We start from the raw sequence: 113,272 nt of genomic DNA, 5'->3' as shown, positions 1-113,272 counted from the left end.
ACCGGCGTGCAGCCCGGCGCCTTCCGCATCACCACGCCGACCTACTCGCCACCGGCGATCTACAACGTCGGCTCTGCCGTGGAAGTCAACGGAGGCATCACGCTGTCCAACTTCGTTGTTGCCAACCCGAACAACAACACGGACTGCCAGCCGATCCTGAAATACTACGTCCAGACCGGGGACTACACGCCTGGCACCGTCATGAATTTCACCGCGTCGAGCGTGGACGCGGCCGTTTGTGACTTTACCGGGGGGCATTCGATCATCGATGTGTCGCTGAATGCCGACGGTACCTGGGCGACGTCCATCGTCAAATAGCATCGGGCGGTTTCAGGAACCGACAGCTTGTGAGCAGGTCTTCCACCATCCGGCCTGCTCGCATTGCGATTTCGCCTCCCACGAGATTTTCCATATGCGGTTGCCACCACGGGTTCAGGCTGTCTGTACCGTGGGGGAGACGGGCGACCGGCCGGAACAATTGAAGGCTCCGAGCCATGGCCTCCCAGTATCAGATCATCATCCAGAACCTGTCGAACACGACAGTCAGTTTCTATGCGTTTCAGCAACAGGCCGGTTTCACCAATTCCGGTGCGAACCTGACGGTTCAGTCGAGCAGTCTGGCAACCGGAGCACTGGCGCCTCACGCAACGTCCGGTTCTCAACTGACCTTCGGTTTCGACACCCAGGTCTATGCCGGAGCGGTCAGCACGAACACCCAGTCAGGCATGGCGAATTTCAATGTGCTGATTTCTTTTTCGAACGTCCAAAATGTGGTCAGCCAGACCTCCGCCGTTCAGCCGATCGACCTGACGCCTGCGACCGGCCAAAGCAACAACCACACCAATCTTTCGCTTAACCCGCTGGGGCTTTCGTCCGCCGCCTATCAGTCGGGTCCGCTGCCCGGCAACTTCGGTATTCAGGTGCCTGCCTTCACACCGGCACCAACGCCGGATCTTTTCTGCGGCTGTGCGGCAATCAACCAGAACGGTGGCATCACACTGTCGAGTTTCGTTGCTCCGCAGCCCAACAGCCAGCTCGGGTGCGCTCCGCTGCCGATCTATTTCGTGAAGGTCGGCTCCCACGCAGTCGGCGAAATCATCACATACGACACGTCTCAATCGGCCAGATGCGATTTCTCGCAAGGCTATTCCGTCTTCAACGTTGCCTACAACGCAGACGGAACCTTCACAACAAAAGGGAGCTAGATGCCAATCAACCAAAGAGAATTGGAATTCCCTGATATTTCAGATAATTAGCGAAAGGAAACATCATGATTATTGCGTCCCCTGCTTGTGCGCCGCGTCTCTTTGGCAAGAGGGATCGGTCTCTTCTGGCTCTCGCGGTCCTGTCTGTCTGCGCCCTCGCAGTGCCGCAGGCTGCGCAGGCGCAATTGGCCTTCTCGCCCGATTGCCGGAACTTCCAGCAGATCCAGGTATTCCCGCCACACAATGCAATCCTCTTTTCCAAGCATCCTGTGCCGCATCCTGCCGGAGCGGCGACCGTTTTCGCCATCAATGGTCTGAACAACTACGTCGTGCCAGCAGGCGTAAATTCCTGCGTGGTTGCTGCTCCCGATCCTGACGACAACTATTGTTTCCAGGCCCGCGACGACGGGACCATCCTTCAGGTCGGTTTCCAGGCCATCAACAACCCGGGCGGGCTGACAGCTTGTCAGTAATGCCCGCCTGATGTCCAACGCGGTCACGTGTCAATTGCCCTTTGGTATTCGGCGCAAGGGGCAGCTTTTCCTGAAACAGCAGAGGAAAGAAGAGCCATGCCTTATATTTTGAAATCCTATGAAACCGGGGCAACCTTGTCCCAGACAACTGACGCACCTCAGGCAACAGGGGCGTTCGAGGAATATGCGCAGGCTGGCTGGGTGCCTGCCGCGGCAGGTCTCGGGCTCACACGGGGCGGAGTCTACCGGCTGGATGATCCGATGCCTGGCGGCGTCAAGCGCAAGATAAAGGTCGTCGCGATTGGGGCCGGCCTCAACGCCTTCACCTATGTCCGTGACGGTGTCGCCTGATTGCAGAAGGCTGGCCGGGCGAAAATGCAGATGACACGATCGTCTTCCTGCACGTTTTGCAGCTCATATCGGTCGAACATGCTTTGGCACCGGGGCACTGAAGAACCGGAAGCGAGTAAATGGCCGTAATTGTCGCATTCCCCAAATGGGGGTACCGCAACGGCAAGCTGAACGCATCGGCCTGTGACAGCGCAAAAACAAAAGGCCCGGCATTGCTGCCGGGCCTTTCGCTTTCAGCTCTCGTGAGAGAAGCGGAAATTTTAGTCGTCGGACTGCTGCTTCAGAGCCGCGCCCAGGATGTCGCCGAGAGACGCGCCGCTGTCGGAAGAGCCGTACTGAGCGACAGCTTCCTTCTCTTCTGCGATCTCGAGGGCCTTGATCGACACGGTGACCCGGCGGGTCTTCTTGTCGAACTGGGTGATGCGGGCATCGAACTTGTCGCCAACGGAATAACGCTCCGGACGCTGTTCCTCGCGGTCGCGGGACAGGTCGGCGCGGCGGATGAAGGCGGTCAGATCGCTGTCTGCGATCTTGACGTCCAGGCCACCGTCCTTGATTTCGACGACTTCACAGGTCACGACGGAGTTCTTGCGCAGTTCGCCAGCTGCACCCGATTCCATCGGATCGCCGGAAAGCTGCTTGATGCCGAGGGAGATACGCTCCTTGTCGACGTCAACATCCAGAACGACGGCCTTGACCATGTCGCCCTTCTTGAACTCTTCGATGACCTGTTCGCCCGGACGGTTCCAGTCGAGGTCGGAGAGGTGGACCATGCCGTCCACGTCGCCGTCGAGGCCGATGAACAGGCCGAATTCGGTCTTGTTCTTGACTTCGCCTTCGACTTCAGTGCCGATCGGGAACTGTTCAGCGAAAGCATCCCACGGGTTCTGCAGGGTCTGCTTGAGGCCCAGGGAGATACGGCGCTTGACCGGGTCGACTTCCAGGATCATCACTTCGACTTCCTGAGAAGTGGAAACGATCTTGCCCGGATGGACGTTCTTCTTGGTCCAGGACATTTCGGAAACGTGGATCAGGCCTTCGATGCCCGGCTCCAGTTCGACGAATGCGCCGTAGTCGGTGATGTTGGTCACGCGGCCGGTGAACTTGGCTTCGATCGGGTATTTGGCTTCGATGCCATCCCACGGATCGGTTTCAAGCTGCTTCATGCCGAGGCTGATGCGGTGCGTTTCCTGGTTGACGCGGATGATCTGCACCTTGACGGTCTGGCCGATGGTGAGAACTTCCGACGGATGGTTGATGCGGCGCCACGCGATGTCGGTGACGTGCAGCAGGCCATCGATACCGCCGAGGTCGACGAACGCACCGTAATCGGTGATGTTCTTGACCACACCTTCCACGGTATGACCTTCTTCCAGGCTCTGGACCAGTTCCGAACGCTGTTCGGCGCGGGTTTCTTCCAGAACGACACGGCGGGACACGACGATGTTGCCGCGGCGCTTGTCCATCTTCAGGATCTGGAACGGCTGCGGGGTGTGCATCAGCGGGGTCACGTCGCGAACCGGACGGATATCGACCTGCGAACGCGGCAGGAAGGCAACAGCGCCATCCAGATCGACGGTGAAACCACCCTTGACCTGGTTGAAGATCTGGCCGTTGACCTTTTCGTTGGCTTCGAAAGCAACTTCCAGGCGGACCCAGCTTTCTTCGCGGCGAGCCTTTTCGCGCGACAGAACAGCTTCGCCAAGAGCGTTTTCAACGCGCTCCAGGTAAACCTCGACTTCGTCGCCGACCTTCATTTCGCCGTCACGGCCTTTTGCGCCGAATTCCTTCAGCGGCACGCGGCCTTCAACCTTCAGACCGACGTCGATGACAGCCAGGTCTTTTTCGATTGCGACGACGGTGCCCTTTACGACGGCACCTTCATACAGGTCGTTCTGAACGAAGGACTCTTCGAGAAGAGCGGAGAAATCCTCCATGGAGGGATTGTAATCAGACATATATGCTCCTGGCGCCTTCAGGCGCGCCGCCGGCGGGTTGGTGTTGCACTCCGGATCTGTCCTTCTCCCGGGATCGCGATATCCGCTGATCCTGCCGCTTTCGAAAGCGGGCCGGCGGGGCGAGAGGCGGAAAATCCGGTCTCGTCACAGGTCGCCGGAAAAGGCGCCCTGCCGAAATTCTCTGGTCGTTCCATAAAAGAACCGATGGCCTGAGGCCACATGCGTTCCGGATGCACAAACAGGGGCGCACCAGTGGTGAACCCCCTGTCCTTATCAGGCATCCCTGGCGCGGGAAATGATATCCACAGCCGCCTGGAACGCGGTCTCTATATCCATTTCTGTCGTGTCAAGCAAGACCGCATCGTCCGCTTGACGCATCGGAGCCACAGTTCGCTTGGAATCGCGCTCGTCCCGGCGCTTGAGATCTTCCAGAACGGCGGCGTATTGCGCGTCCTGTCCCTTGGACACCATCTCGTCGGTCCGGCGTCTGGCGCGTGCCTCGGGAGAGGCGGTCACGAACAGCTTCACCGTCGCATCTGGGCACACCACCGTGCCGATGTCGCGTCCGTCGAGAACGGCCCCGGGAGGTGTCTGCGCGAACCTGCGCTGAAGCTGGACCAACTCTTCACGAAGTCCACCCAGAACCGCGATGCGTGATGCGGCCTCGCCGATTTCATGTGCCGACAGGACGGACTTGTCCATCTGGGCCAGATCGAGATTATGCGCAATTTCGATGGCAACACCCTCGTCACCAAGCGGCAGGCCGTTGGCCAGCAGAGACGCGGCCACGGCACGATAGGTCAGTCCCGTGTCCAGGTGGCGCAGTCCGAAATGATCGGCCAGCCGGCGGGAGAGCGTGCCCTTGCCGGACGCGGCCGGTCCGTCGATTGCGATGATCATGCGGCCTCGCTGGCGTTTGCGGAAATATTGGCACCGAGGCCGTCGAAAAGGCTCGTGAACGTCGGGAAGCTGGTTGCGATCACGGCGCCGTCGTCCACCGTCACCGGCTTGTGGGCGGCCATGCCCAGCACCAGGAAGGACATGGCGATGCGGTGGTCGAGGTGCGTCACCACCGTGCCGCCGCCGATGGCACTGGCACCACCGGTCACGGTCAGCGTGTCCTCGGTCTCCACGCACGGAATGCCGTTGGCTTCCAGCCCGCGGGCAACGGCCGCCAGACGATCGGATTCCTTGACGCGCAGTTCCTCCAGCCCGGGCATGAAGGTATCGCCTTCCGCAAAGGCTGCAGCAACGGCCAGCACCGGATACTCGTCGATCATCGACGGTGCGCGGTCGGCCGGCACGGTAATGCCTTTCAGCTTGCTGGCCTTGACGTGCAAATCGCCCACTTCCTCGCCGCCTGTCTCGCGGCGATTGACGATCGAAATATCGCCGCCCATCTCGATCAGGGTGGTGATCAGGCCGGTGCGGTGCTCGTTCAACAGAACGTTTTCGATGACGATGTCGGATCCCGGCACGATCAGCGCCGCCACCAGCGGGAAGCCGGCAGAAGACGGATCGCCCGGTACATCGATATCCTGCGGTTTCAGCTCCGGCTGACCCTGCAGCTTGATCACGCGTTCGCCGGCCTCGTTCAGGGTCACAGAAATGTCGGCGCCGAAGCCTTTCAGCATTTTTTCCGTGTGATCGCGGGTCGGGATCGGCTCGATGACGGTGGTTTCGCCCGCAGCGTTGAGACCGGCCAGCAGGACTGCCGACTTGACCTGTGCCGACGGCATCGGCACCCGATAGGTGATCGCAAGAGCCTGTTCCGGTCCGCGGATGGACGCCGGCAGGCGGTCGCCGTCGCGAGCAATCACATTGGTGCCCATGTCGCGCAGCGGATTGAGCACGCGGCCCATCGGCCGCTTCGACAAGGACGCGTCGCCGACAAAGGTGGCGGCGATGTTGTGGCTGCCGAAAATGCCCATGGTCAGACGCACACCGGTGCCGGCATTGCCGAAATCGATGACGTTTTCCGGTTCGAGCAGGCTGCCGAGGCCAATGCCGTCGACGGTGTAACTGCCGTCTTCGAGCTTGGTGATGGTTGCGCCGACGGCGCGCATGGCATCGGCGGTGGCCAGCACGTCTTCCGATTCAAGCAGGCCCTTGACGGTGGTGCGGCCGACTGCGAGCGCACCAAACATCAGGGATCTGTGGGAAATGGACTTGTCGCCCGGCACGCGGATTGTGCCGGTCAAGGGGCTGCCCAGGCTGGAAGTCAGTGGCTTGGGCGCAGAATCGTGTGACATTTTCAATGTCCGCAAATTGGATCGGTTGTCAAAAGGTGACACGTCCTATCATGTGGATGCGCCTGCGTCATCCGTTGAGACCGCCCGAATCCGAACTTCGCAAGATTTCCCGGCATCGGCCGATCGGCAAGCGGATTCAAACCGGTGCCGGCCTGCAGGTCGTGTGGGTAACGTGGTCAGGCGCTTGAAATTTGAGCCACAACGTGCAGAACAATAATCCGAAGAATGTTTTTCGATTGATTTGCCTTTGACACCGGAACGGCTTGACGCTATGGGGCGGCCCACGAATTCAAGTCGATTACATAACGAAGAAGGGTGAGCACAGTGGCAAAACCTGAACTTGGCACAAAGCGGCTTTGCCCGAGCTGCGGCGCCAAATACTACGATCTCAACCGGTCCCCGATTTCCTGCCCCAAATGCGGGACGGTCTTCGAGGCGGTCATGACCTCACGTGCCGCGAAGGCTGCGAAGGTTGAAGAGACGCCGGAAGACGATGAGGACGAGGACGACGTCGCGGCGCCGGAAATCGTAACCTTGGAAGAAGCCGACGCGGAAGCGGAAGGCGGCGACGATGATGTGCCGGATCTGGAAGATGCGGACGTCGATCTCGAAGAAGACGAAAGTACCGACGACGACGTCTTCATCGACGATGAGGACGAAGACGAAGAATCCGTTCCGGGCATCCGCGTCGAAATCGACGAAGATCCGGATCGCTAAGACATTGTCCGGACAGGCTTTTCTGCCTGTCCGGTCTTTTCCACAAGCGGCAGGAAAGATCCTGATATTTTCTGCTTGATCTTGTGTGGAGGTGTGACTATAACCCGCCTCCATCGACGCCGGACACCCAAACCGGCTCACATATGGAAAATGGGGCCATAGCTCAGTTGGGAGAGCGCTACAATGGCATTGTAGAGGTCAGGGGTTCGATTCCCCTTGGCTCCACCATTCCACTCTTTTTCCGAAAATTCGAATTTTGAACCGATCACACAGAGCCTTGCTCCGTGTGCGTTCGTCCCCCCGTGCGCTTTTGCCGTCTGATGGTGGCTCCGCCGTGTCGACGGCATTCCCGAACCGGTGAAAATGCGCGCCACCGTTGCTCCGGCCACCGGTTCGATAGGCCGATCCATTGTCAGATTCGCCGATTAACGGCATTGAAACAATTCATCGTTAGGGTTTCCCGGCATGAGATAGGGTCGTTTCGGTCAAAAAGTTCGACGGAAACGGCTTCTTTGTTTTCAGGATGTGAACAGGTTTTTCCGATGCCGGCCGGGCGCAATTTCAGCATATGGATAGACCGTCATTCCAGCGGGCGCTGACGGTGACTGCATGAAGGACGCCGGGAGCGCATCTATCGTTGCTGAACGCGACGGCAAACAGAAGTCAGGGTTACCTTCCTTGAACCGTTATAACGCGATTGCAAAGCGCTTCTCGGGTTTTGCCCTGATCTCCGGGATCGGCTGGTGTCTCGATTTCCTGACCATGGCCACGCTGACGCAGAGCGGTCTGCCCGTGTTCTGGGCAAATTTCATCGGCGCATTCTGCGGGGTGACCTTCGTTTTCTTCGTCGCTGGCAAGCATATTTTCGAAAAGGCCGAGAACAGATCGACGGCAACATTGCTGGCGTTCTACTGGATATGGCAGGTTGTTGCGGTGACCGCGGCCTCGGCTCTGACCGCCGGTCTCAGCTGGGCCCTGATGTCGCTTCTGGAAGCCGTCGGCGGCGCAGCCTTCGTCGCCGGTTTTGGTCTGAAACCGGTGACCTTGTGCGGTGTCACGGCCAAGATGCTGGTCACGCCTTTCACCCTTGTCGCGAATTTCTTTTTCATGCGGTTTCTGCTCGAACACCGCACGTCGGATTGAGGTGGCCCATGACTGGCCGGGTTCTTGTTTTCATTCCCTGCTACAACTGCGAAGCGCAGATCCCGCGCGTGCTGAAACAGCTCGAAGCGCCGGACGTGCAGTCAGTTGTCGATGGCGTCCTGTGTGTCGACAACCGGTCGACGGACGGCACGCGTGAAGCCGCGCAGGCCGGACTGGCGAAGCTCGGCTATGCCGAAACGGCCCTGCTGCACAATGACGACAACTACGGTCTTGGCGGATCGCACAAGGTTGCGATCAATTTCGCGATGGAAAACGGCTACGATTATCTGGTCGTGCTGCATGGCGACGATCAGGGGTCGATCGCCGACCTGGTGCCGCATATTGCGGCCGGCCGCCACAAGGATCTCGATTTCCTGATGGGTGCGCGTTTCATGAAGGGCTCGAAACTGGAAGGCTATTCGTTGCTGCGCACGGCGGCCAACCACGCCTTCAACCTGATCTTCTCGGCAATCAGCGGTCAGCGTCTCTTCGACCTCGGCTCCGGGTTGAACCTGTTCCGGGTGGAGGCCTTCAAGTCCGGTTTTCACCTGAAATATGCCGACGACTTGACGTTCAATTATTACCTGATCCTGGGTGTTGTCAGAAACCGCTTCCGGCTGGCGTTCTTTCCGCTGACCTGGCGTGAAGACGACCAGATATCCAATGCCAAGCTCAGCAAGATGGGGGTCCAGCTGTTGCGCATCGTCGGCTTCCGTCTGTTCAGGCCGTCGGCATTTTTTGCCGCCGATCACCGGCAGACATCGCGTGCCGCCTATCCCTCGACACGGATCGCCTGAAATGCGTCTTCTGCGGACATCATCCCGGTCCCGGCAGGTCAGGCTGCCCGCAGGTCTTGCCTTGCACTATGCGGTGCTGTTCATACCGTTCTGCCTCGTCGTCTGGTGGTTGTTGAAGGATGGGCTGGGTGAGCTTGCCGGCAAACCCTGGCAGGCGCTGGTTCTTGCGGGCGGCATTTATCTTGGCTCTCACTGCGTGCGCGCCGTCCGCCTCGCGATCATGGCCTCGCGGCTGCTCGGCATTTCCGGTCGCTCCAGCGCACTTCTGCACCTTGTCACCAGTCCGGGCGCCCTTATCATTCCGTTCAAGCTCGGTGAGATCCTGAGGCTGCACCAGCTCTGGTATCTGGGCAAAAGCTTTCCCGGTGCACTGATCATCATCCTCTTGGAGCGCTTTTTCGATGGATTGATGATCCTGGTTCTTCTCGTCATCGTTTATGCCTATCACGGCCCTTTGGCCACCGGCCCGATGGTACTGTTGGCAGTAACCAGCCTTGCCGTCGTGGCCGGGCTTGTCGTCTTTGTGCTGGGGCCGGGCATCTTGCAGGCCGTGCAGCATTACGTGGTTCTGAACCACCGGAACCCGAATTCGTTGAGGCATCTCGGTCAGCTCGACGGACTGCGCCAGATCACGACACGCGGGGCCGATCTGTTTCGCGTGCAAGGACCGGTGCTGCTGGTCATGTCCATGGTGATCTGGGCACTGGAAGCACTCGCTGCGACAGTTCTTGCCTTCACCTCCGCCGACTTTGTGGGAACCAGCGGGATCGTGCTCTTGGCTGAACGGGTGTTCGAAGGGCCTGTCGCCAGCTTCCAGGGGGCCGTCGGCATGTGGAGCAGCCTGTGTCTTCTGTCCCTTGCGCTGGTCTGGCCGCTTGCCATGTGGATTTACCTGCCGCGCGTGCGCAATGAACCGCTGCGCGCCCAGAACAGGACCGGTGTTTTATGACAAAAGCGCTTTCCGTAATCCTCGACGACAGGGATCCGCCGGCCGAAAGCGTGCGGGCCGCGCTTGGCGAAGTCAGGTTTTCCGACATCATGCGCCGCCGCCAGACCCTGGCGAAGGAACTGACCGCCATGTCCCTTGAGGCCGGGGCGGAATCAGTCGAGCACCTGACGTCGCCGGAAAGCGGCGTGGAGCTTGCCGACCGCATTCGCGACCGGGGCGACGCGGCAATCTATCTGCGCGTGCCGCTCTGCCTGCCGCCGCTCGATCCGGAAGGCTTTTCTGTGCTGGTCCGGAAAGCCGGATATGCCTTGAAGACGATGCTGGCCAGCCCGGTCATCGACGACGAGGCGGTTGCGGTCCTGTTCCATACTGAAGCGGCCTCTCTGCTGTGCGCGGAAACGCCCGAGGCCCGGCGGCTTTTGCTGCTGTCGTTGCGCGACCGTACCGAGATCATCACGGATCACGCCCGCTTCATCGATATCCGCGAACCGCGCAACCTGATGCTGTTCCTGTCCGGTGCGACCGAGCTTCGGCATTTCAATTCCGCCCGCGCGGAAGATAACGTTTTTCACAAGCAGTCCACCGACATTGCAAAAATGCGTGCCGAACACGGCTTCTTCCACGCCGCATCGCCGGAACTGCAGCGGTTTCTGCTGCCAACCTTCGGGTTCTGGGAGGATGGCAAGCAGGCCGGCTACAAGATGGAGCATCTGGCGATACCGGATGCGGCGCTGCAATGGGTGCATCACTCGTTCACGGAAGGTGATTTCAAGGTCCTGCTCGATCAGATCTTCAATTATCTGAACGCCAGGACACCGGGCAAGAAGGACAGGACCCGGGCGGAAAGCCAGATATTGGCAAAACTGGACACGCGGCTTGGGTCGTTTCTGGAAACCGGGCGCGGCAGGCAGACCAACCAGATCCTGGAAACGGCCGGGCCGCGCGGCGGTTTGCCCGACATGCTTGAGCAGGCACGTCCCTTCATTCGCAAGGCGGTCGCCACGACGGATCAACTGGTATTTTCACACGGTGATCCGTGTTTTTCCAACATCCTGTTCGACAGGCGAATCGGGCTGATGCGTCTGATCGATCCGCGTGGTGCCTTGTCCGCAGACGATGCAATGATGCATCCGCTCTATGATGTCGCCAAGATCAGTCACTCCATTCTGGGCAGCTACGATTATGTCAACAACGGCCTGTTCCGTGTCTATCTGAACAAGGACCAGAAGCTGGAACTCGAGTGGACGATTGCCCCGCCAGCGCACTGGGCCGAGAGGCTTTTCTGCGACAGGCTGGAGGCGGAAGGCCTGGACATAGCCAACGTGCGCGCGATCGAACTCTCGCTGTTCCTGTCGATGCTGCCACTTCATACCGACCACCCCGACAAGCTCGTCGGCTTTGCACTGATCGCGGCCTCGATCCTCGACCAGCTCGAAAGCGGACGGAAACGGCAGAGAAAGGCCAACTGATGAGCGGCGTAGTAGCGATTACCATGGCCGGTCTCGGCAGCCGTTTCACCAAGGCCGGATACGACCGGCCGAAATATGAAATTGAGGCGCTCGGACGGCCCTTGTTCGACTGGTCCATGCTCTCTCTGGAAGCTTACCGCGAGGCCGGCTGGTCGTTCCGTTTCGCCGTGCGCAGCGGACTGAACGCACCGGATTTCCTGACAGCCCGCTGCAAGGCGCTTGGCATTCAGGTCGACGGTATCGTCCAGCTTGACGAGTTGACCGACGGCCAGGCGACAACGGCTCTGGAACTGGTCGCCACTGCATCGGAAAACCAGCCGCTCGCCATCTTCAACATCGACACCTATGTGGCACCTGGCGCGATGAAACCGGCTGACCCCGCGGTTTGCGCCGGGCATGTACCGTGTTTTCCCGGACCGGGCAACGGCTGGTCCTTCGCACGCACCGATGCGGACGGCCGCGTGGTGGAGCTGCGCGAGAAGGAACGCATTTCCGATCATGCGACCGTCGGCCTTTACTGGTTCGACAGCGTCGCCCGCTACCGGGACGTCTATGCCCGTTTCTTCCGTGAAAGCGGAGAGGAGAAGGGCGAGCGCTATATCGCACCGATGTACAACCGGATCATCGCTGACGGGGCCGATGTCTCCATCAGCCAGTTGGCGTTCGAGGATGTCGGCATGCTCGGCACGCCGGAGCAACTTGAGGCCTTCATCGCCTCACCGCCGCCTTCCGCAGCAAAGTGGGCAATTGCCAGATGATTGCGCTTTCTACATATGCCTTTTCCATCCTGCTGTTTCCGGCGCTCGTTGCGGTCTGGTACCTGCGCAAGGACTACGCGTCCGGCTTGGTCGGGCTGCTCTGCCTTTCGGGCGCCGTCGGACTGATCGCCGTCAGCGCCACGCTGCCGCACTTGTTCTTCGATCACGAACGCTACTTGCACGATCTCTGGACGGCCTTCGACACGGCAAACAAGTCTGCATACGGGCAGGCCTCGAGCGTCGACTATTTCAGCCCGATCGGTCCGGTGTACGATTGGGTCTTCCGGATTGCCGTTGCCTTGCAACATCTTAGTGCCAAAACGATCCCGCTGGCGAATGCCATTTTCGCCGTTGGCGTTTTGCTGCTGGCCGTCCTTGCCCTTGGACGGCAATTGACATTGGGTGCTCTCGGTCTCGTGTTGCTGATTGCGGTCGCAACCATCGTGACACCGCGCGAACCGGACACGATCTTCGCGCAGACCAGCATGAGCTGGCTTGCTCCTTATAATCGTTGGGCGGCAGGTCTGACCGCTGTCGTGACGGTGGCTTTTTGCTGTCCACCTAGCCGCAGAGGATTTCCCGAGGCGTTTGTTCTTGGCGTTGCGATAGCCGTTGTCTGCTTGGTCAAGGTCACGTTCGGGGCCGCGCTGGTCGGCTTGCTGGTCGCTGCATCGATTTTTCGGAACGTTTCGATCAAACACGCGATAACTGTTCTTCTGGGTATTGCTGTGACCATGGCCGCAGCGGAATTTGCCACTGGTCAAGTCAGTGCGAACCTCGCTGACATCAAGACAGTATCGGTTTTTGCCAAAGAGGCCGGTCGCATCATCAAGCTGATCACGCAGCTCGGCGAGGCTGCCGTTTGGTCAATTGGCAGTGTCTTGCTTTATCTCGTCTTGTGCGAAAGTGGGGCAGCGCGGAAGCGGGTTACCCCGGTTCTGCTGATTTTCATAGCGGCAGCTATGGCCAGCGTCATCCTCATGCAGAACCACTGGGTGTCTGAAAGCCCGATCTATGCGATGCTCCCGATCGTCGCCGCGGAGTGGAGCGGTCTATTTCGCAAAATAACTTCTGGCTATGATCAGGCAAACAAGCCGGCGTCACCGCTTACATTCGGTATTCTCTCGGTGTTGACCGTGGCAGTGGCACTCGTCTATCCGGTTCGCGACGGCGGTACGATGGTGGCCCAGTACCTACAGGGCAAGAACTATTCGGCTGATGAAAAGCTAACAAATACTGGACTAGCCGGCTTCGTCATTCATCCGAAGTGGTTCGCCCTTCCGGAGAAAACGGTTACCGTAGACTATAAACGCATGCTGGATGGCCTCACCCTGCTCAGGGACGCAGGTGCGGACCAGCCCGAGGCGGGCCCGGTTTTGGCGCTTAATTTTGCCAATCCGTTTCCCACTCTTCTGATGAAGCCGTCTCCGGCCAAGGTTCCGATCTGGTTTCAGGACGGACGGACGTTTTCTGAAGAGGTCTACATCCCGGAAGAAAAATTCTTTTCCGACGCAGAATTCGTGATCGTAGGGAAGGGTGATCCGGCCGGTGAAGGCCTTTGGAAAATCTACGAGCCCTATGTCCGTGAAAACTTCGAAGAAAAAATCAGCAGTCCTTTCTGGACCGTGTACAGGAAAAAGCGCTAATCGCCCGACCGAAGGTCGAATGGCAGTGCAAGCCAGACGGACATACCGGAAAGTAGAAATCCCGCGTCCTCAAAGGCGCGGGATTTTGCTTTCAGCTTTTCGGTGCGTTGTCGAGCAGGGCATCGATTTCCGGTTTTGACATGCGGACGAATTCGTCCGGCCGGATGGCGCGGTCGTCGATATAAAATCCTTCGTGCCCGCACCAGGGCTTGCCGACAAAGATCTCGTCATAAGGAATGTCGTGCTTCTGCAGCCATTCGATGATGATCGGCACGGTGTGTGCCGTGATCTTGCCGACGTTGTTCTCGTGGGTCCGCATGTTTCGTGCGGTCTGGATCACGATCTCGAAGCCCTGTTCCTTGTACTCCCGCAGCTTCTCGACGAGGGGCAGGTTCGGTGAGACGTTCCGGTAGTCGGACGTGTCCGCCAGGGTCAGGGTTCCGTCCAAATCGATAACGAGGCGCTTTATGGGTTCAACTCCCGGCTGGTCCGGCTCCGCAGAAGCCGGAAGGTCATGAAATTGCTTTTCGAGGTGTTGCTATACCCAAAAATCATCAAGGCAGAGTAAAGCGGGATATCCCATGATCACTCGGTTGTTGTCTTGGTGTCGTCCCACCGTCGTGATCTGCCTTTAAACTCCAATTGAAACGCGCTTAGCCGGATAACCCGGCGTCGAATTTCCGCAAGGCTGTCACATGCCCGTAATACCCGCCCGCTAGAACCCGCTTTGCACACGTGTGCAAAACATGTTTATTCTTTCCCCATGGCACTTCCGGGAGGGAGGTGTCGCAACACAGACAGCAGGCGAAATACGATGAGCATTCTCGTTTCCAAACTGCGCCAGTCCACAGCGGCTGCCGTCCTGGCTCTCATAACCGCGGCCTTTGCCGGAGACGCCCTGGCAAAAGACCTCACTATCACCGTCTGGGCAGGCGGTTCCAACGACAGCGACGTCTACCGTCTCGATGCCATCGAGATGGCGGCGGACATCCTGTCGCGCGAATATGCGATTGCTGGTGAGGACCTGAACATCACTGTCGAAAAGAAGCGTGACTTTGCCGGTTGGGAGGAATTCAAGCAGGCCGTGACCCTGGCCGCTGAAGCCGGCAGCGCCCCGAACATTGTTGTAACCAGCCACCTGGATATCGCTCCCTGGAGCCAGTCCGGTCTGATCGTCCCTGTCGAGGATTATGTCGACATGGACACCTGGCCGATCAACAACATCTACGAAAACCTGCTCGATATCACGACCTACAACGGTGTCGTCTACGGTCTTCCGCAGGATGCCGAAAGCCGTCCGTTCTTCTTCTGGCGCGAGACCATGAAGAAGATCGGTTACACGGACGAAGAGATCGACGCACTTCCCGCCAAGGTCGAAGCTGGCGAATACACGCTCCAGAACGTTCTGGAAGATGCCAAGAAAGCCGTCGACATGGAAATCGTAGAAGAGGGCTACGGCTTCTATCCGCGGGTTTCCAACGGCCCGGACTACGCCCAGTTCTACCAGTCCTTCGGCGGCGAACTGATGGACAAGGAAACCGGCAAGCTGGTCCTCGACAAGCAGGCGATGACCGAGTTCTACCAGTTCTTCGTGGATGCGGTTGAAGCGAAGGTGACTCGCAAGAACCACATCGGCACCGAGTGGGACCAGTGGTATGCGGAAGTGGCATCCGGCAAGGCAGCCCTGTGGCACGGCGGCACCTGGCACTATGCCCGCTATACCGGAAAGGAAGGTCTGGACGATTTCTTCGGCAACATCCAGTTCTCGCTCATTCCGGCAGGCAATGAAAATGGCCGCGCCAACACCATCACCCATCCTCTGGCCTATCTGCTCACCAAGCAGGATGATGAAGACGATATCGAGATCGCCGCACAGCTGATCAAGATCGCGTCCGAACCGCGCATCAACACGCTGCATGCCATCAAGTCTGCGCACCTGGGCATTGCGCGCGAGCAGTCCAACATCGAGCTTTACGCCAACGACCGTTGGGCGGCCGAAGCGACCCGCCGACTGCTGCCGCATGCCAATGCGCAGCCGAACAACCCCAACTACGGCAAGTTCTCCGAGATCATGTTCAAGGGGCTGGAAACGGCCTGGACGGGTACGAAGTCTCCGGCTGATGCGGTTGCCGAAGTGGAAGCGGAAATGAACGCCGTGCTCGGCGACGACCTGATCGTCCGCTAAGCCATCCATCCTCCATCTGCCTTGCCGGGCGGTTCGCCGCCCGGCTCACATTCCAAGGGGATAAGATGCGACGCGCGCACCTGCTCGGGCTGGGGTTCATGGCCCCGGCGCTCTTCATCATTGTGTTTCTGTTCCTGGCGCCGGTCGCGCTGACAATGATGTTTTCCTTCACAAGCATGAGTTCCGGCACAGGCATTTCCTCCGGCGGCGCCTATGAAGTTACGGAACGCACGATCCGGATGCTCAAGGACAAGGGTTTCCCGGAAGCCACGGCCGACCGCCTGGCCGAAGACACCTACAAGATCGACGCCGCCGGTCTGGCTGCCGTCGAAGCCGATTACGGCAAGGCCTTTGCACAAGAGATCGAAGCCAGTTTGTCCGGCAAGAGTTTCGCCGGCCGGCGTGATCTGGAGCGCGAGTTGAAGCGCCTGAAGGAACGTCCGCGCTCGACGCGCGATCTGAAGAAAGCCGCAGACCTTTTCAAGCGCTCGATCCTCAACACGCGGTTCGAAACGGAAGAAGCCTTTCTGTCAGGCATTGGCGAGCTTGATCTGGGCCTTCCGGAAAGCGAAACCGACCAGTTGGCCAAGACCGCCTACACCGGCTGGGTCTGGACAACGGAAAACTACAGCCTGATCGCTTCGCTGCCATCCTCGCTTCGGGCTGCCGGCAACACGCTGATCTATGTATCGCTGACGCTGTCGTTCAACATCGGGTTCGGCCTGTTCCTGGCTGTCACGACCTTTTACCTGCCTGCAGCCGCCGCAACCACGTTCCGGACAATCTGGTTCCTGCCGCGCATCCTGCCGCCCGTCATTTATGTGATGATGTGGAAATGGATGGCCTGGGACACCGGTTTCCTGTCCAGTTTTCTGGCCAATTTCGGCGTGCCGCCGCGAAACTGGATGCTGCATTCGGACATCAATGCCTGGGTCGTGGTCATCCTCATCAACGGGTTCGTCGGGGCTTCGCTGGGCATGATCCTGTTTTCCAGCGCCATCAAGGCCATCCCGGAAACAATGCTCCATGCAAGTGAAGTGGATGGTGCCAACCGTCTCCAGCAGATCCGCTACATCATCCTGCCGCAGCTCAGATGGCCGATCCTGTTCACCACCGCCTACCAGACGCTCTCGCTGCTGACATCCTTCGACTACATCTACCTGTCGACGGATGGCGGGCCGGGCAAGGCGACCGAAGTGTGGGCGCTCTACACCTTCCACACGGCGCTGAACAATTATGGCGGCGTCCTGCAATACGGCCTTGGAGCCGCATTGGCGATGGTCCTGGTGGTCATCGGAATTGCCGCATCGCTGATCTATCTGCGCCTCTTCAACTTCAACGAGCTCGTGGCCAAGCCGCGTATCGAGCAATAGGGAGAGACGGACATGAGACCCAACTTCCGCGTCTGGCCCGTCCTGGTACTGCTCAGCATTCTGTCGCTGCCACTGGTGCTGATGTATTTCTACCTGGTGGTGGACACGTTCACCGACACCACGGCGGGATCACTCCTGCCGGACAGCTTCACCCTCGAACACTGGAAATTCCTGTTCGAAACGCCGGAAACCGGCCGGGTAAGCGTTTGGCCGGTCACGGCCAACACCTTCCTCTTTGCCGGGTCCACCAGTCTGATCGTCGTGATGGTATCGCTGACCGCAGGCTACGCCTTGTCCCGGTTGAACATGCCGTTCCGCAAGTTCTTCCTCGGCGGTGTCCTGACCCTGCATGCCTTCCCGACGGTGACCCTTATCATCGCCATCTTCCTGATGCTGCAGATGAGTGGGCTCTACAACACGCTCATCGGCGTGATCCTGGTGAAGACGGCCCTGGAGCTGCCGCTCGGGATCTGGATCATGAAGGGCTTTTACGACACGGTGCCCTGGGAAATCGAAATGGCGGGGATCACCGACGGCGCCAGCCGCTTTACCGTGTGGTGGAAGCTGGTCCTGCCGCAGGTCCAGCCAGGCATCGCCGCGCTGGCGCTGTTTTCGTTCCTGGAAGCCTGGAAGGAATTCATCCTGCCGCAGGTTCTGGCCCCCAGCGGCGCCTCGCAGGTGCTGGCGACCTATCTCCAGAACATCATCGCGGACGACCGTAAGCCGGACTTCAATCTCTTCAAGTCCATCGGGCTGTTCTACGCGCTCCCGGTCATCTTCATCTATGTGGTTTTCAACCGCAAACTCATGAACATCTATGGCGGAGGCACGAAAGGCTGATGCGTATCGCACTTGAAAACTTCACCAAGACATTTGGTGAAACCACCGTCATCGACAACATGTCCCTGACGATCGACAGCGGCGAGATGCTGGCTCTGCTCGGGCCTTCCGGCTGCGGCAAATCCACGACGCTGTTTGCCGTGTGCGGCATTCACCGCATGGATGGCGGCCGGCTTCTGTTCGGAGAGCGGGATGTCACCACGGTGCCTTCGCAGCAGCGTAACGTCGGCGTGGTTTTCCAGAACTACGCGCTCTATCCGCACATGACCGTTTACGAGAACATTGCCTTTCCGTTGAAGGTACGCCGGGAAAACAAGGCGGATATCGACCGCAAGGTTGAAGAGATCGCCAGGCTCGTCCAGATCGGGGAGTTGATGGCACGTCGCCCCGTGCAGCTTTCCGGCGGGCAGCAGCAGCGCGTCGCCCTGGCACGGGCGCTGGTGCGCGAGCCGGACATTCTGCTGCTTGATGAACCGCTGGCGAACCTCGACGCAAAACTGCGCCTCGAGATGCGCTCCGAGATCCGGCGCATTCAGCAGGAAACCGGCATCACCGCAGTGCTTGTCACCCACGATCAGGTCGAAGCCATGTCCATGTGCGACCGGATCGCGATCATGAAGAAGGGCGAGATCGTCCAACTGTCCAGCCCGTCGGAAATGTATGACAACCCCTCGTCGGATTTCGTCGCCGGCTTCCTGGGTAATCCGCCGATCGCGTTTCTGGACGGGGCAACGGAAGACGGCAGTTTCCGCCTGGCAAACTCAAAGGTCAAACTGCCGATCCCGTCAGGTATTGCCGCACCCGGCCAGGGCGCGCCGATGCGTCTCGGCATCCGGCCGGAATTTTTCCAGCCCGACCACCCGCTGAAGGTGACCGGAAAGGTCAGCTTCGTCGAGATCCAGGGTCGGGAGGAGCTATACGACGTCACCCTGGAAAACGGTGCCGTGCTGCGGTCGATCCAGCCGCATGGCGGCAACCACAAGCTGGGCGATGAGGTCACCTGGGGCATCGCGGAAGACCGCATTCTTGCCTTCGGTCCCGATGGGGGCAGGCTCTGATGGAGGCGGCGTTGCGAACGTTCCGGCCCGGCCGCGCCTGGCTCACCGAACCGAGACCGGTTCCGCTTTCCATTGCCCACCGCGGTGCCAGCGCCTATGCCTTCGACAACACGTTGCGGGCCTATGAAATTGCCCATGAACTTGGTGCCGACATGTGGGAAGTCGATGTGCGGCTGACCGCGGATCGAATCCCGGTTGCCTTTCACGATGAAGACCTGAAGGCAACCTGCGGCCAAGACCTCAAGGTGGGAGACCTCACGGCGGCCCGACTGCAGGCCCTGACTGCCGAGGCCGGCCGCAAAGCGCCCCTGTTTTCGGAAATCGCAGCGCTGGCAGCCCGGCTTGGCGCGGCTATCTACCTGGATGCCAAGGAGGGGACTGCCGCCTCTCTGGCAATGGCGGAGCTTCTGGAACACCGGATCGAGCGGGTCATCGTCGGAGCGAACACGCCGGACTATGCGGCGGACCTGATCGCAAGCGGCTGTCCCTATCCCGTCTCCATCCTGGTTGGCCTTGGCAGGGATCCTTTTCCGATCGCCGACCAGTGCGGTGCGGAAATCGTCCACCCCTGCTGGGAGCGGGCCGGGCAACGACCCGACCGCCTGCTGGACGAAGCGTTCTTTGCCAAGGCAAGAGCGAGCGGACTGCCGGTCGTGACATGGCATGAGGAACGTGCCGATGTCATTGAGGCGCTGGTGAAAATGCCGATCCTTGGCATCTGTTCGGATCAGCCGGAAATGGTGGCAAGGTTCGTCCGCTCTGCCGTCTCACGTCCGGAAATCGTCTGTCATCGCGGGGCTTGCAAGATCGCTCCTGAAAATACGCTTGCCGCTGCAAAAGCCGCCTGGGCAGCAGGGTTCGACTATGTTGAGATCGATGTCCAGGAAACGGCGGACGGGCAGCTTGTTGTCCATCACGACGCCACACTGGACCGCACCACCAGCGGAAGCGGTGCAATTTCGGAAAAGACCGGCGCAGAACTGGCGTTGCTGGACGCGGGCCGCAAGTTCGATCCTTTTTTCGAAGGGGAAAGCATCCCGCCCTTGTGTGCGGTTTTGGAGACCGCATTGCGGATGGGCGGCAGGCTCTATGTCGAGCTGAAACAGGCGGATCCACATCATACGGTGTCCAAGGTTCTGGGTATGATGGCAGCCGAGGACGTGTTCTTCTGGGCCCATGATGTCGGCAGATTGCGGGCCATCCACGATGCCTTTCCGCAGGTGCGGTTGATGGCGCGGGCGGAGGATTTCGATAGCCTCGAAAGCTGCCTGACCGCCTTCAATGCCGGGATCATCGAGTTCAACGCGGCAAATGCCGGCCTAGCGGCCTTCGAGGCGGTCAGGGCCGCAGGTCGCAAGGCGATGATCGCCTATATGGGCAAGGACCCTGCCGAGATCGAGCGCCTGCTGGCCTTGAAACCGGATCTCTTCAACGTGAATGAGCCCTTTCTCGTCGCCCGGATGCTCGGTAAAAGCACATAAACGGAAGAAACATGCCTGACGCTCCTGGTCACAAGAAAACGGTCAACTCCTTTGACGTCGCTCGCCTGGCGGGCGTGTCACGGTCGGCTGTTTCCAGAACCTTCACCGACGGCGCGAGCGTCTCCAAGGAAACCCGGGACAAGGTGATCGCAGCCGCGCGTCAGCTCGGTTACCGGGTCAACGTGCTTGCACGCTCGCTGCACAAGCAGAAGTCCGATCTGGTCGGCGTCGTCGCGGCCGATCTCGACAATCCTTTCCGCTCCGAGCAGATAGACCTTCTATCCAAGGGGCTGCTGGAATGCGGATTCCGGCCGATCCTGCTGAGGGGAGAAAAATCGACGGACGTCGCCGATCTGATCGGGTCCCTGCTGCAATACAGCGTTGCGGGTGTCATCGTCACGTCCGATACCCCACCTGAAGAAATCTGCGTCGAATGCCTTGAAAACGGTGTGCCACTGGTGGTGGTCAACAAGCGCGATCCGGGCGCGCCGGTCGACCGGGTCGTGACCGCCTTCGAGGATGGTGGCCGGATGGCATATGAGCACCTGATTGCGAGCGGGTGCCGGAAGCTGGCGGTGGTCACACCTGACCGCTCGTCCTTCTCCATAAACGGCCGCGCGCTCGCTTTCGAACAGGCTGCCAACGACAGCGGTGTCCCCGTTATCCGGATTGCCTGGGGTGCGCAAACTTATGATGGCGGCCTTGAGGCCGCGGAGTTCGTTCACCGGGTCCGCAGTGAGGTAGATGGTGTCTTTTGCACGGCTGACTACCTGGCGCTGGGGGTTCTGGACGGCTTGCGCCACATCCATGGACTGCGTGTGCCACAGGATATCCAGGTGGTCGGTTACGACGACATTCCCCAGGCCGCCTGGAAGGCCTACGACCTGACCACCTTCTCCCAAAGCCGTCACGACCTGTGCGAGGCAACGCTGGACCTGCTGATGCAGCGGCTGGAAAATCCGGATCTGCCGCAGCAGGTCAAAGTCTGCGATGTACATCTGGTGCAGCGCTCAACGACACGGGGACCGGTCGACGATTAAGTGGGTGTCCGGCTGATTGGCGGGAGGTGGCAAATTGCGATGCTTGTGCATCTCGTCAGGCCTTTCTTTGACGCATGCTCCCGTGCCAAGCTCTGGGCAAACCGGGAGCCTTTGATGAAGAGCATTGTTGCAGCGATCGATATTGAAACCGGCACGGAAACCGTGCTGTACGAGGCGGACCGCCATCTGGAAGCGCCCAACTGGACACCGGACGGAGAGGCTCTGATTGTCAACGGTGGCGGCCGGCTTTACCGGTTGCCGATTGACCATCCGGAGTTGCTGGAGATCGGCACCGGATTTGCCTCGACCCTCAACAACGACCACGGCCTGTCGCCGGATGGATCGATGCTGGCGGTCAGCGACGGGACAGAGACCGGCGCAAGCTGCATCTACACGCTACCCGTGACAGGCGGTGTGCCCCGGCGGATCACCTTGCAGACGCCGTCCTACTGGCATGGCTGGTCGCCGGATGGCGAGACGCTTGCCTATGTCGGAAAACGTCCGGAAACCGACGACACCTTCCAGGTTTTCACGATCGGAGTGGACGGTGGCGACGAAAGACAGATCACGCACGAGTTCGATCATTGTGACGGTCCCGACTATACGCCCGATGGCAAATGGATCTGGTTCAATGGGGAGCGATCCGGGTCTGTCCAGCTCTGGCGGGTCCGGCCGGATGGCAGTGACTTGCAGCAGATGACGCAGGACGAGCGGGTCAACTGGTTTCCCCATCCCTCGCCAGACGGCAGGACTATTGCCTACCTTGCCTATGAGGCAGGCACGGCAGGACATCCGGCAAACAAGATGGTTGAGCTGCGCCTGATGTCGGCAGACGGTGGACCTCCGCACACCCTGAAGTCGCTGTTCGGCGGACAGGGAACCCTCAATGTTCCCTCCTGGGCACCGGACAGCAAACGGTTCGCCTATGTGCGTTACGAGATTTGACGGGGCTGTTTCGAGGCGGCCTCATACGCACTAGCGGGTTGGTGGTGTCACGAGCTGCGGGTTGGTTTTCGTCCGGGTTCCCCATCTCAGGGTGACTGCCAGGCTGGCCAGGATGATCAATCCGAGGCCAATGAGTTGAAAGGTGCTGATCAGATGCCCATAGGCCAGCGCATCCACCAGCACCGCGCTGGCCGGATAAAGAAACAGCAGCACGGCAATCACGGGTGTCGTCAGTTTCGGCAGGGCCTTGTAGAGCACCACATAGACACCACCGGTATGAACGAGGCCGATGACCGCCAGCCACCCCCATTGACCGGCCGTCAGGGTCAACGGATTTGCCGGGCTGAAGGCCGCCAGCATCAGGGTACCGGTCGCAAACTGAATGGTGGCAAGCTGGGGAGCGGAAATTCCGGTCAGCCCCTTGGCGATGATTGTCACGCCGGCATAAAGAAACGCGGCGGCCAGCGTTGCGCCCAGCCCGATGAGATAGGACCTGTCCGCCGTCAGCTCAACCCCGCTCAGCCCTGTGGCCATGGCAAGACCGGCCAGAGCGAGGCCGATCCAGAGGATCGTGACGGCCTGCAGCCTTTCCCGGAAGACGAAAGCGCCCAGAAGCACCACGAGAAACGGCTGGATGTGAAAGGTGATGGTGGCAATGGCAATGCCCGTCCGCTGTATGCCTTCGAAGAACAACACCCAATTGCTCGCCATCAGGACACCGCTTGCGACAGCCATGGCAAGAATGCGTGGAGACAATCCGGCCAGCCGGGTGAGGTCACCGCGATATTGGCAATAAAGCGCCAGAGCCATGCCGCCGATTGCACAGCGATAGAAGGCCACGGATACCGGATTTGCGCCGCTTTCCAGAACGCACAGCCCGATCGTGCCAAGCAGGGTCTGTGCAGCGATGAGGCCGATCATGCCTTCCATCTGTCTGGTCATGGGGCTTTGTCCTGACTGGCGGCGACAGAGCGCCGCAAACTGGTGCAACATCGGCGCGGATCCGACGGGGTCCTTAAGAGTGGGCTCTCTTTAATTGTTTGGTCAAACGATATAATCTGAAGATACTTTTTGGATATGTTGAAGAATTATGCAGCTTGATCACGCCCTTCTGCGGACCTTTCTTGCCTGTGTCGATGCGATGAGCTTCTCGCGCGCGGCGATGCGTGTGCACAAGTCGCCGGCGACGGTGTCCATGCAGATCCAGCGTCTGGAAGAGCGCATCGGCAAGCCGCTGTTTGTGCGTGACACGCGCAACCTGGCGCTCACGCAGACGGGAGAGGAACTGGAAGGCTACGCCAGAAGGATACTGCGCCTGCATGATGAGGCCGTGGAGGCCTTTCGCCAGCCCGACATGGAAGGAGCGGTCACCATTGGTGCACCGGACGATTACATTGCTGCCATGCTTCCGGATGTGCTCAGGCGTTTCGCCAGCCTGTTTCCGCGTGTTGAACTCAACGTCGTCTGCGCTCAGTCGACCGCGTTGCTGCCGCAGGTCGACGACGGCAAGATCGATCTGGCCATTGTCACACGCACAGGCGGGACGGAGGGACGGCTGATCCGGCGGGAGCCGATGGTCTGGATCAGCTCCGGCGACGGCCAGGCCCTGGAACGCGACCCGCTACCCGTCGCCCTTTATGAGCCTGGCAGCCAGGCCCGGACGGTTACACTGGCGGCGCTGGGTCGCAGCGGTCTGCGCTACCGGTCCGCCTATTCCAGCTTCAGCCATTCGGCACTGGTCACGCTTGTCGAGGCAGGTCTGGCCGTTGCTGCCGTCGTTCAGATGGCGGTTCCTCCGACCGTTGAGCGTGTCGGTCAGGATCGCGGCCTGCCACCGCTGGACCCGCTGGACATCATCCTTGTGCGCAGCAGGCGCGCGCATTCCAACGCCTGCGAGGCCTTGGCATCAGCACTGCTGGAAGGGGACGTGTGAGCGAGCCGGACAAGCCCGTCACGCCGTTACAGGGGAGCTTGCTCAGTCGTCTTCCCTGAGCCCGTCAAAGGCAGCTAGCGCCTCGGCGCCGTAAATCATCGACGGACCACCGCCCATATAGACGGAGACACCGATCACTTCGAGGATCTCGTCCCTGTTGGCTCCAAGGCGTGCCGCGGCGCGGGCATGATAGGCAAGACAGCCGTCGCAGCGGGCTGTAATACCGATGGCCAGTGCGATCAGCTCCTTGGTCTTTGCGTCAAGCGCGCCGGGGGCGGTTGCGGCTTTCGCCAGTGACCCGAAGCCTTTGGCGACCTCCGGAATGCCTTTGCGAACGGCGGCCATGCGTTCATCTGTCTGCGCAACGAAGTCGTCCCAGTCGGAAACAGCCATGCTTCATCTCCATGTTGCCGGAAATCTCGACAGACAGCCTAGGCGCGGACCAGGGGAAAGGCGTTGATGTGGCTCAAGCCCTGACTGCTCGCGGACAGTCTTTCACCGTCCGCGAGCAGCGAGTGTTTCAAGCATCTTGTAAGGAAGGGCGACTTGCCGGCCTTGGGCAATCCGGCTGGCAAGCACCCATCTTCGACATCAGCTTGGGCGACGCCTCAATGCGCTGTCATTTCATGGACGATCTCGTCTCCGCTCAAGGCAGCCGGATAGTAAGTCGGCCAGTTGGTCAGTTCCTTCAGGACCTCTTGTCGGTCCTCACCCCAATAAAGGTGATAGTGATCTGCCTTCGACGGGGCGATCCGGTGATCGCTGAACTGGATGAAGGCTGGGGCCTTGTCGTCGCCAGCGGTTTTCCTGAAGATGAAGCGGACGCCGCGATTGCCTTTCTTGTAGGTGAGGATCTCGTATCCGTCGGCAACATAGTGCCCTTCGAAGGCCCCGGCTTCCGTCTGGAACGTCACGCTGTCCGCGCCGATCACGACCCGGTCGACATCGGTGCGATAGCCCGTTTCGTAATAGGCTTTATAGTCTTCAGCCGACTTGTTGCCGTGTTCCGCCTTGTGCGCCATGACGGGATCCAGCGTGCCGTCCTGCAGGTAGGGATAGACGGACTGCCATTCGCCTTGCCAATCCGTCAGCGGGCGTGGCTGGATCTGACTGTCCTCGAAATAGCCTTTGTAAATCTGCCGCTCTGCATCGCTCGCATGCGCGTGCGAATGGTCGTGTTTTGTCGAAGTACCTTTGGTTTCCTGCGCCTGGGCAGGGGCTGCCACAAGAAACGTCGCGATGAGCGCACATGCGCTGGTCAGCCGGGCAAATGGGAATTGCATGGATCCGATCCTCTGCTGATTGGAAAGGGGGAGGTGTTGATGTGATTCGTAATGTTATTACATTACCTGAGTTGCGTAGCGCAAAGCGCGCGTCCGGGCAACGGCAAAGACACGCTTTCCCTGCAGCGAAGGTTGAAGTGGTCACGAGCTATCTGAAAGTCGCACGAAGGGGATTGCGGACCTGCCGCCGGAAGTCAGCCGTTTAAAGTCAGCCGATCCTGCGGGCTCCAGGTGAGTGCCTCGATTTTGAATCGGCAGGACGGTCAGGTGCGAGTGCAAGGAGACTGGGTCGGGTCAGGACCCCGGCAACGCCTTTTCGATTGCCGCCGTCACATTTGGTGCGGTCGGGGGGACCGGGGTCGGGAACCATGCGACAATGCTGCCATCAGGACCGATCAGATACTTGTGGAAGTTCCAGTAGGGCCGCGCCAGGGGGCCCAGTTCACGGGCAGCCCAGCGGTAGAACGGATGGGCCTGATCGCCCTTCACGACCGTCTTGGCGGTTAGCGGAAATTCCGCCCCGTATTTGGCCTCGCAGAACTTGGCGATGTCGCCATCTGCACGAGGTTCCTGGCCGCCGAAGTCGTTGGAGGGAACCCCAAGCACCAGCAAGCCGCGGTCCGCGTAAGTTTCGTGGAGTTTCTGCAGACCGGCAAGCTGGCCGCTGAAACCGCACTCTGTTGCCGTGTTCACGACAAGCACAACCTTGCCGGCATAGTCCTTCAGCGCAAGCGGTTCGCCGTAGGGCATCTCGAATGTGAAGGCGTGGGCCGCATGGCCAGCTTCACTGTGCCCCTTGAAATCTTCGGCCTGTGCGGCGGTGCCAAGCAACACAGCTGCCAGAGACGAAACGAAAGATAGAAGCCGGAACATTTCAAGACCCTCGCGGTTTGGAAATGCTACGCGCGTGGCACGGTGTCAGATCACCATACCGGCGCCGACCATCCGGAAATCAGCGTCTTGCGAGGCTGTTATCCGCCCCGGAACCCGGAACTTGACCGGCTGCCGAAGCCGCCGCGCGATGCAACGGAGGTCCGTGTCTGGACCTTTGCCGGCTTGGGCGGTGTTTTCACCGCGTCGTCATAAGTGCGCCAACTGCCACCACCATAGCTGCCGACGTAATACCCGCCGGATGTGTAGTAGCGTCTGCTGCCGCGTTCTGGATAGACCGGGCGAACGTTGCTCTGGAGCAGCTGGTTGGTGACGGCACCGGTCAGTGCCCCCGCCAGGAAATAGCCTGCCGGAAACGGCGTGTAATAGGAGGATCCGTCAGCGGCACTGTCTTGGGCGCAGACGTTGTTGCCGTGCTGCTCGCTACACAGGTTCACCGTGTTGTAGCGCGGTCCTGAAGTCTGGTGGATTGACTTGCCGGCGGTAATTGCCTCGACGCAAACTTCGTCGGGAACGTAATTGTCGGCGATACATTCTGCTTCGGTCTTGTAGACCCGGCCATCCACCGTCGGTTCGTCCGAGCAGCCTGCAATGGTTACGGTCGTCGTCGCCATGACCACCAGCTTGATCGACTTGGAGCGTTTCATGAATTTTCTCCCGACCTTCGAACGGTCTGATGAAATGCTTTGCGTGATGCGGTTCGCGGCGCTGGCTTAAAGCTGTGCCGCTCCGCCCCGGTCAGTAGGTGATACAGGCGGCGTTCAGCAGGCCAACCGTGAGTGAAATGGCAGCAAGATTGGTGCTGATCGCCATTTCACCGCCCTTGATCCGGTCAGTCACCTTCGGGAAGAACTGGCGAAAAACCTGATAGACGATAAGCTGTGCGGCACAGGCGATGATGCCCCAGATGATGAAGTCGAAAATGTTCACGGAATTGGCCGCGGCGCTGGCCAGCGGCAATGAAAAGCCGAGAAAGGCCGCACTGAAGACCACCGATGCAGCGACGTTGTTTTCCTTGATCAACGCCATTTCGTCATGCGGGGTCATGACCGTATAGATTTTCATGAAAATAAGCAGCATGACGATGGCTGCTATGAAATAGGCGATAAAGGGAACGATGCCTGAAAGGGACGCCTGAAGGTCTGCCATATTGGTCTCCACTATTCAGCTCAGACAGAAAAATTGTGTCGTTCGAGCGGGAACCCTAGCATGAACGCGACACTGCGTTCCGCATTTTCCGGCTCTTCCATGTTGACCAGCAGCATTTCGTCCCGGCCGTCCTGCAGGGCGCGCGCAAAGAGCATGGCTGTCTGGAAAATCTTTCGCCTGCCGCCGCCTTCGCGGTCATCGCAGACTTCCTCCCAGTAGGTCATCGGATCTTCGGGAACGGTCGAGGTGTCGAACCAGGCGCGCTCGAAGCGGTAATCCTGGCCTTCCCCCGGGAGCGAGAAGCTGGTCTGGCGGATCGCGGTTTTCACCCGGTTCCACTCGGCATCGCCGGACGGATACTGCACGTCATAGAAATACCACAGCATGATCTCGTCGACGCGCTCGTCGTCCTTGCCGTCGCCGCCCTGAAACTGGATCAGGAAGCGGTCGTCGTCCGGATAGAAACGATGCATGTGCGATTGTTCGCCGAGGTCGCAATGGCCCTGGGCGGTGATCATGAGCGTGGTGTCCGGCCGTTCGATCAGACTGTCGGAGGGCAACAGGCGAAGCGCGATCGGATCGAAGGAGATACCCCGCCCGATGGTCAGCCCGAGGACTTCCGGCGGCTGCCAGCCTCTGGACTTCTTGTTAAACAGTGATCCGAACATCGCCTCCCCCCAGACCGGCCGCGATCTCGCCCGCCGCGAGTCGTTTGTTCGCGAGATAATAGATCGAGCCACCTGTTTTCAACGTCTTGGGGAAAGGCCTGAACAGGAAATCCGGGTCGTCCGGCTGTGACACCGCAATCAGCGTGCCTTCGGCTCCCGACAGGGCCTGTTCCAGTTTGTCGGTTTCCGTGCCGCCGCCACTCTGGACGATGGCCGAATAGATGGTCGCGCCAAGGCCGGCCGTGGACAGCGCCATCAGGATCTGGCCTGCCCCCGGATCCTGGGCCGCGCGCACCAGCGCTTCGCAGGCATTCGACACCACCGGCTCGATATGGGCAAGCTTGCCCGCGCGCCGTGCCGTGTCACGGTCCTCGAAATAGGCGGCGATGTGTACGGTGTCGTTGAGTTCACGGATGGCAAGGCAGGTGTTGAAGGTTTCAGCGTCCGAGCTGGCATAGACCAGGACTTTCTGCGCGCCGGGAATGGCCGCGCGCCGCAGCGATTGCAGGGCGTCCATGCGTTCGGCCCGGATCAGCCGGACTCCTTCCGGCACTTCCACGTTCTTGGAATCGGCGAGCAGGATGATCTTGTCGTCGCCGTCCTGGCCGGCGATCAGGTTTTCCACCATCAGAGGCGTCTTGTCCCGGTGGTAGCCGATAATCACCGTGGCGTTCTGCACCCGCTCATAGTTTCCGTTACCGTCAGCCATACGCCTTACTCCTTCCACAAGCATACCCGTCAGCCTGCCCAGTACCGCGGAGAAAATCAGCAGCGCACCCGGAAAGAACCAGAAGGCTGCCACCATCCGGCCTGCCTCCGTTGACGGCGAAAGATCGCCGTAACCGACAGTCGATGCGGTTGTCGCCGCAAAATAGATGAAGGTCAGCGGATTGCCCGTCAGGCCTGTTTCACCAGCAAGGAAAAACAGGATCCACGAGATCACCATATAGGCGCAGATCAGCGACCCAAGCAGCCAGAGCTTGAGCTCGAGGACATGCTGGTAGAGCCGGGAAATGATGAGTTGCAGGATTGGCACCGCTGAAATCTGCCCCCTGTTTCGGTCGCGGGCTACTCTGACCAGCGGTCGCCGCCTTGTCAATTCGGCATAGCTTTCCGAATAATCGCTTGAAACGGGTAGACTGGGCTTCTACTTGTTCGATGCCGGATTCCGGCACCGGATTTTATATGGAGGGCTATGGATGAGTACGCGGCAATCTCCCTGGACACTTGCGGAGCTCAAGGAAGCTCTGGAGCAATCATCTTCCTTCGGCGAAGGTGAAATAAGCTGCACCGTCAGTCCGGATCAGCCCGGCGTTCTGGAAGTTCAGCTTCAGTCTGCCGGCGAGATCACCCTGTTCATGGTTGTCGGCGAAACCCAGATCCTGACGTCCACCGTGCTTTGGCCGTGCGACGCCCAGGACGACCCGTCCTCCTTCGAGGCGATGATGCTGCGCAACCACAAGAAGCTGCTGCCGCTCTGCGCCCTGTCCATCGATATGATCGGCGGGCGTGAATATTACGAGCTCTTCGGCGCCATGTCCGTACGCTCGACCCTCGATTCGGTCGAGACGGAATTGCGAACCATTGCCAACAGTGCTCTGGAGCTGGCCGCAGACGTCGGTCCCAAGGCCGCAGCCTGATCCCGCCGCCAATTTGAAGAAGGACATTTGAAGATGAGTGTTTGGGGCAAATTGATCACGGCGTTCAAGGGCCACGCCCACAATGCCGCGGAATCCGTTCAGGACGCCAACCTGATGACGATCCTGGAACAGGAAGTCCGCGAAGCGAAACAGGCGATCGGAGCGGCCAAGGACGAAAAGGCACGCATGGCGGCCAACCGCAAGCTGAAGGAAAAATCCGTCAGCGAACTGATGGCCGAGATCGAACGCCGTACGGAAGCCGCCCGCAACGCCAAGGCACAGGGCGACGAGCCGCTGGCCATCGAGATTATCGAAAGCGTTCTGAAACTGCGCGACAAGGCAGAAGCCGACCAGGCTCTGTTCGATCAGTACAAGTCCACGGAAGAGCGGATGGACAGCACCATTCGCCAGTCGATGAACAAGATCGAAACCCTGCAGCGCAAGATGGAAAGCGCCAAGGCCAACGAAGCGTTGATCAAGGCCCAGAAGGCGGCGTCCACCAACACGACGGCCTCCGACGGGCGCCTGGCGAGTGCGGTCGACAGCCTGGCTCGTCTGGAACAGCGCCAGGCCGAGCAGCAGGCGATGCTGGAAGCGGCCGAGGAAGATGCGCGTCTTGAAAGCGGTGCCGATCTGGAAGCCAAGATCAAGGCTCTGGAAAATCCGGCCCGCAACGACGTGCAGGCTCTTCTGGCCAAGCTCTGACGCCCCGCTCGTCATGAAGCGGATCGCAGTTCCTGAAAGGCCGGGTTGGAAGGAAGAAGCCGAGCAGCTCGGCTTCGGCTTTCACACCATGTATGGCGCACCGTACTGGGACGAGACCCACGCCTATCAGTTCAGCCTGCGCGAGATCGAGGAAGACCTGGAGGATCCTTCGCAGGAACTCTATGGCATGTGCCTTGATCTGGTTGACCGGGCCGTGCGTGACGACGCTCTCATGGACAAGATGGCGATCCCGGAAAAATACCGTTCCTGGATCCGCAATTCCTGGGAACAGCAGCAGCCGTCGCTTTATGGACGGTTCGACTTCTTTTACGACGGCAGCGGTCCTGCGAAGCTACTGGAATTCAACGCCGATACACCGACGGCGCTTTACGAAACCGGCTTTTTTCAGTGGATCTGGCTGGAACAGCAGATGGCGGCTGGCGTTTTGCCACCCGACAGCGATCAGTTCAATTCCGTGCAGGACCGTCTGATCGAACGGTTCGCCGCCATGTTCGCGCCCGGCTATCACATCCACTTCGCCTCATCGAAGGATCACGACGAAGACCGGGCCACGGTCCGTTATCTTGAAGACTGCGCGAGGCAGGCGGGACTGATACCGCATTTTGTTGCTGTGGAAGAAATCGGGCTCGATGACGAGGGCCGGTTTGCCGACGCCGACAGTTTCGTGATCGACGCCCTGTTCAAGCTCTATCCTTACGAGGACATGCTCCGTGAGGATTACGGCCCCTATCTGCCTGATGCTTCGATCCAGTTGCTGGAGCCGCCCTGGAAGGCGGTGCTCTCCAACAAGGCGATCCTGCCGCTGCTCTGGCAGATGTTTCCAGGTCACCCGAACCTGTTGCCGTCCTATTTCGAAGGAGAGGCGGATGAGGCGTTCCTGAAGAGCGCGCATGTCCGCAAACCCTTCTTCAGCCGGGAAGGCGCCAATATCACGGTGCGTGGTGTCGGGGATGAAGACCTGAGTACACCCGGGGGCTATGGTGCAGAGGGGCACATTCTGCAGGCCTATGCCGAGCCGCCGAAATTCGGCGACGACTTCGTCATGATCGGATCGTGGATTATTGGCGGTCAGGCGTCAGGCATCTGCCTGCGCGAGGACAAGGCGCCCGTGACGCAGGACCTGTCGCGCTTCGTGCCGCATGTCATTCTGGAAAACTGATTGTCGGGTGAAAAGTCTGTGGCCCTTGGAAGGAGCCAGAGCAGGTAAACTGTGAAACCGACCGGCGGCCGGGCGCGGCCGTTTTTCGGGTCGTTCTTGTTCTCTGCGCCTCAGGGCCGCCGGTCGGTTCACGGGCAGGCTGTGTCAGCCTGCCTTATGTGTGGGCCAGGCGTCAGCCGCGTCCGGCTGCGACCGATTTTGGCGGTGCCATGCCGTCATCCTGTTCCTGACCGAAAAACGTTCCGCCAAGCTGTCCGCCGGCGTTGGATTTGTCAGCGACCCGCTTGATCTTCGCCGCCTCCTGTTCGGCTTCCTTGCGAAGTTTCGGACTGAGGTCATTCATGGAAAGGTCCATCTGGTCCTCCTGTATTTGATGTGGGTCCATGGAAATAACGGACCGCACGCAGGAAAGTTCCTTGTCCGGCCGGGAGCGGGACAGGATAGAGTGAATTTTCAGCATGGAAAGAAACTCTGGAATCCGCGGAAATGCGGGGTGCCGAGACAGTTTGCATGCTCGGCGAAACAATTTCGGTTTTTTTTGAGCCATGGGGTGGAGAAACGTTCTGCCGGCAGAGCGTCTCCCATCAGCAGAGTGTCTCTCCACCAGCAGGTTGTCACAGGGGGTGGAACGCTCCGTTCCAGTAAACCAGCGCGCCCGTTGACCGGCCTTGCCGGATTGCGCGGACCTTGCCAATGACAATCGAGTGGGTTGCCCGGTCGATCATCTCCTCGACCTCGCAGTCAAAGGCCGCCGGAGCGCCTTCCAGCAGAAGGGCCCCGGTTTCTGCCGTCTGCCATTCGGCTCCGGCATATCGTTCAGCCCCTTTGACCCCGCCGAACCCCGAAAAGTTCTCCGCGACCTTCCGGTGTTCGGGGCCGAGCGAAGACCAGCCGAATTTCGGATATTTCTTCAGCAAGGGCCAACTGGAAGACGCCTTGTTCACACAGGCCAGTACCAGCGGCGGATCGGCACTCAACGACATTGCCGATGTCACGAGGAGGCCGGAAATATCCTCCCCCTGTCCGACCGTGATCACGGAGCAATTGCCCACCAACGCCCGCATGGCGTTGGTGAAGGCTTTCGACGGTGACGGATCCATCACCGGATTCCGGCTTCCGCCAGCAGAGGCAGCACATTGTCCCGGAAATAGGGGAACTCCTCGACGTAATCGACAAAGGAAAGTGTCGTTCCGGCAAAGCCTGTCTCGTGCAATTTGAGGATGCCGTCGGCGACCTGCCGCGGCGTTCCAACCAGCGGGAAGCCGCCGTGGCCCATGGCGAACAGGTTCTTGATCTGGGCAAGCAGGTCGTGCGGAAACGACTGCGCATGCGCAAACTGCAGATTGACCAGATTGTCCACCGCTTCCCAGTCGGCCAGGTCTCCCATGAGCCGGTCCCGAAGGGCCGTCGCTTCTTCCTCCGTCTCGCGACAGATGACATGGCTGAAGGTCAAAACGCCTACATCGCGCCCCTTCTCCGCCGCCAGCGCCTTCAGTTCCTTGATTTCATCAACAGACCGGTTGAGATCGATTGCGGGTGTAAACAGGTAGTCCGCGTTGTCGGTAGCAAAGGCCCGGCCTGTCGCCGAACCTGCCGCGTTCAGGATGGGCGGGCGGCCCTTGACGGGCTTGGGGTCACCGGCGACATGCTTCAGGTTGAAATACTTGCCCTCCCAGTCGAAATATTCCTGCGAGGTCCAGAGCTTTTCAACCACGTCGAACCACTCCTGGGCATAGCCGTAGCGGGTCTCGTGATCGTCTGGCAGGCTCAGGCCAAGGGCCTCGTATTCCGGCTTGTTCCATCCCGCGACAATGTTCAGCCCCGCACGGCCGTTCCCGATCTGGTCCATCGTTGCGATCTGCTTGGCAACGACAACCGGATTGTTGGCCGCCGTATGCACCGTGGCAAACACCGTGATGTTCTTTGTCGAGGCCAGCAGCGCGGTTGCCCAGGTGATCGTTTCCAGCACGCTGCCGTGAAAGTCCGTCTCGCCGCCATAGCCGATCCAGCGGGCGATCGGCAGCATGAAGTCGATGCCGGCATCGTCCAGCATCTGGCCGAGTTTCAGGTTGTTTTCCCAGCTGTTGACCCATCGTGACGGCAGTTTGGTGACTGTCATTCCAGACGAGCAATTGGACGAAAACGTCCCGAGTTTAAAGCCGTTCTTGTCTTTCATCATGTTGGTAGGCATGGATCCCCTCCATTTAGGATAGATTTTAAATTGTATTTTTTATTTAAAACTATGTTCAAGAACGTCCTTACGTCAAACGAAATCAGAGCTATAATTTATTTGAAGACGTGAAGAGGGACAGATGAGCGGCAAACCGGACGATCAGAAACTCAACTATCATTGGCACCTCTCGGAGAACGATGCAGAGGTTGTGTGCACCGAGCTGGAATTCGCGTTGATGCGCTGTTTCGAGGCATTCGGACGGTGGCAGACCGAGTGCCTGGCATCTGTCAGCGACGTGGGGGCGACCGGACCGGAAAACGCACTGCTGCACATCGTGCGCATGAACGACCGGGCGAAAAGCATCAAGGAACTGGCCCGGCTTACCAACCGGGACGATATTCCGAACATCCAGTATTCGATGCGCAAGCTCGTTGCGGCAGGGCTGATTGAAAAGCAGGGATCCGGCCGCACGGGCGTGACCTATCAGGCAACACCGGAAGGCAAGAAGATCACCGATGACTATGGCGCCGTCCGCAAGCGGCTGCTGATTGAGCAGATTTCAAGCCTGCCCGAGTTCGACACGCGCCTGAAAGAGGCAGGGCAAAGCCTGAATATCCTGGCAGGCATCTACGAAGAGATTTCCCGCATCGCCGCGACATACCGCCGGTAAGGCCAGCCTTTGCGTATTGGCGGGACGAGTTAGCCCGTCAGCCGCTTTTGCTGCATGCTTGCAGCGCGCGCACCAGGTCTTCGGCAAACATCGTTGCCGCCAGGCTGTGGCTGGGCTTGTTGCGCTGAACCAGCGACAGCACGTTCTTGCCGAATGTCTGCTCGCGAATGGGCACATAGGTCAGCGAACCGTTGCGCTGTTCCTCGGCAATGTCGAACCGGCTCAGGAACGCGATGCCGTCGCCGGATCCGGCAAGGCATTTCATCGCTTCTATGGAATTGGCGAGATAGGCCGGCTCTACCTCCACTCCTGCCGCGGCAAAGGCATCCGCGACAATTCCGTGAATGAGCATCGAGCGGTCGGCAAAGATCAGCGGATAAGGCTGGCAGGCCGTCAACGAGATGCTGTCCTGCCGGGCCAGGGGATGTTCGGGTGAAAGCACTGCCCCGAGACGCGTGTTCATGGTCCACAGCGTTTCAAGCTGCTCCACCGGCGGCAGGTTGAAGGCAAGGCCGATGTCGGCCTGACCGTCCAGCACCGCGTTGGCGATGTCACGGGCGAACATCACCCGAATGGTGATCTTGAGGCGCGGGTGGCGGGTGCCGAGGCTTGAAGCTGTTTTGGGAACAATGCCCCCTGCAAGCCCGCTCATGGTGGCGATAATGACCTCACCGCTCTGCAGGGCCTTCATGCCGCGAATATCCGCCTCGACCTGGCTGTACTCTCGGATCGTATTTCGCACATGGGCAACCAGCACCTCTCCGGCCGGCGTCAGCCGAAGACCTCGCGGCAGGCGTACGAACAGAGGCTCCCCGATGTCTTCCTCAAGTTGCAGGATGTGCTTGTTGATGGCGGATGGGGCCACGTTCAGCCGGTCGCCCGCGGCCCGGATAGATCCGCGGCGGGCGACCTCGTCGATATACCGCAAGACCCGCGAATGCAGCATGATCACCCCTTTCTTGCGTTCTCGAAAAGTGCACGCTCCGCGCAGAAAATACTGCTTTTCGGAAGCGGTTCAATCCTTTTTTATCCTCTCCGGCACTGGCGCAGGCCCCATCGGTGACCGCCAGCGGAACGCCAATCATGATGAGGAGGAACGACTTGAACGCTTCGGAAGCAGCGCATTACGACAAGGTGCGCGCGATTTTTGATATTCTGGAAGGACGGCGCGAGGCTGATCTTCTGCTGAAGAACCTCAACATCCTCGATGTGCATGGCGAGACCGTCTACCAGGGCTCCATTCTCGTCTATGACAAGCGCATCGTTGCACTCAATCCGGACGAGGAGGTGCTGAAGGTCCGGGAAGTGTTCGACGGTCAGGGGCTTTATGCCATTCCCGGTCTCATCGATGCCCATATCCATTTTGAGTCCCAGCTGGCGCATCCCGTTGCCCTTGGCGAGGCGATGGTCCCCTGCGGCACCACGACGATCTTTTCCGAATGCCTCGACCTGTTGAGCGCGGCCGGTGAGGAAGGAGTCGAGGCGGCGGAGAACCTCTTCCGCGACCACGACAAGTTGCCCTACCGGCTGTTCGCCTTCGCACCGGGCAAGAAGACGGACGCCCGTGTCACCGAAGCGGTCCTGAAAATGGATCCCGTCGTCGGCCTCGGCGAGTTCGAGCACTTCACCTACAGTTCCGGCAACGACGACGATTTCCGCAAGGCAGCCTGGGTGCGTGCTCGCGGCGGTTTCATGAACGGCCATTGGGGCGTCACCGCTCTTTCCGACATGATCCTGAACTACCTTCCGGCCATCGGAGTGTCGAACAACCACGATGTCTGGAACGAACAGGACATCGAAAAAAGCATCCGTTACGGCTTCCCCACCCATATCAAGTTCGGTGTCGGCAGCGCCGAAGTCATCAAGGTGCTTCTGCGCGCCATCGTCGACCGCAAGTGGCCGACGGACAATTTCATGCTGTGCACGGACAACATCTCGGTGGAGCGGCTGCTGCACCAGGGGCACATGGACTGGATCATCTCGCTATGTGCGCAGATGGGCATCAATCCGATCCACGCGATCAAGATGGCGACGCTCAACACCGCGCGTTCCTTTCACATGGAAGACCGGATCGGCTCGCTTGCTCCGGGGCGGTTTGCCGACATCGTTCTGACCCCGAGCCTGTCCGCCATCGAACCACGCTACGTGTTCAAGGACGGAGAGCTGGTGGCCGAGCGTGGCAAGTTGCTGACCAACGCGGACAACGACTATTCACTCATGTGCAAGAAGGGTGTTCCGGGGCTGGACGGCCTGACGGCGGATCAGCTCGACATCGATCCCCTGGAAGTGTCCGAGGACGGTACCAAAGCCAAGGTCTATCTCTTCGACGTTTACGGCCGGGGTCATGCGAAATTCTACCGCGAGGTCTGGGTGCCGCTGAAAGACGGCAAGGTTGTTCCGGAACTGGTCGGCGAGAAGCTCAGCCGGCTGTCGGTGGTGCAGCGCTATGCCAACGGCAAGCGGCATATCGTCAACGGCCTGTTCACCGGCGTTCACGTGGAAAGAGGCGCAGTTGCAACCTTCTGGCCGGCACCGAAGCCCTATTTCGTCGCCGTCGGTCAGGACAGCACCGAGATGTGTGGGTGTCTCAAACGGGTCGATGCCCATGCCGGGGCCTGCATCGTGACGGAGGACGGTGCGGAAAAGGCAGCAATGCCGCTCGAGATCTACGGCGTCATGGCGAACATGAGCGTTGCAGAGCTGACGGCCGCGGCCGGTGCAATCGATGCCGCGCTGGAGGATCTTGGCAACCGCAACGAGGGTGAGCCGGTGGTGAACAAGCTGCTGAGCCTGTTCATATCTCTGCACCGCTTCCGCTTCATGGCCTGAAGCAGCAAGACGAAGACGACCCGGCAGGCACTTGGATGCCTGCCGGCAAGGGGAGGGCATGGAGCAGGGCCTTGGGAAACGGCTTTACATCCATGCAGAACACATGCGACAGCGCGGTTGGCTGCAGGACCGGAAACGGCCATGCCCCGCGCGACACTTCTGGAGGAAAGCATGGCGCATAACGCAGCCGAAGCGGAGATCATCGATACCGGCAGCCTCGTCCGGCGCTGGATCATGTACATTGCCGGGATCTACATCCTGACTTTCGGGGTGAGCCTGGCAATTCGGGCCGGTATCGGCATTTCACCGCAGAGCAGCCTGACCCGTACGATGACGCTGGTGTTCCCACCACTCAGCCAGGGCACCTACAACTTCATTCTCGAACTGGTCATGCTGTTCCTGACGTTCCTGGTGTTGCCCAGGGACTTCAAGCTCAGGAACTTCGCTTCGCTTATTCCAGCCTTCGTGCTGGCGGTATGCCTGGATCTCAATCTCAAGCTGACGGGCTTCATTCACCTTGACGAGTATGCCCTGAAGGTCGCTCTGCTGGCTTTCGGTGATGCCGCGCTCGCGTTCGGACTGTTTCTGATGATCCGCGCCAATCTGGTGCTGATGCCGGTCGACATGTTCGTCAACACGATCTTCCAGCGCACCGGGTGGAAGTGGGGCAATATCAAGACCGGTTTCGACCTGACGCTGTTGCTGACCTCCGCACTCATCGGGCTGGCATTCCTAGGGGAAGTCAAATTCATTCGCGAAGGGACGATCCTCAACGCGATCTTCGTCGGACAATATATCCGGCTCTACTTCTTCCTCTACAAGAGGATGAAACCGAAGGATGAGGCCTCCGCCGCAGCGTGAGCCGCAACCATCTGATGTCACACGTGCAGGCGGCTTTCGGGCCGCCTGTTGCATTGGGCCTCTGGCAAGCTGCCGGATCTGTGATAAGTGCGAGGCAAAGGGCCTGATCGAGACAGGCTCCAACGCAAGCGCAGGTTAATTTCTAAAATGTTGTCAGGTGTTTGTATCGGCGCAAACGATCTTTCGGCTGCCGGCCGGTTTTACGATGAAGTGCTTGCGACAATTGGCATGAAGCGCGTTTTTTCCGACCCTCGCGAACTCGGCTATGCAGGTTCCGACGGGCGCACAACGCTGTTTGTCTTGCTGCCTTTCGACGAGAGGGAAGCCACATCCGGCAATGGAACACAGGTCATGGTCTATGCGCCGGACGCTGAAGCCGTGAGGGCCTTTCATGCAGCAGCACTCCGGTGTGGAGGACACGATGAAGGAGCGCCCGGACCGCGCTCCTATCACCCGGAATATTACGGCGCCTATGTGCGCGATCTCGACGGCAACAAGCTGAATGTTTCCGTCAGTCTGGAAGCCGGTCCCACCGCCTGAACACGCAGTGTTGATCATCGGGCACATGAGTTGTCTTGATCGGGCAGCTAATTTTGGGTGCAAGAAGCGCTGGCCAGTTTCAGGAGACTCCAGCCCATGCCACATTCACCTCAGCCGGACATCGACTTTGTGCGCCTGCCGGATATCGCCGTGGATGAACTGATCGCGCATATGTCGGACCCGCGTGTCGGCACGCATATGCCGCTGCTGACCTTCGCCTGGGATCATGAGATTGCCCAAAAATTCGTCGCGGCCAAGGAGGCCTGCTGGCAGCGCGACGGGCTTGGGCACTGGGCCTTTCTGGCAGATGGCCGTTATGTCGGCTGGGGCGGTTTTCAAAAGGAAGGCGAGGAGTGGGATTTCGGGCTGGTGTTGCATCCGGCAGCCTTTGGGCTCGGGATGCGGATCACCAGAAAGGCGCTGGCCTTTGCAAACGAAGACCCGCGTATACCGTTCGTCACATTCCTGCTGCCACCTTCCCGGCGCAACCTTGGTGCACTGCGCCGGATGGGAACCCGTTTCGTCGGCGAGACAAACTATGACGGAAGCCGCTTTCTGAAATACCGGCTGGAAACCTCAAGTCCTGCTGGCGAGGTCAGCCGGACAGCTTGACCGTCTCCACGTTGACGTGGCTTGCCTGGCCGGCAAACCAGCCGTTGATGGCAGCACCAAGGCCAAGCGCCACGAACAGCACCGCGCTCCAGGCAAAGCTTCCCGTCCAGCTTCGGATAAGGCCGACGATCAGCGGACCGATGGCCGCGAGCGTGTATCCGACGCATTGGGCCATGCCCGATAGCTGGGCTGCGGAATGGGAATCCTGCGTCCGCAGAACAATGACGGTAAGTGCCACCGCAATCAGTCCACCCTGACCGATGCCCTGCAGCACGGCCCAGACCCAGACAGTGGACAGCGGTGCGAATTGCAGGCCGAGCAGGGCCGTAACCGCTATAACGCAAAGGGCCACGTTGATTAACCGCTGATCCTTGCCTCGAACGGCAAGATGCGGCGCGATCAGGCAGGCTGCTGCCTGCACCATCACCGATACCGACACGATTGCCCCGGCAGTGACGCCGTCCAGTCCGCGCGCCCGCAGGATCGGCACCAGCCAGCCAAAGACGCAATAGGCAAGGGCGGATTGCAGTCCCATGAACAAGGTGACATGCCAGGCCAGCCTGTCGCCCCACATGCCTTTCACAGCATAAGTTGCACCCCTTGCCCGCTTGCGCGTCGCCATCACCTGGGGAAACCACAGGACAGCCACCACGAGCGCCGGCACGGCCCAGATCGCAAGCGCACCCTCGATAGAGCCGCCAAGGGCCGCTTCAAACGGAATGGTCAGTCCTGCGCCAGCGGCAGCTCCGGCGCACAGCGCCATCGTGTACCAGCCGGTCACAAGGGCGGCCCTGTCGGGAAAGTCGCGCTTGACGAGCCCGGGCAGCAGCACATTGCCCACGGCAATGCACGCGCCTGCCAGCGCCGTTCCGAAAAATAGCAACGGTACGGAAGACGTTCCGCGCGCTGCCGTGCCAAGGGCCAGCAAAAGCACGACCGCAAGCAAGGTGCGTTCCGTGCCGATGCGGCGGGCAAGGCGTGGGGCCAGCGGCGAGAACAGGCCAAGGCAGACAACGGGCAGCGTCGTCAGAAGGCTTGCGCCGGTCGGTGACAGGCCGAAACCTTCGCGGATTTCCGGCAGAAGCGCCGATGCGCTGGAAAATACCGGGCGCAGGTTGAAGGCAATCAGCACCAGGCTGGCGCCCAGCAGAAAGCGCACCAGGCCGCTCTGCTCCCCCGGCTGTGGCTGGTCGGTGGAAACGTCGATGTCTTCGGCATCGATCAGTTCGATCGAGCCGGGATCGATTTCAGATGCCTGGGTCATGAGCCGAGCAATCGCTCGAGGTCTCTCAGCACCGGGGCCATGAAACGGCGGACGGCGGTCTCGGCCAGCTCCGGATTGCCCGTCTCGATGGCGTCGACAATGGCGGCGTGGGCGGCCATATCCGGCTCCTGCAGGTCTTTTCCGAGCGTTGCCTCGATGGTTTCGCCGATCAGGCTCGAGAAGAATTCATACATGTTGACCAGCACGCTGTTTTGCGAGGCGGCGACGACAGCCCGGTGAAAGGCAAAGTCGCGCTCAACAAAACCGGCCTTGTCTTGGCCATCGTAGTTGCCCCGCTCTGCCAGCAAGCGGCGCAGCTTCGAAATCACCTCTGGCGTCTGGCGATGGGCTGCCAGCCGGGCTGCTTCCGCATCCAGCGCCAGTCTGGCCTCGAATTGGTCGCGCAAGGTGGCCCGTCGTGCCATGGTCAGCGGTCCGGTGGCATCCACGACCGACAGAACATAGGTTCCCGAGCCCTGCCGGGTTTCCAGATAGCCTTGCGAAACGAGCACGCGAACAGCCTCGCGCACGGTGCCGCGGCTGATGGAAAGCTGTGCCGAAAGCTGGGCCTCGTTGGGCAGTTTTTCACCCACGGACCAGCGATTGCCCACGATTTCCGCCCGTATTGCCTCGGCCGCGCTGTCGACCAGGCTGGTTTTTGCCAGAGATTGCATCGCAAGTTACCAAATCATCAGATGACTTGATCATAAGGATGGTGACAGAGCTTGTCCATTGGCGAAATTGCCTCGGCCGGAGACGTCGTGTGCCGGTGCCGTCCTGGCCGAACGAAATATGTGCCGGGATCGAAGGCCACAGGATAATCGGTTGTTTCGCGCTGGACTCAGAACCCTGGTTCAATCTTACCAGTCGAGCTCTATCAAAAGGTGTGACGTCGCGCACTGGAACAATGATAAATTGTGTGACGTGGAAGACAGACGCAGTCGCCGGCACCGTGGCTATTTGGCTGCACCGGCAAGTCAACGAGAGACGCCGAAAACGCATGCAGCTTCAGGGGCCATTGAGGGGGCCTAACCAAGGGAGAGTGAATGTGGCCGAGTCTTTTTTCCTGCCTTACGAATACGTCGATGTTCTGACCAATCCGGGCCTGCAGACCAGCGCCGGCCGGGTCAAGCTCACGCAGTATCTTTGCAAGGACCGCGGCAACGGCGGCAATGACAGCGCAACCAGTTTTTTCAAGAATTTCCGCTGGATCAAGGATCCCCACGGCATCACGCTGAACCAGCATGTCGGTGGCCGCGAGATCGACCTGGCGCTGAAAGGCCAGGGAAACGACAAGACATTCGTCAAGATCTGGAACTTCATGCTGAAGAACAAGGATCTTTTGGACAAGTACAAGGTTGAGGTCTGCGGCCGCGCGAACAAGGACGGCTCCAAGGATGTCGAGCAGACCGGCAAGATCAAGAAACTCTACTTCGACAAGATGTCCGATCAGGCGGCACTGCAGCAGATGGTACAAGACCGCTTTTTCGGCATGGACTGCATCGGTTTTATCGCCAATTTCCTCATATTCACTGGTGAGTGGGACAAGTACTATGGCGTTTCACCCCGGCGGTATCCGGATCATGTTGCCAAGATCAACATCGATGACATCAACGAGGTCAAGCCACTTGATTTCATGGTCTGGAACGGACATGTGGCGATGATCGACTGGGTCTGGGAAGTGCTGGACGAGAAACGCGCGCGCATCGACATGTGCCAGAGCTCCAGCGGGGGGCCGCAATGCAATGAATACGTTATCCTGCGCCGTACCGGTGGCAAGGGGCTCAAGGGCGGTTGCGAATTCACGATCGACGGTGGCACTCCGGCCCCACCGGTGCGTGGCCATTTCACCATCTGGCGACGGGAAGGGTTCTGGTATTGAGCAGGAAGGTCCACTGGCGCGACAGGTTCATGCAGTCACCTGCCGCGCCGGTTTGAATGCCTGTCAGACCAGGGCGGGATTGAGCTGTGCGAAAGCCTCCTGCCTCTGATAGGGAAAATGCGGATAGGAAGCAGTCCGCGCACTCGAGGCATCGAGACGCGCAATCTGCTCGTCCGTCAGCGCCCAGCCAGTCGCCCCCAGATTGTCGCGAAGTTGCGCCTCATTACGCGCCCCGATGATAACTGACGCCACAGTTGGGCGCCGAAGCAGCCAGTTGATCGCCACTTGCGGGACGGTCTTGCCGGTTTCTTCCGCAATCGCATCAAGGCTATCGACCACCGAGTAGAGCAGATCGTCCTCGACGGGCGGTCCGAAACTTGCGGTCTCATGCAGTCGGCTGCCTTCAGGGATCGGCTGGTTCCTGCGGACCTTGCCGGTAAGCCTACCCCAGCCAAGCGGGCTCCAGACCATGGCACCAAGGCCCTGGTCCGCTCCGAGCGGCATCAGATCCCACTCGTAGTCCCGGCCGACAAGCGAATAATAGACCTGGTTGGCGACATAGCGGGGCCAGCCGTATTTCTCTGCGACGGCGAGCGACTTCATGATCTGCCATCCGGAGAAGTTGGATACCCCGACATAGCGGATCTTCCCGTCGCGGACGAGCTGGTCAAGGGTGGAAAGCACCTCCTCAACCGGTGTGAAGGCGTCGAAGGCGTGCAGTTGCAGAAGATCGATATAGTCCGTCCCAAGGCGCTTGAGAGCGTCCTCGACACTCCTGATCAACCGGTATCTTGATGAACCGGCCTCATTAGGGCCATCCCCCAGCGGGAGGCTCATTTTTGTCGAAAGCAGCACCGCGTCACGGCGGCCCTTGATCGCTTCGCCGAGCACTTCTTCCGAAGCGCCTTCGGAATAGTTGTCTGCGGTGTCGAACAGGTTGACGCCGGCCTCAAGGCAGATGTCGACGAGGCGGCGCGCTTCCGCGATGTCCGTGGTGCCCCAATGACTGAAGAGCGGGCCGGAGCCGCCGAATGTGCCGGCACCGAAGCTGAGGGCGGGAACCTTGAGCCCGGAGTTTCCAAGATAACGATAGTCCATGTCGATGTTGTCCTTTCTAGCTGGCAGTCTGGTGAGTGGAGGTCGGAGAGGCGGCGGGCCGCCGTTCAATCGCGAATGAGGCAAACGCGACCGCGATGGCGAGGAGGGGGAAGCCCGCGGCGACGAGAGGCAGGTTTTCCAGTCCGGGCCCATGGGAGATGGCGATGCCGCCGGCCCAGGCCCCAAGTGCGTTGCCGAGATTGAAGGCAGCGATGTTCAGGCTGGAGGCAAGGCTTTCTCCGGCGCCAACGGCTTTCGACAGAACCCGGGACTGCAGCGGCGGAACCGTCGCGAACCCCGCAACGCCGAGCAGCGCCGTCAGCACCACGGCTGCAGTCTGGTTTCCAAAGGCGGCAGACATGATCGCCAGCACTGCTGCCAGTGCCGCCATGCTGCCGATGAGCGCTGTCTTCAGTCTGATGTCGGCAAGTTTTCCACCCAGCAGGTTCCCGGCGACCAGGCCGCCGCCAAAGACCAACAGGATGGGAGACACAGCCGTGTCGGCAAAGCCGCTGACCTGGGTCAGCAGCGGGGCGATGTAGGTGAACAGGGTGAAGACGCCTGCGAACCCCAGAACCGTGGTCAGGAACCCGAGCAGGACGGGTGCACGTGACACCGCTTTCAGATCAGCCTTCCAGCCGGACGGAACTGGACGCGAGCGATCTGTCGGGACGAGCAGAAGGAGCACGGCGAGTGCGGCCAAGCCGACCAGCGTCACGGCCCAGAAGGTCATGCGCCAGCCGAATTGCTGCCCAAGCCAGGTTCCGGCAGGCACGCCAAGGATGTTGGCGAGCGTCAGCCCGGTGAACATGATGGCAATTGCCGACGCCTGCTTGTCCTTGCCGACCATGGAGGCAGCGAAGACCGAGCCGACACCGAAGTAGGTGCCGTGCGCGAGGGCCGTGAGGATACGGGCCGCCATCAGCAGGCCGTAACTTGGCGCGAGTGCGCAGGCAGCGTTGCCGATGATGAAGATCACCATCAGGCCGACCAGCACGCACTTCCTGTTCCACGTAGCGGAGAAGACAGTCAGGATGGGGGCGCCGACCACCACCCCGAGGGCGTAGCCGGAAATGAGCATTCCCGCCGAGGCGACCGAGACACCAAGATCGCGGCTGACCTCTAGCAGAAGGCCCATGATGACGAATTCTGTGACGCCGATACCGAAGGCACCGGCCGCCAGTGCATAAAGGGCGATAGGCATTGTGGGTTCCGTCCAAGACATTTCGATGGACGGAACCTAGGCAGCAATCATATCATGAACTATACGCCCGAAATGAATAAGATAAGTGAATTGAAGTCATATGTCGCGTGCCAGTGTAAACCGCAGCGGTGAGATGGAGGTCTTTGTCCAGGTCGTCGAACTGGGTGGGTTTTCCCATGCGGCCAGGCAATTGGGGATGACCCAGTCCGCCGTCAGCAAGCTGATTTCCCGGCTGGAGACCCGGCTCGGCACAAGGCTCTTCAACCGGTCCACCCGACGGCTGGATCTGACGGCCGAAGGCTGCGTCTTTTACGAGCGTGCGAGAGAAATTCTCTCAAGCATCAATGACGCGGAACGGCAGGCAGGAATGGGCGAGCAGCCTGTTGGCCGCATCCGGCTGAACACAAGCGCCTCCTATGCGACCCACGTCCTTGAGCCGGTCCTGCCTCTGTTCCTCGAACAATATCCCGACATTTCTCTCGACATCGTTCTGACCGACGCCTTGATCGACCTACTCGCGGAGCGAACCGATGTGGTCGTCCGGGCTGGGCCGCTCAAGGATTCCAGCCTGGTTGCGCGCAAGCTTGGCGAAACACCAATGCTGATTGTTGCTTCACCAGATTACCTTCGGCGTGTCGGGGAACCGGCCTGCGTCACGGATCTGGCGGGACACAGGAAAATCGGGTTCACTTACCCGCGAGAAGTCGACACCTGGCGCTTTCTGCGTGACGACGAGCCGATCGCGATCTGCCCTCCCGGCCGGGTTCAGGGCAGCGACGGCGAAGCCATTCGCCGGCTGGCAATCCATGGTCTGGGCCTTGCCCGTCTTGCTGCCTTTACCGTCCGCGATGACATCGCCGCCGGACGCCTGAAGCCGGTTCTTGAAGAGTGTTATGCAGACGACAGCGAAGCGTTCCACGCCGTCTACACCGGTCAGGGCGGCCCTTTACCCGCACGCGTTCGAGTATTGCTGAACTTCCTCGCCGAACATGGCACCGTGGCATGAGGACTGAAAGATACGCTTATGCGGCAATAATTGAGGAACCTGCAGCGTTTTAGACGTGCACTTTCGCGAAAGTCAGCAAGATGAAATTTGACCTGAAAAGGAACCATAAGTCTTTGAAGTTTCATGCATGACACAACTATCACGCTAGGTTAATCTGCCATTCATGAGTTCCGATGATTGGTCAGATACGGAAAATGACGCCGTTGTTGCGTCTTATTTCGCGATGCTCAGCGACGAGCTTGCAGGTCGGTCATATGTCAAAGCCACCCACAATAGGCTGGTACAGGAGCAAATAGGTCGTACTCGTGGTTCAGTAGAATTCAAGTATTGCAACGTTTCAGCCGCTGCCAAGGGATTTGGGCTTCCGATTATCAAAGGATACCAACCTCGTTTCAATTTTCAGATGGCGCTGGCCGAAGCGATTTCACGATGGTTGGCAAGACAACCAGAGTGGGAAACGGGGCTTCACAATCCTCTCAGCTCTGAAATGGACGAAGCGCCGACACTCTTTGTCGGTGTGGTCCCCACGCTCAGAAACACGCCACCACCGGAAGAAACGGAAAAATTGCAGGCTGTCGCTCGACGCTTCGATGTTGCTGGGCGCGATGAGCGGAACCGGAAACTAGGTCGTGCCGGTGAAGAGGTTGTGTTTCATCGAGAGCGTGCTCAACTGAAAGAACTGGGCCTAAATGATTTGGCGAGACGAGTCCGTTGGACCTCGCAAGAAGACGGAGATGGCGCAGGATACGACATCCTCAGTTTTACGCCTGACGGAAGAGAGCGGCTCATTGAGGTTAAAACGACAAATGGCTGGGAACGCACGCCGTTTCATATCTCCCGAAACGAATTGGAGGTTGCCAATGCACGTCGCGACGACTGGCGCCTCTTCCGCCTCTACGAATTTGCAAGAGGCCCAAAGGCATTTGAGATTCGGCCGCCTTTAGAGGCGCACGTGGCGCTTACCGCGACGAGCTTTCAAGCCAGCTTCGGGTGATGAAACCGCATGGACATTGCGAGTCATCAAATGATTTTGGCATTGCCTAGATGGCAGAATCCAAAACGGTTCTATGAACCTGTATAACCCGTCATGCCAAATCGCCGCCCTACTTGAAACACCCCAGATGGACCCCTTCGAAATCGCTTGAGCAGGCCACCAGGCTCATCAGGGATTTCTGGGCATCGGTGAGGCGGGAAGCCGGGACTGGGGCCTCGAGGCGGATGGTGGCGGTCCGGTTGCCGGAGCGCAGGGCGAGCCAGTAGTAGGAAGTACCGTTTTCGGTATCCTCGCCGGACCGCACCAGGACATTCTGTTTGTCCTGGCTGTATAGAACTCTGGTTTCTTCCGCCTGCTCGGCCAGCTCTTCAAAGAGTTTCGCAGGGCCGGTCTGTTCGACAATCGTCAGCCCTGCGCCAAGGTAGCTGTGCGACCAGGGCGTGGCGAACAGTGTCTCGGCCGGCCAGGGGCGGCTGTGACTCGGCAATTGCGGGTTGGCGACCCTGCCTTTGGCAGCTTCGATGTCTGCCGTCACCGTGCGCGGAAGGCCGTTCAGATTTTCTTCCGGATCCATCAGCACATGGTTGAGTGGCCCGAGTTTGATGAAGGCGTCCGTCGCCCTTCCACCCCGATAGCCAAGGGCCGACCAGCCGCCCTCGTTCGACGTATGAAACGAGAGCAGTGGTTCGAAGATCTCACCGTCGCTGACAAGCCGGTAGAGTGACATGGTGTCGACGGTGCCGGTCTGCTTGTCTCGCGGAATGCCGCAGCCTGCGACGTTCAAGGGCCGGTCGGCAAGGTCGTAAAGCCGGATCCTGTCGCCTTCCGGCGTGCGGCCGTCGTTGGTGTCTTCAAGCAGTGATGCGTCGAGCAGGCTCAGGGGCTGCTCGTAATGCAGCGCGGCAAGGCGGCTGCACACGTTGAGGATCTGGTCCTCGAACGGGATCTCCAGAAGGGCCGGGTCGAAGCTGGGCAACTGCGCCCTGATTGCGAACAGTGCGGCAGGTGTGTCTATTTCGTAAAATCCGTCCGGTCCCATGCTGATGATCCGGTCCAGCACGTGTTGACTGACCGAATAGCGTGTCAGGTTCTTGACGATGTCGGCGATCGCAAGCCGGGTCAGGTCGAGAAGCTGGCCCAACTGGCCGCTGCGGACGGCCGCCACCGCCGTGTCCTCGGTGAAATAGGGCGAGTGGAAACCAACCCGTGCCCCCGGTTCGATGGTGCGGTCGATGAAGGTGCCGATACCGCCTGTCGGCCAGAAGGATGAGCCGCCCAGAAACGCCATGGCACAGGCCGAAACGCAGGTGTCTCCGGCTTCAACCACTGTCGCAATGGTGTTGTTTCTGAAGAAATCCGCAAGCTTCACCCCGGCCGAATAGGATCCTCCCGGGCTCGCCAGCGAGACGACGGCGCGCGGTCCGCCAAAGTCGTTGCTACAGGCCGCACCCGAACAGCGCGCAAGCCGAGCGAAATCCTCTTCCACCTGCCGGCTGTCTTCCGCCCGGATCTCCCCTTCCAGCCGTAGATGCACCACCGGCGCAGCATCGCTGTATCGATAGGACACAAGTGTCAGCTCTGCGGCTATGGTTCCCTGGAATGAGACCAGGAGCGCGGCGAGAAAAAGCCCGGATCGGGCAAGCAAACCGAAGGACATGGCAAATCAGGTTCTCGAAAAGGCACGGCAACCGCGCTGGCCCCAAGGACGAAATTCTTCGGGGGAGACAACAGGCGGGCTGCTGCTTGGTTTGAAACACAATTTCGGAAAAACATAGCACGGGAGCAGCTGTTTATACATGGCAGGAACGTACCGCTCCTGCGCTAGCTCAATATTAGAAAGTGCGGAAAAGTGCAGACGAGCGAAGTGCGGAGCTACCATGTCGAACTTTGCAATTAGCTAAGGTGAAATGACGGTTCTCAGCTTACCCTTTCCCAGGTGAGGGGCCCTTCCGGCGTGGTCGTCAACGAACTTTTACGTGTTGATTTGCGAAAGACTTCGGGATTATTTTCTTCAACGAGAAGTTTTTTCGATGGTTGTATTTGATATTTTTCGTTGGGGGGTAAAATGGCCGGTAACCTGAATTCAGTCGATGACCCAAACAGCGTGCCCTGGTTTGATTTGTCGTGCAAAGGCCTCGGAGCCACTATTTCCAAAATTCCACTTGCAGGGTTCACTGCTGACATCGTTTGCGGACGGATTCAGGCGCGTGATGATTACATGAGGATCCATCCTTTGCTCATGGAGAATGTGGATCTGAAAAATCCGAACGCCCGAACGGTTCTGTATCTTTGCGAACAGATTATCCGCACAGCGGAGTTCGGTGCGTGCAGGCAGAATTTTCGGCGCCATTACATCGATGGAAAGAACAGCGGCCCTCTGACGAACCCGCAAACAGCGTTGATCAAGAAATTGCCACAGGATCCGAAAAACATAACCTTCGGCTACTGGGCAGCGCATTTCTAGGGTTTATGAGCTGATAAATCGAAGCCTTGCCCGCTTCGCGAGGGAGCTTCAGCTTTCCCCGCGTGAACGCCTTGCCCAGATCTTCAGGTCAACAATCACCTTCACCGTCGCGGCCACTGCCAAAGCGCAAAGCGCGGCCTTGGACAGTGTCTCCATGGTTCCTTCGATCAGGAGGGCATGAACCACGCTGCCGGCAACGGTGACCGTTGCCAGAACGGTATGCACGCGGCGCCAGGTGCGTGGAGCAAGGGCGAAGCGCCTGCGGAATACGGCGAGGAGTGCTGCGGCAAAGACGGCCCACATGGCGATCACGCCCCAGGCTGAAAACGGTGTCGGCGATCTGAAAAGGAGGGCGTCGATCACGTCCGGAGGGCTGGTGATCCAGAGCCCGCCGACATGGACGGCAATTGCAGATATCAGCAAGGCGCCGGTCCAGCGGTGCAAGCGCCGTCCGCGCAGACCGGCAGTGCCCGGCAGATAGCCTCCGGCCAGCAAGGGCTGCAACAAGAGCAGCGCCATCGCGGCAATGCCCGCAAATCCGGCGGCGATATAGACCGGTTGGCGCCATTGCAGCAGCGGGCTTGCCGAAGCGGCAAGGATCGGCACAAGAACGATCATTGCCAGGGCAGCCCATATCAGGGGTGCGCGAAGGCGCTTCATGCCGTCCGGCAGGTCCGTATCACGGAGGTCTGGGTCAAGCAGGCTGCAGCACGAAATGTGCTTCCAGGCTGGTATCGGCCGAGCTTCTCATCACCGGCCGCAGAAAGACGGTTTCGAACTCTCCGCTGTCATAGGCCAGATGGCCGTGGGGTTGGCCGAAGGCCGGAACGATCTGCGGCATTTCCAGGCGGAACACGCCATTGGCATCTGTAAGCGTTGCGCCATGGCTGCGCTGGTCGCGCTCATGGCCTTCGGTTGTGTGTGCCCAGATCTGAATGCGCTGGCCGGCCAGTGGTGCTCCGTCGCCGGCGCGTCGCACGGTGCCGCTCATCCAGAAGCCGCCACCTCCGATCCTGTCGACAATCGGCGCACCGGGCCGATAGTTATTGGAGCCGCCCCGCATCGACTGCGTTGGCGTGATACCTTTTGCCTGGGCCGGGACACTCCAACCGGATACGCCCGTCACCAGAAAAGCGCTTCCGGTGAGGAGCAGGCTGCGGCGGGTCATGAGGCCGGTTGTCATCATCGATCTCCTGTCGGGCGTTTGGGCCCGGGTCGTTTTGGGAGGCCGGGCGCGTCCGATAAACCAGTATAGGGCGCTTCCGGGCATTTCCGAGGCGTTCGGGCCGCTCATTCCCTGCGTCGTGCTCACAGCTGCGTGAGCGGCGGGCCTTCCCGTTTCCGACATTACTGCAACTGAAACGGCCAAAGAGAGGCCTGGTCCCGGCAGAAAGCGGAATGGATCGGCGCCCCTGTGTTTGTGAAAAATGAGAGCATCTAACCCTTGGATTTCGCCCGGTGACCCCGGCCGGAAGATTGCCCGCCCATAGCTTCGCACGTAGGATGTCGACATGGGGCGTATTCTGGAAACCGAGCTCTACCCGCCGGTCAAAGCTTTTCTTGTTGCACAGGGATATGAGGTAAAGGCCGAGGTCGGTTCGGCTGACATCGTTGCCTGCCGAGATGGTGCGGACCCGGTGATTGTCGAACTCAAGACCGGGTTCACCTTGAGCCTGTTTCATCAGGCGGTCGTGCGCCAGTCGGTGACCGATGCGGTCTATGTTGCGGTTGCCCGGGGCAAGGGTCGGCAGTTTATCCAGTCGCTCAAGAAAAACCTGCAGCTTGCCCGAAGGCTTGGCCTCGGGGTCATTACTGTCAGGTTGCCGGATGGCGTTGTCGAGGTGCATCTGGACCCGGCGCCTTTCACCCCGCGCAAGTCCAAGCCGCGCAAGGATCGGCTCCTGCGGGAGTTCGCCCGCCGGGTGGGCGACCCGAACACCGGCGGCTCGACGCGCACCACGCTCGTGACAGCCTATCGGCAGGACGCGATCCGCTGCGCCGAGCATCTTTCCGCCAACGGCCCCAGCCGCGGCGCGGACGTTTCCAAAGCAACCGGCGTTGCCACGGCAACACGCATGATGGCCGACGATCACTACGGCTGGTTCGAACGGGTGGAAAGAGGCATCTACGCCCTGACGCCCAAGGGACTGGCATCTTTGTCTGGCCCTGACGAGGCGACAGAGGAGGGGCCGCTGAAGGACGCCCCTAAAGCCCGTCGATCGGTGCGTTGAGCGAATAATACTCGATGATGTTGCCGTCCGGATCGGTGAACTTGAACAGACTGATCGGTCCTTCGCTGATCAGGCCGGGGGTCTTGATCGCTTCGGGGGCGATCGTATCGACATGCCGGTGCGCTGCCTGAATGTCTTCGACCTTGATATAGGGCACGGCGTTGCCGCCGAGCTTGGCGTCCGGCGCAAAGGTCTGCTTCGAAATGACGGCGAAGAGGCCACCGGCCACATCGAAACCGATGAAGACATCCGTCTCGATTGTTGGGTCGGCGCTGAAGATGTTTTTGTAAAACCCTCTGGAGCGTTTCAGGTCGTCGGAAAGCACATAGACGCCAAGTCTCTGAAACGCCGCTGCTTGGGAATTCGTCATGTCTGTCTCCTGCGCTTGAAGCGCTGTTCCGCTGGTCAGAAAAAGGACCGCAAGGATCCTCAAAAGGTGTTTTTTCAGATTTCGGGTCATGGTCTCCGGACGCTTCCAACTCTGGTGTCAGGGTCCTATAAAGACCCCCTGCTGACACCGTGTTGGCAGCATCGTGCCGGGGAGACGGGCCATGCGGCGCGCGGACAGACTGTTTGAAATTATCCAGATCCTGCGCCGGGTGCGCCGGCCTGTGTCCGCCCAGGCGATTGCGGACGAACTGGAGGTTTCCAAGCGCTCGGTCTATCGCGACATCGCCACCTTGACCGCGCAGCGCGTGCCGATCCGGGGGGAGGCCGGGGTCGGCTATGTTCTGGAAGAAGGCTTCGACATGCCGCCCCTGATGCTGACGGCGGAAGAAATCGACGCTGCCGTTCTGGGCGCCTTGTGGGTTTCCACCCGGGCCGAGCCGGAACTCGCCAGGGCCGCGGAGAACCTGATCGCCAAGATCGAGGCCATCACGCCGAAACCCTTGCGCCGCCACATCGAGACCGCCGCGATGAGCGTGCGGCCTGTTGGCCCGGCATCAGAGGACAAGGTTGATGCAGCCATGCTGCGGCAGGCCATTCTGGAAGGCAGGAAGGTGTCGCTTGGTTACTGCGACGGAGACGGCAAGGAAAGCCAGCGTGTGGTCTGGCCCGTGTTGCTGGGCTACCGGGATGAAGGCAGGATTCTCGCGGCCTGGTGCGAGCTGCGTCAGGGCTTCCGCTATTTCCGCACCGATCGCATGACCTTCGCCGAGGCTCTGGATCAACGCTATCCGGAAAGCCGTGGCGCCTTGAAAGAACGCTGGCGGAAGGCCATGGATGCCGAGCGGGAAAGCTACTTCCCGCGCGCCTGATCGTGAAACCTCACCCCTTGCGCCCCAGATAGACCGCCTGGGTCACCTCGCGCCCGTCCTGCAGCGGATTTGCGAACACCACCGGTTCGGCCCAGGCCTCGTCAAATGCCTCACCAAGCAAGGCGGTGATGGCCTCGTCCGGGGCCTCGTCGGACCACAGCCCAACGATCCCGCCCGGTTTCACGAACCGCTGCACGGCACGCAGACCCTCGGGCGTGTAAAAGCCTTTCGAGCCGCCGTGCAGCAGACGTTCCGGCGTGTGGTCGATATCGATCAGAAGCGCGTCATACTGGCGGCCGGGTCTGCCGGCATCAAAGCCTTCTTCCGAGGCTGCCATGGCGAAGAAATCGCCCTGCACCAGCCGGCAGCGCGGGTTGTCGGCAAGTTCGGTTTTCATCGGCACGAGGCCTTCCTCATGCCAGCGGATCACCGGCTCCAGCAGGTCGACCACGGCAAGGTCGGCAACGCTCTCATGAGCCAGGGCGGCCTTTGCGGTGTAGCCAAGCCCAAGTCCGCCCACCAGCACGTCCAGCTTGTCACCGCTGAGGGCCGCAAGCCCCTTGTCCGCCAGCGCGATTTCCGACGCGGTGAACAGGCTCGACATCAGGTGTTCCTCGCCAAGGAGGATTTCGAAGACGTCGGTCTTCAGGGCCAGGATATGCCGGCGGCGCAGGGATATCGCGCCGATCGGTGTCGGGGCGTAGTCCAGTTCTTCAAACATAGCACTCATCCGGGCACCGTGACCGGTCAGCGCGGTTTTGGAAAGGGATGTTTTCAGCTGAACCGGCGAAATATTTCACGCGCGCACAAGGGCAAGGCGGTAGCGCCTTCAGCCAGCGGGAAATTCTCCATCTTCCGTCAGGCCGGTATCAGCTTGCGCCGTGCCTTGCCGAACAGGAACAGGACGAGAATGCAGAAGGCCGCCATGCCGGCTCCGGCGATCAAGGCGATGCCGGCGTTTCCGGTCCAGTCCGCCAGTTCTCCGGCAACCCGCGGGGCAACCATCATCACCACGTAATAGATCGAGAAAAAGACACCCATCCCGAAGGTTCGGCTCGCCGGTGGCAGAATGGACGACGGCAGGGTCATGATCGGTCCGGCCGCAAGCGCGAACAGTCCGCCGACGATCAGAAAGACCACGGCAACGGCGAAGGGTGGCAGAACCGGCACCAGCGGCATCAGCACGGCAAAGGCGGCGAGACTGACGATGATGATCGCGTTCGCCCGGCCGGTCTTGTCGGCAAGGATGCCGCCAAGCGGCACAGCGACGGAAAAGACGACCATGAAGGCACTGATCACCGAGCCAGCTGCCGCCAGGGTCCATCCCTGGTCCTTGAGCAGCGCGGGGCCGAAGCTGAACACCATGGCAAGTGCCGCGTTGTAGAGCGCCCAGATCGTGCTGGCGAGTACCAGGGCGTAGACGGGAAGCTGGGCGATCCGCAGGCTTGGTGCCGTCGTGGCGCCCATGGGCGAACGGTAGAACAGCAGAAGCAGAACCAGCCCCGCCAGAATGACCGCGGTAACGGCCCACCAGGCCAGGGTCAGATCGCCGGAGGCGGCGATCAGGGGCAGCGTGAGCAGGGCGGCGGCAATCCCCACGGGCCAGGAATTGATGAAGATAGCCATCGCGGTGGATATCTCCTTTCCGGCAAACCAGTCGACCAGCATCTTGGTCATGACGACGTTGAGGATGACCCCGCCGGCACCGGCCAGCAGCCGGGACCCCACAAGCACGTTCCAGTCCGTCACAAGGGTCGTCAGCCCGCCGCCGGCAAGCATCATGACCATGCCGAGCGCAACCACGCGCTTGTCGCCGAAGCGCACGGCGATGGCGCTGCCGGGAATGGCAATGACGACACCCGGAGCCAGATAGAGGCCGACCAGCAGCCCGATGTCGGAAAAGTCCGCCGAGTAAGTGTCGATGATGAGCGGCGACAGGGCGCCGATCGACTGGAACTGGAAGGCCATGGTGAAGCGGGCAAAGAAGAGGACGGCCAGTATCAGCCAGCGGTTCGATAGCATGAACGTCCTCCCTTGCCCGCCAGGGGCGGACCCTAGCAGTACACGGCAGGCCTTCAAGCGCAAGCTGCGCATGTGTGCGGACGCCGGCAAGGATGCGGGATTTCCGGCGACGCTATGTGCTAAACGAAACTCCCGGCTCGGGACCGGCCGCCAAGCCTGTTCGTGTGGATGCACGGCCCTGCATTGCTGAACGGCTCAGCTCTGCTGTGCACCCGGTTTCAGATGCACCGGCGCGTCGTTGGTCTGGGTGGTCAGCTCAGCAAAACCGCTCAGGCCCGATTCCTTGCGCTTCCGAGTAGCGGTCGCCGTGGGCCCAGCCGACGGGCAGTACGGCCTCGATACGCTCCAGATCCGTTGCCGTCAGGGTCAGTGCCGCGCCCGAGATGCATTCACGCAGGTGCTCCACGGAGCGCGTTCCCGGGATCGGGATCACATGCGGCCCGCGGGTCAGCAACCAGGCGTTTGCCAGCCCCGCCGCCGTCGTCCCCATCTCCGCCGCAAGCTTGCGGAAGCCTTCCATGATGCGCAGGTTCTCCGTCAGGTTCGGCTCCATGAACCGCGGGTTGGTGCTGAGAAACGGCAGCTCGGCGATCCGCTCGCGCGGGATCGGATGGTCCGTCAGCAGCGAGCGGCCGACGGGCGAGAACGCCACCATGGCAACACCAAGTTCGGCGCAGGCCTGCACCAGCCCGAGATCGGGCGCGCGCGTGGAAAGCGAATATTCCGATTGAACGGCCGCGACAGGAAACACCTTCATGGCGCGCCGCAGGGTCGATGGCGCGATTTCCGACAGGCCGATGGCGCGGGTCTTGCCCTTTTCAACCAGCCGGCCGAGATTGGCCGCCGTTTCTTCCGGGGTAAAGCGCGGGTCGCGGCGATGGGCGTAGAACAGGTCCACGCACTCCACGCCAAGCCGCTGCAGAGACTTGTCCAGCTCGGCTTCAAGGTGCTCCGCCGAATTGTCGAAGCTGCGGTTACCGTCCGCATCGGTGGTGATCGTGGCCTTTGTCGCGATCACGAATTCGTCCCGCGCACCCGGATTGGCTTTCAGATAGGTGCCGAGGGCGCTTTCCGATTTGCCCATGCCGTAGACATTGGCCGTATCCAGATGCGTGACACCCAGATCGCGGCAGGCATTCAAAATGGCGTGGCTTTCCGTTTCGTTCGTCGGCCCGTACATGTCGGAGAAGGACATCGCCCCATAGCCGATGGCACCCACTTCCGGCCCGTTGGCGCCCAATCTGCGTTGTTCCATGTGTCCCCTCTACGTGCTGGAAAAGCTGAAGAGTTCTTTTCTTAAGCCATTGCCCCGGGCGCTGAAAGGGCGGAAGTGGCAGCTCAGTGGGTGTTGATTTTCTGGCCAGGTGCGGACAAGACTTCCGAGGCAGTCTGCTGTTTTGGGGCCGTTGCCGTCATTCTACGCCGATTCATTCACCGGCAGCTTCCCGCCGCAATTTCGGTCGTTCGGATGGCGCTGGCGACTTTTTGAAAGCCGACATTGTCTTATTACTTAGCTGTGAGCGAACGGACTGTTTCGAAATTTGTATTCTAGTCCCGCAGGCTCACCACTTCGTAAGAAAACTCAGTAACGCCGAACCGGTAGCATGAAGCGCGGAAGTGCGTGCAGGAAAATAGATGGAGCACTCTCGAATTGCGCCGATTATCGCCGGATCAACGATCAAGTTCCGCTTCCAAATTTGGGCGCGGGCAAAGCAAGATCATGTCTGCCTGACAACTAATCGCCATGCAAGTACCCGGCACCGAGCAACACACCTCGAACAATCCAATCCGGCCTTGTATCCGTGCTGTGAATTTTTGGCACTTGTTAGCTGCGCTGTTGATGCTTGATTGTATCTATCATTCCATCAACTCTATCTATTGCGTGAGATTTATCTTCCCATATTCTGACGGAAATAGTTGGGCGAGTTGATTCAATAAAATGACAGTTAACGGTGAATCGGAATTAAAGAAACAATGAATTCCTCCACAAGTCATCCATTACACTTTGATGTGAGTACTGGCCTCAAAAGTGTGCTCGGCAGCGAACTGATAACCGACGATGAAGTCGCTATATTTGAACTAGTAAAGAACTCATTCGACGCCAAAGCTAAAACGGTTGAACTTTATTTTGGCGAGTCAACGATCACAATCGCTGACGATGGCATAGGCATGTCATTTGATGACATTAGAACCAAATGGCTTTTCGTTGCCTACTCATCAAAACGTGAATCCAATCGTGGGGCCGATTTTCGAGATGATATCGCCGAGCGGCGAAACTATGCGGGCAGCAAAGGCATCGGCCGTTTCTCTTCGGACAGACTTGGTCAACTCATACGCTTACAAACGCGACCGACTTCCGAATGTGATGGCCCTGTACATTGCATTACCATCGATTGGGACCTTTTCGATCGGGACCATACGGAACACTTTGAGAAAATCGGCGTAGATTACGCAGCCCAGAAGGAAGGCTTTGTTTTACCGGTTGAACTAACTGCACCAAAACATGGCACAACGATAACAATTGAAAAGACTCGGCGTCACTGGGGCCGGGAGAAAATCCTAAGACTGAAGTCGGCCTTGGCAAAATTGATAAATCCGTTTGGGGTGTCGACAGACGGATTTCGTATAATTATCCACGCTCCTGCTGAGCAAAAAGCAGATGAAACCGAACGCTTACAATTCCAGAGAAAGGGATCGGAAGAAAACCTCAACGCCATAGTAAATGGCGAAGTCGGAAACTTTATTTTTTCTACGCTGCAGGAAAAAACGACGTTTATTGATGTCGCAATCGACGATAGTGGCGAGTACATCGAGAGCACTCTTACCGACCGCGGTGAGCTCATATACCGGATACGGGAGCCCAATGAATTCCCTCTACTCGCTAAGTCCGGTTTTAAGTGCCAAGTCTTCTTCTTGAACCAGTCTGCGAAGGTTACGTTCGCGCGACGGATGGGAGTGCCCTCCGTTCAATTTGGCTCTGTTTTTCTCTTCAGAAATGGCTTTCGAGTTTATCCGATTGGTGAAGAGACGGATGACTGGTTCGGAATGGACCGAAGGAAGCAGCAAGGTTACGCACGCTTTCTTGGGACGCGAGATGTTATTGGCCGTGTTGACGTCTCAGGGACCGATAGCGATTTTCAAGAAGCATCCAGCCGAAATGCCGGTCTTATCGAAACACCCGCTGTTACACAGCTAAGGAAATGTTTCCGTGATTACTGCCTCATCCGATTGGAGCGTTATGTTGTTCCTGTCACCTTCGTGGACAAAGAGGATAAAAACACCAGCGACGTTTCCCGCCTGTTGACTGATCCAGGTCGGGCTCGCGTTGCGGCGGCCGTTGCAAAGCTTGTTGATGATAAAAACGTAGAACTACTCGAATACAGCACGAGGCTGATTGGAATTCTAAGCGAGCGCTCGGCTCAATTTGAGGCCTCACTCAGCAGCTTGCGAGCCATAGCTGAAAAAACCAAAGATAGGGGACTATTCGGCAATATCGAGGCAGCAGAAAAACGCTTTGAGGAACTCAGAGAAGCCGAAGAGCGAGCACGACGGCAAGCCGACGAGGAGAGGCGAGCCAAAGAAGCTGCTGAAGCACGAGCTTATGTTGCAGAGAAAGTCGCAACTGCTGCAACAGAACAGTTAGAGGAAGAGCGCAAAAGAAACCTTTTTCTATCTTCTATTTCGACACTCGACACCGACACCATACTATCTTTGCATCATCAAGTGACAATCTATGGAGGAGCTATTCAGCAGAAGATAGAAAACTTTTTAGTTCGGATATCAAAACACACGACTGTACCCACCTCTGACGTCGTTGATGCCCTTGAAGCGATTTCCTTTCTCAACAGCAAAGTCCTCGGCGTTTCAAAATTTGCGACTAAGGCGAATTTTAGGTTGGAATCGGAAAGTATCGACGCAGATCTGGGAGAATACATTGAGCAATACATTAATGGTGTCGCAAAAGATTTCCTGTCGGGTCCCTTGAGCATCAGCGTTGAGAATGATGGCAAGGGCTTTCAGGAGAGGTTCAAGCCGATAGATGTGTCTGTGGTTATCGATAATCTCATAGCGAATGCTCGAAAAGCACGAGCTACGAGAGTCAAATTTGAGATCAATCATCCCAGTAAGTCGACAATTCATATCAAGGTCAGTGATAATGGACGTGGTTTCAGCCAGCATATCGAAGAGCTCGATCGGATATTTGAAAAAGGCTTTACGACAACCGACGGTTCTGGCTTAGGCCTCTATCATGTTAGACACGTTCTTGGCGAAATGAACGGGACTATCGAGCCCATTAAGATAGATGGCCAGCGCGGAGCGGCATTTCTCATTAGGATAGCAAAATGAGATTAGATTTTAATGTTCTCTGGGTCGAGGATCAGCCTGCGAATGTCACGGATCAGCAGGAACGCATAAGCCATCTGATAAGAAAAGAGGGCTTTCGGCTTCAAGTTCAATTTGCTGGATCAGTTGACACAGCTAAAGAATACTTAGCAGACGATATCTATGGTGACCATATTGACCTCATCTTGATGGACTATGATCTAGGTGCAGGAAAGAATGGGGCAGACGGGCTGAGTGAAATAAGAGAAATATTCCCATTTAAGGATCTTATTTTCTACTCCGCAAACGCCACCGTACAACTGACTCAGATGGCGACTGAAAGAGATATTCAAGGTATATTCACAGCCTATCGGCTTGATCTTCCCGGCGTTGTCGAAGGTGTATTCGAAAATCTCGTAAGAAAAGTGCTAGATATCGATCATTCGCGTGGGATCGTGATGGGTGCAACGAGTGATATAGACAAAATTGTGTTTGATGGGCTTTCGAAGATATTTGATGGTTGCAGTGATGCCCAAAGAGGCCAAGCACTTGAGGCGATTCAGCAGCGCTTAGACGAAAAACAAGAAGTTTTTGAAAGATCTATAGAAGCTATTAAAACTGTAAAGCACGTGACCGAACTAATCGACCATCACGGCATATACACAAGTGACGATCGTTTCAGGTTGCTTCAAAAACTCATGAAGCAACTGGGTCTACACACCGAGCAAAGCAAGCACTTTGAAGGCTACCGTACAGCTGTGATGCCAAAGCGTAATGATTTGGCTCATATCCGCGTCGAACGAACAGGGTTCTCTCGCAAGTTTTATGACCGGAAGGGGCAAGAACTCACAGCAGAAGATATGCGCTCTCTCAGGGTTGCACTTCTAGACTTTCAAGAAATCTTGGACGAGGTTTTTCCCTGACGCCTACCTTCGGAAGTTCGTTTTCCTTGAGCAGTTTTGCAATCGACAGACCTATAGCTTCCGCAACAAGTGGGGGGACTGCATTTGCGACTTGGGTGAATCTTGGCACTTCCGACTTACGCCGCTCTCCACCGGTCGTATACTTTCCCTTAAAGGCAAACCAGTCGGGAAAGCTCTGAAGCCGCGCGTTTTCCCTGACACAAAGGGTGCGTGGTTCTGAATAGTGAATTAAGTCATCCGGCATGCTTGTAACGGTGGGTGATGGAGCGTTGGGATCAAGGACTCGAATCGCGCTCTTCTTAAGGCCAAAACTCGCCTTTAATTCCGAAGATAGCGATATGTTGAGTCGCCCATCTGCATGACATAGGTCGATAATCTTCGCAAAACGAGCCACAATTTCAGGCTTGTGCCGGGCAAGCCTTGTATCGGGCGGAATTCCTTCCCACCCGTCGTTCATAAGATTTTGGTAGGATGTAAGCGGCTCTCGATATGATATGTCGTGGAATCCGATGCTGTCGCGGCTGGGTATCTTGCCATTGCGCGCAACCTCCAAATCTGAGATAGCGGCCTTGGTGGAGACAGGTACGCTGGAAATGCCTTTATGGCGGAGAAATGCCTGACGATCCCGCTCAACTATGGCGAACAGCTCTAGAGGGTCTATTCCACTTCCCTTCTTAAAACCAACTATAAAGAACCTATGGCGCTTTTGTGGGACGCCGAAGAAAGATGTATCTATCATCTTCGTGGAAACATTATAATCCTTACTGAGGGCATTTATGATCCACTGTGCATAGTTCAATTTGCTGCCATCTTCGGTACCATCGTTGAAATCAGTCGTGATGCCTCGCACGTTTTCGATTAAGACGGCGCGGGGTTTCAGAAGATGCACAAATGCAAGGTATTGCTCTACAAGCCGATTTCGTGGGTCACTGGGATTGCGCTTGCCTGCGCTGGAGAAGCCCTGGCATGGCGGCCCTCCGACCAACAGATCCACTTTGCCCGCGGATGCAGCAAGCCGGTGGCTTTGTGCTTCTAACAAGTCCGCGACATCGGTAGCGACCTTTGGAAGCCAACTCGGCCAAGAGAACTGAAATCGAGCTTCTGGTGCGATCAGATTATCATGCAACGTTTGAAAAGCGTTGGCATCGCGCTCGACTGCAAACAGCCCTTTCCAGCCTGCCTGCATCAGGCCGAGACTTAGCCCACCGCAACCCGCGAATATGTCAACAAAGCTATAAGCTGGTGTCAGGTGATCGTCCGCTCGGACTATATTAGTGTCAGAAACTTTCATACTATCCCCGCGGCGACGCAATGCACATTATGCCGACGGTTGTCAATAAGCGCCAGATCATGCTTACAAACAAAGAGACTAAATTTATGTTAGCAAAATCACCCGCCTAAAATCGTCATTCACACCACCGGCCAAACATTTGGTATTCCATAGTTTTTCTCGGCAATCAGCGACGAAACAATTTCGCGATGCTCAAGCACTTAGATATTTTGAACGAAGTCCAAGATGCGACGATAGAGGCAATTACGGCTACTCGAGACGCTATTGATTCGCTTTTTGTGGCTCATGCGCCGCCGACGGTCGTTGATATGACGCTCAAACGGTTGTTTGCGTACATGTCCGAACGAAGTCAAGCGGTCTCATATTTGGTCAGTTCAGGTTACCCTTGGGATGCGGAGATTGTTCTTCGGCCTCTCTATGAGGTCAATGCAAGGATTTGGTTGATTTGCTTAGCATCAGACGAAAAGGGCCGCGAAGCGCTTGTGGCGGAGTTCCGAGGCGAACATGCAGAAATACACAACCGGAAGCGCGCCAATCGAGCAGTAGCAGCAGCAGCAGCAGTCGTAGGATCAAAAGATACCAAAAGCGACAAGATGATCTTGTCTACCTTAGCCGATGATCGTTCATTCACCTTCAGCTACGCCAACAAGACTCTGCGAAAGAAAATTGAACAAAAGTGGTCGTTTACTGAGATTGTGAGGTTTTTGGAGAAGAATGCGCCCGATGACTTTGACATGACTACGATCGTTGGCATGTTGCATATGTACGGGTTAGCAAGCCACCTTATCCACGCTGATTCAGCAGCACTTGATCTCATGGTGGACAGAAAATTGAGAAGCTCAGAGGAGTGCGCTATCCTTTCGGCAGCACATCTTTGCCGAATCTTTAGCGACCAAGCTAGCCTTTGGTTGTTTTCTGCATTGGCTCTAGCCCATCGCTTTGCGGAGAGAGGGGCGATCCGCGATGAGGTATTCAAGAAATATGCCCGGATTCACGAACTCTCTGTGCCGATTTCGGAGGAGTTTGAGAAGAGTCAAATGGCGTTCTATGCAGGGATCAAAGGATAATCCTCAGGGTAACTTCGGCCGCCCTAAGGTCTAGGCATTGATTGCCGTACTGTGTTTTAGGCCGGTGATGAAGTGCTACTGCGTAGACGACATTGGCAGCCATGATATTGACCGCCGGACTTGATGCAAACAGACACTGCATGCCTGCAGCTCACACGCAGTCTACGTTTTTAGTATAGGGCTTTGAACGCGCGCAGTCCACTCCCGGCCCGTTTTCGGGCATTCGTTCCGACCGCAGCAAAATTCCACTCCCCACCCATCTCACACATCACCCCTCAATGAAAATCCCGGCTTGGGAACAGCCGCTTGGCCTGTTCGCGCGGGTGCATGGCGCGGGTGCGTTGTGCGTCTGATTTCAGATGCACCGGCACGTCGTCGGTCTTGGTGGTCGTCTGGCCCAGAACGTCGTCGTTGGGGTGGCCGAGAAGCGACAGGTCGCGGGAGCGATCCTCGATGTGGTCGGCGATCAGGTGAACGACCATGCCTTCGCGCTCCAGCCGCCCGGTGACCTTGAGGAGCCGTCCGCCGAGAACGGCGGGCCGGAATTTTTCGTACATCTTCGGCCAGACAACCACGTTGGAAACGCCGGTCTCGTCCTCCAGCGTCAGGAAGATCACGCCCGAGGCCGTGCCCGGGCGCTGGCGGGTGATCACCAGCCCGCAGACGGAAACGCGGCGCGCCTCGCGTGGGGTCAGCGCCGCCAGCCGGTCATGCGGGGTCAGATGCGGGATATGCGGGCGCAGCAGTTCCATCGGGTGGGCGCGCAAGGTCAGCCGGGTGGACAGGTAATCCTCCACCACTTCCTGCCCCAGATGCATGGTGGGCAGGAGGACATCCGGCTCGAAGATCGCTTCGCCGTCGATGGGGTCGTTGAAAAGCGGCAGCGGTTTGGGGCTGCGGATGGTCTTCACCTGCCAGAGCGCGGCCCGGCGGCTGAGCCCCATGCCGGCAAAGGCATCGGCTTCGGCCAGCCGCTCCAGCGTGGCCGGCATGACGCCGGTGCGCAGCCACAGGGTTTCCGTGTCCGGGTAGCCGTTGCCGCGGGCCGCGACGATCCAGGCTGCGTCCTCCTCGCGCAGGCCCTTGATCTGGCGAAACCCCAGGCGCAGCGCCAGCGCGCCGTCGCTGCGCCGCTCCAGGGTGTTGTCCCACAGGCTGGTGTTGACGCACACGGGGCGCACCTCCACCTGGTGCTCGCGCGCATCGCGCACGATCTGCGCCGGGGCATAAAAGCCCATCGGCTGGGCATTCAGCAGCGCGCAGGCGAATTCGGCCGGGAAGTGGCATTTCAGATAGGCAGAAACATAGGCCAGCATGGCAAAGGCGGCGGCATGGCTTTCCGGAAAGCCGTATTCGCCGAACCCCTCGATCTGGCCGAAGCAGTTCTGGGCGAATTCCAGCTCGTAGCCGCGCTCCAGCATGCCGGAGATGAACTTGTCCTTCAGCTGCCCGATGGTGCCCATGCGCCGGAAGGTGGCCATGGAACGGCGCAGCTTGTCGGCTTCCGAGGGGGTGAACCCGGCGGCAACCACGGCGATCTGCATGGCCTGTTCCTGGAACAGCGGCACGCCAAGCGTCTTGCCCAGCACCTCCTCCAGCGCCTTGGAGGGGAAGGTGACCTTCTCCCGGCCCTGGCGGCGGTTGATGTAAGGGTGCACCATGCCGCCCTGGATCGGGCCGGGGCGCACGATCGCCACCTCGATGACGAGGTCGTAGAATTCGCGCGGGCGCATGCGCGGCAGGAAGTTCATCTGCGCCCGGCTTTCCACCTGAAAGACGCCGATGGCATCGGCCACGCACAGCATGTCATAGGTTTTCCTGTCGGCCTGGGGCACGGTGGCGAGTGTCAGTTCCTGGCCATGGTGGGTGTCGATCAGCTCGAAGCACTTGCGGATGCAGGTCAGCATGCCGAGGCTGAGCAGATCCACCTTCAGGATGCCGAGCGCGTCGATATCGTCCTTGTCCCATTCGATCACCGTGCGGTTTTCCATGGCCGCGTTCTCGATCGGGCAGAGCGCGTCGAGCCGCCCCTGCGTGATCACGAAACCGCCGACATGCTGGCTGAGATGACGCGGAAAGCCGATGATTTCGCGGATCAGCTCGATGGTCTGGCGAACGCGCGGATTGTCGAGATCGAGCCCGATCTCCTTCATCCGCGTTTCTTCCGGTCCCTTGCTGGAACTGCCCCAGATCTGCCCGGCCAGCGCGGCGGTGACATCCGCATTCAGCCCCATCACCTTGCCGACCTCGCGGATCGCGGCGCGGGTGCGGAAGTGGATCACCGTGGCGCAGAGCCCGGCGCGGTGGCGGCCGTATTTTTCATAGACATACTGGATCACCTCCTCGCGGCGCTCATGCTCGAAATCGACGTCGATGTCCGGCGGCTCGCCCCGATGTTCGGAGATGAAACGCTCCGACACCATGGTGATGGTTTCCGGCCCCACATCGGTGATGCCGAGCGCATAGCAGATGATGGAATTGGCCGCCGAGCCGCGCCCCTGGCACAGGATGTTCTGGCTGCGGGCAAAGCGGATGATGTCATGCACGGTCAGGAAATAGGCGGCGAAGGCAAGTTTGCGGATCAGCTTCAGTTCCTTTTCCGCCAGCGCCAGCGCATGGTCCGGCACGCCCGCGGGATACCGCCTTTCCAGCCCCTCGTAGGTCAGCCGTTCCAGCCGCTCCTGGGGCGGTTCGTTGCCCGTGATCTCGTCCGGATATTGGTAGGAAAGTTCGGACAGATCGAAGCTGCAGCGGGTGGCGATCTCAAGGGTCCGGCGAAGGGCCGCCGGATGGTGGCGGAACAGCCTTGCCATATCCTCCGGCGCCTTCAGCCGGCGTTCGCCATTGGGCAGGGCCCGTGTGCCGATGTCATCGATGGTGCAGCCTTCGCGCAGGCACGTCAGCACGTCGGCCAGCCGGCGCCGGCCGGCATGATGCATCATCACATCGCCAACGGCGACCATCGGCGCGGCAAGCGAATGGGCGGCGCGGGCGCAGGTGCGGAACCAGGCCTGATCGGTGCCGTCATAGCGGGGCGCCGCGCCCAGAAACACATGCCCCGGCGCTTCCTGGCGCAGGCGGCGAATGTGATCCTTAGCCGTCTCACAAATCGTCTCGCGGGCCATCTCCGGCTGCGGCAGGGCAATCAGGATCATGCCCTTGCAGGCGTTCATGAGGTCGGAGAAATTCAGGTGGCACTCGCCCTTTTCCGCACGCCGCTTGCCGAGGGTAAGCAACTGGCTCAGCCGCTCATAGGCGGCACGGTCGGTCGGCAGCGCCACCCAGTGCAGCGGGCTGTCCTGCAGGCAAAGCCGCGCACCGACAATCAGCCGCGGCAGCTTCAGCATCTGCGGCGCAGGCAGGGGCGGGCTCGTGTTCGTCTCCTTGCGGGAGGAGGTGTCGATCTGCGAATGCGAGCGGATCTGAACGCCTTCCTCGGCCGCCGCCCGCTTGATCTCCTTCAGCGCCGAATAGGCCCGGACAACCCCGGCCAGCGAATTGCGATCGGTAATGGCAATCGCATCGAGATTGAGCATGGCGGCCCGGGTCACCAGCTCCTCCGGATGGGAGGCCCCCCGCAGGAACGAAAAATTCGACGTCACCGCCAGCTCCGCATAGCGGACCGGCTCTGGCCGGAAGTCGTCAGGAGACGGAAGCACGCTCATCGGCAAGCCTCCCTGTTCTTTCCGATGATTTTCTTGGAAAGACAGATGCACGAGACCCCGTGTCCCTGCGTGCCGTGCTTGGCCGGGAAGGCGATGGACGCGGGGCGTGACCTGCGGAAACCCATCAGCCGAACTCCCCTTGCACGAACCAGCCCGGATGCTGGGGCGTGTGGAACAGCCACAGGCGCTGGCCCTGGTGGGTGGCGATGCGCCAGTAGTCGCGCAGGCCCTTGGCCCAGCTGTCGTCCAGGTCCCACCAGGCGGGGGTGATCCGTTCCGGCCCCTCGGCCTCGAACACGGTCAGCGCCCGGCCGCGCCAGCGGAAGCGCCGGGGCGGTTCGAAGCCGGTGCCGGAAATCGGTTCGGGCGCGAACAGGCGGATCGGCCGCGGGCGGTTGGCGGGCCAGGCTTGCGCCGGGCGGCTGTAGGCGGCCGGCACCAGCTTGAAGCTGCGCTCGGGAATGTGGCTGTCGACCGGCTGAAACCGCAGGATATTGTCGAGGCCCACCCGGTTGCCGAGCTGGGTGATGAGATCATCGAGCCCGTCCTTCTCCAGGCCTTCGGTGCGGTCCAGCTGGCGCATGCCGAGCGGTTCCACCTCGGTTGCCTCCAGGCGGATCATGTCGATGCCATAGCCCGCATCCACCGCGCTGACCCCGCGCTCGAACAGGGCAAGGATCCGTTCCGGGTCGCGCATCGGCCGGGCGAGCTTCAGTTCCACCGCCTGGTTTTCCTGGTCGACCCGGCGAAAGGTCAGCTTCAGGCTGCGCGCGCCTTTCTGCGCGGTGTCGAGCCGCTGGCACAGATGCGCGGTCAGCCGGCGCGCGGCGGCCATGACATCGTCCAGAAGGCCGATCGGGTCGGGCAGGGTCATGCGCACGGCAAAGTCCGGCTCCTCGCCCAGGGGGGAAATCTGCTCGGGCAGCGCCCCCAGCGCCTGGTCGAGGCGGCGCAGGACATCGGGTTCGTATCGCCGGGCAACGGTGGCACGCGGCAGATTGTAGAGCTGCGAGACCGTGGCGATGCCGAGCCGTTCCAGACTGGTGCAGGTCTGGTCGGACAGCCGCAGGGCCGACAAGGGCAGCGGGCCGATGCGGGCAAGGGTCTCGCCGGTCTCGGCAATGCCTTCGGCAAACCGGGACAGCGCCCAGGCCGTTCCCGGGGTATCGGCAAGGCCGAGCCGGGCGGTGAGTCCCGCCCGGGCCAGCCGGGCACGGATGTCGTCCAGCAGAGGTTCCTCGCCGCCCAGCAGATGGGCCGAGCCGGTGATGTCGAGAAAGAGGCCGTTGCGCCCGTCAAGACCCACCCAGGGGCAGTAGCGGGTCGCCCACCGGGCCAGCAGCCGCAGGAAGCGCTGGTCGGCGGCCGGGTCCGCCGGGCGGGTCAGCAGACCGGTGCAGAAACTGCGTGCATGAACCAGCGTCATGCCGCGGTTGAGGCCAAAGCTTTCGGCACGCGGGCACAGGTCGTAAAGGCGTTCGGAATTGCGGTCGAAAAGGCTCAGCGCAAAGGGCGCGTCGACGGGCCGGGCGCGCAGGGAGCGCTCAGCCGCCAGCCTCGGAAACCACAATGACACGATGCGCCGCTGCATCCCAACGTACTACCCATTCCGACAATGTTCCTATTTTGTTCTTTATAAGCGACCAGCGCCAATGAGTCGAGTCATGACCATTTTGACGAGGCACCGGCGCAGGCCCGGAAGTGGGATCGGACGGGGCCGGAATGCCGGTGCTGCGCCAGCGGGTTTCGGCCGCATTGCTGCCGGCGCCTTCCGGGATCAGCAGGATGGCCGTGGTGCGCCCGGCCTCGGCCGCCAGCTGCAGCCGGCGTCCTTCCGTCAGTCCGACAGTGCCGGACAGTTCGGCCACCACCAGCCCGGCAGCGCCGGACCTGAGCGCGGTTTCCGCACTTGCCAGAACGGTCAGCTGGTTGGCGGCGCGGGTCAGAAGCAGCCGGCCCGGATCGCAATAGGGGGCAAGACCTTCCGGGTTCACCGTCGGCCGCCAGTCTTCCGAAATCCACACGACGGCCCCCTTGGTCATCCCGGCGGTTATCGCGGCAAAGGTCAGTGCGCTGTCGCCGCATACTTCATGGGCGCGGGCGTGTTTCAAGGGAAAGACGGAGGAGAATTTCAAGGACATGCAAGGATCGTCTGTAGCAATCGGTTGGATAGAGCCTAACCCATGGAGACGGGTTGCGGAACCGGATAGAGGCAGTGTCCAATCCAAACAGCCGTTGCCGGACAGGAGCCGGATTGCTATACGCCCGGCACAACAGGCAGGAAAGCACCAATGACCAGCAGCCTTCTGGACGGCCGGAAGATCAGGACGATTTCCATCGTCGGCAACGGACCGATTTCCGAAGCCGATGCGCCGGAGATCGACAAGGCGGACCTGGTGCTGCGCTTCAACAGCGCGCCGGCCCTTGGAGCCGCCGGTCAGCGGGTCGACGTTCTGATGCTCAACCGGGCGCGGGTCTATATGTCGAAGCGGATCAACCCGCTTGCCCTTGAGCGCGCGCCGGAAGTCTGGGTGAATGACATTCAGGAGAACGGCGAAGTCGACTGGCTGTTCGCGCGCGAATGCAAGCCGCGCTATCTGGGGTTCGGCCCATCGAACAAGGCGCGGGAACACCTGAAGAGATTCGACCCGTTCGACCGCAGCAATCCGACATCGGGCGCGTCCATCATCGCCGAATTCCTGGATGTTCTGCCGGACGCCGAAATTCACCTCTTCGGCTTCACCCATCAGGGCAAGCAGCACACCCATGACTGGGATGCGGAAAAGCAGTGGGTCCAGCAGCTCTGTGACGAGGGGCTCATTCACAAACACCTGACACCGGGGCCGAAGCCGCGGCGGAGCCTCATGGGCAAACTGGAATATGGACTCCGTTTTCTGGAAAAACGGGCCAAGCATTATCTTTACAACAAGATCCTGCATTCCTCCGCAAGCACGAAGCGCCGGATCTTCGGACAGGACGCCTGAGCCGCCGGAATTGTACCCGACAAGTGCCCGCAAAGAGCCCGGCCGGGTTTGAAGTCCCGGTCGCGGGCTGGCAAGCGGTTGAAAAAATCAGCACTTTCCACAGGCGGGTGAATATCACCAGGAGTTCATATGAACGACTGACCGGTTTCATGTGAGCCAACTAATCTTCCCGAAAAACCCAGCATTAGCCGCGATTGCCGCAAGGGTGGAGCCGTGTCCGCGGGCAGGCTTTGTCCCACGGACGAGTGCGTGGGTTCTTCAGGAATTACAGCCTGACATCCCATGAATGATCGGGATTCTTCAAAATTACTCCGTTCCCTCTTGCGGACGCGGTCAAGGCGTCTTTTAATGTTCATATGAGCGTCATATAACGTTCATATGAAAACAATACGAAACGCAGGCGTTATCGTTTCTGGTGCCGATGAAGCCATTTCGGCGCCAAGTGAGAACCAACTGCTGACCGGGGCAAAAACGCCCTGCTAGATGGGAGCAAATGAACATGGCTTATCGCAAGACCGTCGCCAGCCTCGTGGCTGCGGCCGCCCTTCTGGGCACGTCCTCCGCTTCTTATGCGGCGACCGACATCACCTGGTGGCACGCCATGGGCGGCAAGCTCGGCGAAGTGGTTGTCGACATTTCCAACGGCTACAACGAATCTCAGGACGCCTGCCAGATCACGCCGGTATTCAAGGGCACCTATGAAGAAACCCTGACAGCCGGTATCGCAGCCTTCCGCGCTGGCGAGCAGCCGAACATCCTGCAGGTGTTCGATGCTGGTGCCGCCACCATCATCGGTGCCAAGGGCGCAGTTGTCCCGGCTCAGGACATTCTGGAAAATGCCGGCGCCACCTTCAATATCGAAGATTACATCGACGGTGTCCGTTACTTCTATGCCGATTCCGATGGCAAGATGATCGGCATGCCGTTCAATTCTTCCACGCCGATCCTCTACACCAACGAAGATGCCCTGAAAAAGGCTGGTGTCGAAGCTCCGAAGACCTGGGAAGAGTTCCAGGAAATCGCTCCGAAGCTGAAGGAAGCCGGTTATGTGCCGCTTGCACAGTCTCACCTGCCGTGGATCTTCACCGAGAACTTCAAGTCCCGTCATAACCTGCAGTTCGCAACCAACAACAACGGTTACGACGGCGCGGAAGGCACCAAGCTGGTCTTCGGCGACCCGATCAAGAACCACTTCAAGGCCGTCAAGGGCTGGCTGGACGATGGTCTGTTCGGTTATTACGGCACCGGTTGGGGTGACAACCAGACCCCGTTCAACGAAGGCAAGGTTGCAATGTGGCTGGGGTCTTCGGGCTCCTTCGGCGGCATCGCTGACACGGTCGACTTCCCGTTCTCTGCAACCTATCTGCCGTACTGGGACGCTGTCGAAGGCGCGGGCACCGGCACCTTTATCGGTGGTGCAGCCTTGTTCGCCATGTCCGGCAAGCCGGACGAGGAAAACAAGTGCGTTGCGTCTTTCTTCGAATACCTGACTTCTCCGGAAGTACAGTACATGTGGCACAAGGAAACCGGCTATGTGCCGATCACCAATGCCGCCTATGAACTGGCCAAGAAGGACGGTCACTACGACCGCAACCCGGCTGCCGAAATCGGTATCAAGCAGCTGACCCTTCCGGGCGGCGAGTGGACCAAGGGCTACCGCATGGGCTTCTACGTCCAGATCCGCGACGTCATGAACCGCGAATACGGTAAGATCATGTCTGGTGACGCCACTGTCGACGAGGCTTTCGCCACGATCGAGGGAGACGGCAACAAGCTCCTGGAGCGCTTTGCCAAGACCACCGGCAACTAAGCCTGACTCATCTGAACGACCGATGGGGGCGCTCTGCGCCCCCGTCGACCTTTGAGTGTGGCCGCGGATTCATACCATTTCGTCCGAAAATATGCGTCTATGGCCAGGCGGGCCGCCGGGTTTCCGGCAGCCGGCGTCCAACGTTCCCGGTGGTCGAGAAACGAAATAATGAAAAAAGTCCAGTTTCAGTCTCCGTGGCTGCCCTATTTGCTGCTCCTGCCGCAGCTCGGCATCGTGACGGTCTTCTTCCTGTGGCCAGCCGCGCAAGCGATCCAGTCCTCCTTCTATCTCGAGGATCCGTTCGGTTTCGGCTCGACCTACGTCGGGCTCGATAATTTCAAGGACATGATCACCTCGACCGACTACGGTCGTGTGGCCCGGTTCACGGCGGTCTTCACCTTCTTCGTGACATTCCTGTCGCTGGGGCTTGCCCTTCTGCTGGCGGTCAAGGCAGACAAGGTCTTGCGCGGGGCGTCCTCCTACAAGACGCTGCTGATGTGGGTCTATGCGGTTGCTCCGCCCGTCGCCGGCCTGATCGGCGTGCTCCTCTTCGACCAGCATGTCGGCCCCATCGTCGAATTGTTCGCGCTGTTCGGCTGGAAGATGCAGATCGGCGTAAGCTATTTCGACACCAGCTTCGCCATGATCGTTACCGCCGTCTGGAAGCAGATCCCGGTGAACTTCATCTTCTTCCTGTCCGGCCTGCAGGGCATCTCCAAATCCGTTCAGGAAGCCGCCAGCATCGATTGCCGGTCCGGTTTCCGGCGTTTCTGGACAGTCACCTTTCCGCTGCTGGCCCCCACCGGGTTCTTCCTGCTGATCATCAACATCACCTACGCCTTCTTCGACACGTTCGGCATCATCGACGTCATCGTGAAGAACGAGCCTGGCAACAACCCGGTGACCCTGGTCTACAAGGTCTATCTGGATGGTTTCCGCGGCAATGACCTTGGCGGATCGTCGGCCCAGTCCGTCATCCTGATGGTGATGGTGTTCATCCTGACAATCATCCAGTTCCGCCTTATCGAGCGGCGCGTGCACTACACGTAAGGGAGGCGGCGATGAAAAAACTTCAGATCTCGGACCACGTCATTCTACTTCTTGGCGTCTTCTTCATGGTCACGCCGGTGGTGCTGGCGTTTCTGACCAGCACGCATGATGCGATCACCATCTACAAGGAAGGCATCCAGTTCACGCCGGGTGGCAAGTTCTTCGAAAACTATCACACGGTCCTGTTCGAGGCTGGTGGCTTCACCAAGGAAGTCAACGGCTTCGTCATGCTCAAGAACTCGATGATCCTCGGCCTCGGCTTTGCCATCGGCAAGATCGTCATTTCCATGCTTGCGGCCTATGCGATCGTCTATTTCCGCTTTCCGATGGCAACCCTTTGCTTCTGGGTGATCTTCGCAACGCTCCTGCTGCCGCTGGAAGTGCGCATTCTGCCGTCTTACGAAATCGTCCAGTCCCTAGGCATGGTGAACACCTATTCCGGCCTGATCGTGCCGCTCATCGCCTCGGCGACCGGCACCTTCTTCTTCCGGCAGTTCTTCATGTCGGTTCCGGACGAACTTCTGGAAGCCGCCCGTATCGACGGCGCCGGTCCCTGGAAATTCTTCAAGGACATCCTGGTGCCGCTGTCGCAAACGATGATCGCGGCAATCTTCATCATCATGTTCGTCTATGGCTGGAACCAGTACCTCTGGCCGACGCTGATCACCACCGACGAGAGCCTGTTCACCCTGGTACGCGGCATCAAGCAGATCCTGCAGGTATGGGTGGGCGCGCAGATCCCGGACTTCAACGAAGCCATGGCGCTGGCGATCCTCGCCATCGTGCCGCCGGTGCTTATCGTGGTGATTTTCCAGAGCTGGTTCGTCAAAGGGCTCGTCGAGAGCGACAAGTGAGGTTTTAAGATAAATGGCAACGATAACTCTCGACACGGTCCGCAAGGTCTATGGCGGCAACGTGGAAGCGGTCAAAGGCGTTTCCATCGACATCGCGGACGGTGAATTCATCGTCCTGGTCGGTCCGTCCGGCTGCGGCAAGTCCACGCTGCTGCGCATGATGGCTGGCCTCGAGGAAATCACCACAGGTGAGATCAAGATCGGCGATCGCGTGGTCAACAACGTCGACCCGGCCGACCGCGACATCGCGATGGTGTTTCAGAACTATGCGCTCTATCCGCATATGTCGGTCTACAACAACCTTGCCTATGGTCTGAAGAACCGGGGCATGGCCAAGGACGAGATTGACCGCCGGGTGAAGGAAGCCGCCCGCATCCTGGAAATCGGCGACTACCTGGATCGCAAGCCGCGCGCTCTTTCCGGCGGTCAGCGCCAGCGCGTCGCCATGGGCCGCGCCATCGTGCGCGAACCGGCGGCTTTCCTCTTCGACGAACCTCTGTCCAACCTCGATGCCAAGCTGCGCGTGCAGATGCGCGTCGAGATCAAGCGCCTGCAACGCGCGCTCGGCACCACCAGCGTCTACGTCACCCACGACCAGTTGGAGGCCATGACGCTGGCCGACCGGCTGGTGGTGCTGAACGGCGGTAATATCGAGCAGATCGGCGCACCGATCGACGTCTACGACAAACCGGCCTCCACCTTTGTCGCCAGCTTCATCGGCTCGCCGGCCATGAACCTTCTGGACGTGAAGGCTGACGGCAACGGCCTGTCTCTGGCAAACGGCCCCGGCCTCAAGGGCGCTAACGCCAAGGGCGGGGATCGCTACACGATCGGCGTCAGACCCGAGCATCTGGAAGTCGTTTCCGGTCCGGGCGAAGGCGACGGCATTCATCTGGAAGCCAGCGTGAACGTACTCGAACCGGTCGGGGCGGAAAGCTATCTCTATGCAAGCTTTGCGGAAGGTGGTGCGGAGATCCTGGTTCGCGTTTCCAGCCATGCCCGTCACGAGCCCGACGAGAAACTCTATCTGAGGGCAGCACCGGAGTACGTGCATTATTTCGACGCCGACACCGGACGCCGGGTCGACTGATCCGGAACCTTCAGGCGAGGCGGTTTAACGAGGGCCGCCGGACCCGGACAGGGCCACCCCGGGCAACCGGGGTGGCTTTTTTACTTTTGAATTCCGGACACTCTCCTGACGGTGCTTGTCAGGAGAACGGCAGGAGCTGTCTGGAACTCCTGACGCCGCTCTGGCAAACACCTTGAAGACCGTGTCAGGAGACGCTTTTGGAACCCTTCAAGAACAACATTTCGCCGGATCTGGTGCGCTGCATCGGTGCTCATGTCGCGCAGCATCACGACGGTTTCGACCGGTTGGGTTTCGAAACGGACATTCTGGCGGAGCTGGATCACCTGGAGCTCAAGCAGCGGGCGGGACTGATCGCAAGGCATCTGGACAGTCACCTGCCACAGGATCTGACAACGCGCTTTTCCATTTTGAAAGCCATGCTGCACCCGATGACCGAAATTGCCTTCGACCGGGGCAGCGACGAACGCGGTATCCGCGGTTGGGGCATGATGCCGCTTGGCATGGTTGTCGCGGCCAGCGGTCTGGACGATTTCGACGCCTCGTTTGCGCTCTTGAAGGAAATGACCAAACGGGCGACGGCCGAATTCGACGTGCGCCCGTTTCTGGCACAGGATCAGGAACGGGCGCTCGCCATCATGGCCCCTTGGGTGAAGGACGAGAGTGTTCATGTGCGCCGTCTGGTCTCGGAAGGTACCCGGCCGCGTCTGCCATGGGGCATGCGGCTTCAGGCTCTGGTGGCCGACCCCACACCCACCCTGCCGCTTCTGAACGCGTTAAAGGACGACCCGGAGGATTATGTCCGCCGGTCCGTTGCCAATCATCTCAACGACATCGCCAAGGACCATCCTGATCTGGTGGCGGAAATTGCCAAAAGCTGGTTGAAGGATGCGGACAAACCCCGTGGAAAGCTCGTGCGTCACGCCTGCCGGTCGCTGATCAAGCAGGGCCATGCGGCAACGCTGGAAGCCTTCGGGCTCAATCCGCCGGAGGTCCGGGTCGAAGGTCCGCAGATCACGACGTCAGAAGTCGCTTATGGAGAGGCGGTCGGCTTCACCATCGAGGTGGTCTCGGCCAGCAGCAACCCGCAGGATCTTGTGCTCGACTATCTGGTCCATTTCAGGAAGGCCAACGGCACGCTGGCGCCCAAGGTGTTCAAATGGACCAAGCTGACACTGGGCCCGGGCGAACGGCTGACCCTGTCCCGCAGCCATGCCATCCGGCCGATCACCACACGGGTCTACTACGGTGGCACGCAGGCGGTCAGCCTCAGGATCAACGGTCAGGACTTCGGTTTCTCGGAGTTCGAGCTGGTGATGCCTGAAGCAACCCGATGATCGCGGATCAGGACAGCCGCTTCAGTCTGAGCATCCCCAGGATCCCGAGTGCGGGGCCTATGGCCATCAGCACAAACACGCCGGGCCAGCCGATCAGATCCGCCCCGAGCGGCGTCAGTTGAACCGTGAAAAAGGTCAGCGCGAAGCCGAGGGCAGTCTGGAAGCTCATCAGGCTGCCGGCTTGGTCAGGGGGCGCATAGTCGGCGACAAGGGCCGAGAACTGGGCTGAATCCGGCAGGATGGCGGCGCCCCAGACGAGGACGCAGAGGATCGTCAGCCAGACGGGACCGCCGAAGGTGAGGGCCGAGGCAAGTGCGGCGGTGCCGCTGATGACCATGGCGGCAATCGCGATATTCGCCTTGCCGACACGGTCGGCCATAACCCCTGCGAGAACGCAGGCACCACCGCCTGCCGCGATAGCCAGGAAGGCAATCAGTCTGGACAGGGGGAGCGCGGTTTCTGCAGGCATCTGCGCGGAAAAGGAGACGGCCAGGGCAACGCCGATCCAGGCCCACATCGCGTAAAGTTCCCACATGTGGCCGAGATAACCCGCATAGGCGTAGCGGATCCTGGGGTTGGTCCAGGCGGTGAAGATGGCCTTCACTTTCATGCGTGGAGCCTTGGCGTGAAACGGTCCCAGACCTGTGAAGAGGCACAAGACCCCACCCGTCGCAGAAGCGATCGAAGCAACGCTCAGGCTCCAGCGCCAGTCGGTGCCGCCGAGCAGTGCCAGAAGATGCGGGGCAGCGGAGCCGAAGGTGAGTGCACCGACGAGAAGCCCAACCAGAAAGCCGCGGTCCTTCTGACCCCAGCCGACCACGATCTTCATGCCGACCGGATAGACCCCGGCGAGCAGCACACCGGTCGCGAACCGCGCCAGGACCGATACCGGACCTCCGGGTTCTACAATCAGCAGACTGGCGTTGAAGACGGCGGCTAAAATGGCGCTAAAGGCAAAGAACCGTCTGGGGTCGATCCGATCGGCCAGGCCGAGAAAGGCAGATACGACAGCACCGACAACGAAGCCGATCTGGACGGCGCTGGAAAGCGCCGCCTGGGCAAAGTCGGATATGGCAAACTCACGGGTCAGATCGGGCAGGATCGCCGCAGACATGAACCACAGGCTCATGGCGGCGATCTCGGCAAGCATCAGCAGGCCGAGAGAACGCCATTTGCCTGCCATTTCACTCGGCAAGACCCAGCTCCTTCTGTTGTTTCCTGGTCAGCTTCGACGCGATGATCTTGTGAGCTGCTTCAATATAGGCTTTCAGATCCGCGTCGGATAGCGCGCCTTCCTCTTCCATCTGCACCCATTTGGCGCGGGCAAGATAGGGCGCCGGAATGAGGCCTTCCTGCTGGGTGAGCAGCGAGTAGGAGATGTCGGAGCACTTGAAGCTGATCCGTGGAAAATCGCCCTCGCCCCAGCCCGAGCAGATGGCGAAGATCTTGCCGCCGACCTTCCACACCGAGGCATTGCCCCACTGGATGACATGCGTGGTCGCAGGCAGCTGCTTGCAGAATGCATCGAATTCGTCGCGGGTCATACGAAAGCTCGTCTCGGGCAGGAAGGCGGACAGGCCGAAAGAAGCGCAGAGTGGCTTCTTGACCGCCAAGGTGCAAGCGCCATGGCGAGAAAACGTGTGAACTCCAGTTCTGTGGAATGCCGGCAACGGTACGCCATTGAAATTAGGTCATCAGACAGCTTCGGCGGCGCAGCGCCTTCCGGCGCCCCGACTGTCGCAGGCAGCCGGGGAGTGGAAGGTCTGGGCTTTCGGGCTTCGGGACCGGAAGCCAAGCCGGCGGAAAAACGCTCTCGCCAGCTTCCGATAGAAAAGCCTGCGCCGTTTGCGGACTAGCCGGAGGCTTCTTTGGCGCAAAAGAACGTGTTCGGGAACCTGCATCGGCCACAAGTCGGCATGATAGGGATAGAGCGACCTGACCGGATCGTTCCAGGCAGGCCTGCCGTCCAGGGTGCAGTCCAGACGCAATGGCAGGGAAAAAGGAATGAGCATGAGAAGCTCCCTTCAATTTTGATTTTGGAGAAGAGGTATTCTCAGATAATCTCATGAAGGACGGTTATTGCCATGTTTTCTAAATGAAAACGAGATTTCAAAAATGAAACGAAACATAGATTGGGAAGATCTCCGGCTCTTTCTGGCCGTCGCGAAAGCGGGTGGCCTGGCCGGTGCGGCAGACAAGACAGGTGTCAGTTCCGCAACGCTGGGGCGCCGGGTTTCGGCACTGGAGAAAAGCCTGGATGTCCGTCTGGTGGAGCGGGAGGCGCGAGGCTACAAGCTGACCGCTGCCGCGCACGATCTCCTGCGCTACCTGGAAGACATGGACCAGACTGCCCGCAGCATCGATGCCTGGAAAGAGGGCGAGGGGCTGCGCCGGCGGATCCGGATATCGGCCGGAGACTGGACAGCGCGGCTGCTCATCGACAATCTGTCATCCTTCTGGACACCTGCCGCCGGCTGGGTGCCGGAAATCCTCGCTGACCTCAGAAACCGCGATATTGCCCGCCGGCAGGTCGATATCGGCATCCGCAACAGCCGGCCGAAACAGGCCTGGCTGGCGGGCCAGAAAGTTGGACAGGTGCACTATGCCGCCTATCAGGCTGTCGGCGTGGCACAGGATGCAGAGCCCGGCTGGGTCGGGCTGGTGGAAGACGATGCCCATTCGCCAACAGGCCTGTGGCTGAAGGAGAACCATGGCACAGAGGCGGTTGTCACCGTCAACAAGGCGTCGCTTGCGCTGTCACTGGTGCGCAATGGCAATGCCCGGATGCTGTTGCCGACCTTTGTCGGCGATGCGTTTCCCGATCTCCTGCGCATCGACGGACCGTTCGAGAGCATGGAAACCGAGAGATGGCTTGTCATGCATCAGGATGAACGACATGAACCAACAGTTCGCCAGGCTGTGTCCGCTCTGACGAAGTTCTTGAAACAAAACCCGATTTTGTCTTCGTTCTCCTGAATAATTCACAGAACAGTGAAAGCAAAAATGGGTGAATGCCTGGCTCCTTGAATCAATTTTAACGAAGCTCCATATTTAATTGTGAAAGGAACCAGTTGGTTCCGGTCCGGATGCCTTGAAAGGGTCCGGGCGCAAGGTCGCTTCGACAAGGACTTTGAGGATGTCACGCATGTCAGCGTTTTCTAGCCCGTTCATGCTCGGGTTCGACGATATCGAGCGCGTGCTCGATCGCGTCTCCAAGGCCGCCAACGACGGTTATCCGCCCTATAACATCGAGAGACTTCCGAAAACAGAAGAGCAAGGCGATGTTATTCGGATTACACTGGCGGTGGCAGGCTTCACAAGAGAGCAGCTTGAAGTCTCCGTTGAGGAGAGCCAGCTGGTCATCCGGGGTCGTCAGGTGGACGACAAGAGCCGGCAGTATCTGCATCGCGGCATTGCCGCCCGTCAGTTCCAGCGGGCCTTTGTCATGGCCGAGGGGATTGAGATCCTCGGAGCCGACCTGAAGGATGGACTTCTGTCCATCGACCTGGCACGCCCGGAACCGGAGCGTGTCATCAGAAAAATAGAAATCTCCAGCGGCGAATGAACGCTCGTCGGCCAACATATGGAGAATAACTGATGCAAAACCCCAATAGCCCGTCCTGGGCAGACCGCACGCTACTTTCCGAATTCATGTCGGTCGATGAACTGACCGAACTGGGCACCGGAGATGTCGCCTACATCAAGCCGATCAAGGCTCGGGATCTGAAGGAGATGTTTCCGGATGTCCCGCCCCTTCACGACAACATGACGCTTTACGCGCTCCTCAACGCGGACGGTACGCCGATCCTGCTTGCGGACAGCCGGGAAGCGGCCGTTGCCAACGCTTTCGAAGCAGATCTTGAAATGGCGTCCCTGCACTGACGCCAGCCGCAACGAGACTGCAAAGACGATCACGACACCGGCCCTTTGGCCGGTGTTCCTGTTTGTTGGCCCCAGCTCTTCGAAGGGAGCAGCTCAGGCACAAGTCCCAATATCGTGGCGAACCCAATGGCGCTTGCGCTTGCGAATTCAATAGCGCACACCGAATTGGGAAGGCCGTGCAAAATGGACCGTCACTGCTTCCTACGCGGAACGAATGCATGCATTCAGCCGTGATTTTGGTTAACCAAGGCGAGAGATTATTCTTTCGTCGTAGGGTCTCCGCCTGTCGGGGCGACCATTTTGTGGCGCTATGACTTCAATGTGCTCGCATCTGGAGGTGTACCCCGAAAGAGTGACGCTTGCCGGCCGGGCACGTGAGTCTCGCTCGGTGTGCAAAAGCTTCATGCTATCTTGGGGAAGACCAGTCCCGGTCAAGGATGACGGCTGGGCAGTATCGGCAAACAGACAACAGTCTTGAAAGTTTCGCATGAAAATCAGCGCGATCACCAATTGGGCATATGGGATTACCGTTCTTCTGACCGGGTTGTCCGGTATTGCCTTCATTCTGTCCGTGCAGAGCGCCCACGAAGAACGGGCTGCGGTGGAACAGCACCTGGCGCTGGACCGGCTAGGTCAGCAACTTGAAATCGATGCCGAACTGAGAACGGATGAGGCTCGCCTCTACGTCATGCGCGGGGACGCCGCGCACCTTGACGCATTAGAGACGGTAAATGAGGAAGAGCACCAGCTTGAAGACAGGGCACGCCATGCCGAGCAGATCGGGGCGAGCAAGGAAGAACTAGCCTTTTTGCTAAAAATCGATGACCGCATCGACGCCCTGGAAAAGCTGGAACTTGAGGCCATTGACGAATTCAGGGCCGGGAATACGGAGCGCGCACGGACGCTCCTCTTCAATGACGAACATTACCGGCAGCATACCCGGCTGTTGAAGGACATCGAGACCTTCCGAAGTCAGGTAAATATGCGCACGGGCACGGCACTGGAACTTGCCAGGCAGCGCAGCGATTGGGCCGGGCTGACCGCCCGCATCATGCTCGGGCTGACGGCGGCTTTGTTTATCGCGGTTCTTTATTTCGTGCTTCGCCGGCGCGTTGCTCTGCCGCTCACCCGCATGACCGGCATCGTCAACCGGCTTGCCACTCAGGACTACGCGGTCGAAGTGCCGCTCGACGGCCGCAGGGACGAAATCGGCGAGCTGAATGCAGCGATCCATGTCTTTCGAGAAAACGGACTTGAAAGAGAGCGTCTTGATGCAGAGCGCCGGCGCGATCTCAAAATGAAAGATCTCATCCTGCAGATGATGCATCGTCTGCAGGCCTGCCAGAAGCTGAACGAACTGTCCGATGTTGTCAGCCGGTTTGCACCGCAAATCTTTCCGGAGCTTTCAGGAGGGCTCTATGTTCTCAACGAGCAGCGGAACCTACTGAAGCAGTCCGGCGCCTGGAAATCTCCTCAGCCATCCGGCGAAAGTTTCAGTCCCGACGATTGCTGGGGGTTGCGCCGGGGGCGGGCGCATTGCAGCCACAGCGGTACGGAAGACGTCAATTGCAGTCATTTTGCCGATACGTCTTCAACCGGTCTTTGCGTTCCGCTTACAGCTCAGGGAGACATCATCGGTCTCCTGAGTTTCAAGGATCTTGCCGGCGACGGCCAAGCCATAAAGGAAGCGCAGCTCTATCTGGAACTGATCGCCGAAAACGTGGCGCTTGCTGTTGCCAATCTTCAACTGCGGGACAAGTTGACCCAACTTGCGGTGCGCGATGCGCTGACGGGACTGCTTAACCGTCGCTCGCTCGATCAGGACCTGAGCGAGAGGAGCCGCGACAACGCGATTGCTCCGCTTACCTGCCTGATGATCGATATCGATCATTTCAAGCGCTTCAACGATGAATTCGGCCATGACGCGGGTGATCTGGTGCTGCAATCCTTTGCAGGTGTCCTGACGGAAACGATTGAAAATCGCGGGTCATGCTACCGCTTCGGCGGCGAGGAATTCGCGGTACTGCTGCCTGCCATTTCACAAAACGAAGCCATTGAGATTGCTGACCGCATTCGCTGGCAGACCGCAAAGACGACAATGACACACCGGGCCACGGTGTTGGCGCCGGTCACGGTCTCTATTGGCATCGCCGCAGCGCCCAAGGGCGGGTCCGTGGCGACGCTGCGCACGCGGGCCGACGTTGCCTTGCTGGCGGCGAAGGAAGCCGGACGGGACCGGACGGTGTACGAAAGCGGCCAGGGACATCAGCAGGTTGCCGGCTGATCGAGAGCTGCCTGCGCGGCGGCTGATGCGTTCAGAATGAAAGATATCTGCAATGTGAAACGCCCGCAGAAGCAGGACCCTTGCGGGCGTTCTCACGTTGTATTGCAGATTGGGTCCCGATCAGGTGAGCGCCGGTTCCCGGATCTCGGCCTTCGCCTTCGCCGCCGGTTCACCGCCATCGGCAGGCGGTGTCTTTGGCCGCTCCGATGGTCCGGTTGAGGAGGTTGCAGGTGGCTTGCGCCACGGCTGGCTCTTGTACCAGCCGGCCACATAGGCAACGGCAATCAGGGCCAGGAAGCCGATGAGGTTGGACAGAACCTGGGGCAGCCATTCGCCGCGACCCCAGACCATGTCGCGCAGGATGCCTGCAGCCTGGGCAATGACCAGGCTGGCCATGAACACCGGCAGCGATTGCTGGCCGACCTTCTGGACAACGCGCACGAACCGACCCCAGGTCTCACCGTGCCCGAGCAGCCGCTTGCCATGCTCGCCGGCGGCAACCCAGGCCAGATAGGCAAGCGCCAGGAAGTGCAGATAGCGGAAGAGACCGAATTCCGTCTTGATCCAGAGCGGCTTGATCACCTCGCGGATTTCACGGGCCCAGACCAGGTTGAAGTGCATTTCCTGATAGGCGCGGAAGTAGGCAAAGGGAACCGTGGCAACAAGCACCACCACGCACAGCACGATCAATGGCTTGCTGATCGGAGGCGCTGGAATCCAGCCGCGCATGAAGGCAAAGCCGGTGAAGAACAGCATTTGCCAGGCGAAGGGATTGAAGAACCATTCCCGATCCGACCAAGGCTCGGCCGGCAGGCTCAGAAGATCGAACTGGGCGGCAAGCCAGAGGCCGATCGACAGTGCGAAAGCGGCCGGCACCGAATAGCGGGCGACGAGCATGATCACCGGGATCAGCGACAGGATCACCACATACATCGGCAGGATGTCGAAATAGTTCGGCACCCAGGTCATGGTCAGCAGGCCCGGAAGGGAAACCTCTGTATTGTCAAAGAGGTGCAAGAGATTGAGTGATGCGACGTAATTCTCGGTCAGGTCGCAACATTCGGTCAGGTAGCCGCTGTTCTGCAGCAGAACCAGACCGACAGCAATCACCAGGAACTGACCGATATGGGCCCAGTACACCTGCCATATGCGGTGGAGGATGCGGGCTGCCCCCATGCCCCAGCCATGAACGTCGAAGATCTTGCCGAAGGCGAGCGCGGAGGCCATTCCGGAGCAGAAGACGAAGATTTCCGTGGCATCGGAAAATCCGAACCGGGCGGGGATCCAGAGCGTCCACCAGTTCCAGGGCAGGTGGGCAACGTAGATGATGAACATTCCAAGGCCGCGGAAAAAGTCGAGCCGCGGATCGCGTGGGCGTTTCGTTTGTGTGTGAGCGTTCACGATGGGTCCAGAGGTAATAAGTCTATCGAGTGCCGGCCACGGTTCAGACCGAGCCGGTAGCCCTGAGTTTTTGGTCTTCCATCACTCGTTGGGCGCGGTGCATTTTATCGCATATTTCAAGACGTTGTTCGGCAAAACTATCCAGTGCACCGCGCTTGTGCGTCCGGCTGTTGAGCAGCCTTTCCGCATCTTCGGGCATGCCTGCCCGCAATGCGGCATCGATTGTGATTCGCTCGAAAACGTCGCGCTGGGCGTGCGAGCCGCCGACCATGTAAAGGTTGTCCCTGGCGGAGTCCAGCAGGGCAAAGGCGGAGGCGTAATTGCCCTTCCGGTACTGTTCCAGACCGAGGCCTGTCGGCAGACCGGCTTCTGCGGTAATCCGGCCAAGGTCGGTTTCGCTCCGGGCCCGTTCTTTCAGCCCGGACAACAACCGCTCGGCGCCCATGCGGCGGCCACCGTTCAAAAGCGCCAGCAGATAGTGGAGATCGGCAAAGACATTGCTGCCGTCCTCGGCGCGCTTGTCGGAAAGAAGCGCCAGTTCATCCCAGCGGGCACCGGTATCCACTCCTTCCAGCTCCAGACGGACAAGCAGGGACGCCGCGTTGGAAATGTCGCGGTAGTCGTCGGTCTTGTCCTTGCGGATATCGGTATCGTAGAGCGCAAGCGCCTTGTCGGCCTGGCCCTGGTCCAGATGCATCAGCGCCAGGTGCCACCACACGTGATAGCCGAAGTTGTTACAGTGGGCCCAGCCCTCCGGCTGGGTCTCCAGCCAGGCAGTGCCTTCTTCGGAGCGGCCGGTCATGTCGTGCACATGGGCCACGGCGTGCAGGCCCCAGGCGTCGTCGCGGGCAAATTCCAGTCCTCTGCGGCCTGCCGCTTCCGCCTGGCGGTAATCACCGGTTTCTTCCAGCGAGAAAGCGCGGCAGCCCAGCAGATAGCCATAGGCCGGATGCGTTTCACCATAGGCGGCATGCACCCGTTCGATCGACTGCCGCATGCCGGTGGCATCGCCGAGCACGAAGCGGATCGCGTGCACCAGCTTCATGATCAGCGCATCTTCAGGTACCCTCACCAGGGCGGCATCAAGAAGATCGGCCGATCTCGTGGGAAAACCCTGCAGCCAGCTGCCTAGAGCGTCGATGACGGCCTGTTCGCGTGCCGTAACCGGGGTGTTCTGGGCCGATGTTCTGGCAATCGACAGACATTCCTGTGCGGTTGCGGTCATTTCCCGACGGCCAAGCAACAGGCAGAAGAGACCGCGTGTGGCGTGCCCGAGTGCGAAGTCCGGTTCCAGGCCGAGACAGGTCTCGAGATGTTGGGGAGTGGTCCTGCCATGCGCCAGAAAGGCTTTCACGGTATCGTTCCAGGCGGTCAGGGCTTCCTTGTCCGAAAGGGAAAGCTCATATCCGAATTGATCAGTTAGACGCATAACAGGCCTTTTTGTTAATTACGCCGGTCCTCTGAAACCGGGTCCCGCCCACCGCTTTGCAGATGTCCGGCAGGCTGAATATTCCCAACCAAAATCCGCAGGCGGCACTTGAACTGCAAAACACAAAAAGGTGTTGGCAATGTGTAGGTGAAGAAAAGACACCTTCGTTGCGAAAATAAGGCGGGAAGTGCAAGTCTTCGTATCGGGGTTTGAAAGTCGGATCTGCGCGGGAGCAGGAACACATGGCCTTGGCCGTCGGGAAATCTCAAGCTGCTGTCGTCGCAATCGCCGCCGGTCTTTTGGCGATGGTCACGCTTGGGGCCTACGGCGAAGCCGGACCGCGCCAGGCTGTGGCAGTCCTGATCGGCGGGCTCGCCGGGCTGTCGCTTTATCATGCAAGTTTCGGTTTCACGGCCGCCTGGCGGCGGATCGTCACGGAAAAACGTGGCGGCGGCCTCAGGGCGCAATTCGTGCTCATTCTTCTGACGAGTGCTGTTTCCTTTCCCCTGATCGCCTGGGGACACGCGCTTGGCTGGCCCACGGGCGGTTTCGTGTTTCCCTTCGGCGTGGCGGCGGCATTCGGGGCGTTCCTGTTCGGCATCGGCATGCAACTGGGTGGCGGCTGCGGATCCGGTACGCTGTTTACCGCTGGTGGCGGCTCAACGCGCATGATGATCACGCTGACGGCGTTCATCCTCGGGTCGGTGGCGGCGACGGCGCATCTGCATCTGTGGGGCCGCTTGCCCAGATTACCGGCAATGTCACTCATTCGGGAATTCGGGCCGCATGGAGCCTTTCTCCTGACAGCGCTTGTGCTCGGCCTTCTGGCGATTGCGACCATCGTCATCGAACGGCGGGCGCACGGTTCGATTGTGGAACCAAGGCCGACGGTGTCATTTCTCAGTGGTCCATGGTCGCCGATGCTGGGTGCGGTGATGCTGGCGATCGTCGGCATTGCCACATTCGTGGTGGTCGGCCGCCCCTGGGGCATTACCTCCGCCTTTGCTCTCTGGGGCGGCAAACTGTTTCACGCCGTGGGCCTGCCGGTGGACAGCTGGCCATACTGGACCTGGCAGCGCGGCGCCCTGGAAAATCCGGTGCTGCGGGACACGACCTCCGTCATGGATTTCGGCATCATTCTGGGAGCGATGGTGGCGGCGGGCCTTGCCGGCCGCTTTGCACCCATCTGGCGGTTGAGCCGCCGCGATGTGCTGACGGCAATCGCCGGTGGTCTGTTGATGGGCTATGGCGCCCGCCTGGCCTATGGCTGCAACATCGGTGCCTATCTGGGCGGCCTTGTATCTGGTTCGCTGCACGGCTGGCTCTGGCTGGTCTTCGGCTTCCTCGGCAGTCTTGCCGGAACCCGCGTGCGCTTGCGGCTCGGCATGGATTGAGGCAAGGGGCTGGCTCGCCACACCGTATCTCGCCACACCGTATCTCGCCACACCGTATTGTGAGGCGCTCGTGAGTCTGCTCCCGCTAGAGTGCGCGACATTGCATCATCGCTCGCGGGAGAAAGAAAATGCGTCTGTTTGCCCTGGTTGTCGTAACAAGCCTGCTCTCGGTCGGACTTGTGAGAGCGGACAATGTGTCCGGCCGCGAGGGCTGGCAGGTTCTGCCCACGGAGAAGCGTTATCCGGTGCTGGTTGAGGACCTGCGAAGCGCTATTGAAGAGGAAGGCATGCTGATAGTGACCCAGGCCAGCGCGTCGGACGGCGCACGGGGCAGGGGACTTTCCATCCCCGGCAACCGGGTCATCGGCGTTTATCGCAACGACTACGCCGTCCGGATGCTGGAAGCTTCCGTTACCGCGGGCATCGAGGCACCGATCCGGTTCTACGTGACCGAAAACGCCGATGGCACGGCAACGCTCTCATGGAAAACACCCGGTTTTGTCTTCGCGCCCTACATGGAAGAGGGTGGTCAAGCCTTGCAAGAACTTGCGAGGGAACTCGATCAGGTCTTCAGCTCCATCGCGGACAAGGCTGTGGCCTCGCAGTGACAGTTCTGTGAATTGCGTAATGGATTGGCAACCGAGCCTTGATTTTAGGCTTGTGAAACAGTTCGGACAACCCCACACTCTCGGTGTGTTCAACAACTGAAAGGAGGTGTGCCCATGTCTAATGAGTATCGGTGCGTGGCCCAAGTATCTGGGCGGAATCGAACGGTGCTGGAGCAGCCTCTGGTAGTGAGCGGTTTCGCTGGGATCTGATCCGGGACTTGTGTCACGTCGATCTCATGGGAGGGCCGCTAACGCGGCCCTCTTTTGTTTTTGAAGGTAGATTGGGCGCCCGGCGGGCGCCTTTTTGTTTCGAAAATTCTTTCAGGCCGGCAATCAGATCAAGCCGACGGACTTGCGAACATCCTCGTCGCGCAGAGAGCAATCGACACCGCGGTAGGCATCGCCCGCAGGTGTGCACAGCCAGCAGATGGCCTCGCCCACCCAACTGGCAGGAATATGCACTGACGGGTCGAGCTGGCTGACCGGGTTCAGTCCGGAAGCCTTGATATCGACCTGCATCTGGGTTGCGACCGTGCCCGGGCTGAGGCCGACGACGCGTACGCCCTTGTCACCGAATTCCTTGTCGGCACAGCGTGTCAGTGAAAGTGCGGCCGCCTTGGACGCACAATAATGGCTCCAGCCTTCCAGCGCGCTGACGGCGGCTCCGGAGCTGATATTGACCACGGTGCCCGCGCCCCTGGCCAGCATATGCGGTGCCACGGCGCGCAAGCCGTAATAGACACCCTTCACATTGATATCGATGACCTTGCCCCACTCGGCCGGATCGCTGTCCTCGATCCGGGAGATCGGTTCGATCACGCCGGCGTTGTTCACCAGGATGTCCAGGCCGCCATAGGTGTCGATGGCCGTCTGCACCGCCTTGACCATGTCGTCATAGTCCGCAACGTCGCAAACGACTGCAGTGGCATCGCGGCCTTCCGCGCGGATCTCTGCCGCAATGCGTTCGATATCCTTCCCGGAGCGTGCCACCAGCAGCACCTTGGCACCGTATTTCGCCAGGCTGCGGGCAGCAGCTTCGCCAATGCCCCGGCTCGCGCCTGTCACCAGGGCAACTTGTCCCGACAAATCAAACATGTAACGTTCCCGTTCTGGATGGGCCTTTTCGGCCTCTGGACCTGCCTTCATTTGCTGGCGCTCGGATGAACGCTGCAGTGCAGACAGGTACTGAAAATGGTCGAGCCTCCTGCATTCGCTGGAATTCAGGATGCCCCGGTTGATCGACAGCGGACATTAGTGCGGTCGGGCGTGAGAATAAACAGCTTGTTTGCAGCAGCATCGTGCGGCATCTGCACGAATGATCCAGGCAAGGCGCTATGCGTATGCCGGTCAGTTCGGAAAGGAATGAGGGAAGCCGATGGCGGACACGAAGCGGAGTTTGCAGACGATCCTGCAGCAACTCTATTTTGGCGACACGGTCGCATCGCGGGCCTTCCGGTATTCGCTGCTTTTGTTCGATCTGGTCACCATCAGCTATTTCATCGTCTCATCGATGATCGACAAGGACCGTATCCATCATGAGCTCGACTACGCAATCGCCGCGGTTCTGACGCTCGACTATATAGCCCGGCTGATTGCCGAAAAACGGCGTGTCAAATATGTTTTCAGTTTCACCTCGCTTGCCGATCTGGTGGTGATCGTATCGCTGGTTGCTCCAGCCTTCTTCGAAAATTTCGCATTCCTGCGTGTCGTGCGCATGCTGCGGCTGATGCGCTCCTACCACCTGCTGAAGGAGCTGCGTCAGGCGTCGAAGTGGTTTCGCCGCAACGAGGAAATCTTCCAGTCTGGCATCAACCTGATCGTCTTCATCTTTGTCGTGACAGCGCTGGTTTTCGTGGTCGAGAACGACCGCAATGCCAACATCAACAACTATCTCGACGCGCTCTATTTCACGGTGACCACGCTGACGACCACCGGCTTCGGCGACATCACGATGACCGACAGCGTCGGCCGGCTGATGACCGTGGTGATCATGATCTTCGGCGTTGCCCTGTTCCTGCGCCTTGTGCAGACGATCTTCCGCCCGGCCAAGGTCAATCTGCCGTGCCCGGATTGCGGCCTCAACCGCCACGACCCGGATGCGGTCCATTGCAAGCACTGCGGCCGTCTTCTCAATATCCCGACAGAAGGCACATGGGACTAGGGTGCGGGCCAGACGCCTTCTCGCCGATTTGTGAAGACGATCCGCTGGACAAAAGCCGTTCAGGAGCCATCCTTACCGTCGGAGCGGGGGAATGGTTTTCACCGTGCAAGGAGCACTTCATGTCATTTGCGACATTGTCCGGCCTTTCCAGGCGGCTTGGCCTGCTGGCGGGCGCCATGGTTCTGACCGTTGGCGCATTCAGCGCACCGTCACAAGCAGCAGGTACATCGGCCTGCGGCGAGGAAATACCTTGTGAGATCGGGAAAGGCGAATATTACATCCATTTGCCGGCCAACCGGCCTGCGGACAAGCCTCTGGGCGCGATTTTCTTTCTTCATGGCTATAAGGGCAAGGCGATCAATGAGATCCGTAACCAGAGCTTTCTTCAGATGGCGGATGACCTGGGTGTTGCCTTTGTTGCCGTGCAAGGCATGAACGGCACCTGGTCTTTCCCGACCTCGCCGCGCGACCTGCGCGACGAACCTGCCTTTTTCGACAATGTCCTTCAGGATCTGTCCGACCGCTTTGGTATCGACCGCAACCGCACGATGCTGTCCGGTTTTTCTGAAGGCGGTTTCATGACCTGGTACACGGCCTGCGAGGATTCGGACCTTTTCGCCGGATACGCGCCTATTGCCGGGGCCTTCTGGGAACCGCTGCCGCAATCCTGCGTGACGGAAACCCCTTATCTCTTCCACGTGCACGGAACAACGGACACCGTGGTGCCGCTGGAAGGCCGCTGGCTTGGTGGCGGCAAGTGGAAACAGGGGGATGTCTTCAAGAGCTTCGACGTCTGGCGCCGCCAGGACGGTCTCGAGGATACCCAGCCGAAGACCTATACCGATGGCAATCTCACCTGCGAGACCTGGCAGCCGAAAAAAGGCTTCCTCGAACTCTGCCTTCACGACGGCGGCCACAGCGTGCGCGCCAGCTGGATCAAACGCGCCTGGAACGAACTTGCGGAAATGAAAGGCTGGACGACGTAGTCAAGTTTTGTGTTCTGGGACGTCGCCTGCCAACTCCACTCAAGGAGAAAAAAGGAGCAAGCCGCAAGTCTCCTGTTCCTCACTCCACCGTCATTGCCGGACTTGATCCGGCAATCCATGCCAGTTCTTCACATCACGCAAGGCAGTGTTCTGTATGAGGGGGAACGGCATGGATGCCATGGTCAAGCCATGGCATGACGAACTGAACGGAGGGGGACAAGAGGGGCCATGCTCTCCCTGAACGTCACCCGGGCGAGCATCGCGAGACCCTGGGCCTACTCGTTTCCAAAGCATCAATTGTCTCGCAATGCTTCCACAAGCTCGCAACCGCTTCTCCTGGCAATCAGGTGCGGACACTCCCTTTGCCCGGTCTGGGCCATTCCTCTGCCTGCCAGACGTCTTTGCTCGGACGACTGCGGTTCCCGCTGCGAACGCCCCCTTTTTCCCGTTTCTAACGAGAAAGTGAGGCGGCTTGTCCGGGGGGCTGGTGCTGGCTTGTTGACGGCGCCCATCAGCCTGTGGCCTTTACCGGGAAACGTCATTTCGAAGGTGAGCCTTGTCCCAGCCGTCCCCTGCCACACCCGGTGCCTTGTCCGGCCTGGTTGTCCTCGACCTTTCCCGCATACTCGCCGGACCGACCTGCACGCAGATCCTGGGCGATCTCGGGGCGGAAGTGATCAAGATAGAACGGCCAGGCAGGGGCGACGACACGCGCGGCTGGGGGCCGCCTTTCCTGAAGGACGGCGAGGGTAGGGAGACAGGTGAAAGCGCCTATTACCTTTCTTCCAATCGCAACAAGGCCTCTGTCGCCATTGACCTTGCCAGTCCCGAGGGACAGCAACTGATCGCCGATCTGGCGGCAAAGGCCGACATTCTGGTGGAGAATTTCAAGGTCGGTGACCTGAAGCGGCGCGGGCTTGATTATGACACGCTGAAAGCCAGCAATCCGCGCCTGATCTATTGTTCCATCACCGGCTTCGGTCAGACCGGCCCCTATGCGCAGCGCGCAGGCTATGATTTCCTGATCCAGGGCATGGGCGGGATCATGTCGCTCACCGGCTTTGCGGATGAGGATGGTGGCACGGAAACCAAATGCGGTGTCGGCATTGCCGATGTTATGTGCGGCATGTATGCGACCGTCTCGATCCTGGCGGCGCTCAACCATCGCAACAGCACCGGCGAAGGCCAATACATCGACATTTCGCTGCTGGATGCGCAGGTCTCCTGGCTGATCAACCAGGGCGTTGGCTATCTCACCTCCGGCAAGGTGCCGGGACGGCTCGGCAACGGCCATCCGACCATCGTTCCCTACGAGACGTTTCCAGCCAGCGACCAGTCCTTCATTCTGGCGGTTGGCAATGACAGCCAGTTCGGCAAGTTCTGCAAGGTTGCCGGCGCACCGGAACTGGCCACAGATCCGCTTTACGCCAAAAACGCCGACCGGGTGCGCAACCGCGCGGAACTGATCCCGAAGATCCGCCGCCTGACAATCGAAAAGACCGCGGCAGAGTGGATCGCGGAGCTTGAGGCCGCCGGTGTGCCCTGCGGCCCGGTCAACAATCTGGAACAGGTCTTTGCCGATCCGCAGGTTCGTGCACGCCAGATGCGCATCACCTTGCCGCATCCGCTCGGCGGTGCAGTCGACCTGATCGGCTCGCCCATCAACCTGGAAAAGACGCCGGTGGCCTATCGCAGCGCGCCACCACTTGTGGGCGCTGATACCACGGACGTTCTGACCCGTCTTCTCGGCCTTGACGCCGCCACCCTTTCCGATCTCGCCGGCAGAGGTATTCTCGACCTCGGCCCAACCCCGCCAGACGCGGCGACTGAAGGACACAGCAGCAAATGACCACCGGTGCGGATATTATCGCTGGCAAGCTTCACGCGGCAGGCTGCCGCCACGCCTTCGGCATTCCGGGTGGCGAGGTTCTCGCCCTCATGCAGGCGCTGGACGAGGCCGGGCTCGAGTTCGTGCTGGTGAAGCACGAGAACGCAGGCGGGTTCATGGCCGAAGGCGGCTGGCATGCGGATGGTGCACCGGGTGTGCTTCTTGCAACGCTCGGGCCGGGGGCGGCCAATGCGGTCAACGTCGTTGCCAATGCCTGGCAGGACAGGGTGCCGCTGATCTTCCTCACCGGCTGTGTCGACCAGGGTGAAGCGGAAAGCTACACCCACCAGGTGTTCGATCATCAGCAGCTGCTGCGGCCGATCGTCAAGGCCAGCTTTTCCGCGCGTCTGGGCGCGCTGGACGTGATGATGGAAAAGGCGCTGGCCATCGCTCTGGACGGCCAGCCCGGCCCGGTTCATATCGACGTGCCGATCCGCGTTGCCGAGGGCGAAACACAAGAAGCCTGGAACCGTATGTTCCAGTCTTCCCCCGTGAAGACCGCGCCGGTGGCCGGACCGGATCTCGACACGGCGCGAGAGCTTTTCCGCAATGCCGAACGGCCGATAGCGATTGCCGGTGTCGATGCCGTCAACGAAGCAGCCTCCGCGGCTATTACCGAATTCTGCGAAGCATTTCAGATCCCCCTTGTCACCAGCTACAAGGGCAAGGGACTTCTGGACGAAAACAATTCGCTTGCCCTTGGCGGGGCCGGGTTGTCGCCCAAGGCCGACGGGCTGCTGCTGCCGCTCATCAACAAGAGCGATTGTATTCTGCTGCTCGGCTACGACCCCATCGAGATGCGCATCAACTGGCGCGATCCGTGGGATGCCGACGCGCCGGTGGTCGACATCACCCCGGTGCTGCGCACCCATGGCATGCACAGCGTGCGCGCATCGCTGCGCAGCGCCGTCCAGCCGGCGCTGAACCTCCTCGGCGCCGCGCGCCAGCCGGCAAAACCCTCCTGGCCGGAAGGCGAACCTGCCGCCGTCCGGGCCGAGCTGGACAAGGCCTTCGCACCGGACGCGTCCGGCTGGGGGCCCGGCACGGTCTTCCACACGCTGCGTGCGGCCTTGCCGGCCGACACTGTGGCGACTGCCGACAGCGGTGCTCACCGCATTCTGGTCAGCCAGATCTGGCGCTGTTCGCTGCCCCGCCAGATGCTTCAGTCTTCCGCGCTCTGCACCATGGGCTGCGCCGTGCCGCTGGCCATGGGCCACCGCGTGGTTGAAGGGTCGTCCCCTGTGATTGCCTTTGTCGGCGACGCGGGTCTGGAAATGTGCCTCGGTGAACTCTCCACCCTGCGCGACCTCAGGATCCCCGTCATCATCTGCGTGCTGGTCGACACCAGCCTGTCGCTGATCGAACTGAAACAACGCTCCAGCCAGCGGCCGAACGTCGGCGTCGATTTTGGCGAAACGGATTTTCCGGCAGTTGCCAAGGCCTATGGCGGTCACGGGGTGTGGGTAGAAGACCATGAGACGCTGCGCCGCGAGGCTGAGAACGCCCTCGGCCGCGAGGGCTTCACCGTGCTGGCCTGCCGGATCGAAAGACGTGCGTATGATGGCGCGTTTTAGGGCGAATGCCGAGGGACGGAAACGGACTGGCCGCTGGACTGTTCGTTGGGAGCCGTCTGACTTGGCAACGAAGACAGTCTGCTTGCGACAACATTGCGGACAGCCGTCAGTCTTCTCAAACCCCTAGCTCTCGCAGGCCTTTCTCTATCATTTCGCGAGCGCCGTTCTCAGCAAAGGGGAAGGAGGCGAAGAAAACCTCCGAACTGATTGCCGGATCGGCCTGTTTCGCACGTGCCAGCCATTGCCGGGCCTCGGCATCCTTGCCGCCCAGGTGCGATGTCAGCGCCGCGATCAGCGAAATATGCTTGTGCGCACCGGGCATCTGCGCCGCTTTCACGCCAAGCTCTTGTGCCCTTTCCCTGTCGCCCAGTTGCAATTGCACCAGGGCACGTGCCGACACCATGCCGTAGGCGAGCGGGTCGAGCGGGCTGAGGTCCAGCGCCAGCGCAAGATCGGCGTCGGCCTGTGCTGCCTGGCCTGCCATCACGCTCACCAGTCCGCGTGTATAGACGCCTTGTGCGAAACTGGGGCTGAGGCTGGTCGCCCGGTCGAACCAGGCGATTGAATCCTCCAGTTGGCCATCGAGCCAGGAACAGCGCCCGGCATTGAAATGGGCAAAAGGATCGAGCCGGTCGGTCTCCACCGCCTGCTGAGCCAGCACGCGGGCCTGTTCCACTTCCGCAGCGGGATCGTCTCCAAAGCGCATGAAGGCTGACTGAAAATGCGTGAAGGACAGCCCGCCCATGGCACCGGAGAAATAGGGGTCGCGTTCCAGCGACTGTGTGAACAGTGCCGCCGCGCGGGCGTTGTCCTGCCGGTTGAAGCGGTACATGTAGTCAAGTCCCAGATGGAAACAGGCCCATGCATCCAGTTCTCCCGGTGCGCGTCTGCGGGCGATCCGCACTTCGTTCTGTGGGATCTGGACCGCCAGACTGGCCACCACATGGCTTTCGATCTCCGGCCTTAGCTGATGCAATTCGGTGAGGCTGCCCCGATAATGTTCCGCCCAGATCGTGCCGCTGCTGGTCATGTCGATCAGCGAGACGCCGATCGTGACGCTCTCGCCCGACAATTCGACTGTTCCGGTGAGCCCATAACCAACGCCAAGCTGCTGACCGGCAGACAGTGGATCCACGTCGGGCCCGCGAAAGCGGAAGCTTGATCCGCGTGCGATGACGAACAGCCAGTGCAGGCGCGACAGATCCGCGATGATGTCGGCGGGCAGGGCATCGGCCACGATTTCATGCTGGCCCGGTTCGCCAAAATACTGGAAGGGCAGGACGGCGATGGACGGCCGGCCGCCGCGCGCATTCTTGAGCACGTCTTCAATCGCCGGGGCGGCTTGTTCCTCGGTCATGAGTGCGGATTTCACAGGGTGCGTTTTCGCCAGAGCACCGCTGACCTCGGTTTCCGCGACAAACCGGAACCCTTTGCCATGGATCGTCCGGATGACTTTCTGGGCGCTGCCCTTGTCTCCCACCGCCTTGCGCGCAGCCTTGATCCGAGCCGCCACGGCAGTTTCAGAGACGATCCGTCCGTCCCAGACATGCTCGATCAATTCGTCCTTGCTGACCATCCGGTCGCGGTTTTCCACCAGCAGCAAGAGGAGGGAAAGAACCTGCGGCTCGATCGCCACGCGCTCGCCGTTGCGGCGCAATTCGAAACGTGCGCCGTCCAGTTCAAATCCGTCGAAGGTGAACACCATGGCTTCGGCTTGCGGCACACGTTCCCCTTTCCCTGAAAGTCTTCATGAAAAGGTCAGTTATATTCATGTCCCCGTCAAGCATTGCCGGAAGATGAGGCGTATCCCTTGTTCATCGGGAGCACCCGAAATTGGTTTGAAGCACTGATACCTGATTGAGGAGAATTGAAATGCCGCTCGTAACGATCGATGTTATCAAGAACGTTTTTACCCCCGAACAGAAGCATCAGCTGATCGAGAAGGTGACCGAAGCCATGGTCTCCGTGGAAGGCGAAGCCATGCGCCCGGTGACCTGGGTCCGCGTCATGGAAGTCGAACAGGGAGATTGGGCCATTGGCGGTCAGCGCCTCGGTGCAGCGGATGTTCACGCCATGTCGGGCAAGAAAGTCGCCTGACCCTGCCTGATACATGTTGCAAAAAGGGCCGTGCCGTGAGGCGCGGCCCTTTTGCGTTTGTCGGGTTACTCGACAGCTTTCGGCTGGGGCGCCTCCCAGCCGCCGTCGTGTAGCGTGCCCAGCAGACCATGCATGCACGGAACTATGGGGTCGGGCCGGGGTGTGGCTTCTTAGTCCTGGCCGCCGTCCCAGGCTGAGAGCTGGTCCACGGCGCGCCTGGGGCCAAGGGTCAGGCGGTAGAAGTCGAACAGGCCCGGGCGGACCGAGGCAAAAAAGTAATTGAAGTGAAGCGGGAAGAAGCGATAGCGCAGGTGGCGGAACCTGTCCGCGGTCATCCTGTCCGGAATGCAAACGCTGAACCGTCTGGGCTCAGGCAGTCTTTCACCTGTGCCCGCCGGTCGGGCGTAGCGCGCCACGGGCGTCGTGCGGCCGCCACACAGCGGGTCGTGCGGGCCGTATAGATCCGTCCAGTCGACGCCTGAACGGGCAACCGCTGTCATCGCGTCGCCGAAGCCGCCGTCCGCCCCGAAACCGCCGAGGCAATCGAACGCGGGTCCCAGCGTGACAAAGGCGAAGCCACCGGGTCGTCGCACAATGTCCGGCTGCCGCCGCAGGACTGCGGCAAGAATATAGACTGCCACGAAGGTGCCGCAGCTGTGCGACACGAACACCAGGTCCGTATCGTCGTCCGCTTCGGCGGCAGCAGCAACGATCAGGTCGGCGCTTTCCTCGATCCGGGCGAGCATCTCCGGGTGGTCGTTCCGGGCAAGTCGGGCCATGAAGTGCCAGCTGTTGACCAGGTACCGGAAGTAGGATTTGGGCTCCAGCCTGGACATGAGCAGATAAACCACGATAATCCACGCTGCGCTGCTTCCCAGGAAGGCGGCCCAGGCGATCTCTTCGGCATGGTTCTGCCGTACAGCCGCGTCGACGTTGCGCAATATGACTGGTGCCAGAAGGATTGGAGGCAGCAGGCTGGCCAGGAAATAGAGAACAAGACCCACGGCGGGATAAAGACAGAATACTCCGTGCGCCCAGTTGCTTCTCAGCGCGGCCCGATATCCGCCTGCTTTCGCGAATGTCAGGAAAGACCTGATTGCATCCGCAATCGTGCGCGGCCATGAGCGCTGAAAATCGGGTTTGATGACGTCCCGCCAGCCAACATGCACAAACCTGGTGTCGACGCGGCCCTCCGGCCAGTCCACGCGCCCGCTCCAGCTGGCTGTGGTGCCACCGGGATCAAGACCCTCGTTGAGTTCGGAAAAAGCGCCGTCCACTCCCCGGATCTTCAGGAAGGTTTCGAACTCCTTGTGGATCAGCGGGAAGCAGTGTCGGGCCGGGCGTAAATCATAGCCGGGAAAATAAATGACCAGTCGGTTCACGTGCTTCTTGATCGGTCTCTCCCGAGGGGGCAGTGAATTTGGCACGCCCCTGCAAGCCGGATATTGTTCTTGTGCGGACGAGCTCCAGCTTCCTGTCATCCCCGCCCGCGTTGCTGCTTGCCACAATGGACAGGAGGGCGATGCCTGGCAAGATCCGTTCCCCCCTTTGCCCACTGGACATTCCCCTCGCCGTGATTATGCTGCACCCGCGAAAAGAAGCCCCGGGCGGGAAACGGGGTCGCGGGAGGATGAAAGTCATGATCGTCTGCCGGACAAAGGCGGAGATGCGCGAAGCCGTGCAGGGCTGGAAGCGCGCGGGCGAAACCGTTGGTGTCGTGCCGACCATGGGGTATCTGCATGAGGGCCATCTCGGCCTCGTGCGCATGGCACGGCAAAGGGCGGATCGGGTGGTTGCCACCATATTCGTCAATCCGACCCAGTTCGGTGCCAACGAGGACCTTGCGACCTACCCCCGCGACGAAGCACGCGATCTGGCGCTGCTGCACGCGGAAGGAACAGACGCCGTGTTTCTGCCGAGCGTTGAGGAAATGTACGGTGCTGGCGGGGACACCTTTGTCGAGGTACCTGGCCTGTCCGCCATTTTGCAAGGCGCGCTCAGGCCCGGACACTTCCGGGGCGTTTCAACGGTGGTGACCAAGCTCTTCAATATTGTCACGCCGGATTTTGCCGTCTTCGGCGAGAAGGACTACCAGCAGCTGACCCTGATCAGGCAGATGGTCCGCGATCTCGACATGCCGCTGGAAATCCTGCCGCACCCGACGGTGCGCGAGGCAGACGGGCTGGCGATGTCGTCACGCAATGTGCGCCTGTCCAGGGAGCACCGGACCGAGGCCGTTCAACTGAGCCGGTCGCTGACGGCCGCCGAGGAGCTTGCGAAATCCGCACCTGCAATTTCGGCGCTGGAAGCCGCTGTCCGCAAAAGCCTGGGAGAAGCGCCCTCCGGAAAGGTTGAAAGCGTCGATATTCGCGATGCCGAAACCCTGGCAGAGCTTTCCGGCACGCTCGACCGGCCAGCCGTTGTGCTGCTGGCTGTGCGCTTCGGCTCCGTTCTCCTGATCGACCAGCGGGTGATTGCTCCCGCCACCTGACAATCCGTCTCAAGCCCCTTATCGAAAGGACGCCGCATGAGCACACAGAAACCCGTTCGCCGCATCACCGCCCCGCAGATAACCCGCCGCAAGGGTGGAGATCCCATCGTATCGCTGACCTCCTATCACGCGCATACGGCGGCCATTGTCGACAAATATGCCGATTTCATCCTGGTCGGTGACAGTCTCGGCATGGTCATGCACGGCATGGAATCCACCGTCGGCGTCTCGCTGGAGCTGATGATCATGCACGGCAAGGCCGTAGTGCGCGGTACCAGCCGGGCGCTTGTGGTGGTCGACATGCCCTTCGGCACCTATGAGGAAAGCCCGTCAGAGGCCTTCCGCAACGCTGCCCGCGTGATGAAGGAAACCCAGTGCGGTGCTGTCAAGCTGGAAGGCGGAGCGCGCATGGCCGAGACCATCCGCTTCCTGAGCGAGCGTGGTATTCCGGTGATGGCCCACATCGGCCTGACGCCGCAATCGGTCAACGTCATGGGGGGCTTCAAGACGCAAGGGCGTGACGAGGACAGCTGGGCAAGCCACGAGGAAGACGCACGGGCTGTCGCCGAGGCCGGAGCCTTCGCGCTGGTTCTTGAAGGCATGGTCGAGCCGCTGGCGGCAAGGATCACCAGACAGATCCAGATTCCGACCATCGGTATCGGCGCATCGGCAGAATGCGACGGCCAGATCCTGGTGCTGGAAGACATGCTGGGCCTCAATCCGACACCGCCGAAATTCGTGAAGGTCTACGGCAATCTCGGCGGTCAGATCGAGGCGGCCGTGAAGGCCTATTCGGACGAGGTCAAGGACCGCAGCTTCCCCGGTGAGAGCGAGGTTTACCGGTAGGCCGGTTTCTCGCCTGTCGCCTTGACAATCCCGAAGCCGTGAACCTTAGATCCGGGATCGGTCCACCTGTGCCACTCCTTGCCTTGGCCCGCCTGCGGTGGCGCCCTGATCCCGGCTCGCGCTGCGCTTGGCCGGGATGACGACGGGTAGGGTTTGCAATCGGTCGTCACCCCGGACGAGCTTCGCGAGATCCGTGGTCTACTCGCTTGCAGAGCTGAAGGAGCGGGCAGAGACGCTTTGACAAAATTAACGCCCGATTTCCGGCTGCAAAGCGTTCGCGCCGAGCGTAGGGTCGGGTCATGCTGATGACCCGACCCAGTTTCGACACGCTCTATGAAGCGCTCCTGAACCGCGATCCGTCTTACGACGGACGCGTTTTCGTCTGCGTGGCCTCCACTGGCATCTTCTGCCGGCTAACCTGCCCGGCGCGCAAGCCAAAGCCCGAGAACTGCACCTTCTACGACACGGTGTCGGAATGTTTCGAAGCGGGGTTCCGGCCTTGCAAGCGCTGCCGTCCGACCACGCCGGAGGCAAGCGCCGACCCGGTGGTGAAACCGCTGATCGAGGCATTGGAAAAACGGCCAGGTTACCGCTGGGGCGAGCCGGACCTCGTGCGCATGGGCTTTGATCCGTCCACGGTGCGCCGGGCTTTTAAACGGCATTTCGGCATGACCTTTCTGGAAATGGCCCGCCAGCGGCGCCTGCAGGAAGGGTTCTCGACACTTGCCGAAGGCGGCAAGGTGATCGATGCGCAAATCACGGCAGGCTTCGACTCGCCAAGCGCGTTCCGTGAGGCCTTTGCCAGGATCCTCGGTCAGTCTCCCGGTGCCTTTTCCGCCAAACCGCTGCTCTTTGCCGACTGGGTGGCCTCACCGCTCGGGCCGCTGATCGCAGTGACTGACAAGACCCAGTTGCACCTATTGGAATTTCTCGACCGCAAGGCCTTTCCGGCTGAATTCCGGAAGCTCCAGACCTATACCAAGGGCGAGATCGGCTTCGGACGGACGGAGGTCACCGATCAGATCCAGAGCGAACTCGACCGTTTTTTTGCCGGCGGCGGCGGGCAGTTCGAAACACGGCTGGCCCTGCACGGGTCTGCGTTCACCCGGGATGTCTGGCGCGAGCTTTTGACCATCCCGCCGGGAGAGACGCGAAGCTATTCCGAGCTGGCCAGGGCGTTGGGGCGGCCGGAAGCTGTGCGGGCGGTCGCCCGTGCCAATGGCGCCAACCAGCTGGCGCTTGTGGTGCCCTGCCACCGGGTGATCGGCGCGGACGGCTCTCTCACCGGCTACGGCGGCGGGCTCTGGCGCAAGCAACGCCTGATCGAGCTGGAAAAGAGTTACCGGCAGACCCCTGCTGCTTGACGGGCACCACGTCAGATGGCGCAAGTGCCTTCGTCCTTGAGCTGACGTGTTACCGGTCGAAGCGGACAGGCACCTGCATGTTCATGCGTGCAACGCGAATGTCGTCCGGAAACTTCGGCATGGGGGCGGCCCTGCGCACCATGTCTAGCGCGGCCTGGTCCAGCACCGGGTGTCCGGAAGACAGGGTCACACGGATGCCGGAAACAGCGCCGCTGGATAAAATCGTGAAGCTGACGCTCACCGTTCCTTCCAGCCTTTGACGCTTCGCTTCACGGGGATAGCGTTTTGCCCGGCGCAGTTTCGCCACCACCTTGCCCTGGTAGTTGGACGTCGCTTTCGTACCGCCATCGTTGGTGCGGGCATTCACTCGGCCATTGGCGTTGGAGTTCGCGCTTCTACTGGTGACGCGCTCGCCACCCTTGCGGGCGCTGGTTTCTGCCCCTTTCGTCTGCGACTTCACAACCTTCTTGGGTTTTTCACGCTCTTCCACCTTGGGAGCTTCCGCTTTACGCACAGGCAGCTTGGGTTTGCGGGTCGGCGTCTGTGTGACCTCGGCCAGAGGATCGGCAATGGGCTGTTTCGCTTCGGTTTGCGGTTCCGCCGGCTTAACTGTCTCAACCGGTGCGGCAGGTGCCACCCGCGCAAGGTCGACAAGCCTTTGCTGCGGTGTGGGCTCGACCGGTTTGACAGGATTTGGTGTGACCCGGCTTTGTGTCGTCTCTGTCGCAACCTTCGGCATTGCCAGGGGCGCTGTCACCGGCTCCGTCGAGGTAACGCCTGCCACCGCCAGAACGGATTGGGCAGGTTCTGAAACCGGGCTTTCGGGTGCTGCCTCAGCAACGGCCGGGACTGGTTGCACCACCACCGGTTTAACCGCTTTGTCAGGCCGCACCTCGGGCGTTGCAGCGTTTTCCTGCGCCTCTTCAATTGGCGTCAAATCCGGTGGTACGTCCTCAAGCGGCGGGTGATCCGCAACCGCATCTACCTGGGCACCGGCGACAAGATCCTCAATGGACCCGATCACAGCAACGCCGCCGCCTTCCGATGCTGCAATCGAGACTTCGTCAGGATCTTTGGCAAAGAAGGCGGCACCGGTGCCGTGCAGCACCAGGGAAAGGATTGCCCCGGCAGCAAGGAAACGCGCGAAACTCACTTCGAGCCTCTTCTTGTAATGAGCACGATGTCGCTGCGTCCGGCGTCCTTCAGCTCGCGCAGCACCTTTTCCAAGGCGTCCGCCTTCAGCGTTCCGTCGGCAGCCACCTTGATCGCGCCAGCCGTGCCGTCTGCCTCGCCGTGCTGTGCAAGCCAGTCGGCGACGCCGATTTCGGTGTCTCCGGCAAAGGTGCGGCCTTGCTGGTCGACGATGAGTGCGCCGGTGGACCGGATGGTCTCGTCTTCCAGAATGTTCAGTGGCGGCTCGATCTTCCTGGCATCGTCCCGGGCGACGGACCCGGCAAACAGGAAGAAGATCAGCATCAGGAAAACGACGTTGATCAGCGGAATGGTGTTTTCCGGCGGTTCGCGGCGTTGTGGCAATTTCAAGCGCATGAGATCACCTATTGTCCCGTCACCAGAACACTCTTCAACCCGCTTCGGCGGGCCGCCGACATGACGTCAACCACGTCCTGGACATTTGCCTCAGGTCCGGACCAGATCGCGACAATGCTGTTTGCCTTGAGTGAGGAAAACAGCTCCGGCATGTCTGCCTTCAGGATCGGGCGGCCGTTGAGGTCCAGCTTTTCCGACGCGTGAATGCGCAGGTAGGCAGGTCTTTCCACCACTCCTCCACCTTCAGCGCCGCTGGAGATGTCCAGCGACTGGTAGCGCGTGAAGCTGGACGCCAGCATGAAGAACAGCAGCAGCAGGAAGATGACATCGATCAGCGAGGTCAGGCCAACGGGCTTGCGCCGGGCCCTTGCTTTAAACTGCATGCCTCGTCTCCGAAGCCTCCAGCGCCACGATCCGGGCTGAGCCGCGTTCGGCAATGGCGCCGGTAAAGAAGGCTGTGACGAGCGCTTCCATCTCGGCCTGCTCCGCTTCGATGCGGCTGTCGAACCAGCCGACAATGGCGGAGACGGGGATCGCGACCGAAAGGCCGACGGCGGTCGTCAGCAACGCCACCCAGATGCCGCCGGCCAGAACGGAAGGATCCACCGCCGCGCCAGCGCCCTGCATGGCTTGAAAGGCTTCGATCATGCCGAGCACGGTGCCCAGAAGGCCGATCAGCGGGGCCGTCTGGGCGATCATGTCGAGCGGGCGCAGGTAGGCCCTCAGCATGTTGATCCGCTGGATGCAGATCCGCTCGACGTCCTCTTTCAGAAGCTCGGTTCTGGTGTCGCTGCGGGCGCTGCCCTGCACGAGCTTCAGCATGATGTCGGCAACCACGGATTTTCCGCCGGCAGCCATCGCTTTCGCTTCCTGCGGCCGTCCGTCCAGCCACAAAGCCTGTGCCGCGCGGGCAGCACCAAAGCGGCCGACCCCCAGATAGAGAAACTGCAGCATCTTGGCGATGATCAGGGTGGCCGCGACCAGCGAAAGGGCAAGCAGGAACAACACCACCGGGCCGCCCTGGTCGACGAGGCCGGTTAATGGAGACAGGATGTGCGGCATGGCCGCGGAAAAGGCATCAGGCATCTTGATCACGCTTGGGTTGTCATCAGAGGATCAGGTCGATTTCCGACCGCGAGTCGATCCGCAGCAGCGGCAGGCAGTCCTGCTGCGCGGCATTCGGAAGGTCGCAGGCGCGCACCTCGTTCAGAAGGACACGGGAGATGCCGGCACATTCTCCCCTGGAAACGTCATATTGCCGGACACGTGTCTTGCCCGTGGGCAGGTCCCCGAAATCAACGGCGGCATAACCGGACACACCGTCGGATGTGTCGAACATCACCAGATCGAGGCCCAAGGCGTTCACGGGGGTGGTGAGCGCGTTGCGGATGACGAAAGTCAACCGGCAGGACCCGTTGACCGTCTCAGCATCATTCAGCTGGATGGAAATGGTGTTTTCCGCCTCGGCGGCGGCCTGGGTGGACGTCTGTGAGCTCATCTGTGTAGTCGTTTGGGCGCTGGCTGCGACAACGATTTGACTGCCGAGCAACAATGCCGTTGCAGCGCTCCGAACCGGAGCCGAGATCAAAGATGTCTTCATCCCTTCGCTCTCCCTTGGAGGCTCACGGCAGGCATGGCTCCGCGTTGGAACCCTGGCCGCGCGCCATTCGAGTTACTGACGTGTCTCCAGGCAAAGCGTTCGGGGCATTGGCCGGTGTGGATGAAACCATTGTCCCGCAGGCAGCACTCTCCGGTCAGGGAGCGCCAAATGCGCGACTGGTTTGCAGAACTGCTGGAGATTACTGAGGGCTGAGGCGGTCGGTGCGATCGTCAATACGACCAGCGCTGCCTTGGCTATCCGTTCTTTACACCGAAAGCGGCGGGGGAGGGAACCGGTTGGAATGAAAAAAGTTGAATAATAGATTCATAATTTAATGCGCGCGCCTGCAACGCAGCAGTAGGGCCAACTCGCTGACAAAAACAGGAGCCCCGCTGCAAGCAGTCCTTCCGCATAGAAGGCTTTCGACAAAGGTCATCGGGATCGGCGCTTAAGACTACCTGCGGAAAATGACCCGGCGGCATCAAGCTAGACCACCGCGCTACGCAGGGCGGTCAGGTGTGTGAACAGCGATGTGATGGGAAAGAATATGGCGGACAGAGAGGGATTCGAACCCTCGATACGGTTGCCCGTATACACGCGTTCCAGGCGTGCGCCTTCAACCACTCGGCCACCTGTCCGTCGCAAGCGTCACCCGCTTGAGTGGGGCGCAATATACCCATGGCGCGACCAAGTGCAAGCACTTGAACAAGTTTTTTTTCCGCTGCCTGATGGCTGTGGATTGTAGCGGTCTTTCTGCGGGTCATGCATCGGTGAAAAACGGCTGTAACGTGCGGTATGGGCAGCAGAAACCGGATCTGTAACTCTTTCTTGCCGACGGGGGCTGCGGGCAGCCGCTGGCCGGTCCGAAACCCGAGACTAGGCGAATTTGCCTTCATAGAATCAGCTGTTGGCAGTACGTGGCCGGGGCATCTTCCCGCAGGCATCTTCCAACAAGCAGGACAGGACACTGCACGTCCGTGCCAAGGAAGGTCGCAGGTCCGTTTTGGCGGACTGTATCCATGACACCGGCAAGCGGTCAGAATTCAAATTCTGGCAAGTCAATCGAAAAACAGTTGCGCAACCGGGGAACCAAAGTCACAAGAATGTGTTGAATATCAAATCTTGTTCCTGAACGAGGCGCTATTACCCTAAAGGAATGCTCAACATCCGGCGGCTATTATTTGAAAGCCTGTCCGGGACGCGTGCTCAGAATATTTTTTTGGCAAGGCTGAAAGCAAAGCGATGATCAGTGTTTTGAAGTTTTTATTCCGCATCTTCGGCTACGGTTTCGTCGCCGTTGCAATTATTGCCGGCATCGCCGATGCAAGCTCTTCCATTGCCCTGTCCGAGATTCGCCTGGCTCAGCTTGGGCAGGTCTGGCAGGACCTGTCGCCGACCTCGTTCGAAATGGCGGAAGTGCACGTCGTTGCATCATTTGATCCGACAGTGTGGCAGACCCTGAAAGAGACGGTCCTGACGTGGCCGGTCTGGGCTGTGTTTGCTCCCATCGGGCTGCTGTTGCTCTGGCTGGGGGCCAAGCGCCGCAGGCAGCGCGTGCTTTACGCCTGACAGACCTTTTTTGCCAGACAGGCAAGGTCCTGTGCCGCTCACTCAAGAACACCGTTGCGTGACGGGCCCCTTGGAAAGCGGGCGCAGCTGCGCCACATTAGGCACCTGAAATCAGCCGGCCGGTTCCCGGGTTTCCCTGGGTGCCTCGCTGGCATTTGTGGGAGAGTGCCATGTCGTTCATGACCATGCTGACCAAGAAATTTTCGCTGCCGGCCAAGGACGAGGCCCTGCCGGGACGCGCCGAGGCGATCCGTCCGGCCGAGCCGCATTTCGTCAACGGGCGGCCACTCGCAGGTCCTTATCCTGACACCATGAAAACCGTTGTCGTCGGGATGGGCTGCTTCTGGGGAGCCGAACGCCTGTTCTGGCAGCTGCCTGGTGTTCACGTCACCGCGGTTGGCTACGCCGGCGGTTACACGCCTAACCCGACCTATCATGAAACCTGTACCGGGCGCACTGGCCATACGGAAGTGGTTCTGGTGGTTTATGACCCGGCGCAGATTTCCCTGGGTGATCTGCTGAAGGTATTCTGGGAAAACCATGATCCGACCCAGGGCATGCGCCAGGGTAATGATACCGGTACCCAGTATCGCTCGGCGGTCTACGTCAAGAACGAAGACGATCTGGCAGAGGCCGAACAGTCCCGGCAGGCTTATCAGGCGGCACTCAAGGCTGGTGGTGTTGCAAGCACGATTACAACTGAAATTCGCGAGCTGGACACATTCTACTTCGCCGAAGACTACCATCAGCAATATCTTGCTAAGAACCCGGCGGGTTATTGCGGGATCGGCGGAACAGGCATCTCGTGCCCGGTCGGGTTGGGTCAGACTGCCTGAAGGTGGTCTGACAGCTTGATTGCGTTCTGCTTGAATTTCAGACGGGGCAGTGCCTGAGACCGGCATTGCCCCGTTCTTTGGACTGGTCCGCGCAATGGTCCAGGCAAAGGAAGCGTCGACAGCAGCAGGACAAAGGCTCCCGGCATGCTGCGATCAATGGCGTTGAGAAGACAGGTATCACGTGACGCAGAGGATTTGTCTTCCCATAAGTATTTTTCGGTAGATATACAATATTTTCAATACTCTAAGTAGAGGCTTCAGGCTTTCTTAAATTTGCTCTGCGAATGTCGATCCAACGCATGGGCGTTGAAGGATCGATTTGGTGAGCCGCACGGCAAAAATCTTCGCGGCGGGGTATTTCCTGGCCAGCTGTTTGCTGATGCTGATCGGCGTACTGGTGCCTGCCGGTGACGGTCCGGTCGCGGTATTCGCGCGGCCCTGGGGTGACAGCGCAATCACTGTCATTGCCAGATCGGGAGGACCGGTCCTGTTCATCGGAGACAGAAGCTGGGTAGCGCTCACCGAGGCCGGTGACCAACAGTCCATTGCTAACCTTTACCGGTCTGGGGCCGGTTTCGTGGCGTCCTCCTTCGTTGCGCAAGCGTGCGCGCGTCTGAGCGGTGCCTCCTTGGAGCAGATGTAATGAACAATATGGAAACCTCTCAACCGGATCAGTTCTCCGGTCAGCTTTCCGGCCTGGACCTGTTCCGGCAGAAGTTTGCCCGGATGCTGATTCACTTTATCTGGGTCAATGTCTTTCTGGTCATGGCAACAGCCTGGTGGGTTGGCTATGTATCGCTCGTGGCGGTCTGCGGTGCAGCGCTGCTGCTTGGTGTTGCGGCCACCGGCACCTGGATCAAATTTGGCGCGGGTGTCGAAACGCGCCTTGCAACATCCATGTCGCTTGCCGGTCTTGTCGCCCTGTTCGTGGCTGCCCTGGCAACGCCGGACGGGCAGATCACCTATCAGCTCGACGGGCACATGTATTTCTTCGCCGTCCTGGCGATCCTGGCAAGCTGGGTGGACTGGCGGGCGCTGGTTGCCTATGCCGCTGTCGTTGCCGTACACCATCTTGTGCTGAATTTTGCCATGCCCTGGGCGGTATTCCCCGGCGGGGCAGATTTCAGCCGCGTGGTGTTTCACGCGCTCATCGTGGTTGCGGAAGTCGGGGCCCTCTGGTGGATGACCGACAGCCTGGCGCAGGCGTTCGCCGCGTCCGACAAGGCGCGTGAAGAGGCGGAGGCAGCCCGTGCGGAAGCGATGGTGCTGCAACAGCAGACTGCTCAATACGACGAAATGGAACGTGCCAAGCAACAGGCCGTCAACGAACGCATCGCGGCATTTGAAAGCGACATCGCAACCAAACTGGATGGTGTCGGCCTGAAAGTGCGCGAAATGCGCGATGCCGCCAGCGAGCTTGGAACAGTCGCCGAAAACACCTCTTCACGTGCCGGGTCGGTATCGGATGCCTCCGAAACCGCATCGTCCAACGTGCAGATGGTCGCATCCGCCGCCGAAGAGCTGTCCTCCTCGATCGCAGAGATTTCGCGTCAGGTCGAACAGACCACCAGTATCGTCAACAAGGCGACGGAGAATGCTCAGACCAGCAACAGCAAGGTTGCAGGTCTTGCCGATGCGGCCAACAGGATCGGCGAGGTCGTTACGCTGATTCAGGCGATTGCCGAACAGACCAATCTTCTGGCCCTTAACGCCACCATCGAAGCCGCGCGCGCAGGCGAGGCGGGCAGGGGTTTTGCAGTGGTCGCCGCCGAAGTCAAGGAACTGGCAACCCAGACGTCCAAGGCAACGGAAGAGATCGGTGCCCAGATCGCCGCCATCCAGGCGGAGACCAAGGATGCGGTCGAATCCATCGGGGTGATCGCGTCGACAATGGACGAGGTCAACAGCTACACGGCCGCCATTGCCGCCGCTGTCGGCGAGCAGGGCTCGGCGACGCAGGAAATCTCGCGCAACGTGGCGGAAGCGGCGGACGGAACCGGGCGTGTCGCCAACAACATCGACGGCGTCCGGGAATCTGTCGAGCGAACCAGTCACTCGGTCGGTTCCATGGTCGAAGCGGCTGAAACACTTGATCTGGAAACCCAGGACATGCGCCGCGCGATCACCGCGTTCCTGAAGGATGTCGCTGCCTGACGCGTAGCCAAACCGGAATGTGACCTCGGGAAACCGGCGGCCTGTCCGCCGGTCTTTTCGTTCTTTCTGCCCGTTCAAGGCCTGCCCGCTTGACCTGATGTCGCTTGAATGCCATGAGCCGCTCCTTACGGACCAGCGTCGCGGGTGGAAACGCGCCACGCTGACAGCCTCTTTCACCCTTGCGGACACTGACACCTTACGATGCCTGCATCTCCCTTCCGGCCCGGATCGATCCTGCTGCTGGATCTGCTAAAGCGGCAATCCGCGCTGTTGTTTCAAGCGCCGGAAGAGGTGATCACCTGCACGCGCCTGGACGAGGTTCGTGGGTGCCTCAAGCGGCTTGAAGCTGCCCAGGCCGAAGGCAGGCATGCGGCGGGATACCTCGCCTATGAGCTGGGGTTTGCCTTCGAGGACAAGCTGCAACAGCGGTTTGAGGAAACCGGCGAACCGCTGCTCTGGTTCGGGCTTTATGGAGCGCCTGCGGAACTGGATCTGGATGAGGCCAGATCCTTGCTGGCAAATGCCCCGGACGGCGGCAAGGCAAGCGTCGGCAGGCCGGAGTTCGACATGGACCGGGCCGCTTATGACACAGCCTTCACCCGTGTTCGTGACCATCTGGCAAAGGGCGACATCTATCAGGTCAACCTGACCATGCGCGCGAGGTTCCGGCACCAGGGGGCTCCCGAGCAGATCTTTCAGGATCTCCTGCGCCGCCAGCCGGTCGAATTCGCCGCATTCTTGCGTCTTGAAGACCGTACCATCCTGTCCCTCTCGCCCGAACTCTTTCTGGAGCGGGAAGGCACTTGCCTGCGGACCAGACCGATGAAGGGGACCGCCGCCCGGGGGCGTTATGCCTCGGAAGATGCCGCGATTGCGCGCACGCTTTCAAGCGACCCGAAGCAACGCTCTGAAAACACCATGATTGTCGACCTGATGCGCAACGACCTGTCGCGCATCGCCCAAACGGGCACGGTGAAGGTGACCAAGTTGTGCGAGGTGGAGCGCTATCAGAGCCTTCACCAGATGACATCCACGGTCGAGGCCGAAGTGCCTTTGCACACCGGGTTTGCCCGCATCGTCGAACATCTTTTTCCGTGTGGGTCGATCACGGGAGCACCGAAGCTCAGCGCGATGCAGATTGCCCACGATCTGGAAACAGGCCCGCGCGGCGTCTACACCGGATCGATCGGTTATCTCGCACCGGGGGGCGACTTCCGGCTGAACGTTGCCATCCGCACGCTGGTGTTGCGGAACGATGGCAGCGGCGAAGCCGGCACCGGCTCCGGGGTGATCTTCGACAGTGGCGCTGCCCCCGAATATGACGAGTGCGCCTTGAAGCTGAGGTTCATGAGTGAAGACACGCCCGGCTTCGATCTGATCGAGACGCTGGCCCACCACCCTGACGACGGTTATCTGTTGCTGGAAAGGCATTTGCAGCGCCTGCAGGCTTCTGCAGCCTACTTCGGCTTCCGCTTCCGGGAAGAAGAGGTGCGCTCGGAACTCTTGCGGCATAGCCGCGCCTTTGCCGGCCCAAGGCGCGTACGCCTGTTGTTGGCGGCAGATGGCGGGACTTCGGTCACCTCGACGAATCTGGCCCCGGCCAGCCATGCGTCGCTCTTCAATCTGGTGCTTGCGCGCGAGACCACTCAGTCAGCGGACAGGTTCCTGTTCCACAAGACCACCAATCGTGCCTTCTACGATGACACGCGCCTGCGCTATCAGGCTGAAACCGGCTGTCAGGAGGTGCTGTTTGTGAATGAACACGGCTATCTCACGGAAGGCAGCTACACGACCCTTTTTGTTAAAAAGAACGGCAGCCTGCTGACGCCTGCACTCCAGCACGGTCTTCTTCCCGGCACGTTCCGCGCGGGCCTTCTGGAGCGGGGTCTGGCGGCCGAGGCGGATCTTGTGCCGCAGGATCTTCATGACGCCGAGGGCGTCTACGTCGGCAATTCCGTGCGCGGCCTGATACGTGCGCGCCTGCTTTCAGAGGAAGAGGCCGGGCTGTGGCGGCTGGAAGCCGGGCAACAAGGCGAAGCTGCGCGCAAGACTGGATGAAATCCGGTGTTCACCGGATGCCTTTCATTGCATCTCAGGCATCGTCCCAGGGAATGACCGTCAGTTCCGGCCAGAGCGCCTTCATTCGCGCGGCCTTCTCGGCGTAGGTTTCCAGGTTGGGTTGGGTGTAATTGGGCACAAGCCGCATACCGAACAGGTTGGCAAGGCCAAAGGGCGCATGCAGGACCAATCGCCCGTCCTGTGAAAGACGCGCCGCCACCGCATGTGTGCGCGAGGCATAGGTCGTCAGGGAATCCATTGCGCAATCAAGCGGGCGATAGGGCCTTCCGAAGCGCTCTTGATACCACAGGTGTACGCGGGCTTGATTTCGGACCTCAAGCAGACTGACCCACTCCGGGAGAGACTCGTTGACCTTGCCTATGACGGCGTCCTCTGCTTCGTAAGAGAGGTCCTTGCCGTCGAAATAGATGATATCGAAGTCCTTGATGCCGTGCAGCATGGGGCGGTTGGTCAGGACGTTCCAGACGGTCTGGTACATGCCGCCCGATACGAGCCAGGCATCCGGCAGGTTGAGATCACGCACTGTCGTGAGAATTTCCATCACGTGGGGGATGGAGCGGATGATCTGTTCAAGCCTTGCCAGCCGCGTCTCTTCGCAGGCGGCGTATGGATCACCCAGCCTTGTATCAAGGTCGTCCTGCGGCAAATCGGCGGTCATGACGGGATCCTTTCCTGCGAAGATCAACCTATCCGATTCTGACGCCTTGGCGAGCCACACCGGTGCGAGGCCTTGCACGGAAGCAAGCCCATGCTGGCATGAAGACCGGACTGGCGGATGCGGCCACCGACTTGACATGAGCCGGGCAGACGCCATCTCCTCTGGCAGCGCTTTGTAATTTCAGGAATTGCCGATGAATACATCGTCACGCAAACATGTGATTGCTGCACTGGCCGCTTGCGGGGCGGTGCTGGTCTCCGCCCTTCCGTCCGCAGCTCAATCCGGACGGCCTAACTCCACCGCCATGTCCTGCGGGCAGGTTCAATCCATGATCAACCAGCGAGGCGCCGTTGTGCTCAGCACGGGGCGCTATACCTTCGACCGCTATGTGGCAAACCGGAACTTCTGCCAGCATGGTGAGGTCACGCGGCGGGACTATATTCCGACGAGGGACAACGCGAAATGCTACGTGCTTCGCTGCATCAATCCCCAGCCCTGGCGGTATGACTGAGCCGTTCCCGAAACGGTTGCCGTGCCGATCTTCAACGGGAGACGTCATGTGACCCGACTTTCCGGCAACGCATGTTTCGGTTTGCTGACGTTTGCCTTTCTCGGGGTGTTTGCCGCCGTTGAGCCGGCCACGGCCCAGGCCGGGCGTCCGGACACGCGTTCAATGACCTGTGCCCAGGCCCAGGAACTGGTCAGGAAGAGCGGCAGCATCGTGCTGACAACCGGCCCGTCAACCTTTGACCGATTTGTTGCAAACGGCAGCTATTGTCGCCCGCAAACGGGGCAGGTCCGCGCGAAATTCGCGTCCACGCGAGACAATCCGCAATGCTCCGTCGGTTACAGGTGTTTCCAGAACCGGACGCAACGGTAAACGGGGTCCTTCTGCAAAAACTGGATATCGACGCTGAAGTCTTAACCGCCTTGCAGGCTTTTCTTGCTATTTCAGGTGCTAACGGGGCAACGCTGTGTTGCAATTCGAAACCGTTTCACAAATATGAAATACGGATTGCCTACTGCTGGAACTCATTAGACATTTAATACATGACTTCGCCTGAATACTCAGGAAAGGCCTTGCGATGAACGAGAATAATACAAGAAAACAACTCTTAATTGCGAAGTCCGCACTTCAGGCTGGCCTGTTTTTGTGTGCGGTTCTTGCGCCTGTGCAGCAAGCAGACGCGCAGACCCGGCGACAGCCGGATACGACCCAATTGTCCTGCGACCAGACACATGACCTGATCAAGAGGTTCGGGGGAATCAATCTGAAGTCGGGGCCTTACAAGTTTGACCGGTTCGTGACGGGCCGGAACCAGTGTTTCGCGGGGCAGACGGTACGAACCACTTTCGTGCCGACAAAGGACAACCCGAGATGTTCCGTGCTGGTCTGCGCTGAAATGGGGCAGACCCGGCAGTAAAAAGGCCGCGCGATGGTGTTTCGCGCAGCCTCTTTTCCAGACATTGTCAAAGACCGGATCAGCCTCTCAGCGTGCCGCCGGTCGCCTTTTCGACATTGGCGATGATCTTCTTGGCCACCGCATCGATTTCCTCGTCCGTGAGGGTTTTCTGACGCGGTTGCAGCGTCACGTCGATGGCGACGGACTTCTGGTCTTCCGGAACGCCCTGGCCTTCATAGATGTCAAACAGGGTGACATCGCTGATCAGGGTCTTGTCCGCACCACGAGCGGCTTTCAGCAGCGCCTCGGCCGAAATGTCCTTGCCGACCAGGAAAGCGAAGTCGCGCTGGACCGGCATCAGGCCACTGACATTGAGGGCTCCCTTCGAACGGCCGCTCTTGCCCTTGGGCTCGGGCAGCGCGTCGAGGAAGATCTCGAATGCGACCAGCGGACCTTCGATATCGAGCATCTGAAGGGTGCGCGGGTGAATTTCGCCGAACACCGCCAGCACGTTCTTCGGACCAAGCTTGAGACAGCCTGAGCGGCCCGGATGGAACGTTGCCGGGGCGTCTGCCGACACCATCAGTTTTTCCACCGGAGCTCCGATGGCCGCCAGCGCTGCCTCGGCATCGGCCTTGGCATCGAACACGTCAACGGATTGGGAAACGCCCGACCAGTGCCGCCCGGCACCCTGCAGCTTTGCGGATCCGCGGCGTACGCCGGTTGCGACCATCTTCTGGCCTTCCGGCGTGTCGTTCTCGAACACCTGGCCGATTTCGAACAGGGCAACATTGCCGTAGCCCCTGTCGGCATTGCGCTGTGCTGCCACCAGCAGGCCCGGAAGCAGGCTCGGGCGCATGTCCGACATCTCGTTGGAAATCGGATTTGCCAGCGCCAGTGCAGCGCTGCCGCCACCGAAGAGTTCCGCATGATCCTTGGCGATGAACGACCAGGTGACCGCTTCGTTGAAGCCACGGGCAGCAAGCGCACGGCGCGCCTTGTTGCGGCGGATCTGGCCGGTGGTCAGCACCTTCTGGCCGACGGTGCCGGTGCGCGGCAGCGGCGTGAAGGGAACGCGTTCCAATCCGATGATACGCACGACCTCTTCGACCAGGTCGGCCTTGCCTTCGATGTCCGGGCGCCAGCTGGGCGCGGCCACCTTGACCTTGTCGCCGGCACCGGAAATCCAGAAGCCGAGCGACTTCAGGGTGACGTTGGCTTCCGCGGGAAGTACGTCGACGCCGGACAGGCGCTTGATCTCAGAATAGGGGAAATCGATGATGTTGCTGGTATCGGGAACAGTGCCTGCCTGTACAGTTTCCGACGGTTCACCGCCGCAAAGGTCCATGACCATGCGGGTGGCATATTCCAGGCCCGGCATCATGTAATTGGGGTCGACACCACGCTCGAAGCGGTAACGGGCGTCGGTGT

The 113,272-nt window shown here is 59.8% G+C and carries 109 protein-coding genes and 2 tRNA genes (2 of these 111 cut by a window edge); 64 read left to right on the top strand and 47 right to left on the bottom strand.

The genetic code is table 11. The features are described 5' to 3' along the window. The 4 genes from ACYQ54_RS17090 to ACYQ54_RS17075 form a co-directional block, all read left to right on the top strand. Positions 1-318 carry the 3' end of a hypothetical protein gene (locus tag ACYQ54_RS17090; protein ID WP_460084388.1) on the top strand. The gene continues 348 nt to the left of window position 1, outside the view, so the window shows 318 of its 666 coding nt (coding positions 349-666); its start codon lies beyond the left edge, outside the window; it ends in the stop codon at positions 316-318. A 176-nt stretch (positions 319-494) separates the two neighbouring features. Beyond that, positions 495-1,205 (top strand): hypothetical protein, encoded by a 711-nt coding sequence (locus tag ACYQ54_RS17085; protein ID WP_460084385.1) that lies wholly within the window; start codon positions 495-497, stop codon positions 1,203-1,205. A 65-nt stretch (positions 1,206-1,270) separates the two neighbouring features. Continuing rightward, positions 1,271-1,678, top strand: a complete 408-nt coding sequence (locus ACYQ54_RS17080; protein WP_460084383.1) for a hypothetical protein — start codon at positions 1,271-1,273, stop codon at positions 1,676-1,678. Between the two features lie 96 nt (positions 1,679-1,774). Beyond that, positions 1,775-2,029, top strand: coding sequence for a hypothetical protein (locus tag ACYQ54_RS17075; protein WP_460084381.1), 255 nt, complete (start codon positions 1,775-1,777; stop codon positions 2,027-2,029). A 260-nt stretch (positions 2,030-2,289) separates the two neighbouring features. Here ACYQ54_RS17075 and rpsA read toward each other — a convergent pair whose 3' ends face one another. The 3 genes from rpsA to aroA all read right to left on the bottom strand — a co-directional run bounded on the left by rpsA (position 2,290) and on the right by aroA (position 6,239). Continuing rightward, a complete protein-coding gene (gene rpsA / locus ACYQ54_RS17070) occupies positions 2,290-3,987 on the bottom strand; it encodes a 30S ribosomal protein S1 (protein WP_460084378.1) in 1,698 nt (565 codons plus the stop codon). A 273-nt stretch (positions 3,988-4,260) separates the two neighbouring features. Next, on the bottom strand, positions 4,261-4,887 hold the full coding sequence (cmk, locus tag ACYQ54_RS17065; protein WP_460084377.1) for a (d)CMP kinase: 627 nt from the start codon (positions 4,885-4,887) through the stop codon (positions 4,261-4,263). After that, positions 4,884-6,239 (bottom strand): 3-phosphoshikimate 1-carboxyvinyltransferase, encoded by a 1,356-nt coding sequence (gene aroA / locus ACYQ54_RS17060; protein WP_460084374.1) that lies wholly within the window; start codon positions 6,237-6,239, stop codon positions 4,884-4,886. Before aroA ends, cmk begins: the two co-directional genes overlap by 4 nt. A gap of 324 nt (positions 6,240-6,563) precedes the next feature. Between aroA and ACYQ54_RS17055 the strand changes: the two genes are divergently transcribed. The 8 genes from ACYQ54_RS17055 (at position 6,564) to ACYQ54_RS17020 (ending at position 13,718) form a co-directional block, all read left to right on the top strand. Then, positions 6,564-6,956, top strand: coding sequence for a TIGR02300 family protein (locus ACYQ54_RS17055; RefSeq protein ID WP_460084372.1), 393 nt, complete (start codon positions 6,564-6,566; stop codon positions 6,954-6,956). 152 nt (positions 6,957-7,108) lie between these two features. Continuing rightward, positions 7,109-7,184, top strand: a tRNA-Ala gene (locus ACYQ54_RS17050). 450 nt (positions 7,185-7,634) lie between these two features. Then, positions 7,635-8,099, top strand: a complete 465-nt coding sequence (locus ACYQ54_RS17045; protein ID WP_460084369.1) for a GtrA family protein — start codon at positions 7,635-7,637, stop codon at positions 8,097-8,099. 8 nt (positions 8,100-8,107) lie between these two features. Then, a complete protein-coding gene (locus ACYQ54_RS17040; protein WP_460084367.1) occupies positions 8,108-8,896 on the top strand; it encodes a glycosyltransferase family 2 protein in 789 nt (262 codons plus the stop codon). Between the two features lies 1 nt (position 8,897). After that, positions 8,898-9,845 carry a lysylphosphatidylglycerol synthase domain-containing protein gene (locus ACYQ54_RS17035; RefSeq protein ID WP_460084364.1) on the top strand — a complete coding sequence of 316 codons (948 nt, stop codon included), beginning with the start codon at positions 8,898-8,900 and terminating at the stop codon, positions 9,843-9,845. Further along, complete coding sequence (locus ACYQ54_RS17030; protein WP_460084362.1) at positions 9,842-11,314, top strand: hypothetical protein; 1,473 nt, start codon at positions 9,842-9,844, stop codon at positions 11,312-11,314. Before ACYQ54_RS17035 ends, ACYQ54_RS17030 begins: the two co-directional genes overlap by 4 nt. Beyond that, a complete protein-coding gene (locus ACYQ54_RS17025) occupies positions 11,314-12,072 on the top strand; it encodes a glycosyltransferase family 2 protein (RefSeq protein ID WP_460084359.1) in 759 nt (252 codons plus the stop codon). Before ACYQ54_RS17030 ends, ACYQ54_RS17025 begins: the two co-directional genes overlap by 1 nt. A gap of 86 nt (positions 12,073-12,158) precedes the next feature. Beyond that, on the top strand, positions 12,159-13,718 hold the full coding sequence (locus ACYQ54_RS17020; protein WP_460084356.1) for a hypothetical protein: 1,560 nt from the start codon (positions 12,159-12,161) through the stop codon (positions 13,716-13,718). A gap of 91 nt (positions 13,719-13,809) precedes the next feature. Here ACYQ54_RS17020 and ACYQ54_RS17015 read toward each other — a convergent pair whose 3' ends face one another. Then, positions 13,810-14,187 carry an HAD hydrolase family protein gene (locus tag ACYQ54_RS17015; RefSeq protein ID WP_460084856.1) on the bottom strand — a complete coding sequence of 126 codons (378 nt, stop codon included), beginning with the start codon at positions 14,185-14,187 and terminating at the stop codon, positions 13,810-13,812. A gap of 345 nt (positions 14,188-14,532) precedes the next feature. Here ACYQ54_RS17015 and ACYQ54_RS17010 point away from each other — a divergent pair, with 345 nt between their 5' ends. The 7 genes from ACYQ54_RS17010 to ACYQ54_RS16980 all read left to right on the top strand — a co-directional run bounded on the left by ACYQ54_RS17010 (position 14,533) and on the right by ACYQ54_RS16980 (position 22,640). Next, the gene (locus ACYQ54_RS17010; protein WP_460084354.1) at positions 14,533-15,903 is read left to right on the top strand and encodes an ABC transporter substrate-binding protein; all 1,371 of its coding nucleotides are present in this window, start codon (positions 14,533-14,535) and stop codon (positions 15,901-15,903) included. Between the two features lie 65 nt (positions 15,904-15,968). Next, a complete protein-coding gene (locus tag ACYQ54_RS17005; RefSeq protein WP_460084351.1) occupies positions 15,969-17,276 on the top strand; it encodes a carbohydrate ABC transporter permease in 1,308 nt (435 codons plus the stop codon). 12 nt (positions 17,277-17,288) lie between these two features. Continuing rightward, positions 17,289-18,116: an ABC transporter permease subunit gene (locus ACYQ54_RS17000; RefSeq protein ID WP_460084348.1), complete on the top strand. Its 828-nt coding sequence runs from the start codon at positions 17,289-17,291 to the stop codon at positions 18,114-18,116. Continuing rightward, the gene (locus ACYQ54_RS16995) at positions 18,116-19,174 is read left to right on the top strand and encodes an ABC transporter ATP-binding protein (protein ID WP_460084345.1); all 1,059 of its coding nucleotides are present in this window, start codon (positions 18,116-18,118) and stop codon (positions 19,172-19,174) included. The genes ACYQ54_RS17000 and ACYQ54_RS16995 overlap by 1 nt, the downstream gene beginning before the upstream one ends. A gap of 11 nt (positions 19,175-19,185) precedes the next feature. After that, complete coding sequence (locus ACYQ54_RS16990; protein ID WP_460084343.1) at positions 19,186-20,655, top strand: glycerophosphodiester phosphodiesterase; 1,470 nt, start codon at positions 19,186-19,188, stop codon at positions 20,653-20,655. An 11-nt stretch (positions 20,656-20,666) separates the two neighbouring features. Then, entirely contained in the window at positions 20,667-21,695 is a 1,029-nt protein-coding gene (locus tag ACYQ54_RS16985) for a LacI family DNA-binding transcriptional regulator (RefSeq protein WP_460084340.1), read from the top strand. A gap of 114 nt (positions 21,696-21,809) precedes the next feature. Then, positions 21,810-22,640 (top strand): TolB family protein, encoded by an 831-nt coding sequence (locus tag ACYQ54_RS16980; protein ID WP_460084337.1) that lies wholly within the window; start codon positions 21,810-21,812, stop codon positions 22,638-22,640. A gap of 30 nt (positions 22,641-22,670) precedes the next feature. Here the strand turns inward: ACYQ54_RS16980 and ACYQ54_RS16975 are convergent, their stop codons facing one another. After that, complete coding sequence (locus tag ACYQ54_RS16975; protein ID WP_460084335.1) at positions 22,671-23,582, bottom strand: DMT family transporter; 912 nt, start codon at positions 23,580-23,582, stop codon at positions 22,671-22,673. A gap of 148 nt (positions 23,583-23,730) precedes the next feature. Between ACYQ54_RS16975 and ACYQ54_RS16970 the strand changes: the two genes are divergently transcribed. Further along, positions 23,731-24,573, top strand: a complete 843-nt coding sequence (locus tag ACYQ54_RS16970; RefSeq protein ID WP_460084332.1) for a LysR substrate-binding domain-containing protein — start codon at positions 23,731-23,733, stop codon at positions 24,571-24,573. A gap of 42 nt (positions 24,574-24,615) precedes the next feature. Here ACYQ54_RS16970 and ACYQ54_RS16965 read toward each other — a convergent pair whose 3' ends face one another. The 7 genes from ACYQ54_RS16965 to ACYQ54_RS16935 all read right to left on the bottom strand — a co-directional run bounded on the left by ACYQ54_RS16965 (position 24,616) and on the right by ACYQ54_RS16935 (position 29,600). Beyond that, on the bottom strand, positions 24,616-24,966 hold the full coding sequence (locus ACYQ54_RS16965) for a carboxymuconolactone decarboxylase family protein (RefSeq protein WP_460084330.1): 351 nt from the start codon (positions 24,964-24,966) through the stop codon (positions 24,616-24,618). 215 nt (positions 24,967-25,181) lie between these two features. Next, positions 25,182-25,856, bottom strand: a complete 675-nt coding sequence (locus ACYQ54_RS16960) for a ZinT family metal-binding protein (RefSeq protein WP_460084328.1) — start codon at positions 25,854-25,856, stop codon at positions 25,182-25,184. A 294-nt stretch (positions 25,857-26,150) separates the two neighbouring features. Next, positions 26,151-26,729, bottom strand: coding sequence for a glutathione peroxidase (locus ACYQ54_RS16955; RefSeq protein WP_460084325.1), 579 nt, complete (start codon positions 26,727-26,729; stop codon positions 26,151-26,153). A 98-nt stretch (positions 26,730-26,827) separates the two neighbouring features. Continuing rightward, a complete protein-coding gene (locus tag ACYQ54_RS16950) occupies positions 26,828-27,394 on the bottom strand; it encodes a DUF1190 domain-containing protein (protein ID WP_460084322.1) in 567 nt (188 codons plus the stop codon). Between the two features lie 91 nt (positions 27,395-27,485). Then, the gene (locus ACYQ54_RS16945) at positions 27,486-27,896 is read right to left on the bottom strand and encodes a DUF350 domain-containing protein (protein WP_460084319.1); all 411 of its coding nucleotides are present in this window, start codon (positions 27,894-27,896) and stop codon (positions 27,486-27,488) included. Positions 27,897-27,916: 20 nt separating this feature from the next. Further along, positions 27,917-28,564, bottom strand: a complete 648-nt coding sequence (locus ACYQ54_RS16940; RefSeq protein ID WP_460084317.1) for a DUF2491 family protein — start codon at positions 28,562-28,564, stop codon at positions 27,917-27,919. After that, on the bottom strand, positions 28,545-29,600 hold the full coding sequence (locus ACYQ54_RS16935; RefSeq protein ID WP_460084315.1) for a potassium channel family protein: 1,056 nt from the start codon (positions 29,598-29,600) through the stop codon (positions 28,545-28,547). Before ACYQ54_RS16935 ends, ACYQ54_RS16940 begins: the two co-directional genes overlap by 20 nt. A gap of 163 nt (positions 29,601-29,763) precedes the next feature. On the opposite strand from ACYQ54_RS16935, the gene ACYQ54_RS16930 reads away from it, so the two are divergent. The 3 genes from ACYQ54_RS16930 to ACYQ54_RS16920 are packed head-to-tail and all read left to right on the top strand — an operon-like array spanning position 29,764 to position 32,089. Next, positions 29,764-30,204, top strand: coding sequence for a YjfI family protein (locus ACYQ54_RS16930; protein ID WP_460084313.1), 441 nt, complete (start codon positions 29,764-29,766; stop codon positions 30,202-30,204). Between the two features lie 33 nt (positions 30,205-30,237). Beyond that, positions 30,238-30,909, top strand: a complete 672-nt coding sequence (locus ACYQ54_RS16925) for a PspA/IM30 family protein (protein ID WP_460084310.1) — start codon at positions 30,238-30,240, stop codon at positions 30,907-30,909. Between the two features lie 13 nt (positions 30,910-30,922). Next, a complete protein-coding gene (locus ACYQ54_RS16920) occupies positions 30,923-32,089 on the top strand; it encodes a glutathionylspermidine synthase family protein (RefSeq protein ID WP_460084308.1) in 1,167 nt (388 codons plus the stop codon). Between the two features lie 172 nt (positions 32,090-32,261). Here ACYQ54_RS16920 and ACYQ54_RS16915 read toward each other — a convergent pair whose 3' ends face one another. The 3 genes from ACYQ54_RS16915 to ACYQ54_RS16905 form a co-directional block, all read right to left on the bottom strand. Next, a complete protein-coding gene (locus ACYQ54_RS16915) occupies positions 32,262-32,444 on the bottom strand; it encodes a hypothetical protein (protein ID WP_460084306.1) in 183 nt (60 codons plus the stop codon). A 259-nt stretch (positions 32,445-32,703) separates the two neighbouring features. Beyond that, complete coding sequence (locus tag ACYQ54_RS16910; RefSeq protein WP_460084304.1) at positions 32,704-33,189, bottom strand: flavin reductase family protein; 486 nt, start codon at positions 33,187-33,189, stop codon at positions 32,704-32,706. Further along, the gene (locus ACYQ54_RS16905) at positions 33,189-34,280 is read right to left on the bottom strand and encodes an LLM class flavin-dependent oxidoreductase (RefSeq protein WP_460084301.1); all 1,092 of its coding nucleotides are present in this window, start codon (positions 34,278-34,280) and stop codon (positions 33,189-33,191) included. Before ACYQ54_RS16905 ends, ACYQ54_RS16910 begins: the two co-directional genes overlap by 1 nt. 121 nt (positions 34,281-34,401) lie before the next feature. On the opposite strand from ACYQ54_RS16905, the gene ACYQ54_RS16900 reads away from it, so the two are divergent. Next, positions 34,402-34,932, top strand: a complete 531-nt coding sequence (locus tag ACYQ54_RS16900) for a winged helix DNA-binding protein (RefSeq protein WP_460084299.1) — start codon at positions 34,402-34,404, stop codon at positions 34,930-34,932. Positions 34,933-34,969: 37 nt separating this feature from the next. Here ACYQ54_RS16900 and ACYQ54_RS16895 read toward each other — a convergent pair whose 3' ends face one another. Beyond that, the gene (locus ACYQ54_RS16895; protein WP_460084297.1) at positions 34,970-35,878 is read right to left on the bottom strand and encodes a LysR family transcriptional regulator; all 909 of its coding nucleotides are present in this window, start codon (positions 35,876-35,878) and stop codon (positions 34,970-34,972) included. 155 nt (positions 35,879-36,033) lie between these two features. Here ACYQ54_RS16895 and ACYQ54_RS16890 point away from each other — a divergent pair, with 155 nt between their 5' ends. The 4 genes from ACYQ54_RS16890 (at position 36,034) to ACYQ54_RS16875 (ending at position 39,774) form a co-directional block, all read left to right on the top strand. After that, positions 36,034-37,761 carry an adenine deaminase C-terminal domain-containing protein gene (locus ACYQ54_RS16890; protein ID WP_460084291.1) on the top strand — a complete coding sequence of 576 codons (1,728 nt, stop codon included), beginning with the start codon at positions 36,034-36,036 and terminating at the stop codon, positions 37,759-37,761. 141 nt (positions 37,762-37,902) lie between these two features. Further along, a complete protein-coding gene (locus tag ACYQ54_RS16885) occupies positions 37,903-38,622 on the top strand; it encodes a YczE/YyaS/YitT family protein (protein ID WP_460084289.1) in 720 nt (239 codons plus the stop codon). A gap of 147 nt (positions 38,623-38,769) precedes the next feature. Next, positions 38,770-39,162: a VOC family protein gene (locus tag ACYQ54_RS16880; protein WP_460084286.1), complete on the top strand. Its 393-nt coding sequence runs from the start codon at positions 38,770-38,772 to the stop codon at positions 39,160-39,162. Positions 39,163-39,258: 96 nt separating this feature from the next. Continuing rightward, positions 39,259-39,774: a GNAT family protein gene (locus tag ACYQ54_RS16875; protein WP_460084283.1), complete on the top strand. Its 516-nt coding sequence runs from the start codon at positions 39,259-39,261 to the stop codon at positions 39,772-39,774. Here the strand turns inward: ACYQ54_RS16875 and ACYQ54_RS16870 are convergent. Together ACYQ54_RS16870 and ACYQ54_RS16865 are read right to left on the bottom strand one after the other, a co-directional pair. Next, positions 39,758-41,038: a CynX/NimT family MFS transporter gene (locus ACYQ54_RS16870; protein WP_460084280.1), complete on the bottom strand. Its 1,281-nt coding sequence runs from the start codon at positions 41,036-41,038 to the stop codon at positions 39,758-39,760. The genes ACYQ54_RS16875 and ACYQ54_RS16870 overlap by 17 nt on opposite strands. After that, the gene (locus ACYQ54_RS16865) at positions 41,035-41,712 is read right to left on the bottom strand and encodes a FadR/GntR family transcriptional regulator (protein WP_460084277.1); all 678 of its coding nucleotides are present in this window, start codon (positions 41,710-41,712) and stop codon (positions 41,035-41,037) included. Before ACYQ54_RS16865 ends, ACYQ54_RS16870 begins: the two co-directional genes overlap by 4 nt. Positions 41,713-42,086: 374 nt before the next feature. On the opposite strand from ACYQ54_RS16865, the gene ACYQ54_RS16860 reads away from it, so the two are divergent. Continuing rightward, complete coding sequence (locus tag ACYQ54_RS16860) at positions 42,087-42,920, top strand: hypothetical protein (RefSeq protein WP_417708929.1); 834 nt, start codon at positions 42,087-42,089, stop codon at positions 42,918-42,920. 63 nt (positions 42,921-42,983) lie between these two features. Here the strand turns inward: ACYQ54_RS16860 and ACYQ54_RS16855 are convergent, their stop codons facing one another. Both ACYQ54_RS16855 and ACYQ54_RS16850 read right to left on the bottom strand, forming a co-directional pair. Beyond that, positions 42,984-44,018, bottom strand: a complete 1,035-nt coding sequence (locus ACYQ54_RS16855; protein ID WP_460084275.1) for an aldo/keto reductase — start codon at positions 44,016-44,018, stop codon at positions 42,984-42,986. Between the two features lie 16 nt (positions 44,019-44,034). Continuing rightward, positions 44,035-45,222: an MFS transporter gene (locus ACYQ54_RS16850; RefSeq protein WP_460084272.1), complete on the bottom strand. Its 1,188-nt coding sequence runs from the start codon at positions 45,220-45,222 to the stop codon at positions 44,035-44,037. A gap of 100 nt (positions 45,223-45,322) precedes the next feature. On the opposite strand from ACYQ54_RS16850, the gene ACYQ54_RS16845 reads away from it, so the two are divergent. Both ACYQ54_RS16845 and ACYQ54_RS16840 read left to right on the top strand, forming a co-directional pair. Continuing rightward, positions 45,323-46,228, top strand: a complete 906-nt coding sequence (locus tag ACYQ54_RS16845) for a LysR family transcriptional regulator (protein WP_460084270.1) — start codon at positions 45,323-45,325, stop codon at positions 46,226-46,228. A gap of 163 nt (positions 46,229-46,391) precedes the next feature. Beyond that, on the top strand, positions 46,392-47,222 hold the full coding sequence (locus tag ACYQ54_RS16840; RefSeq protein WP_460084268.1) for a protein NO VEIN domain-containing protein: 831 nt from the start codon (positions 46,392-46,394) through the stop codon (positions 47,220-47,222). 109 nt (positions 47,223-47,331) lie between these two features. On the opposite strand, the gene ACYQ54_RS16835 is transcribed toward ACYQ54_RS16840, so the two are convergent. Next, positions 47,332-48,879, bottom strand: a complete 1,548-nt coding sequence (locus ACYQ54_RS16835) for a COG3904 family protein (RefSeq protein ID WP_460084265.1) — start codon at positions 48,877-48,879, stop codon at positions 47,332-47,334. A gap of 408 nt (positions 48,880-49,287) precedes the next feature. Between ACYQ54_RS16835 and ACYQ54_RS16830 the strand changes: the two genes are divergently transcribed. After that, on the top strand, positions 49,288-49,686 hold the full coding sequence (locus ACYQ54_RS16830; RefSeq protein WP_460084262.1) for a hypothetical protein: 399 nt from the start codon (positions 49,288-49,290) through the stop codon (positions 49,684-49,686). 48 nt (positions 49,687-49,734) lie between these two features. On the opposite strand, the gene ACYQ54_RS16825 is transcribed toward ACYQ54_RS16830, so the two are convergent. Beyond that, the gene (locus tag ACYQ54_RS16825) at positions 49,735-50,346 is read right to left on the bottom strand and encodes a ferric reductase-like transmembrane domain-containing protein (RefSeq protein WP_460084259.1); all 612 of its coding nucleotides are present in this window, start codon (positions 50,344-50,346) and stop codon (positions 49,735-49,737) included. A gap of 34 nt (positions 50,347-50,380) precedes the next feature. After that, the gene (locus ACYQ54_RS16820; RefSeq protein ID WP_460084256.1) at positions 50,381-50,869 is read right to left on the bottom strand and encodes a twin-arginine translocation pathway signal; all 489 of its coding nucleotides are present in this window, start codon (positions 50,867-50,869) and stop codon (positions 50,381-50,383) included. Positions 50,870-51,197: 328 nt separating this feature from the next. On the opposite strand from ACYQ54_RS16820, the gene ACYQ54_RS16815 reads away from it, so the two are divergent. After that, on the top strand, positions 51,198-51,917 hold the full coding sequence (locus tag ACYQ54_RS16815; protein ID WP_460084254.1) for a DUF2161 domain-containing phosphodiesterase: 720 nt from the start codon (positions 51,198-51,200) through the stop codon (positions 51,915-51,917). On the opposite strand, the gene ACYQ54_RS16810 is transcribed toward ACYQ54_RS16815, so the two are convergent. Further along, positions 51,892-52,287: a VOC family protein gene (locus ACYQ54_RS16810; RefSeq protein WP_460084251.1), complete on the bottom strand. Its 396-nt coding sequence runs from the start codon at positions 52,285-52,287 to the stop codon at positions 51,892-51,894. The genes ACYQ54_RS16815 and ACYQ54_RS16810 overlap by 26 nt on opposite strands. Positions 52,288-52,468: 181 nt before the next feature. Here ACYQ54_RS16810 and ACYQ54_RS16805 point away from each other — a divergent pair, with 181 nt between their 5' ends. Further along, entirely contained in the window at positions 52,469-53,176 is a 708-nt protein-coding gene (locus tag ACYQ54_RS16805) for a helix-turn-helix transcriptional regulator (RefSeq protein ID WP_460084249.1), read from the top strand. A 10-nt stretch (positions 53,177-53,186) separates the two neighbouring features. Here the strand turns inward: ACYQ54_RS16805 and ACYQ54_RS16800 are convergent, their stop codons facing one another. From ACYQ54_RS16800 to ACYQ54_RS16790, 3 genes are all read right to left on the bottom strand, one after another. Next, positions 53,187-53,897, bottom strand: coding sequence for a polyamine aminopropyltransferase (locus ACYQ54_RS16800; protein WP_460084247.1), 711 nt, complete (start codon positions 53,895-53,897; stop codon positions 53,187-53,189). Positions 53,898-54,034: 137 nt separating this feature from the next. After that, positions 54,035-55,198 carry an MFS transporter gene (locus ACYQ54_RS16795; protein ID WP_460084244.1) on the bottom strand — a complete coding sequence of 388 codons (1,164 nt, stop codon included), beginning with the start codon at positions 55,196-55,198 and terminating at the stop codon, positions 54,035-54,037. 256 nt (positions 55,199-55,454) lie between these two features. Further along, a complete protein-coding gene (locus tag ACYQ54_RS16790) occupies positions 55,455-56,453 on the bottom strand; it encodes an aldo/keto reductase (RefSeq protein ID WP_460084242.1) in 999 nt (332 codons plus the stop codon). Between the two features lie 719 nt (positions 56,454-57,172). Here ACYQ54_RS16790 and ACYQ54_RS16785 point away from each other — a divergent pair. Both ACYQ54_RS16785 and ACYQ54_RS16780 read left to right on the top strand, forming a co-directional pair. Next, positions 57,173-59,545: an ATP-binding protein gene (locus tag ACYQ54_RS16785; protein WP_460084239.1), complete on the top strand. Its 2,373-nt coding sequence runs from the start codon at positions 57,173-57,175 to the stop codon at positions 59,543-59,545. Further along, a complete protein-coding gene (locus ACYQ54_RS16780; protein WP_460084236.1) occupies positions 59,542-60,444 on the top strand; it encodes a hypothetical protein in 903 nt (300 codons plus the stop codon). The genes ACYQ54_RS16785 and ACYQ54_RS16780 overlap by 4 nt, the downstream gene beginning before the upstream one ends. On the opposite strand, the gene ACYQ54_RS16775 is transcribed toward ACYQ54_RS16780, so the two are convergent. Beyond that, positions 60,392-61,735: a DNA cytosine methyltransferase gene (locus ACYQ54_RS16775; RefSeq protein ID WP_460084233.1), complete on the bottom strand. Its 1,344-nt coding sequence runs from the start codon at positions 61,733-61,735 to the stop codon at positions 60,392-60,394. The two genes, ACYQ54_RS16780 and ACYQ54_RS16775, sit on opposite strands and share 53 nt — an antisense overlap. Before the next feature lie 188 nt (positions 61,736-61,923). Between ACYQ54_RS16775 and ACYQ54_RS16770 the strand changes: the two genes are divergently transcribed. After that, the gene (locus ACYQ54_RS16770) at positions 61,924-62,802 is read left to right on the top strand and encodes a DUF5677 domain-containing protein (RefSeq protein WP_460084231.1); all 879 of its coding nucleotides are present in this window, start codon (positions 61,924-61,926) and stop codon (positions 62,800-62,802) included. Positions 62,803-63,077: 275 nt separating this feature from the next. On the opposite strand, the gene ACYQ54_RS16765 is transcribed toward ACYQ54_RS16770, so the two are convergent. The 3 genes from ACYQ54_RS16765 to ACYQ54_RS16755 all read right to left on the bottom strand — a co-directional run bounded on the left by ACYQ54_RS16765 (position 63,078) and on the right by ACYQ54_RS16755 (position 68,608). Further along, positions 63,078-66,467 (bottom strand): error-prone DNA polymerase, encoded by a 3,390-nt coding sequence (locus ACYQ54_RS16765; protein ID WP_460084228.1) that lies wholly within the window; start codon positions 66,465-66,467, stop codon positions 63,078-63,080. Between the two features lie 124 nt (positions 66,468-66,591). Then, positions 66,592-68,058: a Y-family DNA polymerase gene (locus tag ACYQ54_RS16760; RefSeq protein ID WP_460084225.1), complete on the bottom strand. Its 1,467-nt coding sequence runs from the start codon at positions 68,056-68,058 to the stop codon at positions 66,592-66,594. Beyond that, positions 68,012-68,608 (bottom strand): ImuA family protein, encoded by a 597-nt coding sequence (locus ACYQ54_RS16755; RefSeq protein WP_460084222.1) that lies wholly within the window; start codon positions 68,606-68,608, stop codon positions 68,012-68,014. The genes ACYQ54_RS16760 and ACYQ54_RS16755 overlap by 47 nt, the downstream gene beginning before the upstream one ends. A 150-nt stretch (positions 68,609-68,758) precedes the next feature. On the opposite strand from ACYQ54_RS16755, the gene ACYQ54_RS16750 reads away from it, so the two are divergent. The 6 genes from ACYQ54_RS16750 to ACYQ54_RS16725 all read left to right on the top strand — a co-directional run bounded on the left by ACYQ54_RS16750 (position 68,759) and on the right by ACYQ54_RS16725 (position 75,589). Continuing rightward, the gene (locus ACYQ54_RS16750; protein ID WP_460084219.1) at positions 68,759-69,451 is read left to right on the top strand and encodes a hypothetical protein; all 693 of its coding nucleotides are present in this window, start codon (positions 68,759-68,761) and stop codon (positions 69,449-69,451) included. A 499-nt stretch (positions 69,452-69,950) separates the two neighbouring features. Further along, entirely contained in the window at positions 69,951-71,261 is a 1,311-nt protein-coding gene (locus ACYQ54_RS16745) for an extracellular solute-binding protein (RefSeq protein WP_460084217.1), read from the top strand. A 168-nt stretch (positions 71,262-71,429) separates the two neighbouring features. Then, entirely contained in the window at positions 71,430-72,311 is an 882-nt protein-coding gene (locus ACYQ54_RS16740) for an ABC transporter permease subunit (RefSeq protein ID WP_460084214.1), read from the top strand. An 11-nt stretch (positions 72,312-72,322) separates the two neighbouring features. Then, positions 72,323-73,165, top strand: a complete 843-nt coding sequence (ugpE, locus tag ACYQ54_RS16735; protein ID WP_460084211.1) for a sn-glycerol-3-phosphate ABC transporter permease UgpE — start codon at positions 72,323-72,325, stop codon at positions 73,163-73,165. 13 nt (positions 73,166-73,178) lie between these two features. Beyond that, positions 73,179-74,255 carry a sn-glycerol-3-phosphate import ATP-binding protein UgpC gene (locus tag ACYQ54_RS16730; protein ID WP_460084208.1) on the top strand — a complete coding sequence of 359 codons (1,077 nt, stop codon included), beginning with the start codon at positions 73,179-73,181 and terminating at the stop codon, positions 74,253-74,255. A gap of 197 nt (positions 74,256-74,452) precedes the next feature. Beyond that, positions 74,453-75,589 carry a DNA alkylation repair protein gene (locus ACYQ54_RS16725; RefSeq protein ID WP_460084206.1) on the top strand — a complete coding sequence of 379 codons (1,137 nt, stop codon included), beginning with the start codon at positions 74,453-74,455 and terminating at the stop codon, positions 75,587-75,589. A 7-nt stretch (positions 75,590-75,596) separates the two neighbouring features. On the opposite strand, the gene ACYQ54_RS16720 is transcribed toward ACYQ54_RS16725, so the two are convergent. From ACYQ54_RS16720 to ACYQ54_RS16710, 3 genes are all read right to left on the bottom strand, one after another. After that, positions 75,597-76,784: an MFS transporter gene (locus ACYQ54_RS16720; RefSeq protein WP_460084203.1), complete on the bottom strand. Its 1,188-nt coding sequence runs from the start codon at positions 76,782-76,784 to the stop codon at positions 75,597-75,599. Continuing rightward, positions 76,774-77,133 carry an MmcQ/YjbR family DNA-binding protein gene (locus ACYQ54_RS16715; RefSeq protein WP_460084201.1) on the bottom strand — a complete coding sequence of 120 codons (360 nt, stop codon included), beginning with the start codon at positions 77,131-77,133 and terminating at the stop codon, positions 76,774-76,776. Before ACYQ54_RS16715 ends, ACYQ54_RS16720 begins: the two co-directional genes overlap by 11 nt. A 150-nt stretch (positions 77,134-77,283) precedes the next feature. Continuing rightward, positions 77,284-77,601 carry a hypothetical protein gene (locus tag ACYQ54_RS16710; RefSeq protein ID WP_460084199.1) on the bottom strand — a complete coding sequence of 106 codons (318 nt, stop codon included), beginning with the start codon at positions 77,599-77,601 and terminating at the stop codon, positions 77,284-77,286. 103 nt (positions 77,602-77,704) lie between these two features. Here ACYQ54_RS16710 and ACYQ54_RS16705 point away from each other — a divergent pair, with 103 nt between their 5' ends. The 4 genes from ACYQ54_RS16705 (at position 77,705) to ACYQ54_RS16690 (ending at position 81,755) form a co-directional block, all read left to right on the top strand. Continuing rightward, the gene (locus ACYQ54_RS16705) at positions 77,705-78,565 is read left to right on the top strand and encodes a LysR family transcriptional regulator (protein WP_460084197.1); all 861 of its coding nucleotides are present in this window, start codon (positions 77,705-77,707) and stop codon (positions 78,563-78,565) included. 160 nt (positions 78,566-78,725) lie between these two features. Next, complete coding sequence (locus ACYQ54_RS16700; protein WP_460084195.1) at positions 78,726-79,154, top strand: Hsp20 family protein; 429 nt, start codon at positions 78,726-78,728, stop codon at positions 79,152-79,154. A gap of 32 nt (positions 79,155-79,186) precedes the next feature. Continuing rightward, on the top strand, positions 79,187-79,471 hold the full coding sequence (locus ACYQ54_RS16695; protein WP_460084193.1) for a BQ00720 family protein: 285 nt from the start codon (positions 79,187-79,189) through the stop codon (positions 79,469-79,471). A 487-nt stretch (positions 79,472-79,958) separates the two neighbouring features. After that, complete coding sequence (locus tag ACYQ54_RS16690) at positions 79,959-81,755, top strand: diguanylate cyclase (protein ID WP_460084191.1); 1,797 nt, start codon at positions 79,959-79,961, stop codon at positions 81,753-81,755. Between the two features lie 120 nt (positions 81,756-81,875). Here the strand turns inward: ACYQ54_RS16690 and ACYQ54_RS16685 are convergent, their stop codons facing one another. Both ACYQ54_RS16685 and ACYQ54_RS16680 read right to left on the bottom strand, forming a co-directional pair. Continuing rightward, positions 81,876-83,156, bottom strand: coding sequence for an OpgC family protein (locus tag ACYQ54_RS16685; protein ID WP_460084189.1), 1,281 nt, complete (start codon positions 83,154-83,156; stop codon positions 81,876-81,878). Positions 83,157-83,199: 43 nt separating this feature from the next. After that, positions 83,200-84,585: a tetratricopeptide repeat protein gene (locus ACYQ54_RS16680; protein ID WP_460084187.1), complete on the bottom strand. Its 1,386-nt coding sequence runs from the start codon at positions 84,583-84,585 to the stop codon at positions 83,200-83,202. Between the two features lie 242 nt (positions 84,586-84,827). Here ACYQ54_RS16680 and ACYQ54_RS16675 point away from each other — a divergent pair, with 242 nt between their 5' ends. Further along, positions 84,828-85,979: a YeeE/YedE family protein gene (locus tag ACYQ54_RS16675; protein ID WP_460084185.1), complete on the top strand. Its 1,152-nt coding sequence runs from the start codon at positions 84,828-84,830 to the stop codon at positions 85,977-85,979. Between the two features lie 128 nt (positions 85,980-86,107). After that, positions 86,108-86,587 (top strand): DUF302 domain-containing protein, encoded by a 480-nt coding sequence (locus tag ACYQ54_RS16670; RefSeq protein ID WP_460084183.1) that lies wholly within the window; start codon positions 86,108-86,110, stop codon positions 86,585-86,587. 333 nt (positions 86,588-86,920) lie between these two features. Here the strand turns inward: ACYQ54_RS16670 and ACYQ54_RS16665 are convergent, their stop codons facing one another. Continuing rightward, positions 86,921-87,682 (bottom strand): SDR family oxidoreductase, encoded by a 762-nt coding sequence (locus ACYQ54_RS16665; protein WP_460084181.1) that lies wholly within the window; start codon positions 87,680-87,682, stop codon positions 86,921-86,923. Positions 87,683-87,962: 280 nt separating this feature from the next. Between ACYQ54_RS16665 and ACYQ54_RS16660 the strand changes: the two genes are divergently transcribed. From ACYQ54_RS16660 to ACYQ54_RS16645, 4 genes are all read left to right on the top strand, one after another. Beyond that, on the top strand, positions 87,963-88,748 hold the full coding sequence (locus ACYQ54_RS16660) for an ion transporter (RefSeq protein WP_460084180.1): 786 nt from the start codon (positions 87,963-87,965) through the stop codon (positions 88,746-88,748). A 119-nt stretch (positions 88,749-88,867) separates the two neighbouring features. Continuing rightward, entirely contained in the window at positions 88,868-89,734 is an 867-nt protein-coding gene (locus ACYQ54_RS16655; RefSeq protein WP_460084178.1) for a CE1 family esterase, read from the top strand. A 556-nt stretch (positions 89,735-90,290) separates the two neighbouring features. Next, positions 90,291-91,583 carry a CaiB/BaiF CoA transferase family protein gene (locus ACYQ54_RS16650; protein WP_460084176.1) on the top strand — a complete coding sequence of 431 codons (1,293 nt, stop codon included), beginning with the start codon at positions 90,291-90,293 and terminating at the stop codon, positions 91,581-91,583. Beyond that, a complete protein-coding gene (locus ACYQ54_RS16645; RefSeq protein ID WP_460084174.1) occupies positions 91,580-93,196 on the top strand; it encodes a thiamine pyrophosphate-binding protein in 1,617 nt (538 codons plus the stop codon). The genes ACYQ54_RS16650 and ACYQ54_RS16645 overlap by 4 nt, the downstream gene beginning before the upstream one ends. 115 nt (positions 93,197-93,311) lie before the next feature. Here ACYQ54_RS16645 and ACYQ54_RS16640 read toward each other — a convergent pair whose 3' ends face one another. Further along, entirely contained in the window at positions 93,312-94,919 is a 1,608-nt protein-coding gene (locus tag ACYQ54_RS16640) for a winged helix-turn-helix domain-containing tetratricopeptide repeat protein (RefSeq protein WP_460084172.1), read from the bottom strand. Positions 94,920-95,068: 149 nt separating this feature from the next. Between ACYQ54_RS16640 and ACYQ54_RS16635 the strand changes: the two genes are divergently transcribed. Continuing rightward, complete coding sequence (locus tag ACYQ54_RS16635; protein ID WP_148585848.1) at positions 95,069-95,293, top strand: tautomerase family protein; 225 nt, start codon at positions 95,069-95,071, stop codon at positions 95,291-95,293. Positions 95,294-95,463: 170 nt separating this feature from the next. On the opposite strand, the gene ACYQ54_RS16630 is transcribed toward ACYQ54_RS16635, so the two are convergent. Further along, on the bottom strand, positions 95,464-96,675 hold the full coding sequence (locus ACYQ54_RS16630; RefSeq protein ID WP_460084170.1) for a hypothetical protein: 1,212 nt from the start codon (positions 96,673-96,675) through the stop codon (positions 95,464-95,466). A gap of 257 nt (positions 96,676-96,932) precedes the next feature. Between ACYQ54_RS16630 and panC the strand changes: the two genes are divergently transcribed. From panC to ACYQ54_RS16615, 3 genes are all read left to right on the top strand, one after another. Then, positions 96,933-97,784: a pantoate--beta-alanine ligase gene (panC, locus tag ACYQ54_RS16625; protein ID WP_460084168.1), complete on the top strand. Its 852-nt coding sequence runs from the start codon at positions 96,933-96,935 to the stop codon at positions 97,782-97,784. Positions 97,785-97,820: 36 nt separating this feature from the next. After that, complete coding sequence (gene panB, locus ACYQ54_RS16620; RefSeq protein ID WP_460084167.1) at positions 97,821-98,630, top strand: 3-methyl-2-oxobutanoate hydroxymethyltransferase; 810 nt, start codon at positions 97,821-97,823, stop codon at positions 98,628-98,630. Between the two features lie 299 nt (positions 98,631-98,929). Further along, a complete protein-coding gene (locus tag ACYQ54_RS16615) occupies positions 98,930-99,994 on the top strand; it encodes a bifunctional transcriptional activator/DNA repair enzyme AdaA (protein ID WP_460084165.1) in 1,065 nt (354 codons plus the stop codon). 49 nt (positions 99,995-100,043) lie between these two features. Here ACYQ54_RS16615 and ACYQ54_RS16610 read toward each other — a convergent pair whose 3' ends face one another. The 6 genes from ACYQ54_RS16610 to ACYQ54_RS16585 all read right to left on the bottom strand — a co-directional run bounded on the left by ACYQ54_RS16610 (position 100,044) and on the right by ACYQ54_RS16585 (position 103,780). Further along, positions 100,044-101,147, bottom strand: a complete 1,104-nt coding sequence (locus ACYQ54_RS16610; protein ID WP_460084163.1) for an energy transducer TonB — start codon at positions 101,145-101,147, stop codon at positions 100,044-100,046. Continuing rightward, positions 101,144-101,542 (bottom strand): ExbD/TolR family protein, encoded by a 399-nt coding sequence (locus tag ACYQ54_RS16605; protein WP_460084161.1) that lies wholly within the window; start codon positions 101,540-101,542, stop codon positions 101,144-101,146. Before ACYQ54_RS16605 ends, ACYQ54_RS16610 begins: the two co-directional genes overlap by 4 nt. An 8-nt stretch (positions 101,543-101,550) precedes the next feature. Next, a complete protein-coding gene (locus tag ACYQ54_RS16600; protein WP_460084159.1) occupies positions 101,551-101,925 on the bottom strand; it encodes an ExbD/TolR family protein in 375 nt (124 codons plus the stop codon). Then, complete coding sequence (locus ACYQ54_RS16595) at positions 101,915-102,628, bottom strand: MotA/TolQ/ExbB proton channel family protein (protein WP_460084853.1); 714 nt, start codon at positions 102,626-102,628, stop codon at positions 101,915-101,917. The genes ACYQ54_RS16600 and ACYQ54_RS16595 overlap by 11 nt, the downstream gene beginning before the upstream one ends. A 22-nt stretch (positions 102,629-102,650) precedes the next feature. After that, positions 102,651-103,040 (bottom strand): hypothetical protein, encoded by a 390-nt coding sequence (locus tag ACYQ54_RS16590; protein ID WP_460084157.1) that lies wholly within the window; start codon positions 103,038-103,040, stop codon positions 102,651-102,653. 650 nt (positions 103,041-103,690) lie between these two features. Next, positions 103,691-103,780 (bottom strand) — tRNA-Ser (locus ACYQ54_RS16585). A 616-nt stretch (positions 103,781-104,396) separates the two neighbouring features. On the opposite strand from ACYQ54_RS16585, the gene ACYQ54_RS16580 reads away from it, so the two are divergent. The 5 genes from ACYQ54_RS16580 to pabB all read left to right on the top strand — a co-directional run bounded on the left by ACYQ54_RS16580 (position 104,397) and on the right by pabB (position 109,759). Next, complete coding sequence (locus ACYQ54_RS16580) at positions 104,397-104,711, top strand: hypothetical protein (protein WP_460084156.1); 315 nt, start codon at positions 104,397-104,399, stop codon at positions 104,709-104,711. A 170-nt stretch (positions 104,712-104,881) separates the two neighbouring features. Continuing rightward, the gene (msrA, locus tag ACYQ54_RS16575) at positions 104,882-105,547 is read left to right on the top strand and encodes a peptide-methionine (S)-S-oxide reductase MsrA (RefSeq protein WP_460084154.1); all 666 of its coding nucleotides are present in this window, start codon (positions 104,882-104,884) and stop codon (positions 105,545-105,547) included. Between the two features lie 322 nt (positions 105,548-105,869). Next, positions 105,870-106,190, top strand: coding sequence for a hypothetical protein (locus ACYQ54_RS16570; RefSeq protein ID WP_460084152.1), 321 nt, complete (start codon positions 105,870-105,872; stop codon positions 106,188-106,190). Continuing rightward, complete coding sequence (locus ACYQ54_RS16565; RefSeq protein ID WP_460084150.1) at positions 106,190-107,701, top strand: methyl-accepting chemotaxis protein; 1,512 nt, start codon at positions 106,190-106,192, stop codon at positions 107,699-107,701. The genes ACYQ54_RS16570 and ACYQ54_RS16565 overlap by 1 nt, the downstream gene beginning before the upstream one ends. Positions 107,702-107,902: 201 nt before the next feature. After that, a complete protein-coding gene (pabB, locus tag ACYQ54_RS16560) occupies positions 107,903-109,759 on the top strand; it encodes an aminodeoxychorismate synthase component I (protein ID WP_460084148.1) in 1,857 nt (618 codons plus the stop codon). Positions 109,760-109,793: 34 nt separating this feature from the next. Here pabB and ACYQ54_RS16555 read toward each other — a convergent pair whose 3' ends face one another. After that, on the bottom strand, positions 109,794-110,438 hold the full coding sequence (locus tag ACYQ54_RS16555; protein WP_460084146.1) for a nucleotidyltransferase family protein: 645 nt from the start codon (positions 110,436-110,438) through the stop codon (positions 109,794-109,796). A gap of 193 nt (positions 110,439-110,631) precedes the next feature. On the opposite strand from ACYQ54_RS16555, the gene ACYQ54_RS16550 reads away from it, so the two are divergent. Both ACYQ54_RS16550 and ACYQ54_RS16545 read left to right on the top strand, forming a co-directional pair. Next, complete coding sequence (locus ACYQ54_RS16550; RefSeq protein WP_460084144.1) at positions 110,632-110,949, top strand: hypothetical protein; 318 nt, start codon at positions 110,632-110,634, stop codon at positions 110,947-110,949. Between the two features lie 48 nt (positions 110,950-110,997). After that, positions 110,998-111,318 carry a hypothetical protein gene (locus ACYQ54_RS16545; RefSeq protein WP_460084142.1) on the top strand — a complete coding sequence of 107 codons (321 nt, stop codon included), beginning with the start codon at positions 110,998-111,000 and terminating at the stop codon, positions 111,316-111,318. Positions 111,319-111,920: 602 nt separating this feature from the next. Here the strand turns inward: ACYQ54_RS16545 and pheT are convergent. Further along, on the bottom strand, positions 111,921-113,272 hold the 3' portion of the coding sequence (gene pheT, locus ACYQ54_RS16540; RefSeq protein WP_460084141.1) for a phenylalanine--tRNA ligase subunit beta. Its footprint extends 1,066 nt past the window's final position; 1,352 of the gene's 2,418 nt are visible here — the last part of the coding sequence; its start codon lies off the right edge, out of view — the gene reads right to left on this strand; it ends in the stop codon at positions 111,921-111,923.

Source organism: Roseibium sp. LAB1 (genome assembly GCF_054658235.1).
This window is presented reverse-complemented; position numbering and strand designations above follow the sequence as displayed.

Coding starts and splice junctions, on each gene's coding strand:
- ACYQ54_RS16975 (WP_460084335.1), bottom strand. CDS start 23,582: ATGACCAGACAGATGGAAGGCATGATCGGCCTCATCGCTGCACAGACC.
- ACYQ54_RS17010 (WP_460084354.1), top strand. CDS start 14,533: ATGAGCATTCTCGTTTCCAAACTGCGCCAGTCCACAGCGGCTGCCGTC.
- ACYQ54_RS16945 (WP_460084319.1), bottom strand. CDS start 27,896: ATGGCAGACCTTCAGGCGTCCCTTTCAGGCATCGTTCCCTTTATCGCC.
- ACYQ54_RS16695 (WP_460084193.1), top strand. CDS start 79,187: ATGCAAAACCCCAATAGCCCGTCCTGGGCAGACCGCACGCTACTTTCC.
- ACYQ54_RS17025 (WP_460084359.1), top strand. CDS start 11,314: ATGAGCGGCGTAGTAGCGATTACCATGGCCGGTCTCGGCAGCCGTTTC.
- ACYQ54_RS16865 (WP_460084277.1), bottom strand. CDS start 41,712: ATGCAATCTCTGGCAAAAACCAGCCTGGTCGACAGCGCGGCCGAGGCA.
- ACYQ54_RS16775 (WP_460084233.1), bottom strand. CDS start 61,735: ATGAAAGTTTCTGACACTAATATAGTCCGAGCGGACGATCACCTGACA.
- ACYQ54_RS16550 (WP_460084144.1), top strand. CDS start 110,632: ATGAATACATCGTCACGCAAACATGTGATTGCTGCACTGGCCGCTTGC.
- ACYQ54_RS16985 (WP_460084340.1), top strand. CDS start 20,667: ATGCCTGACGCTCCTGGTCACAAGAAAACGGTCAACTCCTTTGACGTC.
- ACYQ54_RS16600 (WP_460084159.1), bottom strand. CDS start 101,925: ATGCAGTTTAAAGCAAGGGCCCGGCGCAAGCCCGTTGGCCTGACCTCG.
- ACYQ54_RS16940 (WP_460084317.1), bottom strand. CDS start 28,564: ATGTTCGGATCACTGTTTAACAAGAAGTCCAGAGGCTGGCAGCCGCCG.
- ACYQ54_RS16555 (WP_460084146.1), bottom strand. CDS start 110,438: ATGACCGCCGATTTGCCGCAGGACGACCTTGATACAAGGCTGGGTGAT.
- cmk (WP_460084377.1), bottom strand. CDS start 4,887: ATGATCATCGCAATCGACGGACCGGCCGCGTCCGGCAAGGGCACGCTC.
- msrA (WP_460084154.1), top strand. CDS start 104,882: ATGTCGTTCATGACCATGCTGACCAAGAAATTTTCGCTGCCGGCCAAG.
- rpsA (WP_460084378.1), bottom strand. CDS start 3,987: ATGTCTGATTACAATCCCTCCATGGAGGATTTCTCCGCTCTTCTCGAA.
- ACYQ54_RS16905 (WP_460084301.1), bottom strand. CDS start 34,280: ATGCCTACCAACATGATGAAAGACAAGAACGGCTTTAAACTCGGGACG.
- ACYQ54_RS16855 (WP_460084275.1), bottom strand. CDS start 44,018: ATGGACTATCGTTATCTTGGAAACTCCGGGCTCAAGGTTCCCGCCCTC.
- ACYQ54_RS16780 (WP_460084236.1), top strand. CDS start 59,542: ATGAGATTAGATTTTAATGTTCTCTGGGTCGAGGATCAGCCTGCGAAT.
- ACYQ54_RS16615 (WP_460084165.1), top strand. CDS start 98,930: ATGCTGATGACCCGACCCAGTTTCGACACGCTCTATGAAGCGCTCCTG.
- ACYQ54_RS17075 (WP_460084381.1), top strand. CDS start 1,775: ATGCCTTATATTTTGAAATCCTATGAAACCGGGGCAACCTTGTCCCAG.
- ACYQ54_RS16840 (WP_460084268.1), top strand. CDS start 46,392: ATGAGTTCCGATGATTGGTCAGATACGGAAAATGACGCCGTTGTTGCG.
- ACYQ54_RS17035 (WP_460084364.1), top strand. CDS start 8,898: ATGCGTCTTCTGCGGACATCATCCCGGTCCCGGCAGGTCAGGCTGCCC.
- ACYQ54_RS16885 (WP_460084289.1), top strand. CDS start 37,903: ATGCCCCGCGCGACACTTCTGGAGGAAAGCATGGCGCATAACGCAGCC.
- ACYQ54_RS16970 (WP_460084332.1), top strand. CDS start 23,731: ATGCAGCTTGATCACGCCCTTCTGCGGACCTTTCTTGCCTGTGTCGAT.
- ACYQ54_RS17085 (WP_460084385.1), top strand. CDS start 495: ATGGCCTCCCAGTATCAGATCATCATCCAGAACCTGTCGAACACGACA.
- ACYQ54_RS16825 (WP_460084259.1), bottom strand. CDS start 50,346: ATGAAGCGCCTTCGCGCACCCCTGATATGGGCTGCCCTGGCAATGATC.
- ACYQ54_RS17000 (WP_460084348.1), top strand. CDS start 17,289: ATGAGACCCAACTTCCGCGTCTGGCCCGTCCTGGTACTGCTCAGCATT.
- ACYQ54_RS16770 (WP_460084231.1), top strand. CDS start 61,924: ATGCTCAAGCACTTAGATATTTTGAACGAAGTCCAAGATGCGACGATA.
- ACYQ54_RS16820 (WP_460084256.1), bottom strand. CDS start 50,869: ATGACAACCGGCCTCATGACCCGCCGCAGCCTGCTCCTCACCGGAAGC.
- ACYQ54_RS16715 (WP_460084201.1), bottom strand. CDS start 77,133: ATGACCCGCGACGAATTCGATGCATTCTGCAAGCAGCTGCCTGCGACC.
- ACYQ54_RS16850 (WP_460084272.1), bottom strand. CDS start 45,222: ATGCCTATCGCCCTTTATGCACTGGCGGCCGGTGCCTTCGGTATCGGC.
- ACYQ54_RS16965 (WP_460084330.1), bottom strand. CDS start 24,966: ATGGCTGTTTCCGACTGGGACGACTTCGTTGCGCAGACAGATGAACGC.
- ACYQ54_RS16785 (WP_460084239.1), top strand. CDS start 57,173: ATGAATTCCTCCACAAGTCATCCATTACACTTTGATGTGAGTACTGGC.
- ACYQ54_RS16750 (WP_460084219.1), top strand. CDS start 68,759: ATGACCAGCAGCCTTCTGGACGGCCGGAAGATCAGGACGATTTCCATC.
- ACYQ54_RS16680 (WP_460084187.1), bottom strand. CDS start 84,585: ATGCGTCTAACTGATCAATTCGGATATGAGCTTTCCCTTTCGGACAAG.
- ACYQ54_RS16875 (WP_460084283.1), top strand. CDS start 39,259: ATGCCACATTCACCTCAGCCGGACATCGACTTTGTGCGCCTGCCGGAT.
- ACYQ54_RS16655 (WP_460084178.1), top strand. CDS start 88,868: ATGTCATTTGCGACATTGTCCGGCCTTTCCAGGCGGCTTGGCCTGCTG.
- ACYQ54_RS16755 (WP_460084222.1), bottom strand. CDS start 68,608: ATGTCCTTGAAATTCTCCTCCGTCTTTCCCTTGAAACACGCCCGCGCC.
- ACYQ54_RS16800 (WP_460084247.1), bottom strand. CDS start 53,897: ATGTTTGAAGAACTGGACTACGCCCCGACACCGATCGGCGCGATATCC.
- ACYQ54_RS16660 (WP_460084180.1), top strand. CDS start 87,963: ATGGCGGACACGAAGCGGAGTTTGCAGACGATCCTGCAGCAACTCTAT.
- aroA (WP_460084374.1), bottom strand. CDS start 6,239: ATGTCACACGATTCTGCGCCCAAGCCACTGACTTCCAGCCTGGGCAGC.
- ACYQ54_RS16895 (WP_460084297.1), bottom strand. CDS start 35,878: ATGCTGCATTCGCGGGTCTTGCGGTATATCGACGAGGTCGCCCGCCGC.
- ACYQ54_RS16705 (WP_460084197.1), top strand. CDS start 77,705: ATGAAACGAAACATAGATTGGGAAGATCTCCGGCTCTTTCTGGCCGTC.
- ACYQ54_RS16765 (WP_460084228.1), bottom strand. CDS start 66,467: ATGAGCGTGCTTCCGTCTCCTGACGACTTCCGGCCAGAGCCGGTCCGC.
- ACYQ54_RS16925 (WP_460084310.1), top strand. CDS start 30,238: ATGAGTGTTTGGGGCAAATTGATCACGGCGTTCAAGGGCCACGCCCAC.
- ACYQ54_RS17030 (WP_460084362.1), top strand. CDS start 9,842: ATGACAAAAGCGCTTTCCGTAATCCTCGACGACAGGGATCCGCCGGCC.
- ACYQ54_RS16910 (WP_460084304.1), bottom strand. CDS start 33,189: ATGGATCCGTCACCGTCGAAAGCCTTCACCAACGCCATGCGGGCGTTG.
- ACYQ54_RS16995 (WP_460084345.1), top strand. CDS start 18,116: ATGCGTATCGCACTTGAAAACTTCACCAAGACATTTGGTGAAACCACC.
- ACYQ54_RS16710 (WP_460084199.1), bottom strand. CDS start 77,601: ATGCTCATTCCTTTTTCCCTGCCATTGCGTCTGGACTGCACCCTGGAC.
- ACYQ54_RS16870 (WP_460084280.1), bottom strand. CDS start 41,038: ATGACCCAGGCATCTGAAATCGATCCCGGCTCGATCGAACTGATCGAT.
- ACYQ54_RS16900 (WP_460084299.1), top strand. CDS start 34,402: ATGAGCGGCAAACCGGACGATCAGAAACTCAACTATCATTGGCACCTC.
- pabB (WP_460084148.1), top strand. CDS start 107,903: ATGCCTGCATCTCCCTTCCGGCCCGGATCGATCCTGCTGCTGGATCTG.
- ACYQ54_RS16595 (WP_460084853.1), bottom strand. CDS start 102,628: ATGCCTGATGCCTTTTCCGCGGCCATGCCGCACATCCTGTCTCCATTA.
- ACYQ54_RS16810 (WP_460084251.1), bottom strand. CDS start 52,287: ATGACGAATTCCCAAGCAGCGGCGTTTCAGAGACTTGGCGTCTATGTG.
- ACYQ54_RS16815 (WP_460084254.1), top strand. CDS start 51,198: ATGGGGCGTATTCTGGAAACCGAGCTCTACCCGCCGGTCAAAGCTTTT.
- ACYQ54_RS16980 (WP_460084337.1), top strand. CDS start 21,810: ATGAAGAGCATTGTTGCAGCGATCGATATTGAAACCGGCACGGAAACC.
- ACYQ54_RS16745 (WP_460084217.1), top strand. CDS start 69,951: ATGGCTTATCGCAAGACCGTCGCCAGCCTCGTGGCTGCGGCCGCCCTT.
- ACYQ54_RS16605 (WP_460084161.1), bottom strand. CDS start 101,542: ATGCGCTTGAAATTGCCACAACGCCGCGAACCGCCGGAAAACACCATT.
- ACYQ54_RS16795 (WP_460084244.1), bottom strand. CDS start 55,198: ATGCTATCGAACCGCTGGCTGATACTGGCCGTCCTCTTCTTTGCCCGC.
- ACYQ54_RS16960 (WP_460084328.1), bottom strand. CDS start 25,856: ATGCAATTCCCATTTGCCCGGCTGACCAGCGCATGTGCGCTCATCGCG.
- ACYQ54_RS16845 (WP_460084270.1), top strand. CDS start 45,323: ATGTCGCGTGCCAGTGTAAACCGCAGCGGTGAGATGGAGGTCTTTGTC.
- ACYQ54_RS16665 (WP_460084181.1), bottom strand. CDS start 87,682: ATGTTTGATTTGTCGGGACAAGTTGCCCTGGTGACAGGCGCGAGCCGG.
- ACYQ54_RS16950 (WP_460084322.1), bottom strand. CDS start 27,394: ATGAAACGCTCCAAGTCGATCAAGCTGGTGGTCATGGCGACGACGACC.
- ACYQ54_RS16645 (WP_460084174.1), top strand. CDS start 91,580: ATGACCACCGGTGCGGATATTATCGCTGGCAAGCTTCACGCGGCAGGC.
- ACYQ54_RS16835 (WP_460084265.1), bottom strand. CDS start 48,879: ATGTCCTTCGGTTTGCTTGCCCGATCCGGGCTTTTTCTCGCCGCGCTC.
- ACYQ54_RS17080 (WP_460084383.1), top strand. CDS start 1,271: ATGATTATTGCGTCCCCTGCTTGTGCGCCGCGTCTCTTTGGCAAGAGG.
- ACYQ54_RS16880 (WP_460084286.1), top strand. CDS start 38,770: ATGTTGTCAGGTGTTTGTATCGGCGCAAACGATCTTTCGGCTGCCGGC.
- ACYQ54_RS16590 (WP_460084157.1), bottom strand. CDS start 103,040: ATGAGCTCACAGACGTCCACCCAGGCCGCCGCCGAGGCGGAAAACACC.
- ACYQ54_RS17005 (WP_460084351.1), top strand. CDS start 15,969: ATGCGACGCGCGCACCTGCTCGGGCTGGGGTTCATGGCCCCGGCGCTC.
- ugpE (WP_460084211.1), top strand. CDS start 72,323: ATGAAAAAACTTCAGATCTCGGACCACGTCATTCTACTTCTTGGCGTC.
- ACYQ54_RS16915 (WP_460084306.1), bottom strand. CDS start 32,444: ATGGACCTTTCCATGAATGACCTCAGTCCGAAACTTCGCAAGGAAGCC.
- ACYQ54_RS16955 (WP_460084325.1), bottom strand. CDS start 26,729: ATGTTCCGGCTTCTATCTTTCGTTTCGTCTCTGGCAGCTGTGTTGCTT.
- ACYQ54_RS16675 (WP_460084185.1), top strand. CDS start 84,828: ATGGCCTTGGCCGTCGGGAAATCTCAAGCTGCTGTCGTCGCAATCGCC.
- ACYQ54_RS16805 (WP_460084249.1), top strand. CDS start 52,469: ATGCGGCGCGCGGACAGACTGTTTGAAATTATCCAGATCCTGCGCCGG.
- ACYQ54_RS16740 (WP_460084214.1), top strand. CDS start 71,430: ATGAAAAAAGTCCAGTTTCAGTCTCCGTGGCTGCCCTATTTGCTGCTC.
- ACYQ54_RS16930 (WP_460084313.1), top strand. CDS start 29,764: ATGAGTACGCGGCAATCTCCCTGGACACTTGCGGAGCTCAAGGAAGCT.
- ACYQ54_RS16920 (WP_460084308.1), top strand. CDS start 30,923: ATGAAGCGGATCGCAGTTCCTGAAAGGCCGGGTTGGAAGGAAGAAGCC.
- ACYQ54_RS16760 (WP_460084225.1), bottom strand. CDS start 68,058: ATGCAGCGGCGCATCGTGTCATTGTGGTTTCCGAGGCTGGCGGCTGAG.
- ACYQ54_RS17040 (WP_460084367.1), top strand. CDS start 8,108: ATGACTGGCCGGGTTCTTGTTTTCATTCCCTGCTACAACTGCGAAGCG.
- panC (WP_460084168.1), top strand. CDS start 96,933: ATGATCGTCTGCCGGACAAAGGCGGAGATGCGCGAAGCCGTGCAGGGC.
- ACYQ54_RS16730 (WP_460084208.1), top strand. CDS start 73,179: ATGGCAACGATAACTCTCGACACGGTCCGCAAGGTCTATGGCGGCAAC.
- ACYQ54_RS16690 (WP_460084191.1), top strand. CDS start 79,959: ATGAAAATCAGCGCGATCACCAATTGGGCATATGGGATTACCGTTCTT.
- panB (WP_460084167.1), top strand. CDS start 97,821: ATGAGCACACAGAAACCCGTTCGCCGCATCACCGCCCCGCAGATAACC.
- ACYQ54_RS16670 (WP_460084183.1), top strand. CDS start 86,108: ATGCGTCTGTTTGCCCTGGTTGTCGTAACAAGCCTGCTCTCGGTCGGA.
- ACYQ54_RS16790 (WP_460084242.1), bottom strand. CDS start 56,453: ATGGAACAACGCAGATTGGGCGCCAACGGGCCGGAAGTGGGTGCCATC.
- ACYQ54_RS16635 (WP_148585848.1), top strand. CDS start 95,069: ATGCCGCTCGTAACGATCGATGTTATCAAGAACGTTTTTACCCCCGAA.
- ACYQ54_RS16700 (WP_460084195.1), top strand. CDS start 78,726: ATGTCACGCATGTCAGCGTTTTCTAGCCCGTTCATGCTCGGGTTCGAC.
- ACYQ54_RS16565 (WP_460084150.1), top strand. CDS start 106,190: ATGAACAATATGGAAACCTCTCAACCGGATCAGTTCTCCGGTCAGCTT.
- ACYQ54_RS16830 (WP_460084262.1), top strand. CDS start 49,288: ATGGCCGGTAACCTGAATTCAGTCGATGACCCAAACAGCGTGCCCTGG.